The following is a 112,267-nucleotide window of genomic DNA, read 5'->3' as shown; positions in this document are numbered from 1 at the left end:
CCGAGGTCGCCGAGGTGACGGTCTCGAAGAGCGGCGAGGTCCATGTCGACCGCGTCGTCGCGGTCGTCGATTGCGGGGTCGCAGTCAATCCGGACACCATCGTGGCCCAGATCGAAAGCGGCGTCATTTTCGGCATCACCGCGGCCTTGTACGGCGAGATCACCGTCAAGGACGGGCGCGTCGAGCAGACGAATTTCGACACCTACCAGATGCTCCGCATCGATGCGGCCCCGACGATCGAGGTCGAGATCGTCGGGAGCACCGAGGCGCCCGGCGGGCTTGGCGAACCCGGCACGTCGGCCCTGGCTCCCGCCGTGCTGAATGCGGTCCATGCGGCAACCGGCGTCAGGCTCCGCAAGTTGCCGATCAAGCCCGAGATGCTGACCGCTGGATAAGCGCCCATGGCGCAGGGGCCGCACTGGCCGACGAGGCGGCCCCCGCGAAAGCCCGGTCCGCCAGCAGATTCACGACCGCTGCTCATGCACCTTCTGGCGCTCGCGATGCAGATGCGCGACGAAGTCGGACACGAGCTGCGAGCGCAGGCTATGCGAGGGGTAGAGAACCCCGAAATTATAGGCGATGGCCGGCCGGAACGGGCGCGAGACCAAGCCCTGCGGTTCGAAGGCCTTTGCCGTGAAGGGGTCGGCAATGGTCAGCCCCAACCCCTGCGCCACCATCTGGCAGGCGATGGCGGCGATCGGGGTCTCGATGCGAACGTCGCAACGCACCCTGGCGTCGTCGAGCACCTGCTGCAGCGAGCGATACATGAAGCTCCCCGCCCCTTTCCCGATGAATGGCATGCCGTCCAGGTCGCGCGGGGTGATCTCCGACCGCGCCGCAAGCGGATGATCGGTCGGCATCACGCAGACGCCGATGGCGGGATCGAACAGCTCGATCTCGACCCCTGCCTTGTCCATCGGCAGCATCGCGAAGCCGACATCGAATTGCTGTGTCGACACCCATGAGGCAATCGACTCCGAGCGTTGCGCCTGGATGGCGGCGGCGACGCTCGGCCGGTCCTTGAGGAATCCGGCGAGGGCGACGGGCAGGAAGGTGTGCGCCAAGGCGGGCATGCTGATGATCCGCAACTGCTCGACGCGGCGCTCCTTGATCTGGGCGGCGCGCTCGCTGATCCGTTCGAGCCCGACGAAGCTGCGTTCGACCTCCTGATGCAGGGCCATCGCTTCGGGCGTCGCGACCGTGCGGCCATCGCTGCGCGTGAACAGCGCGAATCCGACCGCCTCCTGGAGCTCCTTCATCAGCCGGCTGATCGAGGGCTGCGAGCTGCGCAACAGGCGGGCGGCCTTGGTGAAGCTCCCAACCTGCAGGACCGCGTTGAAGGCTTCGGCATGCCTGTGGGTGATCTGGGCCAATTCCGGGGATCTCCAATCTCGTTCTGCCGGTCTGGTGCCCCAGGGACGGCCGGCCGGGGCATTACGGCCCCGTCACCGGGCCAGGACCGGAATCGCAGCGAGACCATATCAAATCCGAATGGCGCGATCCATAATCAGTCAATTGACAGATGGGCGCCTCTCCCCAACCTTTGGCCGCAACGGGGGCCATGTTCCCCGGCTCATCAGGGGATTATCGATATGGCCACTCTGCGTCCGACCTGCCTGGGATCCGTCTTCGCCATCGCGCTCGCCACGGGCAGCGTCGTCAGCTCCGGGGCGAGCGCCCAGCAGACGATGTATGTCGCGGGCTATGGCGGTTCCTTCGAGCGCCTGATGCGCACCGAGATCATTCCGCCCTTCGAGAAGGCGAACAATCTCAAGGTCGAGTATGTCGCGGGCCAGTCGACGGCGACGCTCGCCAAGCTTCAGGCCCAGCGCGGCAAGCAGGAGATCGATATCGCCATCGTCGACGACGGCCCGATGTATCAGGCGGTGCAGTTCGGCTTCTGCGCACCGATCGAGAAGGCCCCGGTGCTGGATGACGTCTATCCGATCGCGAAACTGGACGAGAAGGCCATCGCCTTCGGCATCGGCGTCACCACCCCGGTCTACAATGCCAAGATCTTCAAGGAAAAGGGCTGGCCGGTGCCGGCCTCCTGGTCCGACCTCGGCAACAGCGCCTACAAGGGCCAGCTTGCCCTGCTCGGCGCCGCCAGCACGACGGGGCTGCATGGGCTGATCATGGTGGCGCGTGCCGAGGGCGGCGGCGAGAGCAAGATCGAGCCCGGCTTCGCCGCCTTCAAGGACAGGATCCGGCCCAATATCCTGACCTTCGCGCCGTCGGCTCCGAAGCTCGAGGAGCTGCTGCAAAGCGGCGAGATCGCCCTGACCGTGATCTCGCGCGCGCGCGCTGTCGCGCTGAAGAAGGAAGGCCTGCCGCTCGAGGTGGCCGAGCCGAAGGAAGGCGCCGGCGCGCTGATGGTGACGATGTGCCCCGTGGTCGACAGCGACGCCGCGCCGCAATCGCAGAAGTTCATCCAGCACATGCTCTCGCCCGCCATCCAGAAGGTCTTTGCCGGCGCGGGCTATGGTCCGGTGAACCGCAAGACGGAGCTGACGGCGGATGAAGCCGCAGGCCTGGCGGTCGGCGACCAGGCCGTCTCCAAGCTCGCCAAGATCGACTGGCCGACCGTCAACCAGAACCGGGCCGCCTGGACGCAGCGCTGGAACCGCGAGATCGAGCGCTAGATCAGCGGATCGGATTCTAATTCCATACGTTGATCCAAGCTTTTGATTTGCATCGGCTTTCCCGAAGACCAAGATCCGGTTTTCGCCAGTTTTCGGGCCGATGCCTTAAGCCCTCGCCCCCCGGACATCAGGCCTGCGCCAAGGGCGCAGGCGGTTTCATGGATCACAGTCGACTATGGCCAAGATCGCCCTTCGCGGGCTTACCAAGCGCTTTGCCGCCTTCACGGCGCTCAACGGAATCGACCTGGCGATCGAGCCCGGCGAATTCGTCGGACTGCTCGGCCCGTCCGGCTGCGGCAAGACCACGACGCTGAACATCGTCGCCGGCTTCGAGGAGCCGACGAGCGGCGAGGTGCTGCTCGACGGGCGCAGCCTCCGGGGTGTCCCGGCGAGCCAGCGCGGCATGGGCATCGTCTTCCAGAGCTATGCGCTGTTCCCGCACCTGACGGTCGCCGAGAATGTCGCGTTCGGGCTCGAAATGCGGAAGATCGCGAAACCCGCCCGCCAGCAGAAGGTCAAGGAAGCGCTCGACCTGGTGCGCCTCGGCCATCTCGCCGATCGTTATCCCCGGCAATTGTCCGGCGGGCAGCAGCAGCGGGTCGCGCTGGCGCGGGCGCTCGCCATCGAGCCCGCCCTGCTGCTGCTCGACGAGCCGCTCTCCAATCTCGATGCCAAGCTGCGCGAGGAAATGCAGGTCGAGATCCGCGCGATCCAGCGCCGCGTCGGCACGACGACGATCATGGTCACCCATGATCAGGCCGAGGCGCTGGCGACCTGCGACCGGATCGCGGTGATGGATGCCGGGCGGATCGTCCAGCTTGCCGATCCGTTGACGCTCTATGATGCGCCGACGAGCCATTTCGCCGCGAGCTTCGTCGGCCGTTCGTCCCAGCTCAAGGCAAGGATCGTCTCGGTGGAGGCCGGGCGCTGCGCGCTTCGCATCGACGGCGTCGAGGCGGCCGTACCCGGCACGGCGCAGCCCTCGCTTCCGGCGGGCAGCGCGGTGGTAATCGCCCTGCGCCCGGAAAAGGTCCACCTCGTGCCGCCCGGAACGGGCTTTCTCGGCGGCCGGCTGACGTCGCGGGTTTTCCAGGGCAGTTCATGGCTGTTTTCCGTCGAGACAGCCATTGGCGCAGTCCTGTCGTCCGAACCGCATCGCGGCGCGCCTGCCTTCAACGAAGGTGACCATGTCGGCCTCAACTGGCGGCCCGAGGACGCCGCGATCATCGCGGACACGCACCATGGCTGAGGCATCCAGGAGCCGCGTGCCGCTGCTGCTCAGCCTGCCGGCGCTGCTCTTCTTCGCAGCGCTGCTGGTGACGCCGCTGGTGATGATCGCCGTGCTGAGCTTCCAGTCCTTCGACCTCGCGACCGGTGCGACCGGCGGGGCGACGCTGTCGAATTTCGCCGATACGCTGGGCGATCCCTATTACCACACCATCTTCCTGCGGACGGTCGGGATCGCGCTGGCAACCACGGTGCTCTGCGCGCTGATCGGCGCGCCCGAAGCCTATTTCCTGTCGCGGATGCGGCCGCCCTGGCGCTCCATCTTCCTGATCGTGACGCTGAGCCCGCTGCTGATCTCGGTCGTGGTGCGCACGCTCGGATGGGCGCTGCTGTTCGGCCGCAACGGCGTGATCAACAGCGTCGCCTCCGGTCTTGGCCTGACGAGCGGGCCGATCCCGATGCTCTACACCATCCAGGGCGTCGTCATCGCGCTCGTCCATGTCGCGGTGCCGTTCATGATCATCTCGGTCTGGGCCGCCCTGCAACGGCTCGATCCCAAGGTGGTTCGTGCGGCGCAGTCGCTCGGCGCCGGCGAGACCACGATCTTCATCAGGATCATCCTGCCCCAGATCGTGCCCGGCATCCTGTCGGGTTCGCTGATCGTCTTCGCGCTCGCGGCGAGCGCGTTCGCGACGCCCGCGATCATCGGCGGGCGCCAGCTCAAGGTCGTCGCCACCGCCACCTATGACGAGTTCCTGGGCACGCTGAACTGGCCGCTCGGCGCGGCGATCGCGATCGTGCTGCTCATCGTCAACGCCACGATCATGCTGACCTATAACCGCCTGCTCGAGCGGCGCTATGCGAGGTTTGCCCAATGAACCGCAACGGCCCCGTCGCGCTCGTCTGCCACAGCCTCTTCGTCATCTTCATGCTGGCACCGCTGATCGTGGTGATGTGGATGTCGCTGACGCCGAGCAACCTGCTCTCGCTGCCCACGACCTCGTTCTCGCTGCGCTGGTTCCGGGCCATCCTGGCCAATCCGCAGTTCGTCTCCGCCTTCTGGATGAGCATCGTGCTCGGCGTCGTCGCCGCGACCTGCGCGATGGCGCTTGCCGTGCCGGCGGCGCTCGCCTTGGCGCGGCACAGCTTCCCGGGGCGCGAGGCGCTGGTCGGGCTGTTCCTGTCGCCGCTGATCATCCCGCATGTCGTGCTTGGCGTCGCGTTCCTGCGCTTCTTCACGCAGGTCAACATCACGGGCTCGACCGCGGGCCTGCTCGCCAGCCATGTGCTGATCATCTTCCCCTACGGGCTGAGGCTGGTGCTGGCGGCCCTGACCGCGGCCGATCCGGCAATCGAGCGCGCCGCGATCTCGCTCGGCGCCTCCAGCTGGACCGTGTTCCGGCGGGTGGTGTTTCCGCTGATGATCCCCGGCGTCGCCGGCGGCTGGGTGATCTCCTTCATCCAGAGCTTCGACGAGGTCACGATGACGGTGTTCGTGGCGACGCCGTCCTCGATGACGCTGCCGGTCAAGATGTACCACTACATCGAGGAATCGATCGATCCGCTCGTCGCCTCGGTCTCGACCGTCGTCATCCTGCTGACCTTCCTGCTGATGGTCGTCGTCGACCGCATCTACGGGCTCGATCGCATGCTGGTCGGGAAAGGCTGACCAGGCCGGCCTGACAGGCAAGCGCGGACAGGCCAGGCCGCCGCGCCCCCCAATCTCAATCGTCAAGGACACTCACCATGAAAGCCATTGTCGTCGGCGCCGGTGTCATCGGCTCGTCGGTCGCCTATCGCCTCGCGCAGGCCGGTGCGGCGGTCACCATCATCGAGGAAAGACGGATCGGCGGCGGCACCTCCAGCGTGACCTATGCCTGGGTCAATGCCTGCGAGAAGCTGACCTCCCACGCCTATTACAAGCTGAACTTCGCCGGCCGGCAGGCCCATGAGGACATCCTGGCCGAGTTTCCGCAGGCGAACTGGTACCACCGCCCCGGCGTGCTGCAATGGCAGAACGCGGAAGCCGAAGCGGGCGCTCGCGACGGAACCGACCCGCTGGTCAAGCTCAAGCAGCTGATCGACTGGGGCTACCCGGCCGAGCTGCTCAGCCTGAAGGAGGTTCGCGAACTCGAACCGGAGATCGATCCGGACGTGATCGGCAATGCGCCGGTGATCTACTATCCCAGGGATGGCTGGCTCGACCCCGTGCCCTATGCCGGCGCGCTCGCCACTGCTGCGCAGCAGCGGCACGGAGCAAGGCTCATCACCGCCAAGGTGACGGGGCTGATCGTCAACGGCGGGTGCTGCGATGGGGTCGAGATCGAGGGCGGCGATCCGATCCACGCCGATATCGTGGTGAATTGTTCGGGACGCTGGTCCAACGAGGTCGCCACTCGCAGGGAGCATCAGGTTCCACTGGCGCCGACTGTCGGTCTTGTCGCCTATACCCCGCCGGCGGGCGTGACGCTGCGCAGCGCCCTGCGGACCCCGCTGCTCAACATGCGCCCCGATGGCGGCGGTCGCTTCCTGCTGCGCTCGAACGAGCTCGACCGGCTGGTTGCCGCCGACGCTGCCGCCCTGCCCGCGCATCCGCAGGCGCAGGACCTGCTTGCCCGTGCCAAGACGACGATCCCGGCGCTGCGCTCCGTCGAGGTCGAGGCGGTCCGCATCGCGATCCGGCCGATCCCGCGCGACACGCTCTCGGCCGTCGGGCCGGTCCCGGGGCTCGATCAGTACTATGTCGCCGTCACGCATAGCGGCGTGACGCTCGGCGCCTTCCTCGGCGAAGCCATCGCCGACGAGATCGTGCGCGGCCGCACCCGCTCCGAGCTGGCCGAGTTCCGGCCGGCCCGCTTCTTCAACTGACACGCCGTTTCAACCGACCCGCCGATTCAACCGACACGCCGATCGAGGACAGGACATGAAAATCGCCATCATGGGCGCAGGCGCGATCGCCTATGCGAGCGCAGCCCTGCTGATCCAGAACGGTCATGACGCCATATTGTGGTCGCCGTCCGGCCGCCGCAGCGAAGCGCTCGCCCGGGGCGAGCCGCTGCGCAGCGAGGGCGTCGTCGCCGGAGAGTTCAAGCCGGCCGTCGCCGAAGATTGTGCCGCCGCGCTGGCCGGGGCGGATGCGATCCTGATCGCGCTTCCCGCGAATGGCCACAAGACGGTGATGGACGCCATGGCGCCGCATCTCGTCTCCGGCCAGAGTGTCGTGATCAGCTCGCACGCCTCGCTGGGCGCGATCTATCTGGCGCGGCTGATCGCGGATCGCGGGCTCGATGTCCCGGTCGTGGCGCTGAGCACCACGGTGCTGCGGGCGCGCCAGACCAGCGACACCTCCGTGAAGATCGCGACGCTGCGCGGCAAGGTCGACATGTCGACGCTGCCGACGGCAGCGGCCGAGCGCGGCCTGTCACTCTGCAAGGCGTTGTTCGGCGACCGCTTCCGCCCAATCTCGAACGTGCTGGCCGTGGCGCTGAGCAACGTCAATCCGCAAAGCCACATGGCGCTGGCCCTGTGCAATTTCACCCGCATGGAGAAGGCCGAGGCCTGGGGACAGAGCGAGCACATGACGATGGCGGTCGGGCGGCTGCTCGAGGCGATCGACGCCGAACGTCTTGCCATCGCGGCGGCGTTCGGCGTCGAGGTCCGCACCATGCGCGAGCATTATTCGCTGACCTATGGGCTTCCCGATGCAGCCCTCGGCGAAACCGCGAAACGGCTGGCGGCGAGCCAGGAGCCGACGCTGGGACCGGCGACGATCGACACGCGCTATACGCTCGAGGACGTGCCCTTCGGGCTCTCGCCTTTGGTCACGCTCGGACAGTTATGCGGCGTCGCCACGCCCTTGCACGAGGCCGGCCTCCAGATCTTCTCGGCGCTCTACGGGCGCGATCTTGCCGCGGAAAACGACATCCTGCCGGCGCTGATGGCCCGCCAGCTCACCCGGGAAGCGCTGGTCGCCATGACGCGGTGATGCGATGACGCGGTGATGCGGAGCCCGGCATGGCTTCGCCGGGTGCGGAGCCATGCCGGCCCGCCGCATCACCATCCGTGTCATGCCCAGCCGCAACCGATCCTGTCGATTAGTCGACAGGAATGATTACTCGCGGAGGTAGCCGGCTGTGGCCAGGATCGCGGCAAGGCTGGCCGTCATGCCGGATACGCTGGCCGTCTTCTCGACATCGATCCACTCGCCGAGCGAATGGGCCCTGCCGCCGGTGCCGCCCGAACCGATCTTGATCGCCGGGATGCCGAGGCTCATCGGAATATTCGCGTCGGTGGAGGAGGCTTCGTGCCTGGGCACAAAGCCATGGGCCTGAAGGGCTGCGGTCGCGTATTTCACGATATCGGCATCCACCGGCGTGTTGCCCGCGGGACGATCGCCCAAAGTCCTGATTTCGACGGTGATCGCGCCCTCGCTGGTCGAGCGGGTCGCGTTCTCCTGCTCCACCGCCGCGGCCACGATCTCGCGGCAGCGCGCGTCCAGTGCGGCAAGCTCGTCAGCCGATTCCGAGCGGAGGTCGATGTCGATCCAGGCCTCCTCGGGAATGGCGTTGACCGATGAGCCGCCACCGACGACGGAGGCGCAGAATGTCGTGCGGGGCATCGCCGGCACCTGGATGCGGCCAAGCTCCACGATCGCCTGCGCCATGGCATACATGGGGTTCACGATGCCGAAGGCCTGGAAGCTGTGCCCGCCCGGCCCCTTGAACCGAACGGAATAGCGTTTCGAGCCGACGCCGCCGACGACGATCTTCTCCACCTGCGGACTATCGACGGTGATGAAGGCTGCAATCTTGTCGCGATACCGACCCTTGCTGAAGAGATGGCGGACGCCGCGCAGGTCGCCAAGCCCTTCCTCGCCGACATCGCCGACGAACAGGATATCGTTGCGGGTCCGGACCCCGGCAGCGTCCATCGCGCGCACGAAAGCCAGGAGCACGGCAAGGCTGCGGGTGTCGTCGCCAATTCCGGGCGCAAAGAGCTTCGTGCCCTCGCGGCGCACGGTGACATCGGTTCCTTCCGGGAAAACCGTATCGAGATGCGCGGCGACCACGATCAGTCCGCCGTTGCCGCTGCCGCGCCTGAGACCCATCACATTGCCGATCTCGTCCTGCTCGACATCCTCCAGACCATGCGCCTGCAGCATCTCCAGATAGGCGGCGGCGCGCTTATCCTCCTTGAAGGGTGGCGCGGGAATCTCGGTCAGCGTGATGATGTCGGCAATGGTGCGGTCGTGATCGGCTTCGAGCACCTTGATCGCCTCCTTGAACGCCGGATGGCGGGTGATCGCGGCAATTTCGGAGGCGTGATCGCGCTGCACTGGCATTCCCTCATCATGCGGTCTTCTGACCTTCGGCACTGCGCACCCTGTGCCCTCAGCCTGGGGTACGGCGCAAGGCTTCGCCCCCGGTCGTCAGGATCGGGCAAGGTCATCATTCGTCCAAGAACGTGCCTTCAGTCGTGCCCGGGTCAGGGCTGGCGGAATGCGATCCTGCTTCCCCCTCAAGCTCGAACGCAGGGCGCTCCTTGGTGAACATGAGGCCGCGGTGATTGTTCCAGCTGGGGCGGAGTGCTCCGGCCTCGAAGAGGCCCGGTCGCCCGACCGGGATGTTCGGAACCCGATCCGTCCCGCTACGTTCCATCGACTTATGTTCGACCAACCGATGCGCGAACGCTTTGCGCTCGGTCGGCGAGCCCGCAGAGGGTTCGCAGCCAGCCCTCAAACCGAACGAAAGTTCATCCGTTAGCGAGGCAGGTGACGATGTCGGCTCCCCTTGATGTCCTGATTGTCGGCGGCGGACCGGCCGGACTTTCCGCGGCGTTGATGCTGGGTCGGGCTCGCAGGCGCGTGCTCCTGTTCGACGCTGGCCAGCAGCGCAACCGCAGGTCCCGTCGAATCGGCGGCTTCCTGACGCGAGATGGCTGCTCGCCTCGTGATCTGCTGCGGATTTCGAGGCAGCAGCTTCGTGCTTACCCGACGCTGGAATTGCGTGACGGCGTCGAGATCGTCTCGGCAAAGCCCTGTGCTTCCGGCTTCCAGCTGCGCAGCAAAACGGGGGAGGTTTTTCTCGGCCGAAAGCTCCTGGTCGCAACGGGAGTGACGGATTCCCCGCCTCCGATCCCAAACGTGGAGCGCTTCTACGGGCGCGGGGTTCTGCACTGCCCCTATTGCGACGGCTATGAGCAGCGCGACAAGTCGATCGCCGTCTACGGCGGCTCGACGGACGCGTTGGCGCTTGCCCTCGAACTGACGGGCTGGACATCCCGTCTCTGTCTGGTCAGCGATGGGCTCTGCGAGCTGCGCCCCGCCCAGCGGCGCCGGCTCTCCGCAAGCGGCATCACTTTGCGCGAGGAGCCTATCACCGGGCTGAAAGGCCGTGGCAGCCAACTCGAGCGGATTCTATTCGCTAGGGGTGAGGACCTGCCCGTCGATGCGCTCTTCTTCCACGCGAAGGGGCAGGCGCGCCTTGATCTTGCACGCGAGCTCGGGCTGGACGCCGACCGCCGAAAACCGCTGAAGACGGCCGGCTACGGCAAGACGCGCGTCCCGGGCCTTTATGTCGCCGGCGACGCTTCCAATCACGTGCAGTTCGCGATCGTGGCCGCGGGTGAAGGGGCGGCGGCCGCCTTCGCCATCAATACCGAGCTGCTCAAGGAAGATATCGCGGGTTCGCCACGACGAAGCCGAGCCGTTTTGGCGCAAGAGGCCTGCCAGCCTGAGACCCGCCTTCTGCGAAGGGCCTGAACGCCACCCCGTCACGATCGTGCCGCGCCATCAGTAGCGCTGCAGGAGCGCCTGCATCTGCGCGATCTCCCGTTGCTGGGAGTCGGTGATGCTGCGGCACAGCGCGACGAGCTCCGGATCGGTCAAGGAGGCCTGCTCGCACATCAGGATCGCGCCGGAATGATGCGGGATCATCGAGCGCAGGAACTCGGCATTGCCGACGCCGGCCTGCGTGCGCATGCCCAGAAAGCTCAGTGCGAAGACGACGACCGCAACCGCGCCGATCGCGACATTGGCGCGCGGCGAGGGAAACATCGCGCGCATCGAGACGAGCATGACGAGAGCCATCGGCGCGACCATCATCAGCGTCATGTAGACGTTGTTGAGGTTGACGTGGAAATGCGCGAGCGTCGCGATCATCGTGTACATGACGAGATACATCACGACGAAATCGACCGAGAGCTCGATACCCAGCCGAAGATAGTTCGTGCCTGCCGCGCGGTGGTGTTCATGCTCCATGATCGGCTCCTGCCATCGAGGGTTGCATGGAGCGGAAACCCGGGACGCCAATGGCCGGTTCCTGACTGTAGCAATCCGTAACACGGAGCTTGAAGGGCAACGGCGCGGCTCAAGACAGGTCGGACCAGGCCGGCGGCGCATAAGGGCCTGCCTGTTCGTCGAAGCGGGTCCAGCCTCCGCGTTGGTATTCGGCCCGGCGCAGCTCGACATTGATCGGCCCTGCTCCATCCATGATCTTCGCGATGGCCGGCGCGTGGCTGTCGCTGGTTCGGACGGACACGACGGCGCCGCCGCGACGGACGGTTTCGGCCAGATAATGTGCCTCGTCGTCGCTGAAGCCGGCACCCGCCATGGCTCCGATCAGGCTGCCGGCGGTGGCCCCCGCCGTCGCTCCGACCGCAAGCGTGCCAAAGATCCACCCGGCAGCAAGGACCGGACCGATACCGGGCACTGGCAGGGCTGTCAGCCCCGCGAGCAATCCGGCGCCGCCTCCGACTGCGCCGCCGATCCCGGCGCCCGTCGCCGCGCCATCCGCGATCTCGGCCTGCCGGTAACTGATGAGGCTGATATCGTCCGGGGAGAGCCCGGCAGCCTCAAGCCGCGTCACCGCCGTCTCGGCAGCGTTGTGGTCCTCGTAGGAGCGTGTGACGGTCTGGACCATGACGCATCTCCGTTGGCGGGATACCCCTCGGACCGAACCGACCTGCATCGCGCTTGTTCCCAACCCACCGCACGGGCCGTCGCCGTTCGTTCATCGGACTGGATATCGTATCCGGTTCGATGAACTAGGCTTTTTGTGTTTGCATCGGCTTTTCCGAAAACCGCAATCCACTTTTCGGGCCGATGCAGACCTTCTGCGCCTGCATCGGCTTATCCGAAAACCGCAATCCACTTTTCGGGCCGATGCAGACCTTCTGCGCTTGCATCGGCTTTTCCGAAAACCGCGATCCACTTTTCGGGCCGATGCAGACCTTCTGCGCTTGCATCGGCTTTTCCGAAAACCGCGATCCACTTTTCGGGCCGATGCTTCAGGGCTCATTTCTCTGCCCGGGATGCGCCCCGATGACCGAACCTGCGTCACCACTTGCGGTATCATGGTGCCCAACGAATCAGGATTGGCCGGCCGGGCGATCGGCGGCTTAAGCCCTCCGGGCAAGCCGGAAATGGAATGGTCGATGACAAGCGTGCCCCCTGCCATCCCCCCCGTTGCGGCAGATGATCGACATATGTTCGATCTCGCGCCGGTCTCGCTCTGGCTTGAGGATTACAGCGGGATACTGGCGCTGTTCGCGGAATGGCGGGCGCAAGGCGTCAGCGATCTGCGCGCCTTCCTCGAAGCCGATGTCGAGCGCGTCAAGGCCTGCTCCAGCCGCATCCGCCTGCTCAAGGTCAACCAGCAGACCCTGAGCCTGTTCGGTGCGACCGACACCGAGCATCTGATGGCCAATCTCGACCAGGTCTTCCGGGCCGACATGTTGAAGAGCCATGTCGACGAGCTCGTCCAGCTCTGGCAGGGCAAGCTCGATTTCAGCAGCCGCACCGTCAATTACACGCTGTCGGGCGGCCGCCTCGACGTGCAGATCCACGGCCGCATCCTGCCGGGCCATGAGGCGAACTGGAACCGGGTGCTGGTGGCGATCGACGACATCACCGAACGCGAGCAGGCGCGGCGCGAGCTGGTGGCGAGCGAGGCCTATGCGCGCGGCCTGTTCGACCATTCGCCGGTCTCGCTCTGGGTCGAGGATTTCCGCCATGTCAAAGCCCTGCTCGACGATTTGCGCGAGCAGGGCATCGAGGACCTGCGTGTCTTCACCGAAGTGCATCCCGAATTCATCGACCGCTGCATGCACGAGATCAGGGTGATCGACGTCAACAGGCACACGCTCGAACTCTTCGCGGCCCGCGACAAGGCGCATCTGCTCGACAATCTCGACGAGACCTTCCGCGGCGAGATGCGCGTGCCCTTCCGCGAACAGCTCATCGATCTGTGGAACGGCAAGATCTTCCAGCAGCGCGAGGTGGTGAATTACAAGCTCGACGGCACCCTGCTCTACCTGCACCTGCAATTCTCGGTGTTGCCGGGCCATGAACAGAGCTGGTCGCTGGTCCAGGTGGCGCTGACCGACATCACCGCCCGGCGCAAGGCCGAGGCCTATCTCGAATTCCTCGGCAAGCACGACGTGCTGACCAAGCTCTACAACCGCAGCTTCTATGTGGACGAGCTCAACCGGCTCGAACGCAAGCGCACACAGCGCGTCTCGCTGATGCTGGTCGATCTCAACGGCCTGAAACGCGTCAATGACGAGTGCGGCCATGGCGCCGGCGACGATTTGCTGCGCCGCGCCGGCGAGGTGCTCGCCAAGGCCGTGGACAAGCCGCTCTTCGCAGCAAGGATCGGCGGCGACGAATTCGCCGTGGTGCTGCCCGGCGCCGGCACGGGCGAAGCGGCGCTGGTGCTGGCCAATGTCCAGCAGCTGGTCGAGCTCAACAACCAGTTCCATGGCGACACGGCGCTCAGCATGTCGCTCGGCATGGCCACCTCCGAGCCGGGCGAATCGATGGAGTCCCTGGTGAAACGTGCAGACCGGCTGATGTATGAGGACAAGCGCAGCTACTACGCCAACAACGATCACGATCGTCGCCGGCCGGACCTGCTGCCCATGCCCTGAGGCGGGGCTGATTGCGGTCCAACGGCCTGTTATCGGCACGTGCCAGTGCCGCTGAGTGGTTTTCGGGAAAACCCGATGCCTGAACAAAGAGATAGACCGCCTGCGTTCGGACGGACGCAGGCGGTCTAGTCGGGGGTCGGCCGCCCGGGGCCCCGCCGCGGCTGATCACCGAGACGGTCGGACGCGGCCTCGCGAGCCTGGGCAAAAATCATCCCGACTGTCGCGACGATCGTGTCGAGCAGACGCAGATCCTCGTCGATCGAGACGCCTTCGATCGATGCGTTCTTGGCATCGGTCAGAAACTGCTGCTCGAGGGCATCGAGACGCTCCGGCCCGGCGAGAATGGCGATCTCCGTCAGGGCGTTCCTGCCGACGCTGACGGCACCGGCCAGCGACGCAGCCAGGGTGTTGATGAAGGCCTGCTGGTCATCAGGATCGCCCTGCATGCTTCCTCCCGATTGCTTCAGGCCGCGTCGGGCATTCGTTCCAGCAATTTGTCGAGCGTGATCGGATAGTTCCGCACACGCACGCCGGTCGCGTTGTAGATCGCGTTGGCAACCGCGGCACCGACACCGCAGATGCCGAGCTCGCCGACGCCCTTTGCCTTCATCGGCGATGACATTGGATCGGTCTCGTCGAGGAAGATCACCTCCTGGTGCGGAATGTCGGCGTGCACCGGCACCTCGTAGCCGGCAAGGTCGTGGTTGACGAAGAAGCCGCGTCTCGTGTCCACGGCAAGCTCCTCCATCAGGGCCGCGCCCGCGCCCATGGTCATCGCACCGATGACCTGGCTGCGTGCGGTCTTCGGGTTGAGGATCCGCCCTGCCGCGCAGACCGCCAGCATCCGCCGGATGCGCGTCTCGGCGGTGGCGGCATCGACGCCGACTTCGACGAAATGGGCTCCGAAGGTGGATTGCTGATGGGTCTCGTCGAGATCGCCGAACTCGATGGCGTCCTCGCCGACGAGAGGGCCGGCCTCTGCCGCACGGGCGAGAGGTACGCTGCGGTTGCCGGCGCGAACCTCGCCGTCGGTGAATACCGCCTCGCTGGAGTTGATCCCCAATGTCTGGGCAACCGTCTCCCGCAGTTTCACGCAGGCGGCGTAGACGCCGGCCGTCGAGCTGTTGGCGCCCCATTGCCCGCCCGAACCCGACGACACCGGAAAGTTCGAGTCGCCGAGCCGGACGATGACCTTGTCGAGGTCGACACCCAGCATCTCGGCCGCCGTCTGGGCGATGATCGTGTAGCTGCCGGTGCCGATATCGGTCATGTCGGTCTCGACCGTCACCACGCCTTGCCTGTCGAGACCGACACGCGCCGCCGATTTCGTGACGAGGTTGTTGCGGAAGGCACTTGCGACGCCGATGCCCACGAGCCAGCGGCCGTCGCGCGCCTGGGCCGGCCGCTGGCTGCGACGGCTCCAGCCGAAGCGCTCGGCGCCGATCCTGAAGCATTCATTGAGGCGGCGCATCGAGAAGGGCCGGTGCGGCTTTTCCGGATCGACCTGGGTGTCGTTGAGAACGCGGAAGGCGATCGGATCCATCCCGAGTTTCTCGGCCATCTCGTCCATGGCCATTTCAAGCGCCATCAACCCCGGCGCCTCGCCCGGCGCGCGCATGGCGTTGCCTTCCGGCAGATCCAGCACGGCCAGGCGCATCGCCGTCATCCGATTTGCCCCGGCATAGAGCAGGCGGGTCTGCTGGACCGCCACTTCGGGGCCACCGCCGGGCAGATCCCCGGACCAGCTTTCGTGGCCGATGGCCGTGATCGTGCCGTCCTTCGTCGCGCCGATCCGGATGCGCTGGATCGTGGCGGGGCGATGCGTGGTGTTGTTCATCATCAACGGGCGATGCAGGGTGACCTTGACGGGGCGCTCCGCAGCGCGCGCGCCGAGCGCCGCCAGCAGCACATCCGCGCGCAGGAAGAGCTTGCCGCCGAACCCGCCGCCGATGAAGGGCGAGACCACGCGCAGGTTCGCCCTGGGAATGCCGAGCGTCTGGGCAAGGTCGGTCGCAGCCCAGTCGACCATCTGGTTCGAGGTCCAGACGGTGAGCTTGTCGCCCTCCCAGGCCGCGAGCGTCGCGTGCGGCTCCATCATCGCGTGGCTCTCGTCCGGCGTCGTATAGGTCTGGTCGAGGCTGACCGGAGCTGCTGCGAAAGCGCCGGTGAAATCGCCGACCTGCGTGTCGGTCGGGGTGGATTCCTCGCTCGGCGGCTTGACGGCGCGCTCCTTCTCGGCCGCCAGATCGAAGGCACCCTGGCTCGGGGCGTAGTCGACGCGCACGAGGCTTGCGGCCGCGCGGGCCTGCTCGAACGTCTCCGCCACGACCAGCGCGACGGCCTGGTGATAATGCTCGATCTCGGGACCGCCGAGCAGCGTCGCGGTATTCCGCTTGCCCTTGCCGAGCTTGCCGGCATCGCTCGCCGTCACGATGGCGAGCACGCCGGGCGCAGCCCTGGCTTCCTTCAGGTCGATCGACAGGATACGCCCCTTGGCGATCGCCGCTCCCAGCACATAGCCATAGGCCTGGTTCGGGGCGGCATCGTGCCGCTCATAGGCATAAGGCGCCGTGCCTGAGACCTTGAGCGGGCCGTCGATACGGTCACGCGGCTGGCCGATGACGGTCGTTTGATCGATCGGGTTTTGCGTCGCGGGGATCTCGAATTTCATGATCAGGCCCTCGCTTCGGACAGGACTGCACTGAGCGTGCGCTCGACCAGCGGCAGCTTGAACGCGTTCTCGCGTGTCGGCCTGGCGCCCTCGAGCAGGGCTGCCGCCGCGGCCTTGGCGCCGCGCCTGAGCTCCGCCTCCGCGGCCTCGCTCCGCCAGGGTCTTGGGGCGATGCCGCCGAGCGCGATACGGCCGGAGCCGTCCCGCTGGATGACGGCAGCGACCGAGACCAGCGCGAAGGCATAGGACGCGCGGTCGCGCACCTTGCGATAGATCTGCCTGCCGCCGATGGGTCTTGGCAATCTCACGGCCGTGATCAGCTCGCCTTGCGCCAGGGTGGTCTCGAGATGGGGTGTCGTCCCGGGCGCGCGATGCAGCTCGGCGAGCGGGATCGTCCGCGTCGTTGCGTCGGCCTTGACGGTCTCGACCGTGCCGTCGAGCGCGCGCATGGCCACCGCCATGTCGGAAGGGTGCGTCGCAATGCAGGCCTCGCTGACCCCGATGACGCCGAGTTGCCGGCTGAATCCGCCAAGCGCCGAGCAGCCGCTGCCGGGCTCGCGTTTGTTGCAGGGCTGGGCGGTGTCGTAGAAATAGGGACAGCGGGTCCGTTGCAGCAGATTGCCGGCGGTTGTCGCGCGATTGCGGAGCTGGGCCGAGGCCCCCGCCAGCAGGGCGCGGGACAACACGCCATAGTCGCGCCGGACGCGCGCATCGGCAGCCAGCGCGGTGTTGCGCACCAGCGCGCCGATCCGCAGGCCGCCATCGTCCGTGGTTTCGATCGTGTCGAGCTTCAGGCCGTTGACATCGATCAGGTGCGACGGCGTTTCGATCTGCAGCTTCATCAGATCGAGCAGGTTCGTGCCTCCGGCGATGAATTTTGCCTCTGGGTTCCCGGCTGCCGCGGCTGCCGCCGCAGCCGGGGAGTTTGCGCGCTCATAAGTGAAAGCTCTCATCCCTGCCTCCCGCCGATTTCGACCATCGCCTCGACGATGTTGGAGTAGGCGCCGCAGCGGCAGATATTGCCGCTCATGCGCTCGCGGATTTCGGTCTCGCTCGCCACGACCGCAGCCGTCAGGTCGGCGGTGACATGGCTCGGGATGCCGGCTCTGATCTCGTCGAACATCGCGACGCCCGAGCAGATCTGGCCGGGTGTGCAGTAGCCGCACTGGAAGCCGTCATGCCTGACGAAGGCGGCCTGCATCGGATGCAGCTTGTCCGCGGTCCCCAGGCCTTCGATCGTCGTGACGCTGGCGTTCTGGTGCATGACGGCAAGCGTCAGGCAGGAATTGATCCGCTGGCCATCGACGATCACCGTGCAGGCGCCGCACTGGCCATGATCGCACCCCTTCTTCGTACCGGTGAGATGCAGATGTTCGCGCAGGGCATCGAGCAGGGTGGTGCGGGTATCGATCGACAGCGCGTGCCGGCGGCCGTTCACCTCGAACGACACGTCATGGAGCACCGGTGCTCCGACCGGCGCCGGCTGGGCATGCGCGCTCGCACCCATGGCGGGCAGCGCTGCACAGGCGCCGGCGACGACCATCAGGTCACGCCTGTTCAATGCGAGTTCGCTGGGATTTGGCATATCCGCCTCCGTGTCTTGTCGTGGTGTCTTGGCGTGGTGTCTTGGCGTGGTGTTGGTGTTGCAGCCTTTGGCGCCTGCGCCCAGGCTCGCTGCCGCGCTGTCGGAACAACCGCGAAAGGGCCGTCCAGTTCATTCCGTTTCTAAATGAGGGAGTACACAACGACGTCATCAGGGCCCGGGCGCATCATCTCCGACCACGCGGGCACGTTGCTTTCAGCCATCAACTAATGTCCGGAAGTACCTGATAAATATCCGCTCTTGCCGTGCTCTTGCCATCTGCGCGCCTGGCCTTGCGATGCGTGTGCTCCTGGCGCCGCGCCAACCCCGGAACAAATCGTTTTCCGGAGGCTTCCTCCCCAACAGGAGCAAGCCATGCGAACAGGAGGACGCCATGCCAAAGCCCCGCGAAAATCCTGCGCTGCTCGAGGACGAGCGCAAACCGCCAACCCCGACCAAGAGCCCGATCGCGTCGGATCCGGTCACCACGGGCCGCCGCGTCAGCGACCGCACCAATGTTCATGACGAAGGCAGCGATGCCAACGACACGCCGGATGGCTTGACGGAATCCGAAGAGGCCATCCGGCGCGCGGCCGAAGATGTGCCGACGGGAGACCCTTTGGCCGGCAAGACAGAGTCGGTGCCGGTCTTCGATCGCGGTGGACTTCCACCGAAGGTCTGAGCGCAGCGAGGACGGGAAACTTGCAGAGAGGGACCACAATGGACTTTGCGCCGCGGGCGACCAGCGGCGCGCTTGCGCCCGCTAGCGCCGGCGGCCGATGGCAGACATAGGCGGGCGGCGATGCTCTACAGACATGCTGCAGTCGATCGCGAAATCGTCCTGATACAAGCGTCCAATCAGATCAACTGCGGCCGGTTGCCAGCGCCTGGCCCTCAGGCCTGCGCTCTCAATCCGGCGGGCGAGGTTTGCGTGTCGAAGAAGACCTCGCAGGACTCGGCAACCCGCTCCACGGCATCGTCGCCCACGTCCAGATGGGTCACCCAGCGCAGCGTTCCGTATCGCCCGCCGACCGCGATGCCGCGACCGCGCAGAAACGCGACGAAAGCACTGACATCAAGCCCCTTGGGCGTCATGAACACCATGTTCGTGCGTGATGGTCCCGCGCCAAGCTCGGGATAACGCGCCAGCACGGTCGCGAGATCTGCGGCGCGGCGATGATCGTCACCGAGCCGCGCGACGTTGTGTTCCAGGGCGTAGATCGCGGCCCCGGCCAGCACGCCGGTCTGGCGCATGCCGCCGCCCAGCATTTTCCTGATCCGGCGGGACTTCTCGATGAAGTCCCTGGGGCCGACGAGGACCGATCCAACCGGCGCTCCCAGCCCCTTGGAGAGACACAGGGACACGGTGTCGAACTGCGCCGCAATCCATGCCGCGTCCCGGCCACTCGCCACGGCAGCGTTCATCAACCGCGCACCGTCCAGATGCGTCGCAAGCCCGCGAGAACGGGCGAGTTCAGTTGCGGCTTGCAGATAGGCGTCGGGCAGGACCAGGCCGTTGAAGGTGTTTTCCAGCGCGAGCAGCCGTGTGACTGCAAAGTGAAAGTCGTTCGGCTTGATCGCGTTCGCAATGGCGTCCAGTGCGATCGTCCCATCCGGCTCATTGGGCAGAGGCTGCGGCTGGATCGACCCCAGGACCGCGGCGCCGCCGCCCTCGAGCCGATAGGTGTGAGCCATCTGGCCGACGAGATACTCGTCGCCGCGGCCGCAATGAGCCATGAGCCCGGCCAGGTTTGCCTGCGTGCCGGTGGGGAAGAAGAGCGCGGCTTCCTTTCCCAATCGCTCGGCGACGATCGCTTCCAGGCGCCTGGTGGTCGGGCAGTCATCGTAGACGGCGTCGCCAACCTCGGCCGCAGCCATGGCAGAGCGCATCCCCGCATCGGGGCGCGTGACCGTATCCGAACGGAAGTCGTCCACTAGCATCGATCAGATCCTCGTTGAGCGTGAACGTGCCCCCGCGAGGGCCGATTGGGTGCTGGATGAAACATGATGCAAGGCCTTCGGTTGGACCAGCTCCGCATCAAACCTCCCGCCCCTCTCTATAAGCACTTGACGCAGCAGCAAACTCAGGCCCCCCAGCGCACGCATGCGCTGTCGATATGGGAGACTTTGGGGGCCTTCCAGCCCAATGACCCCAAACGACCCGAGCCTCAAACGACCCAAGTGAGACCTTCGCGGCAGAGCGCGGGACGGGAGAGTTTGGCCCATTCCGGACTTTGATAGCGTCCCCTGTCGGCGTCTTGGTTCATGGATAATCCGGTGTTAGCCAAGGGGGCGATAGCCAACTTTAGGCCATCTCAGTGGGGGCATTGTCCTCGAGGTAAATGTCTCACGTTCGAATCGTGTCGGGAGCGCCATTCTCGCTTCATCAACGACTTGGTTCGCGCTAGGACCCGCTTCAAGGCGTGATTGGGCAGGCGTTGGGACCAGCGCGACCTCGCTCTGGCGACTTCGCTGCGGCGATATTTGGTCAGATTTGGCGGATCGGCTGTTTCGAACCAGGACCGCGACGAGTGCGCTGATACCCTACAGGTGTTGGAGATTTACCAGCGCCTGCCGTAGTGCCCAACAACTGGTCAGTTATTGTAGTATACGGCGCGGCGAATGCCCGCACGAACAACAGGTCGGCCATAGTAGCCGCCGCCATAGTAGCTTCCACCGTAGTAGCCGCCGCCATAATAGCCGCTACCGCCATAGTAAGTTGAGGCCGGCGTGTTGTAGTAGACGGTCTGCGGATAGCCGCTCACGATTCCCGGATCGCAATATCCGCTGCCGGAATATGTGGTGGTGGCATAGGAAGCGTCGCTATAGCCGCCATTGGTATTATAGCCGTATTCGGCAGGAGCGGCGTAGCCATAGCCTGAACCGTAGCCGTAGCCGCTGCCGTAATAGGCAGCACCTGCTGCGAGACCGACACCCGCTGCGAGCGCCCGGCCACCGTAGTACCGGTTGCCGTAGTAACCGCCACGGTATGCCGCCCCACGGTAAGCTCCACGGTATCCGGCACGGTACGCGCCACGATATCCGACGCGATAGCCACCGCCCACGGCAGTGCCTCGGTATCCACCACCTGCGCCGATACCACGGCGTTGGGCTTCCGCATCACTCGGGGTGAAGACGAGACTGCCGACGCCAATCAGAGCGGCAACAGGGAGTGCAAGAAGTGTATTCATGACTTCACCTGTGTCAAAGCCCGCCACTGGATTGCAGACGCGCGGCTGGACTTGTCCGCGAGGCAATTCGATGAATTCCTTAACGGAATGATAACATGTTTATTTCGATGAGTCCCAGCGGGGCATCACCACGCCCGGCTGCCTTCCTGTGCTGCGACTGCCAAGTCCACAGCGCACCCAGATCAGCGACGCGTGCGTCTGCGACAGAATGCAATGGCATTGGCTCATCTTCATGCCGCAGCGCGTGCATTGCTATAATCGGGAGAGCCAATAGGCCGTGCAAGGAGTGGCAAGATTCAATGGTGCCGTAGCGGCTTAATCGGAAAATCTTCTGCACCTGCCCTAATGGTCCCCACCGTGGTTGGAATATCGGGTGGCGTTCCCTATGCTGCTGAAGGAGACCCATTCTCATGAGCTACGTTCAGCGCGTCTTGCAGCCCAATGAGCAGGTCCGGCACATCTCGTCCATTCATTGGATAGTGTACTGGCCCGGTGTTGCGGTTGCGCTCCTAGCCGTGGTCGCTTACTGGCTCAGCTATTCGCAGTTCCTGCCGGGGCTTTGGCGGTATACGGGACACGCCCTCGCCCTGGTTGCGGCGGTCCTCCTGATTCAGCAATGGTTCCACTCGTGGGTCACCGAGATCGCAGTCACCAACCGACGGGTCATCTACAAGAAAGGTCTCATCCAGCGGGAGACCACGGAGATGAACATGGACAAGGTCGAGAGCGTCCAGATCGATCAATCAATCTTGGGGCGCATGCTCGACTATGGCAACGTGACGATCCTTGGCACCGGCGAAGGTTTCAAGACGCTCCGCACCATCGCCAACCCAATCGAGCTTCGAAACAGCATCACGGGAAACGACGCACAGGGCTAACCGGTGACGAATAGGGGCAGCGTCGAACCGAGTTTGCTCAGGCGGCCGGCGATTTCAAAACCGGCGGGATGTTTCGACGGATGAGGACGCGGCCATGCCGCCATGGAGAGCTTCTTCTCCACCCCGAAAACCGAGCGGATCAGGGGCAGGTCTATCGGACGCGCGATGCCGCAAGAGCCGATGTGCTCGATTACATCGAGCGGTTCTACAACACGATCCGCAGGCACTCGACCATCGGCTATGTCAGTCCGGTTGAGTTCGAAAAGGAGGTCGGACTAGCCTAACTGATGGTCCACAGAACCGGCAGCAGGCGCCGGGTGCAGCCTGCGAACGCTTGAGGCCGTGTTCAATCGTTTTCGCGACCAGACGCCGTTAGCCGCTCTCCATCGTATCCGGCTCGACCTGATAAGAGATGAACTGGCCAACCGCTCCACTGAGGCGGTCGTCAGCCAAGTTGCTCGCCGATACGCCTTCACAAATTTGGCGCGGTTTGCGACCGCTTATCAACGCCGGTTTGGTGAGACACCCAACGAGACCGCTAAGCACACGCTTAAAGGGCGGCCGGGCCAGGCCGCCGGTTTGCGTGGTCACTTCGGTGCTTTCCTACGTCCGGTTTGAGCAATGGCCTAACGTCGGCAGTTGGCGCGTGGCTGCCTCAAGCTAGCCGGCCGTCGCAATGACCGGGTGGGGCGGGAGGCGGACCAAAGGGAGCCTTGGACGTCGACACAAATGCCAGATCTATGCTTGCCGGTGGTATAGGATCTTATCGATCGCCCTCCCCCGGGCGAGTTCGTCGATGAGCTTGTCCAAATAGCGGATCTCCTGCATCAACGGCTCGGCTATGTCTTCGACTCGGACACCGCAGACAGTTCCCCTTATGTCGGCACGCGCAGGATTGAGCGCCGGCGCCTGGGCGAAGAATGTCTCGTAGTCTGTATTCTTCGCGAGCTGGGAGGAGAGCGCCTCTTGGTCGTAGCCGGTCAGCCAGTGGATGATTTGGTCGACCTCCGCTTTCGTGCGGCCCTTCCTCTCCGCCTTGGCAACCAGAAGCGGATAAACTTTGGCGAAGCTCATTCTGTAGATGGGGTGCTGGGCCATCACGTCCACTATTACAGGTCGGCGCGAGCACAAGGTGCGCAGACGTAAGAGAGCAAACCTTAGGCCGTGGTTCAAGCTTCGGGGTCGGCCAGGACGCCCCGAAGCTTCCCAAGCCTATCAGGTTGTGTGCTTGGGAAGGCCCGGCTCATCTCCCCCGACCAGTCCAGTTGAGTTCCGGTTTGGGTCGGCTTCGGAGATGCCGCTGTCGCGCTTGTGAGGTCCGCTTTCGGGAGCCAAAGCCCGGTTGTGGCGCCGAGCGGAAGAGGAGCCTTTGCCAACATGTCGAGCCAACTACTCGGCATCGCCTTGCATCGACGGATGAGCACTCTGAAATGCGGGGTGATCGTTGCACAAGCGCTCGACCCGCAGGATTCGCGGGCAACTGTCCATCGGCACCTGGAAACGCCGCGCCGCGTAGACCTGGGGCAGCAGGTAGACATCCGCCAAACCGGGCTGGGGGCCGAAGCAATAGCCCTCTTCGCCAATCAATGCGTCGACTGCGGCCAGCCCCTGCCCAATCCAAGTGGTGATCCAGGCCGTGACCTCCGGTTCGGCATGCCCAAGGGTTCGCCGAAGGTAGGAAAGCGGCGCGACATTGTGGAGGGGATGAATGTCACAGCCAATGATCGCTGCGACAGCCCGGACCTTTGAACGCATGATCGGGTCGCGCGGGAGGAGAGCCGGAGCCGGATATATCTCCTCGAGATATTCGATAATGGCGGGTGATTGGGTCAGGATGGTCCCGTCGTCGAGTTCCAGTGCCGGCAACCGACCTTGCGGGTTGAGCGCACGATAGCTCTCGCCATGTTGCTCTCCCCCGTTCCGTACGAGATGAACGAAGCTCTGTGTGGCCTCGAGCCCTTTGAGCGCGAGCGCAATGCGAACGCGGTATGAGGAGGTGGATCGCCAATAGGTATAAAGTTTCATCGTGCCTCCCCCTCGACACGGAACGATGGCAGCCCGGCATTCATCGAAGCCATTTGGCGCCAAGCCGCTGCGCCTGCCAAGGGATTTCAGGATGACCTGGTCGCCCTCTTCGAGAAAGCTTCGTCCCTCGCCGGAGGCGAGAATGATCGGCCGAGTGCCGCCGTGGGTCGCTTCGAGGATGCTGCCGCAGCTGCCCGGACCTGAACCGGAACTCGTTCTACTGGCCCCTTCCTGACGGCAATTGCGTCCGCTGGATCATCGGACCGGAGATCGTATCCGGTCCGATGATCCAGCCTTTTGTGTTTGCATCGGCTTTGCCCCGAAAACCGCAATCCACTTTTCGGGCCGATGCTTTATCGGGCAGCCCGGTTTCACAGGTGATGTGACCTCGATCACAGACGGACAGTCAGGTGCGCGAAGTAAGGTAGAACACCCTCCCCCTCTGGACCCGCCACCACGGCGGGTCTTTTTTTGGGCGGATCTTTTCTTGGCGCGTATTCCTGGAATGCGGCTCGCCGCGTTCGCCGACGACCGCGCCAAGCGCGACGCGGGTCGAGGCCGGCCAGGTTCTGGCCACGGTTTTGCCAGTCGTCCTGGCCTGATCAGGTCAAGCTGCCGACCCAGGCCTGGGCGCTTCGCCGGCCTCCCATCGGCGTCAATCCTCACGCTTTGCGCGAGAGGCCGACGACGACCACGACCGTAATCATCAGGCAGCTCACGACGATCAAGGCCGTGGACAGGGAGACGGCCGTCATCACCGCACTGGCGACGATGACGCCGGTCGCGTTTGCGGTGCGAAGCAGTGCGAAGACCTCCGGCCGCTTCTTCGGAGGCGCAAGCGCGTCGAGAGCGAGCGAGTAATAGGTGCCGAGCGGCGCCAGAACCGCTCCGACAAGGACCGCGCCGAGGACCGTGACCGCCATCGAGATCTGGAGCGCAACGATGATCGAGCCAAGCGTCATGACCGTCAGCTGGATCAGGACGGCCCTGCGTGTCTGCATGCGGTTGCGAACGCTGACCCAAACGCCGCTCGCCACCGAAGCGAGGCAAAGCGGCACCGTGAACAGGATGGCGAGGGTCGGTTCGTAGCCGAAATGCACGGCGAGAGCGACAGCACCGATCTCGAGCGCCGCCACGGTCGATCCGCCCGCCGCGGCGCAGATCAGCCAGAGCAGGATGGCCGGGCTGATGACCGACGCATCGGGATGATGCGCCTCTTCCGGTGCCACTGACGCTGTCGTCGGCACTAGCAGGGCGGGGATGGCCCCGAGCGCCGCGACGACCAGCACGGCGAAGACCGGCGAGACGCTGCCCAGCCCGGAGGCGGCCACGGGAGCCAGGACGAACGTGACCTCGTTGAGGGTCGCTGAGATGCCGAGCGCTCTCGGCAATTTCGAGGCCGGCGCCAGCGCGTTGAGCACCGTCCGCAGATAGCCGAAGGCGGCGCCGTTCACCGCCCCCGCAAGCGCTGAAAATGCGATGAGCCAGCCGAACGCGGCCGAGTAGTGAGCCAGCACCGCGATGGACGCGAGCGCAATGGTCCGGAAGACCACCAGCAGCCGCAGGAACGTCGTCACCGGAAAGCGTGCCCCGGCCCGGGTGATCGGGATCGCACCGATCACTTGAGCGAGCGTCATTGCCAGGATCATCGCCGCGCCGCCGCTGGTGTCTCCGGTGAGAGCCAGGGCGACCAGCGCGAAGGCGACCGGCCCTGCCGCCTGCGGGACAGTGAGCGTCGCCGATGAGATGAACCACCGGACGAGCAGGGCTGTGCTCGATGTCCCAGGTTTAAGTTTAGCCACGCACGGGAACCAAAAAACGGGCCGGGCCGGCCCCGGAGATGTAATCCCGTAACAGGATCGAGGACGTACCCTCGCCGGCCTGCGTAGCAATATTCGGTATGCTGTCAATCGAGCTGGAAGAGCCCGGCAGTTCGCCGTGTTGACGGCCGAACCGCGGTCGGGCACCTTCGCCTTGTCCTTTCGCGATTAATCTTCCCTTAAGAATTTCAGGGTCCCTTCCAGTGACGACGGTCCGCCGCTTGCGGCGGCCCGAAGCCCGTAATCAGGAGGTTGCCGCATGAAGCGCGCCGTGATCGCTGCAAATGCTGTCCGTCCCATCGGTATGAGCCGCTCCGGCCGCAAGGCGATCCCGCTTCTGATTTCACTGGCTGCACCGGCCCTGGGCGCCTGCAGCATGTCGCCCGTCGAGACCGCTTCGACGGCTGCGCCCGCAGCAAAGGATCCCCGTGAGGCGCGCAAGCGCGCCGTCGCCCTGGCGAAGGCCGACCCGCGCGAGAAGGAGTGCCTCGTCCGCGCGATGTATTTCGAATCGAACCGTTCGAGCGATGCGGGCCTGCTCAGCGTCGGCACGGTCGTGATGAACCGGGTGGAATCGCCGCGCTATCCCGAGACGATCTGCGGCGTCGTCGGCGCACCGCGTCAGTTCGCCTCCGGCGTGCTGACACGCCCGATGGCTGCACGCGACCTGCCGAAGGTCGAGGCGATCGCGGAAGACATCCTCAACGGGCGGCGCCACGAGCCTGTCGGAGCGGCCAAGCATTTTCATATGGCCGGCCTGCGCTTCTCCTATCCCAACATGCACTACGTGACGTTGGCAGGCGGCAACGCCTTCTATGTGAAGGGCGAACGGCCCGAGCGGCGTCGCATCGAGGAGCCGGCCTATCAGCTCGCTGCGGCCGCAGCCCCTGCGGCTCCCGCCACCACCGCTTCGATTGTGCCGGCATCCTTCGCTGCAGCGCCGCGGGCTTTCGCGCCGGCCACCTCCGCGCCGGTCATCCCTGCGCCGGCAGCTGCGGCGCCCGCAAACCCGGCTTCGACCCTCGTCAGCACGATGCGGCTGCCGCCCAGCCGGCCATACGATCTCGACCTGCCCAAGAAGGCCCTGCGTGCCTTCAACGCGCCGCCGGCGAGCGGCGTGCGTGTGGCTGCGCTGACGCCCGAAACCCGCGGCCTTCGCAGCGGTCTGCCGCTGGACTGAGTTGCGCGACCGCGGGCGCTGGCGCATCGCCGATCGGGGTTGATCCAGAGGCAATCGGCTGATTGTCGTCGCCCGGCGCGCAGGCGAGAACACGGCACGCATCAAATGCCGCCGCTGCGTCGCCCGTGTGTTCGCGCGTCCCGCGCATTGCAGGGTGCAACTGCCTGCACTGCCGAATCGCCCGCCAGCCATGCAGTCTCTCGAGGCAGGGAGCGGCGGCCGGTGCCGGGGTCACCATTCGCTCCGCTCGACCGGCTCAACGGGGAATGGACATGGAAGATCGCGTCAACGCTTTCGTGCCCGGGCCGCGGGTGCGCATCCCGGGGCGGACAGGCGGACCGCTTGCCGGCCTGACTTTCGCTGCCAAGGACCTGTTCGATGTCGCCGGCGTGCCAACCGGTGGCGGCAACCACGATTGGGCAAAGTTCAATCCTGTGCCGGAACGCCACGCGTGGGCCGTGCAGACCTTGCTCGACGCCGGCGCCGAACTCGTCGGCAAGACGATAACCGACGAAGTCTCGCTCGGAATCCTCGGCGAGAACCCGTTCGACGGAACGCCTGTCAATGCTGCGGCGCCCGGCCGCGTGCCAGGCGGCTCGTCTTCGGGTTCGGCGGCCGCGGTCGCCGCCGGCCTCTGCGACATCGCGCTCGGCACCGACACCGGCGGGTCGGTGCGCGTGCCCGCGAGCTTCTGCGGGCTCCATGGCATTCGCCCCACTCATGGCCGGCTCGACGTGTCCGGCATGATGGCGCAGGCGCCGAGCTCCGACACCACGGGCTGGTTCGCCCGTGACGCACGCAGCTTTGCCAAAGTCTCGACCGTGATGCTCGGCGAAGCACCCGGCGCCTTGCCAACGACGCTTCTCGTCGCCGCCGACGCCTTCGGCTTCGCCGATCCGGATGTGGCTGCGGCGCTGGCGCCCATGGTCGAACGCCTCGGGCGTATCGTCGGGCATGTGCGCGAAGAGATCATGGCTCCGCAGGGGCTCTCCGTCTGGGCAAGGGCCCAGCGGACGCTCCAGCCGGTCGAAGCCTGGCAGACCTTCCAGCCCTGGATCGAGCGTGCGAACCCGCGGATGGCGTTCAGCGTCGTCTCCGGCCTGCTCACCGGCGCTCAGATGCCCGCGGCCGAACGCAACTGGGCGGCACTCATGCGTCAGGAAGCGCGTGCGAGACTGCGCCATTTGCTCCCGCCGGGGACGATCCTGTGTCTACCGACCACGCCTTTCCCCGCGCCGTCGCGTGGCCTGCCGCTCGCGGAGCTGCAGCCCCTGCGTGATCGGATCAGCTGCCTGTGCGCGCAGGGCGGCCTCACCGGGTCGCCGCAGGTGAACCTGCCCGGCGCCACGGTGGACGGCGCACCGGTCGGGCTTTCGATCATCGGCGGACGCGGTACGGACGCCACCCTTGTTGCCGTCGCTCAGGCCTTGGACGCTGCATCATGACCGATCTGACCCCCAACCTCCCCGAAGTCGTCGCCGAGATGGCCGCGCTGTTCGAGCGCTACGAGCAGGCGCTGATCGACAAGAATGTCGACGTCCTCGACGCGACCTTCTGGGACAGCCCGCACACGATCCGCTACGCGCTCCACGAGAACGGCTACGGCTTCGCCGAGATCCACGCCCATCGCATCGCGCGGCCACCAGGGCCCGGCATCAAGGAGAAGCGGATCAGGCTCGAGATCCTGACACTGGGACGCGACATCGCCACCGTGAACCTCGAGTTCAAGGTGCGGGGCCGCGATCTGATTGGCCGGCAGAGCCAGAGCTGGGTGCGCTTTCCCGACCTTGGCTGGAAGGTGATCTCCGCTCATGTCTCGACGATGGACGGGGCGCCGCTCTGGTGAGGGTTTGGATCATCGGCCTCCCCGAAAACCACAATCCACTTTTCGGGCCGATGATCTAACCTACTGGCATCGGCTTTGCCCCGAAAACCGCGATCCACTTTTCGGGCCGATGCGCTAAGGCTGAAGCCCGACGCTTAAGGAGATTCGCCTTGTCTGCCCCTGCCCCTTCGCTCGCCTGGTCCCATCTCGCCGGCCGCGAGGTCTCGACCTGGTCGGAAGAGTGGCGGCACGAATGCGAGATCGCCTATCTGCTGGCGATGCCGACTGCGAAGCGCAACAGCTTTCTCGATGGCGTACCCGGCTCGACCGATCGCGAGGAGCGCGGCATCAAGGGCGTTCGCGGCGAGGCGGCCGTGGCTGCGCTGCGCGCCGACATCTCCCGCCTGCACGCCCTCAAGTCCAAGACTTGAGTGGCTTCAAGGCTTGAGCGGCGCGGCTGTCGCCGATCGCCTCAGCCATCATTCGACGAGTTGAGATCCTCGGGCTTCAGCACGTCCTCTCCGATGAGGCCCGCCGCCTGCCGCAGCGCGTCGTTGACGCGATCCTGCCAGCCGGGCCCGCCGCCCTGGAAATGGTCGAGCACATCGCGGTCGATCCGCAGCGTCACCATCTCCTTCGCGCCTGGCAGCGCGGGCCGCTTCGCGATCACGGGCGGAGCTTTCGGCGCGGCCGGCTTGAACAGGGCCTCCGCCTGGTCGCGGGCGCTTGTCGGCCGGCGCGGTCTGTCGTTGTTCATGATGCATCCCTGCTCTTGCTACGGGCTTTCCTGACGACGTCAGGCTCGTTGGTCAGGCGCTCGCGGCGCTCCGTCTTCTCTTCCGGGCTCGCGTCCATGTCGCTCATGGCGCGGTCCGCCGCGCGCGCGGCGCCGGCCCGCACCGTGCTGGCTCTGACCTTGAGCGAAGCATGTGACGCTGTGGGAACAGTCGCGGGCATAAAGCCCTTCGGGAGGCGCACGCCCGCCCCTTCGCCGTTCTCGGCAATGAAGATGACGCCCGCTTCGGACAAGGCGGCCTGCATCTTCTCGACGCTGCTCATCCTGGCATCCTGCCCCGCTTCAAAGCGGTTGACGGTGTTGACGCCGACGCCGGCCCTTTGGGCCAGCTCGGGCATGCTCCAGTTCAGGGCCGCCCGCGCCATTCGGCATTGATATGATTTCATATGGTGTAATTATCACCATATGAGATGAACTTCAAGCCCATCGACTTGGTCCGGCACATGCTGGCCGGGAGGCTGCCGCCGCGCGTGATCAACGAGCAACGGACCCAAGGGAGCGCCGTTGCTGCGATGCTGTCAGCAACGGCACATATCCGCAGAAGGCCGGAAGCCCCGATCATTGCCGGGGCTTTGTCCAGGAGAACTCTACAACGGCCGCACATAGGGCGGATAGGGCGGAGCCTCTGGATCGAATTGCGTCCAGCCTTCCCGCTCATAGGCGGTTCGGCGGTCGACCTTATCGATCGGCGTCGCGCCGTCCATGATCGCTTCCACGGTTGGCGCCTGTTCGTCAGTTGCCCTGACCGACACGACGCTGCCGCCCCGCCTGACCGTCTCGGCATAATAGTGGGCATCCTTCTCGTCGACGCCCGAACTCGTCAGAGCGCCCACAAGGCCACCGGCAACCGCGCCGGTCGCAGCCCCTGCCGCAGTTGCGGCAAGCCAACCGGCGGCCACGACAGGGCCGACGCCTGGAATCGCGATCAGGCCAAGCCCCGTGAGCAGTCCGGCAGCACCGCCGACAAGACCGCCGATGCCGGCTCCCTCCGCGGCATTGTTATCGGTTTCGAGACCGTCACGGCGGGCAACCATGCTGATATCCGAATCGGCAACGCCGGCGTCTTTCAGCTTCCGAACCACGCCGACGGCCTGATCATACATGTCGTAGGAACGAGTGATCGTCTGTGTCATGGGGAAGATCCTCAGTTGTGCCGGATGTTGCCGCGATAATCGACGCTGACATTGACAGCCTGTCCGCCATGGGTCGCCCTGCCCCTCCAGACGCCGTTGTCATCCTTCTTGAGTTCGGACACCCCGCTATAGCCGTTAGCCTCCAGCCGGCTCTTCGCCTGGCCCTCGGTGAAGCTGTTGGCGCCCGGCAGCGGTGCGTTCGCATCGGCCGGAGCATTGGGCGATGGAGTGGGGGCGGTGGTCGACGTCTGAGCCTGCGCACCCAGAATCATGGCAACGCCGAATACCGTCACGATCAATGTCCGTTTCATCGGGCATCTCCCTGAACGATTGGCCTATATGCCCGATCAAACGACAGCATTGCGCACTTGTTCCATGGGAACCGTTGCCGGCATTTCGCACGAAGCCGGCATGGGACCACCGGTTCGCGGTGTCGCCGCAACGCGAAACCTTGCTTTCTTTTCTTGCACCGTCGTTCTCGCACCCGTCTACCCATGCGCCAGCCCCAACGGAACGCAGCCGGCGGGGCCAGGTCCCGTTCCGGAACGATTCAAGGGACCAGCGTGTTGGGAGATTCAAGCCAGAAGGGAGAAGGCCAGGACAGGTCAAAGGCCAGGACGGGAGAAAGGCCAAGACGGGAGAAGGGCAATGACGGGTGATTGGAGCTTCGTCGTCTGGATCGTTGTGATGGCCATACCGGTGGGGCTGTTTCTGGCGACGCGATGGTCGCGTTCGCGTGGTCCCTCTGATGCGATGAATAAGGACGAGCCCGACAAGATGCCTTGAAGCCGTGCAAGCCATCCAGGCCATCCATGGACGTCGTTACCCGCGTCATGGGAACGCAAGCGCGCTGTAACCGAGGTCTTGCGTTGCGGAGGCGCCGGCCCGAACAAAGCCCGGCCGCGAAAGCAGCCCCGCCCCATGGCGCCGTGCCCTGGCAAGACACCCTCCCCTTTGGAGAGGCGGCGCAAGCAGAGGCTCGGATCACCTCGATGAGCACGAAAAAGACCGTCAGCAGATGCTGGCGGTCCTTTTTGCGTCTATGTCTCGAGGAACGCTTCCCGAAAATCGCAATCCACTTTTCGAGCCGATCATCTCATCTTTTGTGTTGGCATCGGCTTTGCCCCGAAAACCGCGATCCACTTTTCGTAGCCGATGCCTTAGATGAACAGCGGGTCGGTCGAGAACGGCGCGGGCGCCGGGCCGAACAGGAAATCATCCTGGTCGAGGAAAACCTCCTGCCCGGCATTCTCGAAGAGCGAGATCTTGCCGCGGCTCGAGGTGATCGTCGTCTCGAACTCCTCGTTGACGATCGAGAGGTCAGAGAACTGCAGGCCGCTGCCGCGCAGGTCGAACAGGTCCGAACCGTCCTGGAAGCCCGAGACCGTGTCGCCGAAAAAGCTGCCTTCCGTGCTCCAGCGCCCGGTTCCGCTGTATACGAATAGGTCCTGCGCATTATCCAGCTCGAAACCGAACTCGTCGCGTCCGGCCTCCATCTGGTCGTCGGCCGCACCGCTGATCAGCCGATCCGAGCCGCTTTCCCCGTTCATGGATGAGCCGACCGTGCCGGCATGCAGCTCGTCATTGCCGGCCTCGCCCCGCAGCGTGTTATCGAAGTTGTTGAAGGAGGTGTCGCTGCCGAACAGGACATCGTCGCCCTCGCCGCCAAACGCCGTGCCGCCTCCGTCGCTGGTCGCCAGCGTCAGCTGGTCATTGCCCGCCTCGCCAAACAGGTTGTCGAAGCCGCCCGGGCCGCCATCGAGGACATCGTTGCCGGCGCCGCCATGGACCTCGTCATTGCCAGCAAGCGCAGTGACCTGGTCGTTGCCGCCCGCCGCGAAGATCCGGTCGTCGCCCGGCGTGCCGGTGATGACATCATCGCCATTCGTGCCCGCGATGATGAACTCGGTGCTGGCGAAATCGCCGGTCGTGAAGTTCTGGAGCCCGGCGAACTCGACCGTGAAGTCGTTGGCATCGAGCAGGCCGTCATCATTGGTGTCGGCGACCAGGAAGGTATTGCCGGCGCGCTGGATATAGCCCAGCTGCGTCAGCTCATCGCCGCCGCCCGGCAAGGCCGCACCGATCTGCGGATTGGCGTCGATCTGGCCGACCCAGGCGAACTCGTCGCCCGAGAGCCGGAGATCATCGCCACCGGCCAGTCCGGCGCCCTGGAAGTCGGCCACGAAATCGCGCACCGAGAAGGTCGAATCCGGCTGGAAGGAGCCGGCGTTGAAGTTGAATTCGTCGTTGCCGTCGCCGCCCTCGATCCGGTCGGCGCCTTCTTCGCCTTCCAGTTCGTCGATGCCCGCCCCGCCATTCAGCTGATCGTTGCCGAAGCCGCCGAACAGGTCGTCGTTGCCAGCGTCCCCGGACATGACGTCGTTGCCATCGAGGCCGAAGAGATCGTCATTGCCTGTGCCACCGGAGAGCGTGTCGTTGCCGGCATCGCCATCGACATTGTCGTTTCCGGCACCGCCGGAGACGGTATCGTTGCCGTCGCCGCCCGCCAGCACGCTGTCATTGCCGCCGCCGCCGTCGATGATGTCATTGCCGGCCTCGCCTGTGAGGAAGTCGCGGCCTTCGCCGCCATTGATCACATCGGCGCCAGTGCCGCCCCGGATCCGGTCGACCCCGTCACCGCCATTCAGCGTGTCGGCGCCATCGCCGCCTTCGATGACGTCATCGCCGCCAAGGCCATTGACCGTGTCGCTTCCCCCCAGGGCCAGGATCGTGTCGTTGCCCTGGGTGCCGTTGATCGTGTCGGGCCCATTGGTGCCGGCAATGACGAAGCGCGTGGTGCCGAAATCCGACTGGACGAGGTTGAGCTGGCCGGTGAGACGGATCGTGAGGTCTCCTGCATCATAGCTGCCATTGTCGTTGCTGTCGGCCAGCACGAAGGTGTTGCCGCCGCTGAAGGCGAATGAGACAGCCGCCAGCCTGTCGCCGGCAGTGCCGATCGAACTGCCGATCAGGGGCATGGAGGGAAGGCTCCCGCCGAAGGTGAGGCGCGTCGCTGAGCCGGACGGCAGGAGTTCCAGCGTGTCGCCAACGGCGTTCCCGGCGCCCTGGAAGTCGGTCACGATATCGGTGAGTGCCGCGGTGGAGACTCCGCCAAACGGGTCCCACTCGAACCTGTCATTGCCGGCGCCGCCGGTCAGGGTGTCGATGCCCGCAATCTCGAAGATGGAGTCGCCCGCGAGCGAGTCATTGCCGTCACCGCCTTGCAGCAGATCGGCGCCGCCTCCGCCGTCCAGCAGATCGTCGCCCTCGCCCCCCTCGATCGTATCATTGCCGCCGAAGCCGAGCATGAAATCGGCGCCCGCAAAACCGCGGATAAGGTCGTCTTCTTCGGTGCCGAACAGGAAGTCGTCACCGGCTGTGCCGTCGATAATGGCCATGATCCTGCTCCGAATTGGTGGAAACGCCCCCCGGAGCCCATGGTTTCTGGCAGATGGAAGCCGTATGCTCGTCGCTGGTCGGGCCACTCGTCCGGCCGCGTCTTCGCGATCAGGTGGGATGCCGCACCCCACCTGGAATCGGCCTGCTTACCCGAAACCGGTGTTCACCAAGCTGACAGGACCTGTCAGCTTCTTGTCAGCTCCGCGCTCCGTTCCGGATAAGTGCGTCCGAGCCCGCTGGAGCATCGAACCGGATCCGTATCCGGTCCGATGCTCCAACCTTCCGCGTTGACGAAAACCGCAATCCACGTTTCGTAGCCGATGCCTTAGATGAACAGCGGGTCGGTCGAGAACGGCGCGGGCGCCGGGCCGAACAGGAAATCATCCTGGTCGAGGAAAACCTCCTGGCCGGCATTCTCGAAGATCGTGATCGCCCCGCGGTTCGAGGTGATCGTCGTCTGGAACTCCTCGTTGACGATCGAGAGGTCAGAGAACTGCAGGCCGCTGCCGCGCAGGTCGAACAGGTCCGAACCGTCCTGGAAGCCGGAGACCGTGTCGCCGAAGAAGCTGCCTTCCGTGCTCCAGCGCCCGGTTCCGCTGTAGACGAACAGGTCCTGCGCATTATCCAGCTCGAAACCGAACTCGTCGCGCCCGGCCTCCATCTGGTCATCGGCCGCACCGCTGATCAGCCGATCCGAGCCGCCTCCCCCGTTCATGGATGAGCCGACCGTGCCGGCATGCAACTCGTCATTGCCGGCATCGCCCTGCAGGCTGTTGTCGAAGTTGCTGGAGGAGGTGTCGCTGCCGAACAGGAGGTCGTCGCCTTCGCCGCCCGAGGCCACGCCGCCGCCGTCGCTGGTCGCCAGCGTCAGCTGGTCATTGCCCGCCTCGCCAAACAGGTTGTCGAAGCCGCCCGGGCCGCCATCGAGGACATCGTTGCCGGCGCCGCCATGGACCTCGTCATTGCCAGCAAGCGCAGTGACCTGGTCGTTGCCACCCGCGGCGAAGATCCGGTCGTCGCCCGGCGTGCCGGTGATGACATCATCGCCGTTCGTGCCCGCGATGATGAACTCGGTGCTGGTGAAATCGCCGGTCGTGAAGTTCTGGAGCCCGGCGAACTCGACCGTGAAGTCGTTGGCATCGAGCAGGCCGTCATCATTGGTGTCGGCGACCAGGAAGGTATTGCCGGTGCGCTGGATATAGCCCAGCTGCGTCAGCTCATCGCCACCGCCCGGCAAGGCCGCACCGATGCGCGGATTGGCGTCGATCTGGCCGACCCAGGCGAACTCGCCGCCCGAGAGCCGGAGCACATCGCCACCGGCCAGTCCGGCGCCCTGGAAGTCGAGCACGAAATCGCGCACCGAGAAGGTCGAATCCGGCTGGAAGGCGCTGGTGAAGAAGTTGAGCCGGTCGTTGCCGTCGCCACCCTCGATCCGGTCGGCGCCTTCTTCGCCTTCCAGTATGTCGATGCCCGCACCGCCACTCAGCTGATCATTGCCTTCGCCGCCGAACAGGTCGTCGTTGCCAGCGTCCCCGGACATGACGTCGTTGCCCTCGAGGCCGAAGAGATCGTCACTGCCGGTGCCACCGAAGAGCGTGTCGTTGCCGGCGTCGCCATCGACATTGTCGTTTCCGGCACCGCCGGAGACGGTATCGTTGCCGTCGCCGCCCGCCAGCACGCTGTCATTGCCGCCGCCGCCGTCGATGATGTCATTGCCGGCCTCGCCTGTGAGGAAGTCGCGGCCTTCGCCGCCATTGATCACATCAGCGCCATTGCCGCCCCGGATCCGGTCGTTGCCGTCACCGCCATTCAGCGTGTCGGCGCCGTCGCCGCCTTCGATGACGTCATCGCCGCCAAGGCCATTGACCGTGTCGTTGCCGCCGAGCGCCAGGATCGTATCGTTGCCGGGGGTGCCGTTGATCGTGTCCGGCCCGTTGGTGCCGGCAATCACGAACTCCGTGCTGCCGAAATCCGACTGGACGAGGTTGAGCTGGCCGTTGAGGCGGATCGTGAGGTCTCCTGCATCATAGCTGCCATTGTCGTTGCTGTCGGAGAGCACGAAGGTATTGCCGCCGCTGAAGGCGTATGAGACGGCCGCCAGGCCGTCGCCACTCGTCCCGATCGAGCTGCCGATCACCGGCAGGGCCGCGAGCTGCCCGCCGAACGTGAAGCGCGTCGGCGCGTTGAACGTTATCAACTCCAGCGTGTCGCCGACGGCGTTCCCGGCGCCCTGGAAGTCGGTCACGATATCGGTAATCACTGAAGTGGAGGTTTCGCCAAACGGGTCCCATTCGAAGCCGTCATTGCCGGCACCACCGGTCAGGGTGTCGATACCCGCAAGCTCGGAGCTGGAGTCGCCGGAGAGCGCGTCATTGCCGTCGCCGCCTTGCAGCAGATCGGCGCCGGCTCCGCCGGCCAGAATATCGTCGCCCTCGCCGCCCTCGAGCGTGTCATTGCCGCCAAAGCCGAGGATGAAATCGGCCCCTGCCAAACCACGGATAAGGTCGTCTTCTTCGGTGCCGAACAGGAAGTCGTCACCGGGTGTGCCGTCGATATTGGCCATGATCCTGCTCCGATATGGTGGAAATGCCCCCTGGAGCCCATGGTTTCTGGCAGGCGGAACCTGGTCCTCGTCTGTGGCCGAGCCCGTCGTCCGGCCGCGCTTTCTCGATCAGGGGGGTGTTGCACCCTCACCTGGGGAATGGCTCAGTTTATTCCGAGTCTTCACGCGCGAAGCTGACAAGTCGTGTCAGCTTCCTGTCAGCTTCGCGCGTGTAAGATCGGAAAATGACTGTGGAAGCGGGGTTGGAGGGACCGCCGCGTCCCGGTTGCCGCGGCAACCGAACCCCGAACACAAGGCGAATGGATGGCGCCGGGCGGCGCTGCGCCGGGCCAGGATGCGGGTGACACGATGAAACGGGGTGAGGACACGACCAGGGGGCCCTGGCGGCACCAGGTCCTGGTCACACCTGATGGTGACGATTTCCTCTGCCGATTGGAGGCGATGGACGACTGGCTCATGCGCTGGAAGATCATGTATCGCGCAGTGTCTCTGAATGGAGACAATGGCGCCGTGCGGGTCTGCTTTCGTGAAGAGAGTCTCGCCCACGCCTTTCATGAGCATCTGGGCGGGGAGCTCGTGCCGCCTGACGCGTTCGCCGTCGCGCTGGCGGCCAATCCGCTCGCCGGGACGGAGGAACCTGTCGCCGGAGCGAAGGAGCTTGCTGCATTCGCGCTGTCCTGACGGCGAGGCGACGCGCCGCGCGCTCTTCCCGCGCGCTCTTCGGCACAGCGTCTCCGCGCGCTGCATCGTCCCGCGCGGCATGTTTTCCCGCGCCGCATGTCCGCGCGGCGCGGAAGGCCGGCCTCGGCTCTCGGAATCCTGCTTCCCTGATCCTGGCTTGCCCGCGCGCCGCTTCGTTCAGTAGCCCAGCGCGCGGAGCAGCATGATCCTGAACGGGTGTGTGAACCCGTAGACTACGAGAATGATGGCGATCATCGCCCCGATCCAGATATGCCTGCCGGATCGGGGCATCTTATCCGGCACCTTGCCGGCGCTCTCCCCTTACCGGGTGAGCGGCGCCAATGCTGCTGCTGCTAGGATCACGACGATTGCTGTTCGGAACAGAACCCAGTGACAACGGGTGGTCATCGTCAGGTCGGACGTTCTTGACTGCGCATTCATGGGCAACTCCCTCACGCACACTCACGACGGGGCGGAGGCTGGGGCCATTGCCGGCAAAGGACAAGCAGAATTGCATGGATCTGGACCGTTGACGCGCAAGTATTCGGAGTCAGTTGCTTAAACGACACAGCGCAAACGCAGCATCCTAATGCAACCTCAGGTCGAATTCTTGCCCAAAGCAAGGCCGAAATCTGCCGCGAATACTGGCCTTACCGTCAGCGAGGGGCCGCGGGATGCGAGACCTGTGCTAGGATCGGCATCGCTACGAGCCATAGCCCCCCTTGGGGCAGCACCTGCCAGCAAGAGGGCCATCATGTCCGGGCTTGATCCGTCGCATATCATGCAGGTCGGGATGGGGTTCTTTGCCTCGAAGACGCTGCTTTCGGCCGTCGAACTCGGCCTTTTCACCAAGCTGGCCAGGCAGCCGATGACGGGGCAGGAGATTGCCGCTGCCTTGCAGCTCCATCCCCGCGCCATTCCGGATTTTCCCGATGCGCTGGTCGCGCTCAAGTTCCTCCAGCGGGACGGCGACGGGCCGCAGGCGCGCTATGCGAATACGCCAGACAGCGCCGTCTTCCTGGACCGGGACAGTCCCGGCTATATCGGCGGCATCCTCGAGATGGCGAATGCGCGGCTCTACCGCTTCTGGGGCGACCTCACCGAGGCTCTCAGGACCGGCAACCCGCAGAACGAAACCAGGCATTCCGAGGAGCCGATGTTCGCGACGCTCTATGCCGACCCGGCGCGGCTCGAGCAGTTCATGAACGCGATGTCGGGCATCTCGGCCGGCAACTTCAAGCTGTTTGCAGCGGCCTTCGACTTCTCAAAATACACGACCCTTTGCGATGTCGGCGGTGCGACCGGGCAGCTCTCCTGCATGGTCGCGGCAGCGCATCCGCATATGCGCTGCACCAGCTTCGATCTCCCAAAAGTCGTGCCGATCGCCACGCGCAGGATCGAACAGGCCGGCCTCAGCGATCGGGTCACGGCAATCGGCGGTGACTTCTTCGCCGATCCATTGCCCAGGGCCGACATCATCACCATGGGGATGATCCTGCATGACTGGAACCTGGAGAAGAAGAAGGCGCTGATCCGCAAAGCCTATGATGCCCTGCCGCCGGGCGGCGCGTTCGTGGTGATCGAGGCGCTGATCGACGATGCAAGACGCGAGAATGCCTTCGGCCTGATGATGTCCCTCAACATGCTGATCGAGTTCGGCGATGCCTTCGATTACTCCGGCGCCGACTTTGAAGACTGGTGTCGCGAGGCCGGTTTCAGGGCGTTCGAGATCATCCCGCTGACCGGTCCGTCGAGCGCCGCGATCGCCTATAAATAGCAGGATTGCGGGTTGAGCTCGCCACGCCGTGCCGTTCGCTGCAGAGAGCGCTGCCCGCCGAAAACGCCGGGGGCGAGCGCCTGCGGCAGGCCAGGCCACGGACCAAAACGCATGACCCCGCCGGATCGGATGAAACGGCGGGGCCACTCGTGGCGTTGGTCGCTCAGGCCGCCGGCCACAAGGCGGCGGTGCTTGCGCTCGCTCTCGCTACGCCGCCTGCCGGTTGATGCCGGCTTCGGCGAGCTTGGTGAGCTTCTTGTCCGCTGCGAATTCCTCGTCGAGGTTCTGCTGCAGCAGGGTGGCGCAATCGTTCCGGCCCAGTTGCTTGGCCCAGGCGGCCAGCGTGCCATAGCGCGTGATCTCGTAATGCTCGACCGCTTGTGCGCAGGCGATGATCGCGGCATCGACCACCTGCTTGTCGGCAACCTCGCCGAGAACCTCATCGGCTTCTTCGAGGATGCCGTCGATCGCAGGGCAATCCACCCCCTTCGCCTCCGCGCCATGCTGAATGAAGACCTGTTCAAGCCGCTTGATATGGCCTTCGGTTTCGCCGCGATGGGTGACGAGACCCTGCTTCAACTGCGGGTCCGTTGCCTTGTCGATCATCTTCGGCAGCGACTTATGGATCTGCTTCTCGGCGTAATACATGTCCTGGAGCGTGTGGACGAAGAGATCATCCATCGTCTTGATGTCCTTGGAAAAAATGCCCATTCCATCCTCCTGGGATTTGGCCCCCGCCGACGCCGATCGGGTTTGGCGCGCTTTCTGCCGGACCAACGTAGCGGGCGCCGGCCTGTTCCACCCCATGGCCGGCTCCCGTGTCGAAAATCCCGCCATCGCACCATTTCGAGCGGCCGTGCCGCCGCCCTTGGAACCTCATTCAGGGCGCGACGTTTCCTGCGCAGCCGCGCCTGGCATCACGGGAGGCCATCATGCGAGACGGTTACGGACGGAAAACCCCCACAACGGACGCCGCAAGCACCCTGCCGCTTGGACAGGGCCAGCAGGACAGGAGGCAAGGCGAGCAGGGGCGGCAGAGGCGTGATCGACCGATGGCAGGGGCCGAGACCCGAGAAGACGCGAGTCCTATGAAGATGACAGAGTCCCCTCCTCCCGGCATTTGTGAAACCTGAGGTGATGGCGATGACCACGGACAAGCACACCGACGCGCCGGTGCCCTATCGGACGGCGCAGCGACCGGGACAGTCGGGCGCACAGGAACAGCGCCGTCCGGGTCCGAGCCCCCTGTCGCAACACGAGACCGGGCCGCATGCGCCGTTCGAGGCCGACGAGCATGACGGTGCGGCTTCGATCAAGCATGCGGCCCAAGCCACTCCAAAAGAATCAGGCAGCCCAAAAGAAACAGCCCCTCCAAAAGATACAGCCAAGCCGAAGAAGCCGCCGATCTGAGATAAGCCGATATCCGCACACGAGGGGAGTGAAGGCTCCGCTCAGTCGCGATAAATGCGCGCCGGGTCCTGGATTTGCCTGGTTCCCAGCATCTTGACCCCGAACCCCGCAACGAGCGCCAGGACGGTGAGCCAGATCAGGATGTCGAGATAGCGCGAGCGCATGGCAGGTCCGCCCGAGCATTGATGGCCGCTGCAACCGATGCATTAACCTTGGCCGGTCCATGAGGTTCCGTGTGGCTTCTGCTCGGGACGCTCGGCCAGGTTTCCTAATAGCCGCCGATGATCGGGAGGATTTCCCCGGTGATGTAGCTCGAGCAGTGCGGCGAGGCGAGGAAGACATAGGCCGGCGCAATCTCCTCGGGCTGGGCCGGGCGCTTCATCGGCGTCTGCGCCCCGAATGTGGCGACATCTTCGGCCGTCTTGTCCGACGGGTTGAGCGGCGTCCAGACCGGCCCGGGGGCGACTGCATTGACCCTGATGCCGCGCGGCACGAGATGGGCGGCGAGCGAGCGGGTAAAGGCGTGGATGCCGCCCTTGGTCATGGCATAATCGATCAGCGCTTCGCTGCCCATCAACCCAGTGACGGAGCCGGAATTCACGATGGCGCCGCCCACACTCATATGCGCGAGGGCCGCGCGCGACATGTGGAAATAGCCGTAGAGATTGGTCTTCAGCGTCGTGTCGAAATGCTCTTCGCTCAGGTCTTCGAAGCGCGCCGAATGGACCTGGAAGGCGGCGTTGTTGACGAGGACATCGAGCTTGCCGAAGGTCTTGATGACCTCAGCCACCGCCTTTCGGCAGAAGCCTGCGTCCCGGACATCGCCTGGGATCACCAGGCAGCGCCGCCCTTCGGCTTCGACCGCCTGCCGCGTGACCTTCGCATCCCCGGCTTCGCCGAGATGCAGGATGGCGACATCCGCGCCCTCGCGCGCAAAGAGCACGGCGACCGAGCGCCCGATGCCTGAATCGCCGCCCGTGATCACCGCGACCTTGCCCTCGAGCTTGCCCGAGCCCTTGTAATAGGGCGCATCATACATCGGGGCTGGATCGAGCACCGCCTCCGAACCGGGCTTGGGCTGATGCTGCTTCTTGAAGGGCGGCTCGGGATAGCGGCGCGCGCCCGCCTGCATCGCTCCGGATTTTTCCTTTGTCGGCTTCTTATCCGCTTGGGCAACCTGCCTCTGGATCCGGCGTTGCTGCCGGATGGCGGAATTCGCCGCACTGCCCGGCTTCGCCTGCGGCTTGCTCGAGGGTTTCGCCATCACGGCCTCCGTTACATTGAACTCGGGTGTGGAACTGGCGTCGTCGGCGCGGGTTCCACAGGAAGCGGTGACGCCGCGCCGGCGACAAGCCGCAGCGCGCCGATGCGTATTACGGTCATAACTGGTTTCACTGTGCGGCTCAGCGCATGAAAAACCAAAGTAAAATGATGATTGGAATCGGAATTCCAAGAAGCCAGAGAGCAATCGAACGCATGGCATCCTCCTCACAATACTCGAACACGGAGGGAGAACGCGGAGCTTGTTATTCCGTTCCCAACGCGCGACTTTAAATTCAGCAAGCCGCCGGAAAGAACAGGATGAATTCAGATTTACGTCCGCGCTTTCTTCAAGGACGGCGCGCGAGACCAGGTGCGGTGCGCAGGAGCGAGAGCAGATCGAGCGTGGCGGGGCTGAGATAGCCACCTCGGCGCAGAACGGCATGGATGGGATTGGCGACCTTCAGGTCAGCGACAGCAATGCTCGCGAGCGAGCCGAGGCGTCGTTCCTCATCGATCGCGCTGTCCGGCAGCAGCGCGCTGCCGAGGCCGGCCTCGACCCGGGGCATGTCCGCACGCCCTTGTTCGGGCTGTACACTCGCGAAGAGGCCCGGCCGCCACCCTGACGCAACGTCGCTCTTGCCGGCACTCATGAAACTGCAAGATCACGCTGCGTTTGGACGAAATCGTCCAAACGCAGCGTGATCGACTCTCATAGTTTAGAGCATGCTTTATGCGAAAAACCGTTGCCACTTTTTCGCAGCATGCTCTAGCATCCGCGGAAGCTTATCCCGCGCCTTCATTTCCCTAAAATTCGCTTGAATTCGACGTTTCTGCGTTCACTGAGCGAGATGCTGCCCCATGGACAAGAAGCTTAAGCCACCATCGTTCAAGGAGATCGTAGCGCAATTGCGGTACGACTGGTTCGGCAAGGATGTGCAGCAGACTCCGACCGTCAGCTATGTTTGGACGGCCGATCAGTTCGGACATTTCGGCCTCGGCTTCCAGATCACCTTTCTGTTCAGCTGGATCCTGGCCGCTTTCTTCACCGATCTCCCGGCCTGGAAGACTGCGATCATCGCCGCCCTGCTCAATATGCTCCTTTGGATCGTCAAGGAGGTGCTGGACATCGTCCGGGAGAAGGGGCGCCAGGGCCCGCTCTTTCCGTTCAATCGCCGGGAGCTCTGGTGGAATGTCGCGACCGCGCTGTTCTTCATCAGTGCGGGCGCGATCGTCGCCGGCGCCGCAGGGCTCGGCGGCATCCAGGCGATTGTGGCGCTGCTCGTCATGCTCGTCCCCGCCGCAGTGCTGGTGATCTGGTGGGTCCGGCGCAAGATGACCTTCCAGCAGGTCGGCCTGCCCTTCCTGTTTCGCCTGACCAATCTCTGCTCGACCATCGAGAAGCCCGGTCCCGGCAAGCCCGATCCCGGCTATCGCGACGCGCTGATCGCCCTCTCGGAGCCACCGGTGAAAGGCGCGAAAGCGCCGCGCTTCCCGCATGTGCTGCTCACCGGCACGGTCGGCTCGGGCAAGACCTGCCTCGCCTGCGGCATCGGCACCGAATACGCCTTCCGGCTCGGCATCGCGCGCTACACCACGCTGGTGAAGCTGTTCGAGGCCGCGATGGAGCGCAAGGAGGATGCCAGCACCGACCACCCGCCGCTCGAGGAACAGGATGGCCGCATCCTCTGGCCCTGGCGCAATGTCGACCTTCTCATCGTCGACGATGTCGATGCGCTGCTGGTCGAGCCGCCGCTGCCGGAGCCGACCACCCCCACCGCGGCCGAGGCCACCGCCAAGCGCCCGGGCGACCAGACCGCGCTGCGCAGAATCGTCTTCAACCAGCTCGCCATCGTCGGCATCGAACGCTTCAGGATGCGCCGCACCGTCTGGGTCGTCAGCGACCCCAGCGAGGCGGAGGAGTGGCGCGACACCATCGCCGAGGCGCTGGGCCTTCCCCAGAAGGACGACGCCGCCCTGCCCGTCATTCGCCTGCTCAGGGACGAAAAGGCCCTGGCCAGGATGGGCAAGACAAGAGCTTAAGGTCACCGGGCCCAGAGCATGCTGCGAAAAAGTGGTACCGGTTTTTCGCATCAAGCATGCTCTAAACGATGAGAGTCGATCACGTTTTCTGCGTTTGGACGAGTTCGTCCAAACGCAGCGTGATCCAGGGAAATCCGGAGCGAAGGGGAGCCCCAGCCTGGCGGCGTGGAGAGACCGTTCCGCATCGCGCCCAGCCGGGCGGGCAAGTCCTCGACGCCCGGCATGCCGGATTTTCATGGCGCATCGCCGCGACGCTACAGGAACGCCGCACGAGGGTGATCGCGGCGAGGCTGCGGCATCCGGGATTGAGCGCTCGCCCTGCGATTATCAGGAAGGCAGCAGACCAACGGCCGGAACGTTCCCCGCGCTCAGCCGTTGCCCTTTACTGACGGGAAGAGAAGGCAATTTGCGAGAAATCCAGTGCCCCCTGACGCTGAAAGACCCGTGGTTCTCGTTGTCGACGACGAACCGATCATCAGGATGTATGCGTCCTTGCTTGTTGAGGAAGCCGGCTACCTTGCCATCGAGGCATCGACCGCGGACGAGGCATTGGCCATTCTCGAGCAGCGTGACGATGTTCGCATCCTCTTCACGGATGTGGAGTTGCCAGGTTCGCTGGATGGCCTCCGACTGGTGGAACTCGTCCGCGAGAAATGGCCGCCGGTTGAGCTGATCGTAACGTCGGGCCATGTGCAGATCGACCCTCAAAAGTTACCCGAGCGAGCGCGGTTCTTTCGGAAGCCATATTCGGACGGCGAAATCCTCAAAACGCTGAAGTCCTTGCCGGTCGCGTCATAGACGTCTGCTCGGCACGGTTGGGCCTTCGTCTTTGATCGCGCATTCAGACGCTCGCCATGAGCTGCGCATCACCGATGTCCATTGCCACGAACCACTGCGAGCAACTCGCAAGCCAGCCCGGGAAATGGTAAGCTTGGAACCGCACCGCGCGTTCTGTTTGCTGACCGGAAACAAGCATGCAGAAGTTCGATCGCTACGACACCGTTCTCGTACCGTGGTATTCAGAAGACGACTTTCCCGCCTTGCTGGCTCTTGCCGGCAATGCCCCCGGGCTTCCGAGAACATATGCCGAGTGGAAACACCAATCCGCCATTGCGACAGAGATTCTCCTGGCGAAAGGGAAGACCGTTCAAATCATGACCGTTCGCCCCGGCGATTATGTTGACTGGCTACGAAGCTCTCATCGGAGCAATACGGCTTCGGCGCGCTTGCGATACCTGAAATGGCTAGCCACACAGAACGGGAAGAAGGCTACGATCCTCCCCTTGCCAGCAATATTACTGCCCGACTTGGATACTGACGGTTAGAGCATGCTGCGAAAAAGTGGCAACGGTTTTTCGCATAAAGCATGCTCTAGGCAAGACACGCGCCGAGGGACGCCGGGCCGGGCGCGGCGAGTTCCTGCCTTGGGGCGGGGTGCACGGCCTGCGCGGCTCAGGCCTCCCGGACCAGGAGCACGTCGGCATCGACGCTCCGGAGAACGCCTTCGGCGTGGCTCCCTATCGCGTCCTTCACCAGCTCCCCGCTCGGATGCGCCCCGACGACGATGAGACTGGCGCCGGACTCCTGCACCTGCCGAGTTTCGACTATTTTCCACTTGTTGCGAATGATTTCCAATTATTAAACGAAAATACTTCGTTCATTGCCTATATAGTGCAGAAACATACGAAATTTAAGAATTAAACTTAGATTTGCTTCGCACGACCTGCGAACGGCCAACAAGAGGCAGTCATGGCTGAAGCTCTTTCGTGCGACGTCGTCATTGTCGGGACCGGAGCCGGCGGCGGCATTCTCGCCTATGAGCTTGCGAAAGCCGGATTGCGGGTCGTTTCGCTCGAACAGGGCGCCATGCTCGCGGCCGATCACTTCAAGATCCACGCGCCGCCGGGCGGCACGAAGGATTTCGGCATAGGCCCGGATACGACCTGGCCGAGCGACCCGCATGACAGCCTGTTCATCCATCCTCTCTTTGCCGATGGCACGGTCGGCTCGACCAGTGCGCCGGCCGGCGGCTTTCGGCATTTTCAGGTGCTCGCCGTCAATGGCCTGCAGAATCTCTGGAACGGCGTCAGCGTCAGGTTTTCGCCTGCCGACTTTCGGACCTGGCCGCTGAGCTATGACGATCTCGCGCCCCATTACGGCGCCATCGAGCGAAAGATCTCGGTCTGCGGCACCGTCGAGAATTTGCCCGAGCTTCCCGATGGCGATTTCATACCGCCAAAGCCGTTGCGCCCGGCCGATCACCTTATCGTCGATGCGGTCAAATCCCTGAATGAGCCGTATTCCCACGCGATTCCCAATCGCAAGGCGATCAATACGCGGACCGACACGGCATCCTCCTGTATGTCCACCGGCGTGTGCACGTCCGGCTGTCCGGTCGGCGCCGTCTACAAGTTCTCCAGCCGGCTCCTGCCGGAGATCGCGCTCCTCCCGAATTACGAACTGAGAACCAACGCCAAGGTCGTGCGGCTGCTGCGCAAGCCGGGCGCGCGGCAGCTGTCCGGCGTGGAATACATCGATCTCTGCAGCGGCAAGCGCAAGATCCTGGATGCGCGGATCGTCGTGCTCGCGGCCGGCGCAATCGAGACGCCGCGCATTCTTTTCAATTCGGCCGACGAGGCCGATCCGAATGGCCTGGCCAATCGGCACGGCCAGGTCGGCATCAGGCTCCAGGACAACCCCAAGATCGTTCTCTCGACCTCGCTATGGAAGCTGTGGCGAAAGCGCCGCGATTACGACATCGGCTATGGCGATCTCCTGATCCTGCTGTCGCAGGGCAAGCTCCCCGACGGGACTTCCTTTCCCTTCATCGGACACGCCATTCATGGGCTGCCCGACGTGCCGCACTACCTGTCCGGTCTCAAGGCCTTCCCGCCCTTCCTCAAGGAGCGACTGGCGCGGATGATGTTCCACAGCTACGTCACGCTCGGGCTGTTCTGCGCTGGAGAACCAACGCCGGCCAACCGCCTGCGCCCCGGCAACAGCGTCGATCGCTATGGCGTGCGGCAGGTGGATGTCGAGTTCACAGTATCAGGCAGCGCGCAGGCCCAGATGGACGCCATGGCCGCCTGGGGGCAGCGGCTGCTGCGGCGCGCCTCATCGACCCTGATCTACGGCACCCGCGACAATAGCGGAACAGGCATCCATTACGCCGGAACGACCGCCATTGCGGATGATCCAGGCAAGGGCGTGGTCGATACTGACCTGAAGACTCATGACATCGATAATCTGTTCATCTGTGACGGCGGTGTTATCCCGGTCCTTCCCGACAAGCATCTGACGCTGACGATCATGGCGCTGGCGAACAGGCTGGCCAATCGCCTGGTCGAGCAAGCGCAGCAGCATGAGGCGCTGGCTGAACCGCAAGCGGTTTCATCGTAGCCGGGCATGGTGCAGATGGGCGGACCATGCGCCGAACGGCGCAGTCTGGCGCGGCGCAGGAATTGGCGGCGGATACGACCAGTGGCGGCTTTGCGAGACGGAGCGCCGAGACGGAGCACCAAGACGGAGCACCAAGACGGAGCGCCAAGACGGAGCGCCCCGCAGATTTCACCACGTCCCCATGAGAGCAGCCCCTGCCAGAAACCCGCCGGTCAGAATGTTCGCCAGGAACAGGCGATAATTCACGTCGGGGCGCTCCAAGTTGACCTGCCAGATCTGCCACGCGAGATGAGCCGCGATCACCATCATGCCGATGGCGTAGAGGCTCGACATGCCAAGCATCGCGCCACCGAGCGCCCAGGCCAGGACCGTCAGGGCATAGAACAGACCGATACCGGCCTTACCGCGCGATCCGAAAAGAACGGCAGTCGATTTGAGGCCAAGACTGCGATCATCACGCAGATCGACATAGGCATAGATGGTATCATATCCGATCTGCCATGCGATGGCCCCGGCCCAGATCAGCACGGCGCCTGCCGGGACATGCCCTGTGATCTCGGCCCATGCCATGAGCATTCCCCAGTTGAAGGCAGCTCCCAAAACAGCCTGGGGCCAGTGGGTGAAGCGTTTGCAGAAGGGATAGAGGAACACCAGCGGGACGACGCCAATCGCGATCAACCGCGTGTAAGGCGTCAGAAAGAGCAGCAACGATGCCGCAAGCGCAAGCTGAAGGGCCAGGAAGACAATGGCTTGCGTCACGCCGATCTGGCCGCTTGCCAGCGGACGAAACCGGGTTCGCTCGACATGGCCGTCGAAATTTCGATCGGCGATGTCGTTGATCGTGGACCCGGCGCTTCTCATCACGAACGCCCCGAGCGTGAAGACCACCAGATGCCGAATGTCGGGAATGCCCTGCGCGGCCTGAATCAGCGCAGCCCAGCACGGGAAGAGCGTGAGCCAGATGCCGACCGGCCTGTCCAGCCGTGCAAGCCGGATATAGGGCCGCCATAGGGGTGGCAGCCGACGATCGACCCAATCTCCCTTGTGAATGTCGGTCAGATCGGGGCGGCTCAGTGTCGTCATGGCGCGCTTCGTCATCCGGCTTTCGAGCACATGGCCGAAACGCCTGTCGGGTGTGCCTCATCGTAGCCGGACATGTCGCTCATGTCTGGCTTTCCCTCCGTTCATTGGTGAAGCTCGGCTTGTCGCCCTGCCCTCGCCGCGGCTTTTCAGTTGCCCCAGTCGACCACGGTGAGATCGAGCGGCAGCGCGCGCTTGAGCGCCAGAGGGGGCACGAACGGCGTCAGGCTCACCGGCGAGCCGGTTTCCGCTGCCCGGTCGAAATCCGCGGTGCCCGCCAGATCGATCGCTTTCACCGTGGCGGCCTCGAAGACGTAGGGAAGGCCATTGGCGAGAAGTGGCGAGGGCCCGTCCATGACATGCAGATGCAGATGCGGCTCCGAGCTGTTGCCGGTATTGCCGACCGCGCCGATGACATCGCCGCGGCGCACCCTGTCGCCGATTTTGACGCGGACGCTGCCCGGCTTCATATGGGCGTAGAGCACGAAGGCACCGCCGCCCATATCCAGGACCGCGAAGTTCCCGTCAGCCTCGCCGACCGGCAGCCCGTCGGGAAGCGCTCCGGGAACCTGGTCGGCAAGATCGCCGCGCATATCGACGATGGTGCCGTCGCTCACCGCCAGGATGGGCTGGCCATAGATGTGATAGCTGCCGACCAGTTTCCGATCGCCCGCGAACAGCCGGCCATCCCCGCCCAGTTTCTCCCAATCGATGGCAAAGCGTTGAGACAGGCGAAACGCCCCGTTCAACGGCAGCAGCGCCCGGACATGGCGGGTCGAATCGCAGCAGCCGTCGCCCGCGATATTGTTATCGCCCCGAAGCGGCGGCCCCAGAACCGGGGGCGCCGCGGTCGCAACCGCGGCCGCGCCCAGCTGGATCGCGGCATCCGCCTTGAACTGATCAAACCAGGCATCGACCTGATGTGTCAGCCGTCGCGGAGCCGAGCGTCCCGCCGGCAGCGAGATATGGAGAAAGGCAACCCCATATTGGAAGGCGCCCAGTTCCGCCGACTCATTGCCGCGCCGGCCAGCGGGGGAGAAACGCCGCGCGATCTCGGCCTCGTCAAGCGTCGCAAGCGGCTCCTTGTCGTCGTCGCCGAAGAGCGTGAGCCGCTTCACCACGACGCGCTCGCCGGTCACGTTCGAGAGCTGCAGTTCGTAGACGATATGCTGGCGACCATCGGAGCCCAGCACGGGCTGTGGCGTGAACAGGACCTTGCCGACGAGCCCCGTCAAGGTCACGCCCTGCGTCGGGGTTGCCGGTGTTTCCGCCCGGGCCGCGCCCGGCAGGGTCAGCGGGACCAGGGCAGCAACGGCCGCGAGACGCATCGTTCTGGTCAGAAGGCACATGGCAGGGTCCCTTGCGGTTCTGCGCGGCTTCAAGGCAATGCGAATTCAGCTCAGGCGAGCTTCGTCGTCCGGGGCAAGTGAGGCTAGAGCATTTTCGAGCGAAGTGGACACCGGTTCGCGTGAAGAAAATGCGATAAAACAAAGAGCTAGAGCATTTCCGCGTTTCGGAGAAACACGGAAATGCTCTAGCTCCATGCCCGCACTGGAGCCGACCGAGCAGGTCACGTCTTCACCCCGGACCTTGCCCTGCTGAAAGCGGCCTGGCCCTGGATGCCTCACGCTTCCATGCCTGCTGAGCGCGCCCTTCGGGAGAGAGCTGCCGCCGGCTGCCTCGCCGTTCCGCCTCACCCGCGCCTGTCTCCCATGGGCCATTCGCCGACCGAGCCGAGGAAATCGGGAGAGGCGAACCGGATATATTCCAGGAAGGTGAACAGGGTGCCCTTGTCGGGGCCAAGATCGGCGCGGCGCAAACGCTGCGTCCGGGAGAAATCGGCGCGCTGCTTGACGGCGGCGAGCGCGGTCCTGATCTGCCGATTGCCTCTGGCGATCCGCGCGATATCCGGCAGGAGCGGCTGGAGCACAGCCCGATAGGGACTGAGCGCGATCAGCGCGGCGACGAATTTCTCCGCATCACGGGCGGCGTCATCGGCCTCGCATGCGGGCGACGGAAGGGTCATGCCGTCACCAGCCTCGGAGGGGTTGCAGCGGCGAGCGCGCGCAGGGGCTTTCCCGATTCCAGATGCCGCTCGATATCCTCGAGCGAGACACCGGCCGTCTCGGGAACCAGCAGATGGGTGAAGATCAGACCGGCGGCGCAGACCGCCGCGTAGAGGGCAAAAACCCCGCCGAGTCCGAAGCTGGTGACCAGCATGGGGAATGAGAACACGACCAGGAAGTTGAACGCCCAGTTGGCCAGCGAGGCCACGCTCATGCCGAGGCTCCGCACCTTGAGCGGAAAGATCTCGGACATCATCACCCAGGGCAGCGGACCGATGCTGGCGGCGAAGGCCGCGACATAGAGCACGAGGCCGATCGTCGCGAGCAGATCCAGCGCCTCCGCATCGGTCATCGCCGCGATGGCGATCATGCCGAGGCTGAGGGCCGTTCCGGCGAAACCGATGAAGAGCAGCCGCCGCCGTCCGATCCGGTCGATCAGATACATTCCGACGAAGGTCATCGCGACATTGACAATGCCGATCCCGACCGTCGCCAGGATCTGGGTGGAGGTGGAATCGAAGCCGGATTCCTTGAAGACGGTCGGCGCGTAATAGATCACGGCATTGATGCCGCTGAGCTGCTGCAGGAAGAACAGGCCCATGCCGACGACCAGGGCCGGCCGGACCGTCGGACTGAGCAGGTCCGCCCAGGTTGCCGGCCGGGTGCGCTGCTCGGCCGCCCGCCGGATGCCCGCGAGCTCGGCATCGACGGCCGGATCACGCGGGGAAAGCTCGCGGATCCGCCCGATGGCCAGGCGAGCCTCCTCGGTCCGGCCCTGAAGGGCGAGCCAGCGCGGCGTATCGCCCATGCGATACATGCCGACGAGCAGGGCGATGGCCGGCACGACGCCCATCGCGAACATCAGCCGCCAGGACTCGGCGAAGACGAAGTCGACCAGATAGGCCCCGAGAATGCCGAGCGTGATCGCGAGCTGGTAGATCGAGACGAGCATGCCGCGCTTCTCGGCCGGAGCGCTCTCGGAAATGTAGAGCGGCGCCACCATGGCCGCGATACCGACGGCCAGGCCCAGCAACAGACGCGCCGCCGTCAGCATCCAGATGGTGGTCGCCCCGGCCGAGAACAGCGCTCCAATCGCGAAGAGCACGGCAGCCGCCAGCAGCAGGGCACGCCGTCCATAGGTTTCGGTGGTGCGCCCCGCCAGCACCGCCCCGACGAGCGCGCCGAGCGGGACTGCAGCCGTCATCAGCCCCTCGGAGAAGGGACTGATCGTGAACTCGCCGCGCAGGAGATGCAGCGCGCCGGCGATGACGCCCTCGTCGAAGCCGAAGAGGAACCCGGCGATGCCGGCGATGGCAGCTACGTAATAGATCATGATCCCTGCCTTGTTTGGCTTGCCTTGTTTGGCTTGGCGTGGCGCATCACGGCAGCAGGCTGTGGGCGACCTTGCGGAAGGCGGTGACGATGTCGCTTTCGTCAGCCTCGGTCAGGGTCGATCCGATGGCAAGAAGCGCTCCGCGGGCATGGACATCGTCGCAGAACGGCAGCGCTCCCGCGTTGTAATCGTAGCTTGCAGCGAAAGCGTTGGCCGGATGCGTCCAGGGAAAGCCGTCGGAGCTGTTCGACCGGCGCTGGACCAGGCTCGGCACGTTGAAATACCAGTGCATGCCCCATTCCTGCATGGTGATGCAGGAGAGGCTGCCGGGCGGACCGGCAATCCCCTCGGCGCGCAAGGCTTCGACGAAGCGTCGTGCCAGGGCGGCATCGGGCAGCAGCATCAGCAGGAAGGGCCCGGTATCTCCGGCCGGGTCGGGGATTTCGCGGAACTGGATGCCGCTGAGATCGGCCAGCTGCTCGCGAATGCGCCATTTCGAACCGCGCATCGCGGCCGTGATGAGCGGCAGTTTGCGCATCTGCGCCAAGGCCATCGCGCCTGCGAGCTCCGACATGCGCGCGCCCATGCCCCAGAGCTGGCAGGCCTCGTCCGAGGCGTCGAGCCGGCCCTTGTCGTTGCGGGGATAGCCGAGATCGTGCAGCGCCGCGATCCGCCGGAACAGTGCATCGTCTTCGGCGACGATCATCCCGCCATCGCCGGAGGTCATGTTCTTGTTGAGCTGGAAGCTGAAGATACCGATGTCGCCGAACAAACCGACGGCGCGATCGCCGACCCGGGCTCCGGCCGCCTGGGCGCAGTCCTCGACCAGGTCCAGGCCATGGGCGCGGCAGATCTCGGCGATTTCGGCGATGCGGCCGGGGGCCCCGCTCATATGCACGCACAGGACGGCGCGGCTATGCGGGCCGATCTTGCGCCGCAGATCCTCGGGATCGATGCAGAACGTCGCGTCGATATCGACCAGGCGCGGAATGGCGCCGACCCGCACCACGGCCGAGAGGCAACTCACCCAGAGATAGCCCGGCACGAAGACCTCGTCGCCCGGCCCGACGCCAAGCGCCGAGAGCGCAATCGTCAGCGCGGCCGTGCCTGACGACACCGCCAGCGCGTGGCGATGTCCGAAGGCCTCGCACCACTCGCGCTCCAGGGTCTCGACCATGTGCTGGGGATCGGGCCCATAGAAGCGGAACGGGCTGCGCGAGCGCACGACGCGGTCGACCAGTTCGCGCTCCTCCTCGCCGATCCAGTGCACGCCCGGCAGTTCCCAGGGCAGCGGCTCCTGCCGAACCGGGGTGCCGCCGTCGATGGCGAGCCGATTGGCGCGCTCCTGCCCGATCCGCGGTTCACTTTCGGCGAGAGTCATGCGGATCTCCTGCAAGCGGCTGCAGGCCGACGAGCGAGCGCCGGCCAGAGTAAAAGGCAGGAGATTGATCCCACCCACCGCAGAGTTTATAGCATGAAACGACTGCTTTAAGTCGGCTTCTATTTTTAGAAGAAGTTTGAAATGATTAGAAACTATTGGAAATATGCACTATATTCCCCAATTTTAAGAATAATATACCTGGTCATATCTGGCGGACTGACGTTCGGATTTGGAATAGCATCGATATCAGGCGTGCTAGATCTAATAAAAATTGACTTCAATCTTTCAGAAATGAGCGAACAAGCGATCGTCGGCGTATTGGTCCTCGGCTGTTTCGTCGGCGCGTCGATCGCCGGCCCGGTTTCTGCCCGATGGGGCCGGCGGCCAACGATCCTGCTGGCGGCCGGATGCGGGGCGCTTGGCTACGCGCTCATCCCCGCCGGCTACGGGTTGGGCGGCCTGCTCGTCGGGCGCAGCTTCGCCGGATTGTGCATCGGCCTGCTCTCGATGGTCGTCCCGATGTATGCGGCAGAGACGACGCCGGCGCGCCATCGCGGGGCGGTGGTCTCGCTGTTTCAGCTGGCGATCACGCTAGGCATTCTCGCTGCTTATGGCGCCCCGCTCGCCTTTGCAGGCGCCCTGCCCTGGCCGATCCTGCTCGGTCTCGGCATCCTTCCCGTCTGCCTTTGCGCGCTGATCACCCTGCTGCTGCCCGAGAGTCCGCGCTGGCTGGCGGCGAAGGGAGATCGGGAGGGCGAACGTGCCGCCGTGCAAGCGCTCGGCCTCGCCGGGGAGTGGCAGGCATCCCCGCCATCATTCGATCGAGTGAGCACCGGGAATCCCGCCAACGCTGGCCATGGCATGATCCGGCGCGGCAGCGTCAACGCGGTGCTGTTCCTGTGCAGCGCGCTGTTCGTGCTGCAAAATCTCAGCGGCATCGACGGCATCCTCTATTATGCCCCGCGCATCTTCCAGGAGCTCGGTTTCCCGGCCGGGACCGCCGCTCTTGCCGCCACCTTCGGCCTTGGCCTGGTCAATGTGCTGGCCACGATCGCGGCGATCGCCCTGGTCGATCGGCTTGGCCGCAGGCCGCTCCTGATCCTCGGCTCGGCTGCGATGGCCGCCGGGCTCGCCGCCGTCATCCTGGCCGCCGGGTTCGATCTGCCATGGCTTGGCCTCGCCGGCCTCGCGATCTTCATTGCCGCCTTCGCGCTCAGCCTGGGCCCGCTTCCCTATGTCCTGATGTCGGAATTGTTCCCGTCGGAGGTCCGCGAATCCGGCATCGCCATGGCTTCGGCAACGAGCTGGCTGTTCAACGCCTTGATCGCCTTCACATTCCTCAGCATGGTCGCGGCGTTCGGACTGTCGGGCACAATCGGATTGTTCCTGGCGATATGCCTGCTCTCGGTGATCTTCTGCCTTGCCTTCGTGCCGGAAACGCGCGGAGCCCGTCTCGAGGATATCGAGACGGCGGTGCTGGCAGGACGCCCCTTGCGCCAGCTCGGCGGCCAGATCGGCGGACCTGATACGTCTCCGGCCCGATGACCTGACCTTCCGTGTTCGCGCGATCCACTTTTCGGACCGATGACCTGTGCGCTCGCATCGGCTGTCCCGAAAACCGCGATCCACTTTTCGGGCCGATGCTCTGTGCGCGCGCATCGGCTGTCCCGAAAACCGCAATCCACTTTTCGGGCCGATGCTTGGCCTCAGCTGGGCGCCAGCCGGTCGAGCGTCAGCTCGATCTCGGCGAAATCCCTGGGTGCGGCTTCGCACAGGGCGGAAGGTGAATGCATGCCGAGCGAGGTGACGATATTCGCGGCGAGCTCCAGCCGGGCGGCATCGGCGCGGTAGCCCAGGCCGGCCAGCTCCGTCTCGATTCCGTCCTCGTCAGCGTCGAGATAGCCCATGCGCGCGGCCAGATCCGCGATGCTGCGATCATGCGCTCGCAGGAACAGGATGCGGCAGGCGACAGCGCGGGCATTGGGATCATGGACTGCCGCGCCGCTGAGAATGCCGCCGATCAGATTGGCGGGCGGCGTGGGCACGTTCAGCGCCAGAAAGAACAGGCGGTGGGTATAGGAACATGTCAGCGCGCTCTGCGCCGTTCGGCCGTCGCTGAGCAGGTGCCCTTCCATCGCGACCGGGCGGTTGAACAGGTTTTCGCTGTAGCTGATCTGCAGCTGCTGCATCGGGTCAGCGCAGATCCGCATCGCGCCGATGATCAGCTTGCCGACCTCGACACGCGACCAGGCCGGCGAAATGGCGAGATAGGATCCGGCCAGCCAATGCTCGCCGGGCTGTCGTGCGCCCGCGCGGGCCGCGGCTGGTGCAACCGGGCTCGGTGCCGGCACCGGCGGCAGACCGGCCTCCCGCCTGAGCGTCGCAAGCACGGTATCGGGCACGCCGAAATGGGCGCAGATCGCGTGCTGGAACTCCTCGAAGGAGGACGAGGCCAGGAAAGGCGCCGTCAGCGAACCGCCCAGCACCTTCGACCAATCCTCATAGACGCTGGCGGCACGCGGCATCGCCTTGCCCGAGAGCCATTTGTAGGCATTCTGGGTCACGAACAAGGTCGCCGGATTGATCGCCGCAAAGCGCGCGCAGAGTTCCTTGTTGGTGGGGCAGCCCAGGGCCAGGGCGGTCAGCTTCAACTTCAACGCGAGGTTGAACCAGGTCTTGTCGGGCGATTGCTGGCCGATCTCCACGCCGAGATGGTTCACCGGGCCCCCAGGGATTGACCCGCCCTCGCGGAGTGATCCGGGCAAATGCTAGTGGATCGCCGGGCGCGACGCCAGCACGCTACGCGGAGTTGGTTTAAATTGCGCAGCCGCCCCGACCGCCCCAGGACCGAGGGCCGGGTCGTGCGGTCCAAGGCGCGCTCCTTCCCGGTCTCCCGACTTTCAGGTGAATGAACCCGCTCTGCTAGCTGCGATGCGCGCGCGTCTCGGCGGCCTTCTTCGCAGCGGCCGAGCGCTCCTCGGCGGTACGGCGGGACGCCGCCCGCTTCGCCTGCCGAGAGAGCGCCTCGGGCGAGGCCGTGCTCGTCGGCTCGTGCTTGAGGACCTCGGTGACGGCCTTCGAGACACGCGGGCGGCGTTTCGGCGTGCGCTCGCCCTGGCCTACCTCATAGGCGTATTCGGCGCTCTTGCGGGTGCTCTCCTTGACCTTGCCCTTCTTGGGCGGTGGCAGGTCCACGCCTGCCCGCCTTGCCTCGGACAACCCGATGGCGATGGCCTGCTGCGTCGAGTGCGCGCCATGCTCGCCATGGCGGATCTTCTCGATCTCCTCGCGCACGAACTCGCCGGCCTGCGTGCTCGGCGACTTGCCTTCGCGCTTGTCCTTCCGAGCCTTCTCGATGGTTTTCCTGTCCGGCATCGCCATTCTCCCATTGCTGCGACGAGCGTTCGGACTGCGGGCGTGCCGTCGCGGTCCTATAGGAATTCCCAACGCGCCGACGACCTGATTGATCCTGGCACATCGATCCTGATCCCCGTCATGCCTGCCGAAGCGCAGACATCCCTGTCTCCGGTATCAGGTGCCGCAGGAACCATCGGGCCGCGAGATCCGCGACGTCGTCCAGCGCGCCGGGCTCCTCGAAAAGATGCGTCGCGTCGGGGACGATCACGAGGTCCTTTTCACAACGCAGCGCCGCCAGCGCCGACCTGTTGAACGAGATCACCTGCGTATCGGCGCCGCCGACGATGAGCAAGGTCGGTGCCCGGACGCCCGGCAAGACCGACGCCGCAAGATCGGGGCGCCCTCCCCGCGAAACGACGGCGGCAGCCCGGTCCGGACGCTCGGCGGCCGCCATCAGGGCGGCGGCCGCACCGGTGCTCGCGCCGAAATAGCCAAGGCGCAGCGCGGTCGTGTCTTTGAACGCATCCAGCCAATCCGTGGCGTAGACCAGGCGGTTGGCGAGCAGGCGGATGTCGAAGCGCAGCGCAGCCGTGACCTGATCGAGCCGATCCTCCTCGGTCGTGAGCAAGTCCAGGAGCAGGGTGGCGAGCCTCGCCTCGTTCAGCGCTCCGGCCACGGAGCGGTTGCGCGGGCTGTGGCGGCTGCTGCCGCTGCCATGGGCGAAGAGCACGAGCCCGCGGGCATCCGAGGGCAAGGTCAGGTTGCCTTCAAGCGTGATCGGCCCCGCGGGGACACGCACGATCCGCTCGTTCGTCCTGGCCGAAGCTGAGCTCATGTCCGCCTCCGTCAAGCCGGCCGCCTACACGCCGGACGGATAGGTTTCCGCGAGTTCGCCGGCGTCCCACTCGGACGTGCGCTCCAGCGGCTCGACGGCGCTGGTCTCGTCGAAATGCAGCAGCACGTCGAACTGCGCAGCAAGATCGGCCTGGAAATAATGGCTGACCCGCTCCGTTTCCGGCCGATAGATGACGCCGATCGCGCGCTCGCGAAGCCGTCGCGGCAAATCTTCGCCAATATCGCGCAGATCGAGCTGGAAGCGATCGGAAGAAACGGCATGCAGCAAGGCCTCATAGCTGCGCGCCAGGGCGGGCCGGACCGTCTTGCGCTCCGCCGGGCCGCCCCAGCTCGAGGCGGCCGTCACCGTCCCGTGATGGGTCGTAAAGCCGACCAGGAAGGTCTCGCGCTCATGCATCTCGCGGATGAGCTGCCCCAGATTGATCTCGCCGAACCGGCTCCTGTCCGTCGCCCTGGCATCACCGAGATGGGAATTATGGGCCCAGACGACGATTTTCGCGGGCTGTCCCTGGTGTTCGAGATGGGCGACGAGCGCCTCGAAGGTCTCGGCCATGTGCCGGTCGCGCAGGTTCCAGGTGGATTCCGGCGCCAGGAACATCGCGCGATAATAGGCCTCGGCATTCCTTACGAGGCGGGCGTTCTGCTGAGCTGTGAAGAGTTCGTCCTCGTCCACGCTTTCCCCGAACCGGGCCGCCAACGGACGGCGCTTGAGCATCTCGACCAGCTGCGCGACCACGGCCTCCTGGCAGGATTTCTCGACCTCGTTGCCGGCAATGAACCCATAGGCTTGCGGGTCCGGCCCGAAATGGTCGAAGCAGGCATAGCGATGGCGCGCGGCCTCCGCCGCCGCCGGATCGACCTTTTCGAGATAGCGTAGCACCGCTTTCATCGCGCCATGCAGGGCGTAAAGATCGAGTCCGTAGAACCCGACCATCGGTCCGCGCTCGCCCGGCGCCTCGTTGTGCCGGCGCAGCCATTCGACGAAGTCGACGACCACCTTGTTTCGCCACATCCATGCCGGGAAGCGTCGGAAGTCGGAGAGCGCCTCCTCGGCGTCGAGATCCTCGCTCATGCGCTGGACGTAGCGGTTGACCCGGCATGTGTCGGGCCAATCGGCCTCGATGGCGACGGCTGTGAAGTCCTTCTCCTCGATCAGCCGACGCGTGATCCGGGCCCGTTCCTCGTAGAACTCATGCGTGCCGTGCGAGGCTTCGCCGAGCAGCACGAAGCGCGCGTCGCCGATCGCCTCCAGGAGCCGGTCATAATCTCGCGCTCCGCCGGTGAGCCGAGCGATGCGCCTGCGCAACGGGCCAACGGCCGCATCCTCGGCGAATTCCTCTTCTGATGCAGGGGCGCCAAGCACGGAATTGGCGAGAAGCACAGACCTGGCGAGAAGCGCGCGCACCTCCTCGTCGCTCGTCTGGGAGAAGTCCGCATACCAGCGTCCGACGCCGAGAAACGGCTGCGGCGTCCTCGCGCAGACGACCTCGTCCCCATCTGCCCGCATCGCATCGCAGATGTCGGGGCTGCCGACCGGAACGGCGGCGACGATGCGGGCCGGACGGCCATCCCGGAGCGCCTTGATGGCAGCCCGCATCGTCGCCCCAGTCGCAAGTCCATCATCCACGAGGATGACGGTTCGTCCATTCACCTGGAGCGGGGCCCGTCCGCCGCGATAGAGGCGCTCGCGGCGCAGAAGTTCCTTCTCCTCCTGGGTGGTGACCGCGTCGATGACATGAGGCGGGAGCGCGAGAGTGCTGACGATCTCGTCGTTCAGAACGCGCACGCTCCCGGTTGCGATCGCCCCCATGGCCAGTTCCTCATAACCGGGGACGCCGAGCTTGCGCACGACGAAGACGTCGAGCGGTGCTTTCAGGGCTCGTGCCACCTCGTAGCCGACCGGCACGCCGCCCCGCGGCAGTGCCAATACGATGACGTCATCGCGCCCACGGTAGTGGGTCAGCTTGCCGGCAAGCTGCCGTCCGGCCTCGCGTCGATCTGAAAAGGTGATGGTCATGATCTTCAGTCCGGCTGCATCTGTTCAGCGCCGCCCCTGCTCGGGAGGCGTTCGGGCCTGGCGGGGATGGGCGCCTTCCACCTGTCCGGCCGCTGCCAAGAGCGACGAGGGGCAAGCGATGAGGGCGCAACCCGGAGCCGACGTGTCGCCACGCCCTCCACTTCGGAAACTCGCTTGTCGTGTCTACGTTCCACAATGAGGTTCGGCGGGGAAACCGCATCCGGCCCGATGATCTAAGCCTTTGTGTTTGCATCGTCTTTTCCGAAAACCGCAATCCACTTTTCGGGCCGATGCTTTAGTGCCGCTCGTAAATTCCAACGAGCTCCGCCTCCTCGATCGCGTGTTTGCGCGCCTCCTGCAGGATCCGCTCCGCCCCGACATCGGGCGGGAGGTTGATGGTCGGCACGTCGAGGGCTGCGAGGCGGAAATGATAGTGATGCGGGCCATGCCCCTTCGGCGGCTGCGGGCCGTCATATTGGGCGTTGCCGAAGTCGTTCCTGGCAAAGCGCAGATTGTTGTCCGAGCCGGTGTCCACACTCCTCGGCAGGCCGTTCCAGTCGGGCGGGATATTGTAGACTGCGAGATGCCGGAATGTCCCGCTCGGGGCATCCGGATCCTCGACGATCAGCGCAAGACTTGCGGTTCCGTCGGGAACGCCCGTCCAGGACAATTCCGGCATCAGGTTCTCGCCGTCCCGCGCGAATTTGGAGGGTATCGCCTGGCCTTCGGCGAAGGCCCTGGAGGTCAAGGTCAGCGTCATGTCTCATCTCCTTTCTGTCCGCGGGTTGGGCCGGAAACGCCGGTTTCAGACTCTGCACGACCGGCGTATGGATCGATTGCTCCGGCCATTTCGGTAAGCGTCCGGCCCATCGACATGCTGCCGTATGGCCAGAACCGATCGCCGCGCTCCCATGCCGTCCGGTGCCGTCGAATCCCCATCCGGCCGGACCATTGTCTGGTCGCTCCGCAAGTCCGAGAGCCGCCGGAGCACCTTGGTGTGGTCGGGCAGTCCGTCATCCGGAAACCGGGCGCCGGGGAGAATGTCGCTGCGCATGGCAGATGCCTTCGAGCGTGAGATGTTCCCGTCCAACTGAAATGTCGCCCAGATGTTTCATGAGCGACGGCACCGGACGGGATTCTGCTGACGTCTCGCGAACGGGAGATCGCCCGGCAGAGGCCGGCCAAGAGCGAGACGTGCCACTCGCGAGACGTGCCACTGTGACATCGCTGGCGGATTCGGGGCTCCCATCCGCGACGCGCCGATTCCCCGAGCGCTCCGAAATCGAGGCCATGGCGAATTCGCGGGCCAGGCGCTGCGGAGCCTCGGCGCAATGGGCCGGCCCTTCCAGGCGGAAGCTCGTCGGCGACAACGGCCCATTGCTCAGGCCATCGGCCAGCGCTCCGGTCGAGGTGCGACACCGGCGAGCGCCGCGAAGGAGAGCGCTGCGCCATGCAATGAGGGGAGCTCCCCACGGTCCCGGCGGGCCCGCGCTTCGGCGACGCTGGCCGGCCGCCTCCTGCGTTATCTGATCGAGCGGTCGATCGAAGACGGTCGCACCGAATTCACCAACAGGGAGATCCGTCTCGCAGAAGGGATCAAGCTGCCCGATTTCAAGGACAACCTTGAAACACGGCTGCTCCTGCTGCGTCGCCGCCTCGAGGACAAGGGGTTTCCCATGCGCATCGAGCCGATCGAGCGCGGGCGGTTTCGCCTCGTTCTGGCAGGTCGCCCGATCCTGACGCCGCGTTGAGGTGGTCGTCCGTGAAGAACGGTGATCAGGCGCGCTGCCGCGACACCACGAACAATGTGTCACTCCAAAACGGTTATCGCGCCAACGATGATAGATGAATATTATTTAGTAGCTTAAATATCATGCCCGGCGCCAAGTAGAATATCGACCGTATTCGCTGCAACACGCTGGAGCATGGCTTCATCATGATATGCGCTTTCGAGCACCACAAGACCGCGCGCAATGGTTAGCACATGTTCGGCCGCCGCATCCGGCGAGCCCGAAAACTCCCCCGATGCAACCCCTTGGGCAAAAGCCTCCCGGAGAAACCCGGTCAACCGACTTAGCAGGCCGGCAAAGGCCGTCCGGACCTCTTCGGCCAGTTCGTCCCCCTCGATTGACGCCACTTCCATGAGACCGCGCGTCGTCGGACAACCGCGTGGCGGTGTTCCGATGGAGAAATTGCGGATCGCAACATCGAAGAAGCGCTCCAGCCGCTCACGGAGCTTGCCCACGGCCAGCGCGGACGCGACGGCTGCAAGATAGTCGTCGGCGTAACGGGCGTAAGCCCGGAGAAACAGCGCCTCCTTGGTGCCATAGGCATTGTAGAGCGAGCCGCGCTGCATTCCGACATCCCGCGCAATATCCGACAGGGATGTGCCACGGACACCCTTCCGCCAGAATTGGTCAAAGGCGACAGTAAGGACGGCATTCTCGTCAAACAGTCTGGGGCGCATGAGACCTCTCTCCAGCAGCGGCCACTTATAGCCTCTCCTGCCATCGCCGTAATTGTATTTGACGACGCGTCAATAACCTGTATTTTTGACACTACGTTAAAAACCGCAACGCCGGCTTGACGGGAAAGCAACATGATCAGCCATCTCAAGACATCTCGTTCCGCCAATGAGCGCGCGGATGACGATTCCAGAACCCGAAACACCGTCGAGACCCTTCTGAGCGACATTGAGGCGCGGGGCGATCAGGCCGTGCGCGAAATGAGCCAGAGGTTCGACCGGTATGCGCCGCCCTCCTTTCGCCTGTCCCCGGGCGAGATCGAAGCGATCGTGAGCAAGGTGTCCGATCGGGAAATGGCAGATATCCGCTTCGCGCATGATCAGGTAAGCCATTTCGCCCGCGCCCAACGTGCCTCGATGAAGGACCTCGAGATCGAAACACTGCCCGGCGTCATCCTTGGCCACAGGAACATTCCCGTTCAGTCGGTCGGTTGCTATGTCCCGGGCGGCAAGTTCCCAATGATTGCCTCTGGTCATATGTCGGTGGCGACGGCCTCAGTTGCAGGCGTCCCGAGAATTGTCGCCGCAACCCCGCCCTTCAAGGGCGAGCCGAGCCCGGGCGTGATCGCGGCCATACACATGGGAGGCGCGCACGAGATCTATGTCCTCGGCGGGATCCAGGCCATCGGCGCCATGGCGCTCGGCACAGCGACGATCCGGCCGGTCGATATGCTCGTGGGCCCCGGCAATGCCTATGTGGCTGAAGCCAAGCGGCAGCTCTTTGGTCGCGTCGGCATCGACCTCCTTGCCGGCCCCACCGAGACGATGGTGATCGCCGACGAAACCGCCGCCGATGCAGAGGTCTGCGCGACGGATCTGCTCGGCCAGGCCGAACATGGCTACAACTCGCCGGCCATCCTCCTGACAAACAGCCGCGACCTGGCCGAAGCGACCCTTGTCGAGATCAACCGGCTCCTCGAGATGCTTCCCACGGCCGAAACGGCACGCCGTAGTTGGGAGGATTACGGCGAGGTGATCGTCTGCGACACCTATCAGGAAATGCTCGCAGTCGCGAACGAGACTGCCTCCGAGCATGTCCAGGTGATGACGGACCGGGACGATTGGTTTCTTGAGAACATGCATTCCTACGGGGCGCTGTTCCTCGGTCCCCGTACCAATGTCGCAAATGGCGACAAGGTGATCGGCACCAATCACACGCTACCGACCAAAAGAGCGGGCCGGTACACAGGTGGGCTCTGGGTCGGCAAGTTCATCAAGACGCACAGCTATCAGAAGATCGTCACCGATCAGGCGGCTGTCAGGATAGGCGAATATGGCTCGCGTCTGTGCATCCTCGAGGGTTTCGTCGGGCATGCCGAGCAATGCAACGTCCGTGTTCGCCGCTACGGTGGCGTCAACGTTCCCTACGGCGGGGCGGCGCCGTACCGCAACGCATCCGAGTCAGTGGGGAGACGGACATGACGCAGATGAACGGGAAACGAGTGGTCATCACGCAGACCAGCGCCTTCATGGGGAAGGATCTGGTCGATCGATTCAGCGCCGAAGGAGCCATTCTCATCGCCGATGATCGCGACTTGAAGGTCCAAGGCGCGGCGGAGGCGCTCATCGCGGAAGCCGGCCATGTCGATGTCTTGATCGCCAATCTCGCGGCGGCGCAGCCGCGAACCTCGGTCCTGGATACCGATGACGGGACATTTCAGGCGATGTACGAAGCGATGGTCTTTCCGCTCCACCGACTGGTGCGGGCCGTCCTGCCGATGATGATTTCCCGTCGACAGGGAAAGATCGTTGTGATGGGAAGTGCCTCTGCCCTCAAGGGCATGCCGAACTATTCCGCTTACGGTTCCGCTCGGGGCGCGCAACTCGCCTATGTCCAGGATGTCGGCACCGAGGTCGCGCCGCACAACGTTCATGTCAACGCGATTGCGCAGACCTTCGTAGAGAACCCTACCTATTTCCCCGCAAGTTATCAGGCGACCACCGAATTCAAGGAGCGCATCAAGGGGGCGCCGCTGGGGCGTCTGGCCTATGGCTGGGAGGCGGCAGCATTGGCCCTCTTCCTCGCCGGCAACGAAAGTAATTTCTTCGTCGGGCAGATTTTCCCCTTTTCCGGAGGGTGGGTGACACGATGAGCACAAAACGCGATCTCTCCCGCCCTGATGGCAACTGGAACCACCATTCGGTTCGGATCGACGATCTCGACATGCACCTCGTCCGCGAGGGGCAGGGCCAATCGCTGATCCTGCTGCATGGCTGGCCCGAATTCTGGTGGGGATGGCACCGCAACATTCCGGCACTCGCCGCGCATTTCGACGTGATTGCCCCGGATCTTCGCGGCTTCGGCCAGACGCGGGTGCGCGGCCCAGAGCATGCTGGCGCCGACACCCATGCCCGCGACATCCTGGCACTGGCTGATGCGCTGGGCCTGAGACGCTTCGGCCTGGTGGCCCATGATGTCGGTTCCTATGTCGCACAGCAGGTCGCCCGGCTGAGCCCGGATCGGCTGTCGGGGCTGTTCTTTTTCAATTGCCCCTATCCCGGCATCGGGCGCCGCTGGGTGGATCCAGAGCAGGTGCAGGAAATCTGGTATCAGTCCTTCAACCAGCAGCCTTGGGCGGCGCAGTTGGTGGGCCATACCCGCGAAACCTGCCGGATTTATTTCGAGGGCATTCTAAGGCATTGGGTGCACGCGCAGGGCGCGCTCGACGGCCTGATCGAGCATTTCGTCGACAATTTCATGCAGCCCGGGAACATCGAGTCCGGCTTCGCCTGGTATCGCGCCACGAATGCGTCCCGGATGGCGCTGGTGCGCGACGGGGCGCCGGCCATGCCAAAGATCGAAGTGCCGAGCCGCTTTTATTGGGGGCGGCACGATCCAATTATCCGATGCGCCTGGATGGACCGCCTGTCGGAATATTTCGCCTCCCCGATCCTGGAGATAGCCGAAGGCGCGGGCCATTTTGTGCATCTGGAGACGCCCGGCCCCTCCAATACTCGGATTATCGAGTTCTTCAGCCGCCAAGGGTCGACAATACCTTCGGAGTAACGCCCCATACGAGCGCTCTGGTGGGCACACCCCGAAATGCGCTGAGCGTAGCGGGGCGCGCGCAGTTGCTGAAAAGCGAGAGATAGTTCGTCGTCAGGCGCGCTGCCTCGACATGGCTGGAGAGTTTGTGCCGGCGAGCCTCGACAGGCAACCTTGTATGTTTGCATCGGCCTTCCCGAAAACCGCAATCCACTTTTCGGGCCGATGCCTTAACGCAAACCGCCGACGCCGATCTCTAGCCCCTGCCCGTGGGCGGACCGACGCTCCATGCCGAGCCACACGCGGACAACCTCGTGGCGGCCGCGCACCGCCTGCTCGCCGCCATCCTTCAGCCGGTGAAGGATCTCTGCAAGCTCATCGTCGCACTGCGCCCTGGCGGCCTGGACAACCCCGTCGGCCACCAGGAGCGGGGTCTGAGCGGTGCGCGTCAGGGTTTGCAGGCGGCTTGCGATGTTGACGGTGTCGCCGATGACCGTGAACGACATGTTGCGCGCGCTGCCGACATCGCCGACCACCGCCGGGCCGAAATTGACCCCGATGCCCATGCCCAGCAGCGTTTCTCCGGCAGCCTTGCGCTCACGGTTCCAGTCGCAGAGGGCCGCCATCATCCCGTCGGCGCATTTGAGCGCCTGGCCCGCGTCCTGGTCGGTCGTCGTGGGCACGCCGAAAATCGCGAGAATGGCGTCGCCGATATATTTCTCGACCGTGCCCCCGCACGCGAAGATCCGCGTCGTCATCCTTTCGTGGAACTGCCGCAGGAGGAGCATGACGTCTTCCGGCCCCATCCGCTCGGACAGCGCCGTGAAGCCGACGATATCGGCAAACAACACAGCCACATTCTGTCGCCGGACCGGCCCGAAGGGCTCGTCGCGCTCTGCCAGCATCTCGACGAGATTGGGCGAAAAATAGCGCGCCAGATTGCTGCGCGCCCGCTCGGCGGCGGCGCGCCGCTGCTCGATCTCGCGCAGCTTGGCAATGTCGTCCAGAGTCCTGCGGATCGTCACCTCGAGATCCACCATGTCGATGGGCTTCGTGACGAAGTCGAACGCGCCGCGGTTCATGGCGGTCCGAATATTCGGCATATCGCCGTAAGCGGACACGATGATGGCTCGCACCGGCGCATGCAGGTCGCGCAGCCGGGCCAACAAGGTGAGGCCATCCATCACCGGCATGTTGATGTCCAGCAGCATCAGGTCGATCGCGGCATCATCATGCTGGAGCAGGCGCAAGGCCTGCTCGCCGTCGCGCGCAAACACGAAGGCAAACTCGCCGGCGCGGACCTGACGCCGAAAGCGCTGGCTGATCAGCAGTTCGACATCCGCCTCATCATCGACCACGAGGATGCGGGAGGGGGCGCTCATGGGGACGGCGCTCATGGGGACGAGCCGGCAACGGCGAAAGCGCGCAGCCGTTGCTTCAGATAATCGAAATCGACCGGCTTGCTGAGAAAGTCGACCGCGCCCTTCGCGCTGGCCTGGCGCCGTCGATCCTCGTCGCCATAGGCCGTCACCATCATGACCGGCAGATGCGGCCATCCCAGCCCGATCTCGTGCAGCAACTGCAGACCGTCCATCCCCGGCATGTTGATATCGGAGAGGATGAAGACCGGTTCGGGACGTATACCATTCCTGAGTTGCAGCAGGGCATTCTCGCCCGATCCGGCAAAATGCAGCGCATAGTCGCCGTTGCGCGCCTCGCGGCGGAACCGCTGGGAAAACAGCTCGGCGACATCCGGCTCGTCGTCGACGACCAGAAGGCTGACCGTCATGACCTTGCTCCCATGCTGATCTGCCGCTTGCGTGCCCGCGCTGCGGCGCGCGGCAATCGGATAACGAATTCGGTGAACTCGGCGGGGTTGCTGTCGACCCTCACCATACCACCATGCTCCTGAACCACGATGTCGTAACTGATCGAGAGGCCCAGCCCGGTCCCTTCTCCGGTCGGCTTGGTGGTGAAGAACGGCGTGAAGAGTTTCGCCCGCACCTCCGGCGTCATGCCGATGCCGTTGTCGCGCACGCGCACTTCCACCTGATCCCCGAGATCGCGCGTGACCACACTCAGGGTCGGACGGTAGTCTGAGGCCGTTCGACGATCGCGCTGGCGTTCGGTGGTCGCATAAAAGCCGTTCCCAAACAGGTTGAGAAACACGCGCGTCATATCCTGAGGAACGAGTTCGAGCGGGCCGAGCCCGGGATCGAGGTCGCGCTCCAGGGTGACGTTGAAGGTCTGATCCCGCGCGCGGGCCCCGTGGTAAGCGAGATTCAGCGCTTCCTCGATCAACGCGTTGAGGTTGACGCTCTGGCGCTCGCCCCTGCCACCGCGCGAATGAAGCAGCATGCTCCTCACGATTCCATCCGCTCGTCGCCCATGCTCCGCGATCTTGGCCAGGTTACCGGTCAACGTGACCATGAGATCGTCGGTATCCGCGAGGGCCTGCGTCTCGCAGCCGTGCAAGGTCGGCCCGAGCGCCTCCTTGAGCTCGCTCAACAGCTCCTGGGACAGATCGGCAAAATTATTGACGAAGTTCAGCGGATTCTTGATTTCATGGGCGATGCCGGCCGTGAGTTGGCCGAGCGAGGCCATCTTTTCGGCATGGACCAGATTGGCCTGGGCGGCTTTCAGCTCGCGATAGGCCTCCTCCATTGTCCGGCTTGCTTCGGAGGCCGTATCGCGGGCCGCCTCGAGATCACGTTCGCGCTGTTTTGCGACGGTCACATCAGCCCAGATCGTGACGGTTCCGCCTTCCTGGGTGCGATACTCGCTGACGCGAAGCCAGCGCCCGCTGGCGAGGTGGACTTCGCAAGCGCTCGGAGCGTCGCGGTGCAGGGACAACCGGCTCTCCAGCCATGCGGCGCGGTCGCCTTCCTGCGACGAACCGTATCGGCCACTGTCGCTGAAGGCCCGCAGAAGCTCTTCGAAGCGAACGCCGACGATGAACAGATCCGAAGCATCGAGCAGGTCCTGACAGCGGCTGTTGAAGGTCACGAGCCGATCTTCACTGTCCCAAAGGGCGAAACCGTCCGAGATGCTCTCGATCGCATCGGTGAGGCGCGCACGCGCCAATTCGACAAGGGCCTGGGCTGTTCTCTGCTCGGTGACATCGGCGTAGATCGAAACAAACCCGCCACTCCGGACCGGATTGCGTCGGATTTCGAGCACCGTGCCGTTGGGCCGGGTCCGGACATCGGTGAAGGACCGGTCCAGGGATACCAGACGCCGTTTGACTTCGTCCTGGACATTGCAGGGGCCGAATTCCCCGCGTTCGGCGAGAAAACGAATGAAATCCTCGAACGAGACATTGGCTCCGACCTGGTTGTCCGGCAGCTCCAGAAGCTCCTGGAAGCGGTGGTTCCAGGCCACCATCCGCCGGTCGCGATCGAACATCACGACACCGTGCCCCATGTTGTCGAATGTGACACGCAGCAGGGAGCCGCGTTGCTCAAGCTCCCTGGTCCGCTCATCGACCACCTGCTCAAGCCGGGCCGCCGCCTGCTTTCGTTCCTCCAGCAGATGCTCGAGCTCGATGGCATTGCGCCGAAACACCTCGACCGCCTGCCCCATCGCGGCGATCTCGTCAGTGCCTTGCGCGGCAACCTGGACATCGAGCCTGCCGCCGGCGATGGCCAGCATGCCGTCGCTCAGAGCCGTCAGGCGGCGGACGATATTGCGGCCAACGTAAAGCCACACGATCAGAATGGAGCTCAGCAGGCTCAGTGCCACGGCAGCAACCAGAACGCGGGTGCTCAGGCGCTGGACCGACAGCGCATCCTGGGTCGCAGCGCCGATGTCCTGCTTGGCTGCAGTCACGAGTTGATCGACCGCAGCGGTGAGTTGCAGCGCCAGGCTGGCATTCTCCGCGAGCCGCCCTTCGCCGTCCCCGATCAGCGCAAGTTCCTGCTTGCGAGCCTCCGCCATGGCATTGGGCCCGGCAATGTACTCCCCCAACTTGGCGACCTGTTCCAGGAACAGAGGCCGCAGCTTTGGATCCATCCCGCCCGCCGTGACGTCGAGATCGCGCAACGCCCGGCCGAGCTGGAAAGCCAGAACGGAAAGGCGTCGATCCTGGTCCGTGGTCGAGGCTTCAGCCAGCATGTCCACGGCTTCGGAAAACTGCTGTTGCGCCGTTTGCGCCGGCCGGCGCAAGTCGATCAGCGATGCCAGCCGCTGCGTCGCCTCAGTACTGGGCTCCGCCTTGCGCAGGCCCAGGACGAGCTGGGACACCTGGCGGTCCACGACCGTCAACCAGTTCGAGAGCAGGCGTCCGGTCTCCTCATTCGTCTGGAAGACACCGCGCAGCAATGTCTTGAGGCGTTCATTGGCATCGAGCCGGCGCGCGACCACGCCCTCGAGCCCCGCGAGATTGACCGTCAGCGATGATATGATCGGTTCGATCCTGAGGAGCGGCAACGCCTCCATTCGATCGTTCTTCAGTTCGATCAGCTTGCTGTTGAGACGACCGACCTCGTCCTCAAGCTGGATCTTGACCGCGTCCCGACGCTTCCGGTCCGGGGCGGCCAGCAGGGACGGTGCGGCTGCGATGATGCGTTCGGCAGAGCGTGAGAGCTCCAGCGACGTCAAAGTCGGTGAAACCCGCCGATCGACGACGCCGAGCCGCTCGCCAACCTCACGGAAGGCGTAGATTCCCGCGGCCGCCGCCAGCACGGCAAAGGCGCTTATCCCGAAGAACGCGAGCAGCAGCCGCGCGCGTACGCCGAGGCTCCGAGCCAGATACGGTCGAACGTCCGCCTTATCGGTTGATAATGCTGTCACGGTCGACCGCACCCAACCTTCGACAAGATTGCGGTTCAGCCTAGCATGGTCTAAGCAGATCGTTGCGAGAAACAATCGAAGATCGACCGAAAATTGCCGGCCGCACAGTTGGGCGGGTGCGGGGACCTATGTCCTTGGAGGTCATTCCTCATGAGACGGCGGGATCTTCTGGCGGGGGCCGGATCGATCGCTGCGGGCGCGATGTCGGGCTTCCCGGCCCCTGCCCTCGCGCAGGGCATCCGACAACTCAAGCTGGTGACCGACTGGCCTGAAGGCTCTCCCGGGCTTCAAAGCAGCGCGATGCGTCTGGCGAAGACGATCAGCGAGGTGAGTAACGGTCGCATCGCAATCGAGGTGTTTCCTGCCGGCGCGTTGGTTCGACCGTTCGAGACCTTTGACGCGGTGGCCGCCGGCGTCGCCGAGATGTTTCACTCGGCGGATTATTATTTCGAGGCAAAGTCGCCGGCGTTCAACTTCTTTACGGCCGTGCCTTTCGGCTACACCGCGGACGAACTCTTCGCCTGGGTGCACTATGGCGGCGGGCAGGAATTGTGGGACGAACTCAGCGGCCAATTTGGCTTGAAGCAGTTCCTCTGCTGCAATACCGGCACCCAGAGCGGCGGCTGGTTTGTCGACGAGATCACCTCGCCGGACGGCTTCAGGGGGTTGCGCTACCGGATACCCGGGCTTGGCGCGGCGGTGCTCCGGCGCATGGACGCAATCGTTGTGAATGTGCCAGGCGGCGAGATTGCACGGTCGATCAGGTCCGGCGCCCTCGACGCCGCCGAATGGGTCGGCCCCTGGCTCGACATGGCCTTGGGCCTGCATAAGGCTGCGCGCTACTTCTACTATCCGGGGTTCCACGAGCCAGGCACTGGCCTGACCCTCGGGATCAATCGGCGCGTGTGGGAAAGCTTCAGTCCGAGCGATCAACGGCTGATCGAGGCTTGCGCGGCAGGCGAATACTCGCGCTCCCTGGCCGAATTCAACGCCAATAACGCCCTATGGCTGCGCAAACTGCGCGAGGAAGGCACCGTCACGATTCAGAAGTTCGACGACTCCCTGCTGAGAGCGTTCATCAAGACAAGTCAGGAGGTCGTCGCGGAGGCCGGATCGGGCGATGAGCTTTCCCGGAAGGTCTACGCAAGCTACCAACAATTCCGCGCCTCGATCATGGAGTGGAGCGATATTGCCGAGCGCGCCTTCCTGAACAGTCGCAGGCTCGTTTGAACGAAGCCTGGATGGTTGTCGCATCCACTGCCGGACACCTGAACTCGCGAGACCGCTCGTCGAGGCCCGGGCAGCAGGGAACGAACATCCCTGCACACAGGCTCCCGCCCTCCCCGGCCGGTAGCGTGTTACCAGGCGCACGTGGGTTCGCGGATGTCCGTGCAGGACGGGCGGCTTCGTACCCCCATATCTCAGACGCAGCCGCGCACCATCGACCTCGCTGTCGTCCAGCTTGAAATCGGCGAACGCCTTTACCTCTCTGCCGGGCCCATATCCCTGAGCGGCATGGCGACAAAGGCGCGGGCGAACCGTTCCCTGGGGAAGCGCAGCACGAGCACTGAATCGTCCAGTGCCGGGTGAACAACCTGATACGGAATGCTCCATTCGCTCAGCCATCGCTCCATCGCCTCGAGCCGGGCCAGGAAGTGCCGCCCGGCTATCGGGATCAGGACCTCGCTCGTCCAGATCTCAGCAGCGTCATCGGGGGACGGAGCCATCGCATGCCCCATTCCTGCAAAAGAGTGGCCCCGTCGGATGGGTTGACGATTCCGGCGGGGCCCCTGGGCCGTACAGCCTGCTGGAGAGCGAGGCTGCACACCAAGAGAACGCGCTGCATCCCCGTCTGTTCCATCAAATCTCGCGTTCTGCCTGCGACAGCCGCCCTTCCCCGGGCAGGTGCACCCACTGCGATGCCCCCGCGAATTGGCTTCCGAGAATGAACAAATGTTCGTGGAACCAAAGGCTTAGTCCGCAGTTTCCTGGCCGGCGGGGCTAGAGGGGTTGGCGACCATGACGACCGAGCTCTCCCGCCGTGCGATCGTCCCCCTGCTTGCGGCCGGAGCAGTCGGAGCACTTGCCGGCTGCGCGACGCTCCGCCCCGGGGTCCTGACGCAAGGGGCGCGCGATGTCCCCTATGGTCGTCATCCCAGACAGCGGATGGATGTCTATGTTCCGCAAGGCGGCGGCGCTGCCAGTCCCGTGGTCTTCTTCATCTATGGCGGCGCGTGGGCGAGCGGCGCGAAAGAGACCTATGCCTTCGTTGGCGAGGCGTTTTCGGAGCGCGGGTTCGTCACCGTGATCGCAGATTATCGCCTCGTGCCCGAGGTCCGCTTCCCCTCGTTCATCGAAGACGGGGCACGGGCGCTTCGCTTCGTGCACGACACTATCAGCCGATATGGCGGCACGCCTCAGCGGATCGAACTGGTCGGACACTCGGCCGGCGCCTATGACGCCATGATGCTGACTCTGGACCGGAGATACCTCGCGGCCGTCGGGCTTGGCTCAGGCACGATCCGCTCCGCCGTCGGGCTCTCCGGCCCCTATGATTTCCCGCTCAACCTCGACATCACAAAGGCCGCGTTCGGGAATGCCCGCGACCCGGCCCAAACCCAGCCGATCAGCTTTGCCCGTCGGGATGCGCCGCCGATCTTCCTGGCGACGGGTTCCGATGACACCACGGTTCCGCCGCGCAACAGCAAACGGCTCGCCGACGCGCTGAAACAGGCGGGTGCGAAATCCGTCGCGCTCAAGATCTATCCCGGGCTCGGCCATGCCGAGACCGTCACCGCGATCTCCGCCCCGCTGCGATGGCGCGCGCCGGTCCTTGATGACGTCGTCGCGTTCATCAGCGCTCGCGGCTGATCGGTTTCAGACGCTGATTATCGATTTCAGACGCCGATTCCTGGCAGCGTTCAATGCTTGGCCTTGTGCTCGGGCTTTCCCTTGCGCTTGGTCGAGGCCATCTTCTCCAGCTCGGTCTCGCTCATCGATTTCTCCATCGATTTCGAGGCTCCCTTGAGTGCGCTCTTCTTCATGTCTCCGCGCTTGGCCGCGAGCGCGGCGCCGGCGGCCTTCTGCTGGGCGGCTGATTTCGCAGGCATGGCATCCTCCTTCTACTGGGATGAGTGGGTGACGGCCTCGATCTTGTTGCCGTCGGGATCGAGGACGAAGGCGCCGTAGTAATGGGCGTCGTATTCCGGGCGCAGGCCGGGCGGACCGGCGTCAGTGCCGCCATTCGCCAACGCGGCGCGATAGAAGGCGTCGACGATGGCACGCTTGCCGGCGGCAAAGGCGATATGGCTTCCATTGCCCGTGCTCGCGGGCCGGCCGTCATGCGGGGTTTCGATGCTGAACAGGATCGTGCTCACGCCATAATCCGCCGACCGCTCGCTGCTGCTGAGACACCGCAGGCCGAGTTCCGCGAGAACCGCGTCATAGAAGGCGCGCGCCCTGGCGACGTCATTCGTTCCGACCGAGACGTGATCGATCATCGTGCGGCCTCCGCGCTGCCGGCGAGAACGTCCCGGTACTCGGGATGGAGGCTTGCCCAGTTTGCCAGGAAGGAGCAGGCCGGCACGATCTTTTCGCCCCGGCTGCGGGCAAAATCGAATACCCCCAAGGCGAGTTCGGAGCCGAGACCGCGGCCGCGCAGAGCCGCCGGAACCTCGGTATAGGAGATCACGAGAGAGCCATCGATGCGCCGGTAGGTCGCGAACGCCTGGCCGCCCGGAACGTCCATGACCAGGCGATTATTCTCGGGCTCGTCGCGGATCGTTGGCGGGGTCGGGTTCGTCATCTGCGTCGGCATGGTGGCTCCAGCGGAATGGACTTTGTTCGCGATGAACCCCTTCCGCCGGCCGGAGTTCCCTGCCTGGCGCCGTGCTTGTCTTGGGGAATGCCGAACAGGAGAAGGGCAACGGGGCCTGATGCGCGCGGATCAGGCGCCTTCGACCCAGCGTCCGATCATCTGGTACTGAACTTTCGCCTGCTGATACTCCCGGTAGAAATTGAGCAGGTCACGCAAGGGGCTGGAAAGACGCTCAAGGCCCGAAATGAACGCGACGACGGTGCCGATCGTGGTCTGGCCCTGGATCACCATCCAGCCCCCGACCACGAGAACCATCAGCGGTCCGATCGCGTTCGCGAGGTTCAGCAAGGTCTTGAGCCCGTATTTGAGAAAGTAGAACCGAATCCGATTGCGAAAGATCGCATGGATCGTGGAGGATTCCGTCGGGGTCGGCTTGGGCTGTGGACCGCTCTGGATCCCGGCCTGGGCGACGGTTTCATCGCCGAGCTTGCGCACCAGCCCGACCTGCCGCTCGACCAATGTGTTGAGGTCTGACTGCATGGAGAGCGCGAGAAAGACCTGCGGCAGCAGGAAGACCATGCCGATCAGCGCGATCAGCGGCTGGATGTAGAGCATGTAAGCCAAGATCACGAAAAGGAACGTCAGGTTGACGACGAATTCCGAGATGCCGACCCCGACGAAGCCGCCGACCCCGTCGATTTCCCGGCCGATGACATTGACCGTCTGTCCGCTCGTGTTCTCGTCCGGCGCTGCCCTCTCGGAGGCAACGATGGTCAATTGCTCGCGCGATGTCTTCACGACGCTTTCGCTGACCCAGCCCTGATAGAGGAGAAGCGCATATTTCAGGGCCGCCTGGAGCAGGACGATCGCGAGATAGAGCGCGCCCAGAAAAAGCAACGTCCGCACGTCCTTGTTGGCGATCGCCACGTCCACGATTCGTCTCTGGAGATCGATCGGCACGAAGTTGAGCAAGGCCACCGTCATCGCGATCAGGCCGACATAGAACTGATGGGCGCCGCTGGCGCGCCAGACGAACCCGCTCAGCGTCTGGTCGGACGCGATCGTCGCGGCTGACGTCTCGCCTGGCCTGATCCGTCGCAGAAGCGGAAGGAAGATGCTGCTCACGGAAGGACCCTTGTCGAAGCCCTGACAGCAGGGAACGAACGGCCTGGCCGACAAGTTCCAAAATCCAGGGGCTTGTACGGGCGACGGCCTGAGCCTGGACCGGAAAATGGCGCGACCTGGCCGACATCCCGGCGGCTCAAATCGAGCGTTTGGTGCCCGCCTACGACCGCGCTTCCGGTGGTCGCCAGGGCCTCGCCCATGAGCAGACGTTCCGAGGGTCGCAGGAGGGGGGAGCGGACTTGGTCACGCAGTCTCCACGTGCGCAGGTTACGCGGTCTTCGCAGGCTTGCCGCAAAGATGACGTTCGTGGACGGCCTACCGCTAAGGAAGTCGACTTGCTATGCTGGAACCAAACGCACGGTGTGGGGATGTGGACTGGGACGCGCAATATCCCGAAGGCGGTTCGACTCTCACGCGCAAAAATCCGCCGGAGGAACTCCTGGTGCGGAAACGCAATTGACCAGGTAGAGGTTAAGGAGCCAAAACGATGCTTTCTCGCAGATCAGTATTTGTCGCGGCAGCGGCAAGCTCAATTACCGTCGCAACTTCAGCTCGGATTCCAGTTTATGCTCAAGAATTGGAGCCAGACGAAGCCGAATTCTCTCAGCTATCCAATCCGCCGCTGGAAGCAATCGAATCTCCCGTAAAATTCGGATATAAGCCAGCTACACCTGATCAGATCAATAAAACAGATAGAATTATTGCCGAAACAACGGGAGCAACGCCGCTTGAAGTTGCGCAAAGCTTTATTGATCGTTTTTACTACACTGATCGTGATGCGATATCCCAATGGCCAGCACCATCGAACTGGAATCCTTTGATCGTTCGTTTCTTCAACGAGGCAACGAGCTTGAAGGTTAACAACGACATGGTCGACTGGTGCGCCGCTTTCGCGAATTGGTGCATCAAGCGCGCTGGCAAGCACAGCAGCAATAGCGCGGCTTCCCAATCATTCGTCAGTCCGGCCAACAAGGACTACTACCGCAGGACGGACAATCCGAGACCAGGGAATCTGGTCATCTGGACCTGCTACGATATGACTGGAAAGTCGCTCGGACTAGGGCATGTCGGATTTTATAAGGGGCCTGCCGCCGACAACAGCATTCAGCTTCTGAGCGGAAATACCGCCCGCGACGGGCGGTCGAGCTTGGTTTGCGTGAAGGCGTTCTCAACACTCGACAAGAACGTCTACCGAACTGTCGAAGGTAAACGGGTCCCATCTATCATGAAGTTGAATAGTTACCTAGAAATTGTGTAACGGGAGACTTTCATGGTCCGTTGGATAAGCGCCACACTTCTTCTGGCGATTGCATGCGTTTCAATTCATACCGCTGCGAGCGCTAAATCGCCGCATGATATTCTGGCAGAATCTGCAGAAGCTATCGTCTTCCTCGAAGCACAGGACACTCAGGGGAAAGTTCTTATAACGGGAACGGGGTTCATCGTTTCAAGGGACGGCTATGTCGTTACGGTTGCGCATAACTTCTCTGACGGCGCTGCGAAGCTGTTCGCCGTCATCGGCGCTCGTCAGGGGGTGCGTTTCCAACTTGACCCCAGAGAGATGAATATTGAAAAGGACGTTGCGGTCTGGCAGTTGCCGCAGTCCTCGAGTTGCCGGCATGTGATCCCGCTAAGCGCGACCCAACCAAAGGTTTTCGACGGGGTGCTAGCCGTTGGTTTCCCCGGCGACGCGGGGTTGACCCCCAATCCGCTGTCCATCCAAAATCCTTCAACCCGGACAGGGTTGATCCGCGGAAATGGCCTTCTCCAGCCTGGCTACAGCGGCGGGCCGGTTCTCAACGAAAGCGGCGAAGCAACCGGTATCGTCCAAGGCGGAACCATTGCTGGCGCACAGGCCAATGACTTTGTCCCCATCGCGGTCGCCCTCGACCTCATTCGCAGGAGAACCATGGTCGTTGAGCCGGGGAAGATCGAGCCGTGCCTTCCCGCCGCAACTCATTCGAAGACAGCACCTGCTTGGAACTTAAAATTCACCGGGATCTATTCCGGCGCGAGTGTTCAAACCAATAAATCTTCTCGGTCTGAATTAAAACTAGAATTTAAGTGCGCTGTTGATGCAAAAATGCATTTCGAATGCGAGATATGGGAAGATCTTGGCCCTAGATCGAGCTTGGAACCTAACAGAACGTTTTTTCAGATCGATGGAATCGTTTCTGGAAATAATTTTCGCGGCCAAACTTCGAGTCGATACCAACAAAATTGGAAAAGCGATAACGTAACATTAGTTTTTAAGGAGGGAGGCTCATCTGCTATGAGGTCATTTACATTTGTGTTTGAAGATACCAATTATAAAATGACAGGCTCTACGTATCATCATGCGCCTTTTGATAGTTTTAAGCGCTGAAATATTTTATGACTCGATGGAATTATATCGATATGCGACCGCTATTGTCTAAGGGGCATGACCTGGAGGTTGAGGTCTCCGATGTCGCACTTTGATCAAGAAGGCCCACTGGAAGCCGCAGAAAGGGCGGACTGCACGGCCTGCTGAGGCGGTGACGATCCACTACGCTTGAGGGAACCTCGGCGGGGCGACGTGGCGGCCCTAAGAGGCGCCAGTTCGGGTTGGGTTACCAAGCGGATCTCCAGAATTCCGCCCTCAGCCAATCCCGACAGTTGCTCCTTTGCCAATCCGGATTGCGCCTAGGCCGGCGTTGCCAACGCTAGCATAGAACTATCCAGGGCGCGTTGAGCGTGAAGCAAATGTCCAAGTTGGGTCGACTTTGCCCTTTCGGCCTCGGTTCGCAAGTTGACGTTCTATCCGGCGGCAGCCTGCGATAGCCGGTAGCTGGCAGATCAAGGATCATGCCAAACCGCGTCGCAGAAATCGGATCCCATCGAACCATGGTTCGACAGGACCTGGAAGCCGGGCGAGATCGAACTCGTCTGGCAGTGAACACGAAGGCATCGGCCCGAAAAGTGGATTGCGGTTTTCGGAAAAGCCGATGCAAACACAGAAGTTTGGATCATCGAACCCGATACGAGATCCGGTCCATGATCTAACGGTGACCTCATGATCGGATAGATCCGGGGTTTCCGGACCGGAGTAAGCCAGACCGATTTCGCTGAGAGATGACAGCCAGCGTGGGCAGCAATCACGTTGCTGCATAGCCAGACCAAGCCGAGGCCTGCGCCTCCTGGCTGGGCAGCCGTCCGGTTTGAGTCGATCCTGCCCCTTCGACCTCGGTTCGCAAGCTGACGTTTTTATCCCGCGGCAGCGTGCGACAGCCCGCACCTGGCAAATTAAAGATCAGGCCGAACCGGACCTTGTCGACGCCCGGACAGCAGGGAACGAACGGCCTGGCGGACAAGTTCCAAAACCCAGGGTTTGTTCGGTCGACGGCCTGAGCCTGGGCCTGGAAATGGCGCGACCTGGCCGACGTCTCAGCGGATCAAATCGAGCGCTTGGCTCGCACCTGCGACCGCCCTCCCGGTGCGCGGAAAGCCGCCAGGGAATTGCCCATGAGCAGACGTTCCGAAGGTCGCAGGAGGTGGGACGCTGCACGTCCCGTGAGCCGCCGGGTTGGCCCAGATGCGCCAACAAGGGCACGGCGCTTCGCGGATGGCCGCGATAAGACGCGCCGAGCCTGGCATGTTCGGTGACCGGCCGACCAGCCGCGGCTGCGATTGACGAGGCGCGCATCCCCAAGGTATGGTCCATATTAAATAACAATTGATCCAATATATGGATCAAACGGGAGGTTGGCCGTGCTTACGGGAATTCTGCCTGTCCTGCCGACGCCGTTCACCTGGAGCGGCGAGATCGACGCCGCCGCCATGGCGCGGATTACCGATTTCGCGATCGGGGCCGGGGTCGACGGCGTGGTGTTTCCAGGTTTCGCCAGCGAGGTCGACGAGCTCAGCGGCCCGGAGCGCGCGGCCCTGCTGAAGGCGGTCGTCGGCCGGGTCGGCGGCCGCATCCCGGTCGTGGCGGGCGCCAGCGCGCCGAGCGCCGAACTGGCGATCGCGCATGCGCGCGAGGCGCTGGCCGAGGGCGTCTCGACCTTCATGATCCAGGCGCCCAAGAGCGTCGGCGCGGGCACTGAAGCCGTCGCGGCCTTCTACAGGACGATCGCCGAGGCCCTGCCGGGCTGCGAGATCGTGCTGCAGAATGCGCCGGCCCCGCGCGGCTCGGATTTGAAGCCGCAGACCATTCTGGACATCGTGCGCGACAATCCCGCGATCACCTATGTCAAGGAAGAGACGCTGCCTTCGGGGCTGGCGATCTCGGCGCTGATCGCCGGCAAGCCCGCCCATCTCAAGGGCGTGATCGGTGGCGGCGGGGCGCGCTATTTCGTCGACGAGTACAATCGCGGCGCCTGCGGGGCGATGCCGGCGATCGAGCTTGCCGATGTCCATGTCGCGATGGACCGCGCCTTCCGGGCCGGCGATATCGGCCGGGCGCGGGAGCTCTACATGCGCACGCTGCCGCTGCTGGTGATTCAGGCGAATTTCCGCATGGCCTTCACCAAGCATGTGCTGTCGCGCCGGGGCATCCTCGACAACACCATCGTCCGCGCGAAGGTGCCTGACATGGATGCCCATGACATCGCCGAGATCGATGCCTGGCTCGATGCGTCGGCCGATCTGATGTCTGATGCGGCTCCGCGGGCGCGAACCGCCGGAGTTCGCGGATGAGCGAGCGGGTCGCCAGGGTCGAAGTCTTCTCGATCACCATCCCGCGCGATACGCCCTATCTCGGCGCGCTGCGCGAGGGCGAGACCGTCAACGAGCGCGGCTATGTCGTGCGCAAGGGCAATCGCACCGTCTATCCGGTGTTCGACCGGACCGTGGTCGTGCGCGTGGAGACAGCGAGCGGAGCAGTCGGCTGGGGCGAGACCTATGGCATCGTCGCGCCGGGCGCGGTGATCGCGATCATCGACGACCTGCTCGGACCTTTCGTGGTCGGTCGCGATCCGCGCGACGTCAGCGTGATCCATGACGATCTCTATGATCTGATGCGGGTGCGCGGTTACACCGGCGGCTTCTATCTCGACGCGCTGGCGGCGATCGACATCGCGCTCTGGGATATTTGCGGCAGGCTCGCCGACCTGCCGCTGGTCAAGCTGCTCGGCGGGCAGCGCCATGAGCGCCTGCCGGCCTACATCTCCGGCCTGCCGAAATCGAGCCGCAGCGAGCGCGCCGCGTTCGCGGTGGAATGGCAGTCCAAGGGTTTCGACAGCTTCAAGTTCGCCGCGCCTGTCGCCGATGACGGCGTCGTCGCCGAGATCGAGACCTTGCGCGCGCGACTGGGCCCGGGCGCGCGCATCGCCTGCGACATGCACTGGGCCCATGGCGGCGAGGAAGCGGTCGCGATGATCAGGGCGATGGAACCGCACGGGCTCTGGTTCGCCGAGGCGCCGGTGAAGCCGGAGGATCTCGACGGGCTTGCTCATGTCGCGGCCCATGTCTCGACCCCGATCGCGGTCGGCGAGGAGTGGCGCACCGTCTACGACATGGTGCCGCGCGTCTCGCGCCGGGCCTGCGCCATCGTCCAGCCCGAGATGGGGCACAAGGGCGTGACCGAGTTCATGCGCATCGGGCTTTACGCGCAGGCGCATCATCTCAAAGTGATCCCGCACGCGACCATCGGCATCGGCCTGTTCCTGGCCGCGAGCCTGCATGCCAGCTCCGCCTTGTCGGCGGTGGAATGCCACGAATACCAGCACTCGATCTTCGAGCCCAACCGCCGGCTGCTCGTTGGCGACATGGATTGTAGCCAGGGCCTCTACACCCTTCCGACGGGTGCGGGGCTGGGCGTCGCGCCGTCGCGAGAGGCGCTGGAGCTTCTGCGAAAACACTAAAAACAAAAACCAGGGACCAGGGAGATCACGTCATGCCGAAGACAAGGTTGTTTCTCTCCGCCGCCGCGCTCGCTCTGGCCTTGGGCGCGGGCTTCACCTCGAGCGCCGCGCTTGCCCAGGGCAAGGTGCTCAAATTCGTGTCCTGGCAGAAGGACGAGCGCGGCGTTGGCGATTGGTGGGCTTCCGTGATCAAGGAGTTCGAGGCGACGCATCCCGGCGTCAAGATCGAATGGACCAAGGTCGAGCGCGGCGCCTATGCCGACACGATGACGACGCTGTTTGCCGGCGGAAAGCCACCCGACATCGTCCACCTCGCCTCCTTCGAGTTCCAGAAATTCGCCGATAATGGCTGGCTGGACCCGCTCGACGGCTACGTCAAGGACGCCAAGCTCGACATGAAGGGCTGGGCCGGCCAGGACACCTGCGTCTGGAACAAGCAGACCGTCTGCACGATGATGCTCTATTTCGGCAACATCTTCGCCTACAACGAGGACTTGCTGAAGAAGGAAGGCATCGAGGTTCCCAAGAACTATGCCGAATTCCTCGCCGCCGCGCGCAAGCTGACCAAGGATCTGAACGGCGACGGCATCGTCGACCAGTTCGGCACCGGCCACGAGACCAAGGGCGGCGGCGGCCAGTATATGAGCGAGATGATGAACTACACGCTCGATGCCGGCGGCCGCTGGACCAATGATGCGGGCAAGGTCACCATCGACACTCCGCAGATGGTCGAAGGCCTGTCGCGCTGGAAGACCATCGTCAAGGATAGCCTGACGCCGCGCGACCTTGCAGCCGGCGAAGTCCGCCAGATGTTCGCCGACGGCAAGATCGCGCTCAAGAGCGACGGTCCCTGGCTCTGGCCGATCATCCAGAAGGGCAAGGCCAAGGACCAGATCAAGCTCGGCATGGTGCCGTTCAACCCCCCGATGGGCGGGTCGTCGAACGTGCTCGGCATCGCAGCCGACGCGCCCAAGGAGAACAAGAAGCTGGTCTGGGACTTCATCCAGATCGCGACCTCCGACAAGTTCCAGGCGAGCTACGCGACCCTGGGCGCCTCGCCGCCGCCGAGCCCGCGCGCCGACACCTCGGCCGCCTCGAAGGACACACCGCATTTCGACCTGCTGGTAAGGGCGACCAGGACGGCTGCCGAAGCCAAGGTCGACCGCATCCCCAAGGGGCTGGAACTCTCCTTCAACGAGTTCGCCAAGATGGTCATGGAGGAATCGCAGCGGATGATCATCCAGGACCTCGACCCGAAGGTCGTCGCCGCCACCATGCAGAAGAAGGCCGAGGCGCTGCAGAAGCAGTGACTCCATTCGTCATGGCCGGGCTTTTGGCCGGGCTTTTGGCCGGGCTTGACCCGGCCATCTCGGAAACCCGTGCCGGCTCATCATGAGCGTCTTTGGGTCGACGCTGCGCGCCGCCCGAAAATGACGGCGAGCGACAGGAGACACCGATGTCCCGATCAGCCTTCCTCGATCTCGCAAGGCCAAGCCGGCGCCACTGGCTCGGCTATCTCCTGCTTGCGCCGGCGGTGCTGCTGATCGGCTTGATCATCGTCTATCCCCTGTTCGTGTCGGTCGACCTCTCGTTCCAGAACGTCAACATCGCGCGGCTCGACCAGCCGCGCCGGCCCTTCACCACGCTCAATTACGAGCGCCTGTTCGCCTCGGAGGATTTCTGGAATGCCTGCTGGGTGACCTTCAAGCTGGTCACCATCGTCAGCTTCTTCTGCTTCGTACTGGGCCTGTCGACCGCGCTTCTGGTCAACAACCGCTTCAAGGGGCAGGCCCTGGCGAGGCTTCTGGTCGCCCTGCCCTGGGCGGTGCCGGAGGTGATCGCGGTCGTGATCTTCGCCTGGCTGTTCGATTCGTCCTTCGGCCTGATGAACTGGGTTTTCATCAAGCTCGGCCTCATCGACACCACGATCAACTGGTTCTCCTCGCCGAGCGCGTCGTTTGCGGTGGTCTGCGTCGTCATGGTCTGGAAGGGCTATCCCTTCGTCTCGATCATGATGCTGGCGGGGCTGCAGTCGATCCCCGAGGATTTCTACAACGCCGCCCGCGTCGACGGCGCCAGCGCCTGGCAGCGGCTCACCCATATCACCATTCCCTCGCTGATGCCGGTGCTGGGCGTCACGCTCGTGCTGGTGATGCTCTGGGTCTTCCGGGATTTCTCGATCATCTACGTGCTGACCGGCGGCGGGCCGCTGAAAGCCACGCAAAGCCTTTCGATCATGACCTATGAGCAGGCCTTCGGCTTCTTCAAGATGGGCTATGCCTCGGCCATCGGCGTCATCACGCTGATCGTCTGCGTCATCGCCAGCCGGCTGCTGATCTCGCGCGCTCCGGACACGATGTGAGGCCGCTGCCATGAGACGCAAACCCCGCGACAGCATCATCCTCTACGCCACGGTCCTGATCACCTGCGCGCTGCTGGTCTTCCCGATCTACTGGCTCGTCGTCACGGCGCTGTCGGAGCCCGACCAGCTGCGCCAGCTGCCGCCTAATTTCTGGCCCGACCACCCGCGCTGGGGCGTGTTCGGGCAGATCCTGGCCGAGCGGCCGATCCTGCTCTGGCTCGGAAATTCGGCGCTCGCCGCGATCGGCGCGGTGACGCTCTCGATGGTCGTCTCGGTGCTGGCGGGCTACAGCCTGTCGCGGTTCAAGGTGCGCGGCGGCCAGTCGCTCGGCCTGTTCATCCTGACCGCGAAGATGCTGCCGGCGACGCTGCTGGTGATCCCGCTCTTCGGCATCTTCCGCCAGCTCGAACTGATCGGCAGCCTGTGGTCGATCATCCTGGCCCACGCCACGCTGATCATCCCCTTCACGACCTGGATGCTGAAAGGCTATTTCGACACGATCCCGCGTGAGCTGGAGCAGGCGGCGATGGTCGATGGCTGCTCGCCGCTCGGCGCGATGTTCCGGGTGATCCTGCCGGTCTCGGCGCCGGGATTGGCGGCGACCGCGCTCTACGGCTTCGTGCTGTCCTGGTCGGACTACGCCTATGCGCGCACCTTCCTGACCAACGCCCAGGGCAACTGGACCGCCAATCTCGGCATCACCACGATGAAGGGCGAATATGTCAGCAACTGGAGCGACATATCGGCAGCCTCGATCCTCATCGCCCTGCCGATCCTGCTGATCTACCTCTTCCTCGAACGCTATCTCGTCGGCGGCCTCACGGCCGGCGCCGAGAAATAAGCCTGGGACTGTTCACCACATGGCCGGCATCAAAATCGAGCACGTCACCAAATCCTATGGCAGCCTCGCCGTGCTCAAGGACTTCTCGCTCGATATCGCCGACGGCGAGTTCGTCGTGCTGGTCGGACCGTCGGGCTGCGGCAAGTCGACAATGCTGAAGATCCTCGCCGGTCTTGAAGAGGCTTCGTCGGGCAAGGTCTCGATCGGAGAGCGCGACGTCACCGATCTCGCGCCCGGCGACCGCGACATCGCCATGGTCTTCCAGAACTACGCGCTCTATCCGCATCTGACGGTCGCCAGAAACATGGGCTTCGGCCTGAAGATGCGCGGCACCGAGGCCGGCGAGATCGAGCGCCGTGTCGCTGAAGCCGCAAAAATCCTCGGCATCGACCATCTCCTCGACAGGCGCCCGCGCGCGCTCTCGGGTGGGCAACGCCAGCGCGTCGCCCTGGGGCGCGCGATTGTGCGCGAACCGCAGGCCTTCCTGATGGACGAGCCGCTGTCGAACCTCGACGCCAAGCTGCGCGTCCATACCCGGGCCGAGATCAGCGCGTTGCACAAGCGGCTCGGCGTCACCACGATCTATGTCACCCACGACCAGACCGAAGCCATGACGATGGCCGACCGCATCGTCATCATGAAGGATGGCGAGATCCAGCAGATCGCCCACCCCGACAGGATGTTCCGCGAGCCGGCCAACCTCTTCGTCGCCGGCTTCATCGGTTCGCCCGGCATGAACTTCCTGCAATCGCCGGTCACGGCGGCTGCAGGCGGAACGGAGGTGCGTCTGTTCGGGAGGGATGTGGCGCTGCGGTTGGGGAACGCCGGAGCGCTTGTCGGCAAGGATGTCATCGTCGGCCTGAGGCCCGAGCATATCGCGGCCGGGCCCGGGCCCGTGACCTTCGAGGTCCAGCCGCGCCTCGTCGAGAGCCTGGGCAGCGAGCAATATGTCTATGTCGACCTGCCGGCGGAAAACCGCGTGCGCGTCGGCCAGGCGGTCGCAGACGACGATGCGCGCGGCCATTCGCTGATCGCGAGACTGATCAATCCCGAGGGGCGGCCACCGGGCGAGCGCCTGACCCTGTCGTTCGATCCGGCCCGGCTGCATGTCTTCGACGCCACGACGCAAGGTGCTATCCGATGAGTGTCCTGGTCACCGGCAGCGCCGGGCGCGTCGGCTCGCGCGTGGTGAAGCGCCTGCTCGATGCCGGCCGCCCTGTCACGGGGTTCGACCTGCGCTCGGCCGGCATCTCGCATCCGGCTTATCGCGAGGTCGTCGGCGGCTTCGACGATCGCGCCAAGGCGGCCGAAGCGGTCGCGGGCACTGATGCGATCCTGCATCTCGGCGCGTTCATGTCCTGGCTCCCGGCCGATCGCGACAGGCTGTTCTCCGCCAATGTCGAGGGCACGAGGGTGATCCTCGAGGAGGCCGCAAGGCTGAAGCTGAAATGCTTCCTCTTCGCCAGCTCCGGCGAGGTCTATCCCGAGAACGTGCCGGACTATCTCCCGGTCGACGAGGCGCATCCCCTCAGGCCGCGCTCGCCCTATGGGCTGACGAAGCTGATCGGCGAGGAACTCGTGCGCTTCTTCGAGCGGACCAGCGGCACGCCGGCGACGATCCTGCGCTTCTCGCATACCCAGGACGCGACCGAGCTGCTCGATCCCGCCAGCTTCTTTTCCGGGCCGCGCTTCTTCCTGCACCCGAAAATCCGGCAGCAGGAGGGCTTTGGCAATGCCGCGGCGGTCGCCCTGCTGAAGCAGGCCGATGATGGCAGCGAGGCCCTGGTTCTCTCGCGCAACGAGGCGGGCCGGCCCTTCCGCATGCACATCACCGACACCCGCGACATGGTCGACGGCATCCTGTTGGCGCTCGATCATCAAGGCGCGGCGGGCCGGACCTATAATCTCGGCGCGACCGACCCCGTCGATTTCGCCGAGGCCCTGCCGCGCATGGCCGAGTTGACGGGACTGCCCCTGAAGACCATCGACCTGCCGGGCGCCGGCGTCTTCTACGAGACGTCGAACGCCAGGATTCGGACCGAACTGGGATATGAGCCGCGATGGACGTTCGAGCGCATGATGAACGAGGCGGCGCAGGCGCAGGCGCAGGCGACACGCGCGTCCTGAAGCCGGACGAGCGCGATGTCCCGACCGGCGCGGCGGCCCTGGCCAAGGGGCTCTATCTGCTCGACGTGATCGGCGAGGCCGCGACACCCCCGCGCTTCAAGGACCTCCAGGCCGCGACCGGCCTGCCCAAGGGCACGCTGGCGCGCCTGCTCAACACGCTCGTGCTGTTCCGGCTGATCCGGCAGGAGGACAGCGACAACACCTACAGGCTGGGCCATCGCCTGTTCGAGCTGGCCCATCGCGTCTGGGAATCCTTCGATCTGCGCGGGGCGGCAGCTCCGGTGCTCGATCGCCTCGCCGAGGAGACGCGCGAGACGGCGGCTCTGTGCGCGATCGATAATGACGAGGTGCTCTATATCGACCAGCGCAGCCGGGGCGGAGCCTATGGCTTCCGCATCGAGATCGGCCGGCGCGCGCCCTTGCATTGCACCGCCGGCGGCAAGGCTTTGCTCGCCTTCGCCCAGCCGCATGAGCAGCGCGCCATCTTCGATCGGATGATGCTGACCGGCTTCACCGATGTGACCTTCACGCAGGAGGACGCCTTGCTGGCCGATCTCGCGCTGAGCCGTGCGCGCGGCTATGCGGTCTCGCTCGAGGAGCATGTCGCGGGGGTCTCCTCGGTCGCGGCACCGATCTTCGACCATACCGGCCGGGCGGTCGCGGCGATCGGCGTGTTCGGGCCGAGTTCGCGCCTGACCCGCGACCGGCTGCATGTCACCGGCCGCGATCTGATGGCGGCTGCGCGCCAGATTTCCGGCAATGTCGGCGCGACGCCGATGAACATCACGCCGAGCACGCGCTCGGGCCGCGCCTCGGATCCGCAGGTCGAATGCGTCCTGCCCTGGGGCGCGCATCTGGCCGAGGGACCGGTCTGGTCGGTGCGCGAGAAGCGGCTCTATTGGGTCGATATCCTGGCGCCCTCGATCAATCGCTTCGACCCTGCGACGGGTGCCAATGAGGAGGTCGTGCTGCCGCGCCTGGTCAGCGCCGTGGTCGGTCGACGCGATGGCGGCCTGATGGCGCTGACGCAAGCCGGACTCGAAGGCTTCGACTTCGCCAGCGGCACGCTGACGCCTCTCGTCGATCCCGAAGCCGAGATTTCCGACAACCGCTTCAACGACGGCAAATGCGATCGGCAGGGCCGGCTCTGGGCGGGGACGATGCGGCTCGACGCCAGCCGGACCAGCGGTTCGCTCTATGCGATCAAGCCCGATTTGTCCTGGGAGCGCCATGAGAGCGGACTGACCGTCGCCAACGGCCTGGATTGGAGCCCGGACGGGCGGACATTCTATTTCGCGGATTCCGCGCCGGGCCGGATCTATGCCTATGATTTCGACGAGACTGCGGGACAGCTGAAGCGCCGCCGGATTTTTGTCGAGATCGACGCGGCTTCGGGCCGCCCCGATGGGCTGGCGGTCGATGCCGAGGGCTTTGTCTGGTGCGCGATCTGGGATGGCTGGTGCCTGCATCGCTATGCGCCCGACGGCTCGCTCGTGCGCGAGGTCAAGCTGCCGATCCCGCGCCCGACCAGCATCGCCTTCGGCGGCGACGACCTGAAGACGCTGTTCATCACCAGTGCGCGGGTGCGGTTGCCGTCGCGCATCCTGACGGAGGCGCCCTTCTCCGGCGGGCTGTTCACGCTGCCGGTCGATGTGCCCGGACTGCCGGCGGCGGAATTCGGCTGATGGCGTTGGCAGCGATCTATCCTGATCTTGCGGGAAAGGCCGCGCTGGTGACCGGCGGTGCCGATGGCATCGGGCAGGCGATCGTCGAGGCGCTGGCGTGCCAGAAGGTGAGGGTCGCGTCGCTCGACGTGGACAAGGAGCGCGGTGAGGCGCTTGCAAAGCGGCTGACGGAGAACGGCGCGGCGGTCTCGTTCCATGCCGTCGACCTGCGCGATATCGCAATGACGCAAGCCGCGATCGCCTCGGCGCGCACCGTCTGTGGCCCGTTCGCGATCGGCATCAACAATGCCGGTCATGACGAGCGCCACGCCTTCGACGCCGTGACGCCGGACTATTGGGACGACCGTTTCGCGGTCAATCTTCGCCCGATGATGTTCGTCGCTCAAAACCTGGCTGCCGACATGAAGGCGCTCGGCGGCGGCTCGCTGATCAATCTGGGCTCGACCTCCTGGATGAAGGGGGCGCCTGGCATGATCGCCTATACGACGGCAAAGGCCGCAGTGCTCGGCTTCACCCGTTCGCTGGCGCGCGAACTCGGGAGCGACAATATCCGCGTGAACTGCCTGACGCCGGGCTGGGTCATGACCGAGCGCCAACGACGCCTTCACATGACGCCGGAGCGCTCGCAGGCAGCGCAGCGCGCGCAGGCGCTCAAAGGCGAGATCCTGCCCGCAGACATCGCCGCAATGGCGTTGTTCCTCGCCTCGGATGTCTCGCGCATGTGCACGGGCCAGAACTTCATCGTCGATGCCGGGACAGTCTGAGATGTCAGCAAAGCTCCAGCCGCTCGAAGCCGTGCTCGACCCAGCCGGGATCGTGACCGAGCCGGCCGCGATGGCGCCTTATCTCAGCGACTGGCGCGGGCGCCGACACGGCCGGGCCCAAGCGATCCTGCGTCCGCGCACGGTCGAGGAGGTGTCGGCGATCATGCGCTGGGCGACGCAGACCCGCACGCCCGTCGTGCCCCAGGGCGGCAACACCGGCCTGTCGGGCGGCGCGACGCCTGACGGTTCTGGCGAGGCGATCATGCTCTCGCTCGGCCGGCTCAACCAAATCCGCTCGGTCGATGTCCTCGGCGATACGCTGGTCGCGGAGGCCGGCTGCGTGCTGACCGATGTTCAGCGGGCGGCCACCGAGGCCGACCGGCTGTTTCCGCTCAGCCTCGGCAGCGAGGGCTCATGCCAGATCGGCGGCATCGTCGCGACCAATGCCGGCGGCATCAACGTCATTCGCTACGGCACGGTGCGCGATCTCGTGCTTGGGCTGGAGTTCGTGCAGGCCGACGGCGCCGTGATCCGGGGTCTGAAACCCCTGCGCAAGGACAATGCCGGCTACGCCCTGCGCGACATGCTGATCGGCTCGGAGGGGACGCTCGGCATCATCACGGCCGCCGCGTTCAAACTGTTCGCGCGGCCGAGCGTGAGCGCGACCGCGCTTTGCGGTTTCGCCAGCCCCGCTGCAGCGCTGCAGGTGCTGCACCGGTTGCGGAGCGTCGCCGGCGCGCGCATCTCCAGCTTCGAACTGATGTGCGATGCCGAGATGGGGCTGACGCTTGCGCTCGTGCCGACGACCACCCTGCCCCTCGGCGAGCGCCATCCCTGGTATGGCTTCATCGAGATCGCCGACAGCGACCGCGAGGCCGATGTCGAGCGCATCCTCACCGAGGTTCTGGGAGCAGCGCTGGAGGCGGAGGTTCTGACGGATGCCGTCATCGCCAGCAGCGAGGCGCAGGCCCAGGCGATCTGGACGATCCGCCTGGCTGTGGCGGAGGCGAACCGGCTCGCCGGACCCAGCGTCCCGCACGACACCAGCGTCGCCACCGCCGATGTTCCGGCGCTGATCACGGCCGTCGAGCAGGCCGCCGCCCGCTGCTTTCCGAGCGCGCGCCCGCTCTTCGTCGGCCATATCGGCGACGGCAACATCCATGTGACCCTGCTGTTCCCGAAGGCCGAGGTCCCCAACGCCGCAGCCTTCGCTGCCACTGCGGCCGCGGTGAATGCCTGCGTCTTCGATATCGTCACGCGGCTCGGCGGCAGCATCACGGCCGAGCACGGCATCGGCCACTCGCTGGTCGGCGCGTTTGCGCAAGCTGCGCAGCCCGAGGCTCTCGCATTGATGCGGCGCGTGAAGCACGCCTTCGACCCGCTTGGCATCCTCAATCCAGGCGCCGTCCTCGCCGCGTGAGATCACACGCCACGGGAGCGTCGGCTTCGTGGGACCGAGGTCGAGGGCACTTCAGGCCTGGCGCAAAATGAGTGGTGGCGCAACGCCGTCGCGGCGCAAGAAGGTATCTGTCGCGATTGACTGCCTCATGGGAAACGACCGATGGTTGCTGTGGCTGTCCAAGGGGAAAGAGAATGATGCGCACGACGAGACTGCTTTCCGCCGCCGCCGCGTTGGTGCTGATGGGCCTGGCCACCGCTTCCGCCGACACGGTGCCGAAGATGAAAATGACGACGCCTTTCGCATCGGGCGTCGCGGTGCCGGACAAGATCGAGTCCTCGATCGGGACGCTGAATCTCGATTACGGCTACCCCTCGGCCGATACCGTCGAGAAAATCTACGACAACCTGGACCGTTCGCGCGCGCTACAGGCTTATCTGCTGGCGATTCCGATCGTCAATCAGGCCGGCATGCGCGACTCGATACGCAAGTTCGGGCCTGACAACCAGACCGACGTGATCTGGGAAAACCTGGTCGATCCGCGAACCGTCGAGCTGACGGCCAACGACAACACGATCTATAACTACGTCTGGGTCGACACGAGCAAGGGACCGTTGGTGGCCGAGATACCGCCCAAGGTTCTCGGGATGGTCGACGACTTCTGGTACAAGTGGGTGGCCGATATCGGCATCACCGGCGCCGACAAGGGCGAAGGCGGCAAGTACCTCCTGCTGCCGCCGGGATACAAGGGCGACATACCACCGGGGTATCATGTCGTGCGGCCGAGCACCTTCGGCAACTACCTTGTCTTTCGCGCCTTCGTCGTGGACGGTTCCACCAAACCCGGGGTCGACTCGGTCAAGAAGAATTTGCGGATTTATCGCCTGGACGAGGCCGCCAACCCGCCGCCGATGAAATTCGTCAACGCCTCGGGAATTCCATCGAACTTCGTCGCACCGGGTGACTACTCGTTCTGGAGCCTGTTGAACCAGGTCATCCAGGAAGAGCCGGCGGACGGTTCCGATCCCACCACCTTGGGCCTGTTCGCCTCGATCGGCATCGTCAAGGGCCAGCCCTTCAATCCCGATGAGCGGATGAAGAAGATCCTCACCGACGCCGCCAATATCGGCGCCGTGACGGCGCGGACGATCGCCTTCAAGGTTCGCGCGAAGGACGCGTATTTCTATCCGGACAGTACGTGGCGCCTGCCGTTTTTCGGCGGCTACAAGTTCGAGGCGGCGCCCGGTGTCAGCAACCTGGATGGTGCTGTCTTCTACTATTACTTCGCCATCGGCGTCACGCCGGCGATGGAGGAGAAGATGGTGGGCAAGGGCTCGCAATATCCATGGTCGGTTCAGGATTCGAATGGAAATCCCTTTGATGGCGGCAAGACTTACAAGCTGCGCCTGCCGCCGAATGTCCCGGTCAAGGATTTCTGGTCGGTCATCGTCTACGACAACCAGACCCGCTCGATGGTGCAAACCGACCAGCAAGCCCCAAGCGTCAGCAGCCAGAACAAGGGGGTCAAGGTCAATGCGGATGGTTCGGTGGATGTCCACTTCGGACCCAAGGCCCCGGCGGGACTGGAGAACAACTGGGTGCAGACGATTCCAGGCAAGGGCTGGTTCATGATCCTTCGCCTTTATGGCCCGCTGGAACCGTGGTTCGACAAGACCTGGAAGCCGGGCGAGATCGAACTCGTCAGGCAGTGAACGCTAACGGCAACCCCGTTGCCGGACATATCCGGGGCTTCCGGCCCCGGAGTAGACTGGATCGATTTCGCTGAGAGATGGCTGCTGGCGCCTTCCGGCCAGGCAGCCGTCCGGTTTGGGTCGATCTTGCCCCTTCGATCTCGGTTCGCTAGCTGACATTTCATCAGGCGGCAGCGTCCGATAGCCCGGACTTCGCCTCTCCGCCTCCATCCAGATCCGCGCGAAGCCGTTGCGCAGCGGGTCGTTTCCGACGAGAGTTGTCGTCGCGAAGAACCCCAACGAGAAAACGTGCGCTCCGCCGCACGGGACAGCAAGGCAGTTGATGGGCACAAAGCCCCTTGCCCCGCAGGGCTGATGCGTCATGGGCGTGTCAAGCGCGCAATGCTTGGCGCGCAATACTTGGCTTGGCGCGCAAGACTTGCCGTGCGATCGCCGACATGGGGCCAGCGACATGGGGCCAGGAGGGATGCGAATGACGGTACCCCCGCTCACCTTCGCAAGCATAACGGCCCGCGCGGTCGTCCTGAAGCTCAGACGCCCGGTGGTGGCGCGCATCGCCACCATCACGGAATGGCCCCTCGTCCTCATCGATCTGACCACCGAGGAAGGCATTGTCGGCAGAAGCTACCTCGAGCCGTACACGATCAAGGCGATGCGCTACCTGGTCCCCGCCATCCTGGATTTCGGGGATCTGCTCAAGGGGCGTCGGGTCTCGCCGCTCGATCTCTATGATCTGGCGCGCAAGTCGCTGCATTTCGTCGGGTACCAGGGGGTGTCCCAGATTGCCGTCTCCGGTCTCGACATGGCGGCATGGGACGCGCTCGCGAAGGCGGCGAACCTGCCACTCTGCGTGCTCCTCGGCGGATCCGTCGGCCCGGTGCGGGCCTATAACAGCAATGGGCTGTGGCTGCAGGAACCGCAGGCCGTCGCGGCGGAGGCCATCGAGCTGCGCGACGAAGGCGGGTTCGAAGGCCTCAAACTGCGTCTCGGGCGCGAGCGCCTTCGGGACGATATCGCGACACTTGAAGCCGTCCGCAGCGCCGTCGGCGGAGACGTCTCGCTGATGGTCGACTTCAATCAGGGCCTGAACCTCGGCGAGGCATTGGAGCGTTGCCACGCGATCGACGCGTTCGGCCTCGCCTGGATCGAGGAGCCGGTCGTCTACGAGAACTTCGAGGGTCATGCGCGGCTTGCCGCGGAGCTGAAGACGCCGATCCAGATCGGAGAGAATTTCTATGGCCCACGCGACCTGTACCGCGCCCTCCAGATGAAAGCGTGCGACTACGTCATGCCGGACTTCATGCGCATCGGCGGGGTGACGGGGTGGTTGCGGGCCGCGGCGATGGCGGGCACTGCCGGCGTGCCCATCTCCACGCATCTCTACCCCGAAGTCGCGGCGCACGTGATGCGGGTGACCGAGACCGCCCACTGGCTCGAATGGCAGAATTGGGCCGATCCCATTCTTCAGGAGCCGTTCGGTCTCGACGGGGGGCTGTTGCGGATTCCCAACACTCCCGGCGTCGGCCTGTCCTGGGACGAGGATGCCGTGAAGGTTCATCAGCGTGAGATCTGAATGGGGTGTCCAAGGGCAGATATCCGTCGATTTTGCCCCTTCGACCTCGGCTCGCACGCTGACGTCTTCTCAGGCGGCAGCGTGCGATAGGCGTGATTTGCGGCTCCAGACATCCCCACTAACGCATCGGCCCGAAAAGTGGATTGCGGTTTTCGGGAAAGCCGATGCAAACACCAAGGGCTAGATCATCGGACCGGATACGATTTCCGGTCCGATGATCTAGTAGGTGATCTTCGGGTACCAGTCGGTCCCGCGGCCTTCCGGCGTCCAGTCCAGGACGTTCCACAGCATCATCAGGTCCGGCTCGGTGGTCGGGTCCTTGCCCGGATCGGCCGACTCGAAACCCAGCTCCGCGCCCCAGAAGTGCCGGATGGTCCCGTCGCGCCGTGTGAAGACGTTCTCGGCGGCGGTGTCGATCCCATCATCCATGATGGCGTGGTAGTCCCGGCTGAAATTCCCGTTGACGTCGGCATAGAGCAGCAGGTTCTTCCAGCCACGCTCGACCTTGAAGGCGATCTGCCGCTCGATGGCCGAAAGACCGACGACGGCAAGCGCGATCCGCTGGCGGAGGTGATCGGCGTTGCCGTCCAGGCAGCTCAGAAGCGCGGTGCACATGGGGCAAGGGCGCTGGCGCTTGGGGCCGTACATCCAGTTGTAGACGAACAGGGTGTCCTTATCGCCGAAGAGCGCCTCGAAGCCGACTGGATTGGCCCCGGCCACACTGCTGGCTTCGCCCATGAACTGATAGTCGCCCTTCACCTCGCCGCCGGGCGGCAAGGCGCGACGCTGGGCGGCGACGCGCGCGATGTGGCGGTTGAGTTCGATCTCCTCGACCAACAGGGCCTCGCGCGCCTTGCGGTACTCGGCGCTCTCGTTCGGTTGGCGGGCGCGGTTCTTGTGAGCGATCGCAGCGGCGGGTTGCAGAGCAGAACCGTCGGCCATGACCTTGTCTCCCAGTTCAAACCCCTTCAACGGGCCACCCACCTCAGGGTTCCGCCTGGATCGCTGCCGCGCGCGGGAGCCATGCGGCGATGCCTCAGATCGGCAGCAGGGCATCAGGCTTCACATCGGCCACCGATGCGTAGGTATGGGTCTCCCCGACACCGGGCAAAGGCAAGATCACCCGCTCCAGAAAGTCCTGGAACAGGGACATGTCGGCAATTCTGGCTTTCACGAGATAGTCGAAGCCGCCGATGACCATGTGGCATTCCAGGACTTCCGGTGCCTGTGAGATCGCCTGCGAAAACCGCTCGAAGATATGCGGGGCCGTGTCGTCGAGGCGGACCTGGATGAAGACCACGGTCCCCCGACCGACCTTCTGCGGATCGAGGATCGCCCTGACCTGTCATGTTCAATATGCAATATGAATGAGTTGATCGACATCCGGGAACCGGTACTGTTCTCTGGCGTTCGATGGCCGACACCGAGATGCCGACGATCTCCATTCCGATACAGTAGCTTGAATGCCATGGGCGGTCCCGAATCCTTCGGCCGGCCTCACTCCCCCCAAAAAATGCGGGAGGCTTCGATGCGCGTGCTGGCAGTGGTCGGGATCATGCTGGTCGCGGGGCCGGCAGCGGCTGATTTCGGGGTGACGGTCGAGAAATTCGTGGCCGGCATCGTCGGGCACGCGGAACTCGGTCTTCGTGACCGCGGTTGCAGGCCGGAATTCTGCTATCTGTCCGATGGTTCGGAAAAGCATTGGCTGTACATCCAGCGCGACCGCAAGAACGTCGTCACCCAGGTTTTGTTCGAGCTTCCCGCAAGCGCCTGGGCGGACAGCGCTGCATTCCTCGAGGCGGTCCAGAGCGGCCTGCTGATCCCACCTCCGAGCAGGATCACCGCCCCCGAAATCACCAGGACGGCCAAGACGCTGCCCAGCGCCGGTATCTCTCTTCGCGGCCGGGCCATCGTCTGCTCGGCGCTGCTGCAGAAAGTCAAACCGGAGAATGTTCTGGGCGCCTGCAAGCCGGGCTAGGTCAGCGGATAATCGCACCTTCCGTGTTTGCATCGGCTTGCCCGAAAACCGCAATCCACGTTTCGGGCCGATGCTCTGTGCGTTCGCATCGGCTTGCCCGAAAACCGCAATCCACGTTTCGAGCCGATGCTTCAGGCGGGTACTTTGCCATTCTCCCGTTTCGGCGCTGCCCGGCGGCAGCTGCTGCGCGTGAAGCGCTCGATCTCGGCGAGCGCCGCATCCAGGCTGGGGAAAGGACCATGTTTCATGGCCTTCATCGTCTCCAGCGCCTGGCCCGCCGTGACAAGCCGGAACTCGCCCACAGGGTTTTCGGTGATCTCGCCCATCGGCCGGCCGAGCAGGTCGGTCAGCAGCCAGACGGCTTCATCGGGTCTCTGGGTGACGGTGATATCCACGAAGCACTCGCTATGACCGGGATGGCTCTGGCGATCGTCCCTTCACGGGGTGGCAGGCCGGCGCTTCTTCGGCTTCGGCGGTTCGGCTGCGAGGAGCTCGCGGTCCGCGGCCTCCTTGGCGAGCCGCTCGGCCTTGAGCCTCGCCGTCTTGGCGTCGCGCGCCTGGCTCGCACTCTCCGCTTCGGAGAGGATCCGGTTGCGCACGGATGACTGGGTCTGCGTTCTCAGGAACGCATTATCCGCATCGGTCCGCTGCCTGGATTGATCCGACATGGATTGCTCCTAGATCTTGGCGCCGGCGCCGCCATTCCCGACGATCTCGTGATGCCCGATCACGCGCTCGCGGCCATCGGGCCCCCGGACGCGATACTGCTCCTCGGCATTGTCGCGCGACGGCATGACGCGCAGCACCTCGAACGGGCCCGGGCGCGGCCGATTGACCATGTCAGGGGAAAGGCTGAGGAGGTCTCCTGCCTTGTAGGCGATGGCGGTCATGTCTTCATTCTCCTTGCAGGCGGGGCGTCAAAAGTTCTCCGCCGTCAGCCGATGAAAGCCGCCTCGATTCCGGGCATAGGCGGAGCGGGCGGCCTGGTAAATCGCGTCGCGGTTCTGGTCGAAGATGCGAAGCGCCTCTTCTTCAACCGCTCTCGCATCGGGACCGAGCTTGCGCAAGGCAGCGAAATCGATCTGGAAGGCGACCTCCAGAGATGCGTCGGAACCCCAGAAGCTGACACAGGAGCGCCCCGCATCGAAGCAGCGGACAGAATTGGGAAAATCGAGACTCATCGTCAGGCTCCTTCTGGTTTCAAGAGCGCAACGTGAAGCCAATGCGGAACTCCCTCGCCGGCCCCCCGCGATGGTTGCGCCTGCGGCCCGAGCGGCATCATGAGAGGCCAGCTCTCACATGCGCCATTCCGGCAGGAACAGATTCGGGGGCAATAAAACCTGCGGAGGCAAGAAAACCTGCGGAGGCAAGAAAACCTGCGGAGGATCCTGGAACGCCGGACATGATACGGCCTCGGACGTCATGGAGATGCGGCACATCCCGCGCGCGGCGATCAGGTGCGCCACGGCGGATCTCGGATTGCTCGAACAAGCCAGCAGTTTTCTCAAATGCGGCCACGCCGGAACAGATCAACCGCAAGGCGGCTTGTTCTCGGCGACCGAGCTTTGAACATGGGGAATGGCAGCCACATTTGTAAGGCTGGCGTGAGAATAATGCGGAGCGCGCAGCAGCGCCGCCCCGCCCGCGGGATTTCCGCGCCACGTGCCGTCATTCATTTCTGTCACCAATTGGGGATTATGAAGGAGGTTGACCTCGCGTAGGCTCGGCAGAACGCATCCCGGTCGCCGTCAACCCGACAGCCACGCAGCACCCGGCGCGTTCGCTTCGCTGTCGCGTTCGACCAAGGCCGTGTCAGAACCCATGGGAGGTTCTCATGTCCACAGCGTTCAGCGTAGTTCTCGAGGGCACCCAGGAAGTCCCTCCACACGCCTCGGCTGCAAGCGGTCTCGGCACTGTTGTCTTTGACAACACGGCAATCACCGCGAGCTACACGTTCCAGGTCGCAGGCATCGATTACGGCCCGGCGACGGGTGGTCCAGCCCAGACCCCGTCGACCCTGGATGATGCGATCTCCACGCATTTTCACAATGAAGTGCGCGGCGTAAACGGACCTGTTGTCTTCGGGCAGATCAACCCGGCCCAGGACAACGATGATCTCAGCATCGTGCAGAATGCGGATGGCTCCTGGACGATAACCGGTCAATGGGAGACGACGGACCCCGCCAATGTTTCCATCACCAACTTCGCCGATACTTTCGGCTTGGCTGCGGTGGGGGCGGAGATCCCGATCTATTTCAACATCCATACGAACCAATTCCCCGGGGGCGAGATCCGAGGTCAGTTGCTCACAATCGCAGATGACAACGACAACGAAATCGTCGGAACGCCAGGCGATGATTTTCTTCCCGGGCTCGGCGGTGATGACGTCATCCGTGGCCTTGACGGCAACGACAGACTTGAAGGCGGCGATGGCGATGACCGGATCGAGGGCGGCGCCGGCAACGACACCATCGATGGCGGCGCCGGCAACGACAGGCTCGAAGGCGGCGATGGCGACGACACCATCCTGGGCGGCGATGGCGATGACCGGATCAAGGGCGGCGACGGCAACGACACCATCGATGGCGGCGCCGGCAACGACAGGATCGACGGCGGCGACGGTGACGACGCCATCCTGGGCGGCGATGGCGATGACCGGATCAAGGGCCGCGACGGCAACGACACCATCGATGGCGGCGCCGGCAACGACAGACTCGCAGGCGGCGATGGTGACGACACCATCCTGGGCGGCGATGGCGATGACCGGATCAAGGGCGGCGACGGCAACGACACCATCGATGGCGGAGCCGACAACGATACCATCGACGGCGGCGACGGAGACGACGTGCTCAATGGCGGCGCCGGCGACGATGTCCTGTTCGGCGATGATGAGGTGCAGGTAGAGGAGGTCGAGGACGAGGACGAGGACGACGAGGACGAGGACGAGAACGAGGGCAAGGCCCGGGACGACGACGACGAGGATGAGGATGAGGATGAGGATGAGGGCGAGGCCCGGCACGACGACGACGACGACGAGGACGAGGACGAGGACGAGGACGAGGACGACGAGGATGACGAGGACGAGGAGGAGGAGGAGGACGGGAACAACGACGAACTCCATGGCGGTGACGGAAATGACGTCCTGCATGGCGGCGAAGGAAACGATCTGCTCTTCGGCGATGCCGGAGACGACACGCTGAACGGCGACGACGGCGACGATCAGCTTTTCGGCGGTGCCGGAAACGACGTGCTGAATGGTGGCGATGGCGATGACCTGCTGGTCGGCGGCGAGGGAGACGACGTGCTCAACGGCGGCGCCGGCACCGACACGTTCTCGTTTGCTGGCGACGGCGCGACCTTCGGCGCTGATCACGTCGCAGACTTCAATTTCGAGGACAATGACACGGCCGTCATCGATGTTCCGGATGATTTCGATCCGGAAGCCGATGTCACGGTCGTCGACGACGGCGTCGACACGACGCTGACCTTCGCTTTCGGGTCCATCGTCTTCGACGGCGTCACCGGCGGGCCCGCCCCGCCAGACGCTTTCGAGTCGATTGCCGATATCAACGACTTCGCGGGCTACGAAGCGATCCAACTGGTCTGACAGGTTGCGGCGGGCGGCGGCCGGGATCGGCTGCCGCCCATCGCCGTCGGCGGAGAATCCATCACGTCGAGAGGCTTCATGTCGGACCCGCCTGCGGGCCGCACGGCCGCACCCCTTGCATCCTCAGAACCCTTGCATTGAGAGCGAGTGCAAAGGCATGACAAGAGCAAGCAATGTCTGCAAGTCGAGCGCTCCGCTTCTCCTTGCACTGGCGACTGCCGCGCTCGCGGAAAACCTGCCGCGTGAAGGCTTGCCGCGTGAAGACCTGCCGCGTTTCGTATTGCCGCTCAGTTGCGAAGTCGGACGCAACTGCTTCATCCAGAACTATGTCGATGCCGATCCGACGTCTTCGGCCAAGGACTACGCATGCGGCAGCCTGTCCTATGACAAGCATAACGGGACGGATTTCCGCCTCGCGACGATGACTGCGCAGCGAGCCGGCGTCGATGTCCTTGCCGCCGCCGACGGCCGGGTCGTTCGGCTGCGTGACGGAAGTGCGGATGCGTCCGTGCGCGACACCGGCCGTGCAGCGGTTCAAGGTTCCGAGTGCGGCAACGGCGTCGTCATCGAGCATGCCGACGGATGGCAGACGCAATATTGCCACATGGCGCAGGGCAGCCTGCAGGTCAATGTCGGCGATCTCGTCAGGGCGCCCCAGCCGATCGGCAAGGTCGGCCTCTCCGGCCTGACCGAGTATCCGCATCTCCATTTCATCGTCCGTCGTCACGGCCAGATCGTCGACCCGTTCGCCTACGAGGCTCCGGCTCAGGCGTGTGGCGCTGGCCAGAGCTTGTGGGATCCCGCACTGGGGCCGGCACTCGCCTATCGGCAGCGGAGCATCCTGAATGCTGGCTTTGCCTCCACACCCGTGTCGATGGCGGCGCTGGAAGCGGGCGAGACGGAGCAAAACCTGCCGGATTTCGGCGCCCCCGCGCTCGTCGCCTATGCGCGTGGGATCGGCCTCAAGACCGGCGACGTCCAATCGCTGGTCCTGAAGGACCCTTCGGGCCGGACCCTTGCTGAAAATCAAGCTCCGCCACTCGAACGCAATCGCGCGCAGAGCCTGATCTTCGCAGGCGTCAAGCAGCCGGCGGCCGGCTGGGCCAAAGGCGCCTATCAGGCGACATATACGGTGACGCAGAACGGAACCCCGGTGCTGGAGCGACGCTTCGACATTGACCTCGGGCCGCAGTAAATTCTGGATGGTTTGCGAGCGTTGAGGGAATTGCGCGGCTTTGACGCCGGGCATCCCGGGTGGAACCGCCCGTCCTTGCGCTATCGTGGCGCAATCGCTTTGATCTCAATGAGATCACTGGAGGCATCGTGATGGCGGGAAACCTCCATGTCCGCAATCTGGACGACGACCTGATTGTGAAACTGAAAATGCGCGCCGCCCGCCACGGCCGTTCGGCGGAAGCCGAACATCGAGAAATTCTGCGTCAGGTTCTGCAAAACGAAACGGAGCCTGACTTCGAAGGTCTGGCAGCGGATCTGAGGAAATTGACCGCTTCCCGTAAGCAGACCCCCTCCGAAGAACTCATGCGGGAAGGCCGAGACGAACGTTGATGGAGGCGTTGATCATCGATGCCAGCGTCGCGATAAAATGGGTCGTGGAAGAAGAAGGCTCCCAAGCCGCTGTCGATCTGCGCTCGCGGTTCCGCTTCGCATCTCCTGAGCTTCTCATCCCGGAATGCGCTGAACTCCGGCTCTCGCGCCATCTCGACGCCGTTCTTTCCGCACGCGTTGGGCCGTTCATGCCCAAAGGGAAACGCCGGTCTCCAGCGATGTGGCAGGTATGCGAAGAAGTCCCTTCTAGGTTGAAAAAATCGCCGTCATAGTTGGGCACGGGGTAGGAACACCTTCAATCGCATCAGGTTTACGCTCCATTTCCGACGCGGAATTCCCGAGTTCCGTCGAGCCCACCATGATCAGCAGGAGAAGCCCAATGAAGTCGGTTCGGATGTCGAGCGCCGTGTTGGCCGCCATGCTGTTGCTCTTGCCGCTCGAGGCTCAGTCGATGCCGATCGTCTGGGGCGTCAAGGCCGCCGCCCCTGACTTCGTGGAGACCGTGCAGCGACGCGGAATGGTCGCCCGGGGCGGAGTGGCGGTTGGCCCGAGGGGAGGCGCAGTTGCCCGCCGCGGTTACGTCGCGCGCGGTCCCAGGGGCGCCGTGGCCGATCGGGGCTATGTCGCTCGCGGCCCGCGAGGAGCCGTTGTCGCCGGACGGCGCGGAGCGATCGTGCGCCCCGGCTACCGTCCCTATCGGCCGGTCGCCGTCCGCGGCGGTTGGGCGCGCCCGGCCGCCTATTGGTGGCGCCCGGGAATGGCCGTTGCCTCGGGAGCCGCAATCGGTTTCGTGACGGCAGCGGCTGCTTCGGCCTACGCGGCCTCCCAGCCTCCGGCGCCCGGCTATTGCTGGTACTATACCGATCCGCAGCGCCGCCAGGGCTTCTGGGACGTGTGCCCATAGTGAGCGGCGTGCTGGGGCGCTAAAGCATCGGACCGAAAAGTAGAATCGGTTTTCGGAAGAATCCGATGCTCAAACAAAGAGCTGGATCGCCCATCTAGCGTCCGAATGGACGCACGGCGATTTAGCCGCGGGCGATTGCGAGTTCAGCACAGATTCGCGGTGACAGAGGGGCCGGTGCGGCAGCCGAAATCGGGTGAACGCGTCTGAGCAACCGCTGGAACTTGAGTGCTCGCTGAAGCATAGTTGGGAAGGCGTTGCAGGTCCGCCCGCATCGGGCGGCACCGCGCCATGCCTGGAAGTGGCCATGGCTCACCCAGTCAAGCTCGTTTCCGTCGCGACGGCTGTCCCGCCCCATGAGTTTAGCCAGCGCGATGTGGCAGCAGCCGCCCATCGGAGTTTTGCCGGCCGCTATCCCGATTTCGAGCAGCTGGCGCGCGTCTTCGAAAATTCGGGCATTAGCCGCCGATATGCTGTCCGGCCGATCGAGTGGTATCTGCAGCCATTAGGATGGCCCGAGCGCAGCGCCGCCTATATCGCCGGCGCTTGCGACCTGTTCGTGGATGCAACGACGAAGGCGCTGGGCGCCGCCGGCCTTCAGGCGTCCGAGATCGATACGATCGTGACGGTCTCATCGACGGGCATAGCGACCCCCAGCCTCGATGCCCGTGTCGCCGAGAGACTTGGTTTCCGAAGCGATGCCGAACGTGTCCCGGTGTTCGGCCTGGGATGTGCCGGCGGCGTATCGGGATTCTCGATCGCGTCCCGATTGGCCGCGTCCCGCCCTGGTTCGGCAATCCTGCTCGTGGCTGTCGAGATCTGCACGCTGGCTTTCCGGCTCGATCTTTTGACGAAGGCCAACATCGTCGCGACCGCCTTGTTCGGCGATGGCGCCGCAGCCTGCATCCTGAAGGCAGGACTGGATGGTATCGCCACGGTCGAGATGACCGGGCAGCACATGTGGCCCGACACGCTGGATATCATGGGCTGGACTGTCGATCCCCAGGGCTTTGGCGTGATCTTCGACCGGGCGATCCCGCCCTTCGCGGAGGAGCGGATCAATCCCGCCATTGCAGGGATCCTGGAGCGTGAAGGGCTATCGCTTTCCGACGTCGATCTCTTTGCCTGTCATCCCGGCGGGAAGAAGGTGATCGAGGCCCTGGAAACCGCGTTGTCACTCCGGCAAGGAGCGCTCGACCATGAACGTTCCGTCCTGTCCGACTATGGCAACATGTCAGCGCCGACGGCCCTCTTCGTCCTCCAGCGTGCGATCGCGGCGGGCCTGCCCTCGCGCACGCTCCTGACGGCGATGGGGCCGGGCTTCACCGTGAGTTGCGCCTCCTTGAGGCAAGCGGCATGACGCCGGCCATGGTGTTGCTGGCCCTGGTGACGGCCGAGCGGATCGGAGAACTCTGGCACGCGAACAGAAACACGTCTGCCCTGCTCGCCAGGGGCGCAGTGGAGAAGGCTGCCGGCCACTATCCGCTGATCGTCCTGCTGCACGCAGCCTGGCTGATCGGGCTTTGGGTGCTGGGTTGGGCACAGGCGATCCATCTCGGCTGGCTCGCGGTCTTCTGCCTGCTTCAGGGGTTGCGCCTTTGGGTGCTGGTGACGCTGGGCCGACGTTGGACGACCCGCATCATCGTGACACCCGGCGAGACGCTCGTGACACGGGGCCCTTATCGGTTCGTGTCGCATCCGAACTACATCGTCGTCATTGGCGAGATCGCTGTCTTGCCGCTCTGCCTTGGCCTGCCATGGTTCGCGCTTGTCTTTTCGATCGCCAACGGCCTCGTCCTGGCGGTCCGCATCCGCGCGGAGAATGCTGCGCTTGAAGAGGCTCGTCATGCCGCCACCGGCTGATGCGAGGGGCGAAAGGCGCGTCACCGCGGCGACATGGACCGGCTTTGCCGCCATGTGCATCGGCATGTTCATGGCGATCCTCGACGTGCAGGTCGTCGTCACGTCCCTGCCGACGATCCAGAGCGCACTGGACATTCCGCCCGACCGGATGAGTTGGGTCCAGACCGCCTATCTCATCGCCGAGGTCATCGCGATTCCGCTGACGGGTTTCCTGACGCGCGTTCTCTCGATGCGCTGGCTGTTCGTCGTGGCGCTCGCCGTCTTTACCGCAGCCTCCATCGGCTGCGCGGCGAGTCAGTCGTTTCCAGCCCTGATCGCCTGGCGCGTCCTCCAGGAGTTTTCAGGCGGCACTCTGATTCCCGCGGTCTTTTCGGCTGTCTTCTTGCTGTTCCCGCCGGGCAAGCAGCCGATCGCGACGACGGTGGCTGGCGTCTTTGCCGTGTTGGCGCCAACGGTCGGGCCGATCGTCGGCGGTTGGATCACCCAGACATATTCCTGGCATTGGCTGTTCCTAATCAACGTCGTTCCCGGCATCCTCTCGGCAGGACTTGCTGCTTTCCTCCTGCCACGTGACAAGCCGAGTCTCACCGAAGCGCGCAAGCTCGATGCCCTGTCTCTGGTGATGATGGCGATCGCGCTGGCAGCGATCGAGATCGCACTGAAGGAGGCGCCTCAGCGCGGCTGGACCTCGGGCCTGATCCTCGGGCTTATCGCGCTGAGCCTGGCGAGCGGTTTCGGCTTCATCAAGCGGGTGTTGCAAGCCGACGATCCGATCGTCGATCTGAGACATTTTGCGGACCGAAATTTCATGATCGGCAGCATCCTCAGCTTTGTTCTCGGCATCGGGCTGTTTGGATCGGTCTATCTGATGCCGGTCTTCCTGGCCTTCGTGCGCGATCACAATGCGCTCGAGATCGGTCAGATCATGCTGGTGACCGGCATCGCCCAACTTGCCATCGCGCCGGTCGCCGTCGCTCTGGAGCGTCGTGTCGATGCCCGCCTGTTGACCGGCATCGGCTTTACCCTCTTCGCCCTCGGCCTGGGACTGAGTGCGCTTCAGACCCCGCAGACCGACTATGACGCGATGTTCTGGCCGCAGCTTGTCCGTGGCACGGCAATCATGTTTTGCCTTCTGCCACCGACGCGTCTCGCATTGGGGCAGCTTCCACCGATGCGCGTTCCAGACGCCAGCGGCCTGTTCAACCTGATGCGAAACCTCGGCGGCGCGATCGGTCTCGCCCTGATCGACACCGTCATCTTCAGTCGCTCGCCCATGCACGGAACGGCGATCATGGAGCGGCTGCAAAGAGGCGAGGTCGAGACGGCGAAGTTCATCGGTGTGCCCCTGGGACTCATGGCCATGCGTCCGCCCGGGCCGCTCGACGCTCAGGCCCAGGCGCTGCTTCAGCCACTGGTTGAGAAGGCCGCTCTGGTCCTGTCGATCAACGAGGCCTGGGGACTGGTTGCCGTCCTCACGATCGCAGCCTTGGCGTTTGTTCCGTTCGCCCGGAAGGTGCCAATCGGCGATCAGGTTCGCGTCTGAGCGGCCTGGCAGCACAGGGCGGCCGAAAGCCCTCAGAGCAGGAGCGAGCCGTTCACGGTCGTGACGCAGGCGCCGCCGACCTGGACCTTGCCGCCGGCATCCACCGAGATGGCGATCGTGCCGTCGCGTCCGAGGCAGCGGCCCTGCGCCGCCTCGTAACGCGCGCCGCCGGCAGGCAGGAGACCGCGCGCGGCCCGGAACACCGCGACGCTGCCATTGCCGCTGCCGCAGACCGGGTCCTCGTTCACCCCGCAGGAGGGCGCGAAGGAGCGGACCTCGATCTCGGGCCCGCCCCCCTCGCGCCTGGCAAAGAGCGTGATGCCGGTGACGCCCAGGCGGCGTTCGAAGGCAGCCGAGCGCGCAAAATCGGGTTTCAGCGCAAGCAGCGCCTCGGCGCTGGCGATCTCGGCGATGAGCCAGACCGCGCCGACATCGACGATGGCCGGGCTCGCCTCGCGGACGATGTCATGGCCGAGGATGGCCTCCAACTCGTCGACCTCGCCGGCGGGCAGGGTCGTGACGGTCGCCGGCGGCAGCGCAAGGATCAGCCGGCGTTCCGCGCCCTCCCCCGCAACCGTGATCTCGACGAGACCGACGCCGCATTCCTGCACCAGCTTGCCGCTGCGCGGGGTGACGAGCCCGGCCTCGATCACCGCATGGGCGCTGCCGAGCGTCGGATGGCCGGCAAAGGGGAGCTCGCTTCCGGGCGTGAAGATGCGCAGCCGGTAATCGGCGTCACTGCGCGTCGGCGGCAGGACGAAGGTGGTCTCGGAGAGATTGGTCCACTGCGCGACCGCCTGCATCGCAGCGTCGCTGAGGCCCGCGCCATCGAGAATGACCGCCACCGGATTACCGAGCAGCGGCTTCGCGGAAAACGCATCGACGACTTTATAGGGCCGGACCATGACATCTCCTCGTGCAGGCGGGTCTGGGATAGCCGATCGGCTGGGGATTGACGAGGCCCGATGGCGGCAGGGGCCGGGCTCGCGCGGCGATGGCGACGTCACAGACAGTGACGTTCCGGCACTCTCACGCTGTGCAGGATGAGGGTCAATGCGCGTCTCGCGCACCAAAGGCCGCTAGACCGCCGTGCGTCCATTCGGACGCAGGATGGTCGATCTATCTCTTTGTTTAAGCATCGGGTTTTTCCGAAAACCGGATTCCACTTTTCGGTCCGATGCTCTAGCAACAAGCCGTGATGCGGCGCTCTGTGCAGTTGCTCCCCGTAGCAGCCGCATGAGGTCGAGCCGTCAAGAATATGCCATGGAAATGGCCGCTGCCCACCCAAGCCAGTCGTCGGGTGGTCGTGAATGCTTCGAGGCAGCGCAGCGCCGTTAAGCGAAACGTGGACCGCCGCTCGAGAGCGGTCATTGCCTGCACATGATCGCTGCCTCGGTCGCGACCCAAGTCGGACATCGGCTGCACCCTTTGCCATCGCCGATCTTGACCCCGGAACAGACATGATGTCGGCTTGGGCCAAGCTGCTCCCAGGTCCATCTCGGTCGCTCCGATGTCCGACCTTGGCGGGCAGGCGAACATGAGCCGTCGGATGCCGCAGATGAACCAGAATCGCTGTGGCGAAGGTCATGGAAAACGGCCAGTGATGCTGATTGGTTCCAGGCTCGGCGATTAAGAAAAAAGCCGCAGCGCAGGGAGAGTTGAATGACCACCAGAAGACTCGCCAGAAGAACCCTGCTTGCGGCCATGATCATGTTCGCGGCGGCGGCGACGAACGCTCAGCAGCCCGCCCGCAATTCAGATCAAGACATCAGCGACGCGTATATCTACCTGCTCGGCCGCCTGCTGGTTGCGCGGCAGCAGCAGCTCGATTTCCAGGAAGGGTTCAAGTGGAACGAGCTGGTGCATCGCAAGCCCGGCGCGGTGGATTGGCCCAATCCCAATCTCGATGTGGCCTATTCCGAAGCGTGGGTGGCGGTCGACGAGGGCAGTTGCACGATCGTCACCGTGCCGAAGGTCGAGGGCCGTTACTACACGGTCCATTTCCTCAATGGCTGGGGCGAGACCATTGCCAATATCAACGAGCGCCTCTTTCCAAAGCGGCCGTTCGGGGAGTTCGCGATGTGCCTGAGGGGCGCCAATGTCGCGATCCCTGCGGGAGCGACGCGCATCGATCTCCCGGTGAAATATTCCCGGGTGCTGGCGCGGGTCGAACTCGGCTCCGATCCGGAGAGCGCCATTGCCCTGCAGCACCAGTTCACCTTCCGGGCGACTGGGACACCGAAGCTTCCGGAGATTCCGAAGACACCGATTTTCGAGCTGGAAGCGTTGCCGGGCGTCGAAGCCTTCGAGGCCGCCGATGCCGCGCTCGACAGCGAGCCCGATCTCAGCGTCGGCCTCGAGCCGATGCAGGAGAAAGCCCGCGCCGTGGCCAAATCAGTCAAAGACCCGGCCGAGCGCGCCCGCGTCGATCAGGTGATCCGCACGCGGGCCTTCGCCGATCTCGCCAAAGCGGGCGCCATCATCGGCCACGGCACGACGCTGAACGGCTGGGCCCGACCCGGTGTCGTCGGCGAATACGGCCTCGACTACCTCGCGCGGACCCTGGTCAACAATGGCGGCATCTGGGCCAACATCAAGCCGGAAGTGCTGTATTACCGGGGCAACAAAGACCAGGCCGGGGATGATCTCAGCAGCGACCAGGTCTATACGCTGACCTTCCCCAGGGATCAGCTCCCCGCCCAGTTCGCCACGTTCTTCTGGTCAGTGATCGCTGTCGACGGCGTGCGTTTCCATGTCCTGCCCAATCCGATCAACCGGTTCCTGATCAACAACCAGTCGAAGCTGCAATACGGCGCGGACGGCTCGCTGACGCTCTATTTTGCCGATCAGAAGCCTGCCGATGCGCCCGACGGCAACTGGCTGCCGACGCCGAAAGGGTCGAATTATCGGCTCACATTCCGATTCTACCGGCCGACGGAAGGGGTTGCCAATGCTACCTATTTCCCGCCTGCGCTGGTGAGACGGCAGTGAACTCCTGACCGCGATGGCGGGTCTCAACGACCGGGACGGCAGGCCGGTGACCATCAACCGGGCGCTCGGGACGTGGCGCGCGCTCGATTCCCGCAGCCGCCTAATTTCGATTCTGAAGATGGAGGATCTCATGAGCGAGAAGAGCGGGCTTGATCGGCGCAACCTCCTGCTGACGGGAGCGACGCTCGCAGCCGCTTCGACGTTCGTCACCAGCGCGCCGTCCGTCGCGCGCGCGCAAACCTCGTCGCTCAACCCGCAGCCACTGCCGCCCTCGCCGGGCTGGGCTCGTGCGCTGCCGCCCGGCCCGGATGCCCGCGTGAAGATCACCGAAGCCTATGCCGCCCATGTCGCGCGCGACGCCTTCTTCTGGGCCTGGCCGCTGGTCAACATGTACAACCGCCGCCTGGCCTTCTCGAAAATGACGGAAAACAGATACACCGGCCCGCTGCTTGAAGCACCGCTGAACCGGCTCACCATGCTGATGGACTATGTCGATCCGGAAGAGCGCAATGTCGCTTGCCCGAACCAGGACGTGGTCTATGGCCTGGGCCTGCTTGCGCTGGATGTCTCCCCGGTGGTGATCCAGGTGCCGGATTTCGGCGACCGGTTCTGGGTCTATCAGATCGTCGATCTCCGCACCGACAGCTTCGTTCAGCTCGGCAGGATGTACGGCACCACGCCTGGCTTCTACCTGCTGGCCGGGCCCAACTGGCAGGGCAATGTGCCCAAGGGAATCACCCGGATGTTTCGCGCATCGACGGGAACGGGCCTTGTCGCGCCGCGCGTCTTCCAGGACGACACGCCGGACGACAAGCGGGCGATCCAGAAGGTGCTGACCGGCATCGTGATGTATCCGCTCGCGGAGTATGACGGGCGCATGAAAACGATGGGGTGGAGCACGCTGCCCAAAGTGCCCGGCGCCCCGCATGGCGAAGAGGAAACGCGGTGGGTGTTCCCTGAAAAGTTCTTCGACGAGCTTCCGGCGGTGCTCACTGACGCGCCGCCGCTGCCTGGCGAAGAAGCGCGCTACGCGCAGGTGCTCGCCGTGCTCGCCGCAGCCCAGGACCAGCCGAACCTAAAGCAGGCCATGATTGAGGCCGCCAGGGATGCCGAAGAGAAGCTCGTGAATCCGCTGTTCCAGTTCCGCAATTACGGTCAGCAATTGCCGCATCACTGGAGCACGATCTCCAACGAATCCGCGTTCGGAACGGATTATTTTACGCGCACAGCAGTTGCGAAGTCGAACATCCTGGTCAATTCGCCAAATGAAACGAAATATTACTACCAGGACCTCGATTCCTCGGGAGCACGTCTCAACAGCACGAACCGTTACATCGTGACGTTCGCCAAGGAAGGCACGCCACCAGTGAACGGCTTCTGGTCGCTCTCGATCTATAACCAGCACCATTTCTTCGTCGCCAACCCGATCAACCGCTTCTCGGTCGGCACGAAGAACAAGGATCTCAGGCTTGCGGCCGACGGGTCGCTGACGATCTACGTGCAGCCCGATGCGCCAGCCGACCCTGTTCAACGGGCCAACTGGCTGCCGGCCCCGAAAGGCGAGTTTTCGCTGTATGTCCGTGCCTATTGGCCGAAAGCCCCGGCCGTGGATGGATCCTGGACGCCGCCGGCGGTGCAAAAGACGAGTTGACGGCAACGAGTCGAGGAAACGGACCGACGCTGGGGAACGAAAGCCCGCCAAGGAGCATTCTGAACGAGGAACTCACTGCGCTGCTTGCTGTCGAGGGCTATGCCTGCCTCACCTTTCATCCGCGCGCCGATATCGGGATTAGCCGCGCCGCGCGCCTGCCCATGGTGAAACGCCTCGCGGATCTTGCCGCAACGCACGGCGCGCGCCCCGCCAGATGCGGCGAGCTTGCAGAGCGCATGCTGCAGGAAGGGCTTGGGTGAAGCCGACGGTCACGGAAACAGGACCGGCTCGCGAGATCGAAACGGTGCGCCCCGCAGCGAAGTGATCGAGACCCATCTCGACATCAGATGAAGTCGCGTTATCGCTCCCAGGCGGAGGATTAGATCGTCGGACCGGATACGGTTTCCGGTCCGATGATCTTGTGACTTGCACGTCTTCGGTCGAATTCGTGAATGCGTTCAGAGAAGTCCTGGCCTTGAATACCCGGAAATCTTCCAGGTCGGGCGGCGCTTGGCCCAGGATCCATGCCTCATCCCCGGCGATCCGGAACAACCGGTCCCGCTCTTCGTTGATATACAGGAGCTGCGTTCGGAGGCGTTGATCGCTTCCTTCACGGCGGCTCGGGGGCACGCGGCAGACGGCTTTACGCCGCAATGCAGCCGCGATTGGTTCACGCGCCATTCAACTGGCCGGCGCGAACCTGTCCTCAGCTTCGGGAGAAGAGCCCGAAAACAGGAGATACGATCATGATGTCTCTCAGGAAAACCGCCATCGTCGCGCTGGCTTCCGTGAGCGTGATCTCGGCAGGCTCGCCGGTCTTGGCTGGTGAAGCGCGTCCGCTCGTGGATGCCTCGCGGCTGGACAAGGCAGCGGCGGAATATACGCAATATCGCGGTTATTACCGCGGGTATGGCGGTGGATATCGTGGCTACCGCAGCGGCTGGCGTGGCAACCGTGGCGCAGCCGTGGCGGGCGCCATTGGCCTCGGAATTCTGGGTGCCGCAGCGATAGCCGCGAACCGCCGCGCCTATGCTGACCCGTACTATTACGACGATGGCTACGGCTATGGCGCGCCGGTCTACGGAGCACCGGTCTATGGCCGGCCCGTCTATGCCGCGCCGGTCTATGGCAGGCGCTATTATGCCCCGGCTTACGACTACCGCTACTATCGCTGACGCCTGAGTTCGGCTCCCTCTCCTGCGCGCTCGTTTCGGGCGCGCAGGATTCGGGCGCAAAGTACATCCCGCAGCGGCTGAAGCACCTGCACTGGAACCCGGTCTCGGCGAAACCTAGCCTGAATCCCATGTCCGCAGCATCCAACCGCTCACCGGCGGACTGATGCTCCTTCGAGTTCGCCGATCTGACGGACCCGCGCCGTCAAGGTGACGAGGCTGGCAACGGGCAATGAGAGCAGGACCTTGACGCGATTGCGCAAATAGCGGAGCGCCGTGACGAAGGCCCGTTCGCGTTCGATCTCGGCTCCCTCCATGAGCGAGGGATCCTCGATGCCCCAATGGGCCATGATGGTGTGACCGGGCCAGACCGGACATGCCTCCCCGGCGGCCTCGTCGCAGACGGTGATCAGCATGTCGATGACGGGGGCATCCGGCCGGCTAAAGACTTCCCATTGTTTCGAGGCGAGGCCGGCCGTCGCTATCCCCTCCGCGTCCAGGACCTTGAGCGCCATCGGATGCGGGCCCTCACTGCGCTGGATCCCTGCGGAGAAAGCCCGAAAGCGGCCATCGGCGAGATGGTTCAGCAGAGCCTCGGCCATGATCGACCGCGCAGAATTATGGTTGCACAGGAAGAGCACGGTGTGAGGCTGGGCAGGCATGGGCTGAGACCTCCCTACCGGCACAAGGGGCTCAACCGGGATCACCGCTTGCGGTCGGCAGGAATTGAGCTGCGCCGCCGTTCGATGGACCGGGCCCGATCCATCTCAAAATGCGCGCTCTGCGCCCTCCTCGCAAGAGGCGGAGACCGGCATGCAGCGTCGCTTTCAACGCCTCCGGCCCCGACGGGAGGTCAGTCCCGCTGATCCTGCATCGACGCTGCGCCGGCGTCCTGCCGAACTTCGTGCGCCGCCTGGTCGACGAACAGGATCCATGCCGGCAGATCGACATTGGGAACGGCGGCAATGACCGGAACCGGCCAATGCACTTCGGACGCCGGGCCGTCGAGGGGACGATCGGGATCGAGCAGATGGGAGCGGCACATGGCGCGGGCGAGCGTGATTATGCGCTGTTGTTCACGAGCATCATGCATGGCCAGGCCTTCCAGCTTCGGTGGGCCTTTCGGGGTCCGCAAGCGCAAATGGAGCTTCAGCGTGAACCCGCGGCTCCTATAGCGGCCGAATATGCCAAGACAGTGATGCCAGGACGGTGATGCCAGGGGGGGCGATGCCCGGCAGGCGAACGGCTGCGCGCCCTCGCCGGCTTCGCCGGATGGTGAACGCCCCCGTCGATATCCCGCATTTTTCACCCGACGGCGTACCGAACTACGGCATATGCCGTATTTTTGCGGCGCTCTGGCCCCTGTAAGTTCAGCAGCGGCGATCGCGTCACGATCAATGAGCCTCGCTGACCATCACGAGGAGAATTGGACGTGCACACTATTGGCTCAAGTTCGTGGGCGCGTCCGTCGGCATCACGCTCTTCCAATGACGCAGGCCCCACCCGAAACAATCTTGGTGCCTTCTCCAGCTCTGTTTCAATCCTCGTCTTGCTGACCGGACTGTATCAGCCAGGCCATGCAGCCCCCTTCGAAAGCGGCGGCGGCCATGGCGGAGGCGGCAACACTCCAAACGGCTTCTTCGTGCCCGGTGGAAGCGGCGGTCTTGGCGGAGGTGGAGGAGGTGCCGGGGACAACGCGGACGGAACTCCAGGCGCCGGGGCCGGCGGAAATGGCGGCCAGGCTGGAGCCAGTGGCAGCAATATGAATGGTGGCTTGGGTGGCGCCGGCGGCGCCGCAGGGTCTGGTGGACTGGCGGGCGGTGGCGGCGGTGGCGGGTCGACCCCCGTCAATTCCTCCCAGGGGCCGGGGACGGGTGGCATCGGTGGGCAAGGAGGCGATGGAAATAGGTGGTTTGGCGACCACCCCCATTATGGCGGTTTTTGGG

The 112,267-nt window shown here is 64.4% G+C and carries 110 protein-coding genes and 2 pseudogenes (1 of these 112 cut by a window edge); 58 read left to right on the top strand and 54 right to left on the bottom strand.

Annotated elements, in window-relative coordinates; all coding sequences use genetic code 11:
• Positions 1–395, top strand: partial view of a xanthine dehydrogenase family protein molybdopterin-binding subunit gene (locus FG93_RS16710; RefSeq protein ID WP_043236326.1) — the 3' end only. It extends 1,780 nt beyond the left edge of the window; the window shows 395 of its 2,175 coding nt (coding positions 1,781–2,175); its start codon lies off the left edge, out of view; it ends in the stop codon at positions 393–395.
• A gap of 69 nt (positions 396–464) precedes the next feature.
• Here the strand turns inward: FG93_RS16710 and FG93_RS16705 are convergent, their stop codons facing one another.
• Positions 465–1,373 carry a LysR substrate-binding domain-containing protein gene (locus FG93_RS16705; protein ID WP_043236324.1) on the bottom strand — a complete coding sequence of 303 codons (909 nt, stop codon included), beginning with the start codon at positions 1,371–1,373 and terminating at the stop codon, positions 465–467.
• A 219-nt stretch (positions 1,374–1,592) separates the two neighbouring features.
• On the opposite strand from FG93_RS16705, the gene FG93_RS16700 reads away from it, so the two are divergent.
• From FG93_RS16700 to FG93_RS16675, 6 genes are all read left to right on the top strand, one after another.
• Positions 1,593–2,642, top strand: coding sequence for an ABC transporter substrate-binding protein (locus FG93_RS16700; RefSeq protein WP_043236323.1), 1,050 nt, complete (start codon positions 1,593–1,595; stop codon positions 2,640–2,642).
• Positions 2,643–2,817: 175 nt separating this feature from the next.
• Positions 2,818–3,891, top strand: coding sequence for an ABC transporter ATP-binding protein (locus tag FG93_RS16695; protein ID WP_043236320.1), 1,074 nt, complete (start codon positions 2,818–2,820; stop codon positions 3,889–3,891).
• The gene (locus FG93_RS16690) at positions 3,884–4,747 is read left to right on the top strand and encodes an ABC transporter permease (protein ID WP_043236319.1); all 864 of its coding nucleotides are present in this window, start codon (positions 3,884–3,886) and stop codon (positions 4,745–4,747) included. Before FG93_RS16695 ends, FG93_RS16690 begins: the two co-directional genes overlap by 8 nt.
• Positions 4,744–5,538 (top strand): ABC transporter permease, encoded by a 795-nt coding sequence (locus tag FG93_RS16685; protein ID WP_043236318.1) that lies wholly within the window; start codon positions 4,744–4,746, stop codon positions 5,536–5,538. Before FG93_RS16690 ends, FG93_RS16685 begins: the two co-directional genes overlap by 4 nt.
• A gap of 77 nt (positions 5,539–5,615) precedes the next feature.
• Positions 5,616–6,737, top strand: a complete 1,122-nt coding sequence (locus FG93_RS16680; protein ID WP_043236315.1) for an FAD-binding oxidoreductase — start codon at positions 5,616–5,618, stop codon at positions 6,735–6,737.
• 55 nt (positions 6,738–6,792) lie between these two features.
• Positions 6,793–7,854 (top strand): NAD/NADP octopine/nopaline dehydrogenase family protein, encoded by a 1,062-nt coding sequence (locus FG93_RS16675; RefSeq protein ID WP_043236313.1) that lies wholly within the window; start codon positions 6,793–6,795, stop codon positions 7,852–7,854.
• A 126-nt stretch (positions 7,855–7,980) separates the two neighbouring features.
• Here the strand turns inward: FG93_RS16675 and FG93_RS16670 are convergent, their stop codons facing one another.
• A complete protein-coding gene (locus FG93_RS16670; RefSeq protein WP_043236310.1) occupies positions 7,981–9,210 on the bottom strand; it encodes a M20/M25/M40 family metallo-hydrolase in 1,230 nt (409 codons plus the stop codon).
• Positions 9,211–9,645: 435 nt separating this feature from the next.
• Between FG93_RS16670 and FG93_RS16660 the strand changes: the two genes are divergently transcribed.
• On the top strand, positions 9,646–10,629 hold the full coding sequence (locus FG93_RS16660) for an NAD(P)/FAD-dependent oxidoreductase (protein WP_081881601.1): 984 nt from the start codon (positions 9,646–9,648) through the stop codon (positions 10,627–10,629).
• A gap of 30 nt (positions 10,630–10,659) precedes the next feature.
• Here the strand turns inward: FG93_RS16660 and FG93_RS16655 are convergent, their stop codons facing one another.
• The 3 genes from FG93_RS16655 to FG93_RS32445 all read right to left on the bottom strand — a co-directional run bounded on the left by FG93_RS16655 (position 10,660) and on the right by FG93_RS32445 (position 12,113).
• A complete protein-coding gene (locus FG93_RS16655) occupies positions 10,660–11,127 on the bottom strand; it encodes a DUF305 domain-containing protein (RefSeq protein WP_052513860.1) in 468 nt (155 codons plus the stop codon).
• 109 nt (positions 11,128–11,236) lie between these two features.
• On the bottom strand, positions 11,237–11,788 hold the full coding sequence (locus FG93_RS16650) for a hypothetical protein (protein ID WP_043236306.1): 552 nt from the start codon (positions 11,786–11,788) through the stop codon (positions 11,237–11,239).
• A gap of 124 nt (positions 11,789–11,912) precedes the next feature.
• Positions 11,913–12,113 carry a hypothetical protein gene (locus FG93_RS32445; RefSeq protein ID WP_152579472.1) on the bottom strand — a complete coding sequence of 67 codons (201 nt, stop codon included), beginning with the start codon at positions 12,111–12,113 and terminating at the stop codon, positions 11,913–11,915.
• 189 nt (positions 12,114–12,302) lie between these two features.
• Here FG93_RS32445 and FG93_RS16640 point away from each other — a divergent pair, with 189 nt between their 5' ends.
• Entirely contained in the window at positions 12,303–13,796 is a 1,494-nt protein-coding gene (locus tag FG93_RS16640; RefSeq protein WP_043236529.1) for a sensor domain-containing diguanylate cyclase, read from the top strand.
• A 125-nt stretch (positions 13,797–13,921) separates the two neighbouring features.
• Here FG93_RS16640 and FG93_RS16635 read toward each other — a convergent pair whose 3' ends face one another.
• Genes FG93_RS16635 through paoA form a run of 4 tightly spaced genes read right to left on the bottom strand, consistent with a single transcriptional unit; the run spans position 13,922 to position 18,052 of the window.
• A complete protein-coding gene (locus FG93_RS16635) occupies positions 13,922–14,242 on the bottom strand; it encodes a hypothetical protein (RefSeq protein ID WP_043236304.1) in 321 nt (106 codons plus the stop codon).
• Between the two features lie 17 nt (positions 14,243–14,259).
• Positions 14,260–16,467 (bottom strand): aldehyde oxidoreductase molybdenum-binding subunit PaoC, encoded by a 2,208-nt coding sequence (gene paoC / locus FG93_RS16630; RefSeq protein WP_043236302.1) that lies wholly within the window; start codon positions 16,465–16,467, stop codon positions 14,260–14,262.
• A gap of 2 nt (positions 16,468–16,469) precedes the next feature.
• Complete coding sequence (locus tag FG93_RS16625; protein ID WP_043236300.1) at positions 16,470–17,420, bottom strand: xanthine dehydrogenase family protein subunit M; 951 nt, start codon at positions 17,418–17,420, stop codon at positions 16,470–16,472.
• The gene (gene paoA / locus FG93_RS16620) at positions 17,417–18,052 is read right to left on the bottom strand and encodes an aldehyde dehydrogenase iron-sulfur subunit PaoA (protein WP_081881600.1); all 636 of its coding nucleotides are present in this window, start codon (positions 18,050–18,052) and stop codon (positions 17,417–17,419) included. The genes FG93_RS16625 and paoA overlap by 4 nt, the downstream gene beginning before the upstream one ends.
• Positions 18,053–18,443: 391 nt before the next feature.
• On the opposite strand from paoA, the gene FG93_RS16615 reads away from it, so the two are divergent.
• Positions 18,444–18,731, top strand: coding sequence for a hypothetical protein (locus FG93_RS16615; protein ID WP_152579471.1), 288 nt, complete (start codon positions 18,444–18,446; stop codon positions 18,729–18,731).
• A gap of 212 nt (positions 18,732–18,943) precedes the next feature.
• Here FG93_RS16615 and ltaE read toward each other — a convergent pair whose 3' ends face one another.
• Positions 18,944–19,990 (bottom strand): low-specificity L-threonine aldolase, encoded by a 1,047-nt coding sequence (gene ltaE, locus FG93_RS16610; RefSeq protein WP_052513859.1) that lies wholly within the window; start codon positions 19,988–19,990, stop codon positions 18,944–18,946.
• Positions 19,991–20,643: 653 nt separating this feature from the next.
• On the bottom strand, positions 20,644–21,240 hold the full coding sequence (locus tag FG93_RS31260) for a hypothetical protein (RefSeq protein ID WP_052513858.1): 597 nt from the start codon (positions 21,238–21,240) through the stop codon (positions 20,644–20,646).
• A 410-nt stretch (positions 21,241–21,650) separates the two neighbouring features.
• Between FG93_RS31260 and FG93_RS16600 the strand changes: the two genes are divergently transcribed.
• The 3 genes and pseudogenes from FG93_RS16600 to FG93_RS34050 form a co-directional block, all read left to right on the top strand.
• Positions 21,651–22,118: a PH domain-containing protein gene (locus FG93_RS16600; protein WP_043236292.1), complete on the top strand. Its 468-nt coding sequence runs from the start codon at positions 21,651–21,653 to the stop codon at positions 22,116–22,118.
• A gap of 93 nt (positions 22,119–22,211) precedes the next feature.
• Positions 22,212–22,402 (top strand): annotated as a pseudogene (locus tag FG93_RS16595) (IS3 family transposase); the annotation flags it as partial.
• Between the two features lie 31 nt (positions 22,403–22,433).
• Positions 22,434–22,736, top strand: a pseudogene (locus FG93_RS34050) (helix-turn-helix domain-containing protein); the annotation flags it as partial.
• A gap of 120 nt (positions 22,737–22,856) precedes the next feature.
• On the opposite strand, the gene FG93_RS16590 reads toward FG93_RS34050, so the two are convergent.
• The 3 genes from FG93_RS16590 to FG93_RS16580 all read right to left on the bottom strand — a co-directional run bounded on the left by FG93_RS16590 (position 22,857) and on the right by FG93_RS16580 (position 25,945).
• Positions 22,857–23,216 (bottom strand): DUF2200 domain-containing protein, encoded by a 360-nt coding sequence (locus FG93_RS16590; protein WP_043236290.1) that lies wholly within the window; start codon positions 23,214–23,216, stop codon positions 22,857–22,859.
• Positions 23,217–23,507: 291 nt separating this feature from the next.
• Positions 23,508–24,143: a maleylacetoacetate isomerase gene (gene maiA / locus FG93_RS16585; protein WP_043236288.1), complete on the bottom strand. Its 636-nt coding sequence runs from the start codon at positions 24,141–24,143 to the stop codon at positions 23,508–23,510.
• A gap of 662 nt (positions 24,144–24,805) precedes the next feature.
• Positions 24,806–25,945: an MFS transporter gene (locus FG93_RS16580; RefSeq protein WP_244448639.1), complete on the bottom strand. Its 1,140-nt coding sequence runs from the start codon at positions 25,943–25,945 to the stop codon at positions 24,806–24,808.
• 277 nt (positions 25,946–26,222) lie between these two features.
• On the opposite strand from FG93_RS16580, the gene FG93_RS16575 reads away from it, so the two are divergent.
• From FG93_RS16575 to FG93_RS16560, 4 genes are all read left to right on the top strand, one after another.
• A complete protein-coding gene (locus FG93_RS16575; RefSeq protein ID WP_244448638.1) occupies positions 26,223–27,143 on the top strand; it encodes a cell wall hydrolase in 921 nt (306 codons plus the stop codon).
• Between the two features lie 272 nt (positions 27,144–27,415).
• Positions 27,416–28,588, top strand: coding sequence for an amidase (locus FG93_RS16570; protein ID WP_043236518.1), 1,173 nt, complete (start codon positions 27,416–27,418; stop codon positions 28,586–28,588).
• A complete protein-coding gene (hpxZ, locus tag FG93_RS16565) occupies positions 28,585–28,989 on the top strand; it encodes an oxalurate catabolism protein HpxZ (RefSeq protein WP_043236286.1) in 405 nt (134 codons plus the stop codon). Before FG93_RS16570 ends, hpxZ begins: the two co-directional genes overlap by 4 nt.
• Positions 28,990–29,138: 149 nt before the next feature.
• Positions 29,139–29,399 carry a hypothetical protein gene (locus FG93_RS16560; protein ID WP_043236284.1) on the top strand — a complete coding sequence of 87 codons (261 nt, stop codon included), beginning with the start codon at positions 29,139–29,141 and terminating at the stop codon, positions 29,397–29,399.
• Between the two features lie 41 nt (positions 29,400–29,440).
• Here FG93_RS16560 and FG93_RS16555 read toward each other — a convergent pair whose 3' ends face one another.
• The 6 genes from FG93_RS16555 to FG93_RS16525 form a co-directional block, all read right to left on the bottom strand.
• The gene (locus tag FG93_RS16555; RefSeq protein WP_043236282.1) at positions 29,441–29,725 is read right to left on the bottom strand and encodes a BrnA antitoxin family protein; all 285 of its coding nucleotides are present in this window, start codon (positions 29,723–29,725) and stop codon (positions 29,441–29,443) included.
• Positions 29,722–30,129: a helix-turn-helix domain-containing protein gene (locus FG93_RS33965; RefSeq protein ID WP_152579481.1), complete on the bottom strand. Its 408-nt coding sequence runs from the start codon at positions 30,127–30,129 to the stop codon at positions 29,722–29,724. Before FG93_RS33965 ends, FG93_RS16555 begins: the two co-directional genes overlap by 4 nt.
• Positions 30,130–30,351: 222 nt before the next feature.
• On the bottom strand, positions 30,352–30,897 hold the full coding sequence (locus FG93_RS16540; RefSeq protein ID WP_043236277.1) for a hypothetical protein: 546 nt from the start codon (positions 30,895–30,897) through the stop codon (positions 30,352–30,354).
• An 11-nt stretch (positions 30,898–30,908) separates the two neighbouring features.
• Positions 30,909–31,208, bottom strand: a complete 300-nt coding sequence (locus tag FG93_RS16535; RefSeq protein WP_043236275.1) for a PepSY domain-containing protein — start codon at positions 31,206–31,208, stop codon at positions 30,909–30,911.
• An 849-nt stretch (positions 31,209–32,057) separates the two neighbouring features.
• Positions 32,058–34,295, bottom strand: coding sequence for a calcium-binding protein (locus FG93_RS16530; protein WP_052513855.1), 2,238 nt, complete (start codon positions 34,293–34,295; stop codon positions 32,058–32,060).
• A 326-nt stretch (positions 34,296–34,621) separates the two neighbouring features.
• Positions 34,622–36,859, bottom strand: a complete 2,238-nt coding sequence (locus FG93_RS16525) for a calcium-binding protein (RefSeq protein WP_052513854.1) — start codon at positions 36,857–36,859, stop codon at positions 34,622–34,624.
• A 348-nt stretch (positions 36,860–37,207) separates the two neighbouring features.
• On the opposite strand from FG93_RS16525, the gene FG93_RS16520 reads away from it, so the two are divergent.
• Both FG93_RS16520 and FG93_RS16515 read left to right on the top strand, forming a co-directional pair.
• Positions 37,208–37,540: a hypothetical protein gene (locus tag FG93_RS16520; protein WP_152579470.1), complete on the top strand. Its 333-nt coding sequence runs from the start codon at positions 37,208–37,210 to the stop codon at positions 37,538–37,540.
• Positions 37,541–38,294: 754 nt separating this feature from the next.
• Positions 38,295–39,317: a methyltransferase gene (locus FG93_RS16515; RefSeq protein WP_043236272.1), complete on the top strand. Its 1,023-nt coding sequence runs from the start codon at positions 38,295–38,297 to the stop codon at positions 39,315–39,317.
• Between the two features lie 207 nt (positions 39,318–39,524).
• On the opposite strand, the gene FG93_RS16505 is transcribed toward FG93_RS16515, so the two are convergent.
• Entirely contained in the window at positions 39,525–40,028 is a 504-nt protein-coding gene (locus FG93_RS16505; protein WP_043236269.1) for a ferritin-like domain-containing protein, read from the bottom strand.
• 432 nt (positions 40,029–40,460) lie between these two features.
• Between FG93_RS16505 and FG93_RS16500 the strand changes: the two genes are divergently transcribed.
• The gene (locus FG93_RS16500; protein ID WP_152579469.1) at positions 40,461–40,727 is read left to right on the top strand and encodes a hypothetical protein; all 267 of its coding nucleotides are present in this window, start codon (positions 40,461–40,463) and stop codon (positions 40,725–40,727) included.
• A 41-nt stretch (positions 40,728–40,768) separates the two neighbouring features.
• Here FG93_RS16500 and FG93_RS33860 read toward each other — a convergent pair whose 3' ends face one another.
• The 3 genes from FG93_RS33860 to FG93_RS16490 form a co-directional block, all read right to left on the bottom strand.
• On the bottom strand, positions 40,769–40,891 hold the full coding sequence (locus tag FG93_RS33860; RefSeq protein WP_280114145.1) for a hypothetical protein: 123 nt from the start codon (positions 40,889–40,891) through the stop codon (positions 40,769–40,771).
• A 104-nt stretch (positions 40,892–40,995) separates the two neighbouring features.
• Positions 40,996–41,991, bottom strand: a complete 996-nt coding sequence (locus FG93_RS16495; protein ID WP_052513853.1) for an SDR family oxidoreductase — start codon at positions 41,989–41,991, stop codon at positions 40,996–40,998.
• Positions 41,992–42,337: 346 nt separating this feature from the next.
• A complete protein-coding gene (locus FG93_RS16490) occupies positions 42,338–42,556 on the bottom strand; it encodes a LysR substrate-binding domain-containing protein (protein ID WP_043236265.1) in 219 nt (72 codons plus the stop codon).
• A 292-nt stretch (positions 42,557–42,848) separates the two neighbouring features.
• On the opposite strand from FG93_RS16490, the gene FG93_RS16485 reads away from it, so the two are divergent.
• From FG93_RS16485 to FG93_RS16475, 3 genes are all read left to right on the top strand, one after another.
• The gene (locus FG93_RS16485; RefSeq protein WP_043236263.1) at positions 42,849–44,030 is read left to right on the top strand and encodes an ATP-binding protein; all 1,182 of its coding nucleotides are present in this window, start codon (positions 42,849–42,851) and stop codon (positions 44,028–44,030) included.
• Between the two features lie 444 nt (positions 44,031–44,474).
• Positions 44,475–44,828: a response regulator gene (locus FG93_RS16480; protein WP_244448637.1), complete on the top strand. Its 354-nt coding sequence runs from the start codon at positions 44,475–44,477 to the stop codon at positions 44,826–44,828.
• Positions 44,829–45,004: 176 nt separating this feature from the next.
• Positions 45,005–45,355, top strand: coding sequence for a hypothetical protein (locus tag FG93_RS16475; RefSeq protein WP_043236257.1), 351 nt, complete (start codon positions 45,005–45,007; stop codon positions 45,353–45,355).
• Between the two features lie 127 nt (positions 45,356–45,482).
• Here FG93_RS16475 and FG93_RS34045 read toward each other — a convergent pair whose 3' ends face one another.
• Entirely contained in the window at positions 45,483–45,620 is a 138-nt protein-coding gene (locus FG93_RS34045; protein ID WP_369347072.1) for a universal stress protein, read from the bottom strand.
• A gap of 159 nt (positions 45,621–45,779) precedes the next feature.
• Here FG93_RS34045 and FG93_RS16465 point away from each other — a divergent pair, with 159 nt between their 5' ends.
• The gene (locus tag FG93_RS16465) at positions 45,780–47,429 is read left to right on the top strand and encodes a GMC oxidoreductase (protein ID WP_052513852.1); all 1,650 of its coding nucleotides are present in this window, start codon (positions 45,780–45,782) and stop codon (positions 47,427–47,429) included.
• 168 nt (positions 47,430–47,597) lie between these two features.
• Here FG93_RS16465 and ubiA read toward each other — a convergent pair whose 3' ends face one another.
• The 5 genes from ubiA to FG93_RS16440 all read right to left on the bottom strand — a co-directional run bounded on the left by ubiA (position 47,598) and on the right by FG93_RS16440 (position 53,289).
• Positions 47,598–48,512, bottom strand: a complete 915-nt coding sequence (ubiA, locus tag FG93_RS16460) for a 4-hydroxybenzoate octaprenyltransferase (protein ID WP_043236508.1) — start codon at positions 48,510–48,512, stop codon at positions 47,598–47,600.
• 146 nt (positions 48,513–48,658) lie between these two features.
• Positions 48,659–49,858, bottom strand: a complete 1,200-nt coding sequence (locus FG93_RS16455) for a M23 family metallopeptidase (protein ID WP_043236253.1) — start codon at positions 49,856–49,858, stop codon at positions 48,659–48,661.
• 344 nt (positions 49,859–50,202) lie between these two features.
• Positions 50,203–50,535: a hypothetical protein gene (locus FG93_RS16450; protein WP_043236251.1), complete on the bottom strand. Its 333-nt coding sequence runs from the start codon at positions 50,533–50,535 to the stop codon at positions 50,203–50,205.
• Positions 50,532–51,908, bottom strand: a complete 1,377-nt coding sequence (locus tag FG93_RS16445; protein ID WP_043236249.1) for a sugar porter family MFS transporter — start codon at positions 51,906–51,908, stop codon at positions 50,532–50,534. Before FG93_RS16445 ends, FG93_RS16450 begins: the two co-directional genes overlap by 4 nt.
• Positions 51,909–51,954: 46 nt before the next feature.
• Positions 51,955–53,289: a DegT/DnrJ/EryC1/StrS aminotransferase family protein gene (locus FG93_RS16440; protein WP_052513851.1), complete on the bottom strand. Its 1,335-nt coding sequence runs from the start codon at positions 53,287–53,289 to the stop codon at positions 51,955–51,957.
• A 141-nt stretch (positions 53,290–53,430) separates the two neighbouring features.
• Here FG93_RS16440 and FG93_RS16435 point away from each other — a divergent pair, with 141 nt between their 5' ends.
• A complete protein-coding gene (locus tag FG93_RS16435) occupies positions 53,431–54,834 on the top strand; it encodes a sugar porter family MFS transporter (protein WP_052513850.1) in 1,404 nt (467 codons plus the stop codon).
• A 161-nt stretch (positions 54,835–54,995) separates the two neighbouring features.
• Here FG93_RS16435 and FG93_RS16430 read toward each other — a convergent pair whose 3' ends face one another.
• The 5 genes from FG93_RS16430 to FG93_RS16410 all read right to left on the bottom strand — a co-directional run bounded on the left by FG93_RS16430 (position 54,996) and on the right by FG93_RS16410 (position 60,278).
• Complete coding sequence (locus tag FG93_RS16430; protein WP_043236248.1) at positions 54,996–56,009, bottom strand: hypothetical protein; 1,014 nt, start codon at positions 56,007–56,009, stop codon at positions 54,996–54,998.
• A 202-nt stretch (positions 56,010–56,211) separates the two neighbouring features.
• Complete coding sequence (locus FG93_RS16425) at positions 56,212–56,664, bottom strand: DUF6496 domain-containing protein (RefSeq protein WP_052513881.1); 453 nt, start codon at positions 56,662–56,664, stop codon at positions 56,212–56,214.
• A gap of 118 nt (positions 56,665–56,782) precedes the next feature.
• Positions 56,783–57,481, bottom strand: coding sequence for a dienelactone hydrolase family protein (locus tag FG93_RS16420; RefSeq protein ID WP_043236246.1), 699 nt, complete (start codon positions 57,479–57,481; stop codon positions 56,783–56,785).
• A 24-nt stretch (positions 57,482–57,505) separates the two neighbouring features.
• Positions 57,506–59,518: an erythromycin esterase family protein gene (locus FG93_RS16415; protein ID WP_043236244.1), complete on the bottom strand. Its 2,013-nt coding sequence runs from the start codon at positions 59,516–59,518 to the stop codon at positions 57,506–57,508.
• A 295-nt stretch (positions 59,519–59,813) separates the two neighbouring features.
• The gene (locus FG93_RS16410) at positions 59,814–60,278 is read right to left on the bottom strand and encodes a YbhB/YbcL family Raf kinase inhibitor-like protein (protein ID WP_043236243.1); all 465 of its coding nucleotides are present in this window, start codon (positions 60,276–60,278) and stop codon (positions 59,814–59,816) included.
• A gap of 571 nt (positions 60,279–60,849) precedes the next feature.
• On the opposite strand from FG93_RS16410, the gene FG93_RS16405 reads away from it, so the two are divergent.
• Positions 60,850–61,269, top strand: a complete 420-nt coding sequence (locus FG93_RS16405) for a hypothetical protein (protein ID WP_043236240.1) — start codon at positions 60,850–60,852, stop codon at positions 61,267–61,269.
• A 113-nt stretch (positions 61,270–61,382) separates the two neighbouring features.
• Here the strand turns inward: FG93_RS16405 and FG93_RS16400 are convergent, their stop codons facing one another.
• Entirely contained in the window at positions 61,383–61,985 is a 603-nt protein-coding gene (locus tag FG93_RS16400; protein WP_043236239.1) for a TetR/AcrR family transcriptional regulator, read from the bottom strand.
• Between the two features lie 132 nt (positions 61,986–62,117).
• Here FG93_RS16400 and hisD point away from each other — a divergent pair, with 132 nt between their 5' ends.
• The 3 genes from hisD to FG93_RS16385 all read left to right on the top strand — a co-directional run bounded on the left by hisD (position 62,118) and on the right by FG93_RS16385 (position 65,049).
• Complete coding sequence (hisD, locus tag FG93_RS16395; protein WP_043236237.1) at positions 62,118–63,464, top strand: histidinol dehydrogenase; 1,347 nt, start codon at positions 62,118–62,120, stop codon at positions 63,462–63,464.
• Positions 63,461–64,135 (top strand): SDR family oxidoreductase, encoded by a 675-nt coding sequence (locus tag FG93_RS16390; RefSeq protein ID WP_043236235.1) that lies wholly within the window; start codon positions 63,461–63,463, stop codon positions 64,133–64,135. Before hisD ends, FG93_RS16390 begins: the two co-directional genes overlap by 4 nt.
• 71 nt (positions 64,136–64,206) lie before the next feature.
• Positions 64,207–65,049 (top strand): alpha/beta fold hydrolase, encoded by an 843-nt coding sequence (locus tag FG93_RS16385; protein ID WP_244448635.1) that lies wholly within the window; start codon positions 64,207–64,209, stop codon positions 65,047–65,049.
• Between the two features lie 209 nt (positions 65,050–65,258).
• Here the strand turns inward: FG93_RS16385 and FG93_RS16380 are convergent, their stop codons facing one another.
• Genes FG93_RS16380 through FG93_RS31255 form a run of 3 tightly spaced genes read right to left on the bottom strand, consistent with a single transcriptional unit; the run spans position 65,259 to position 69,819 of the window.
• Positions 65,259–66,386 (bottom strand): adenylate/guanylate cyclase domain-containing protein, encoded by a 1,128-nt coding sequence (locus FG93_RS16380; protein ID WP_161783828.1) that lies wholly within the window; start codon positions 66,384–66,386, stop codon positions 65,259–65,261.
• Between the two features lie 35 nt (positions 66,387–66,421).
• Positions 66,422–66,817 carry a response regulator gene (locus FG93_RS16375; RefSeq protein WP_043236233.1) on the bottom strand — a complete coding sequence of 132 codons (396 nt, stop codon included), beginning with the start codon at positions 66,815–66,817 and terminating at the stop codon, positions 66,422–66,424.
• Positions 66,814–69,819, bottom strand: a complete 3,006-nt coding sequence (locus FG93_RS31255) for a PAS-domain containing protein (protein WP_152579467.1) — start codon at positions 69,817–69,819, stop codon at positions 66,814–66,816. Before FG93_RS31255 ends, FG93_RS16375 begins: the two co-directional genes overlap by 4 nt.
• A gap of 201 nt (positions 69,820–70,020) precedes the next feature.
• Between FG93_RS31255 and FG93_RS16365 the strand changes: the two genes are divergently transcribed.
• A complete protein-coding gene (locus FG93_RS16365; protein ID WP_200878117.1) occupies positions 70,021–71,049 on the top strand; it encodes a TRAP transporter substrate-binding protein in 1,029 nt (342 codons plus the stop codon).
• Positions 71,050–71,300: 251 nt separating this feature from the next.
• On the opposite strand, the gene FG93_RS16360 is transcribed toward FG93_RS16365, so the two are convergent.
• The gene (locus FG93_RS16360; protein ID WP_152579466.1) at positions 71,301–71,546 is read right to left on the bottom strand and encodes a hypothetical protein; all 246 of its coding nucleotides are present in this window, start codon (positions 71,544–71,546) and stop codon (positions 71,301–71,303) included.
• A 292-nt stretch (positions 71,547–71,838) separates the two neighbouring features.
• Between FG93_RS16360 and FG93_RS16355 the strand changes: the two genes are divergently transcribed.
• Positions 71,839–72,690 (top strand): alpha/beta hydrolase, encoded by an 852-nt coding sequence (locus FG93_RS16355; protein ID WP_043236226.1) that lies wholly within the window; start codon positions 71,839–71,841, stop codon positions 72,688–72,690.
• Positions 72,691–72,740: 50 nt separating this feature from the next.
• Here the strand turns inward: FG93_RS16355 and FG93_RS16350 are convergent, their stop codons facing one another.
• The 4 genes from FG93_RS16350 to FG93_RS16335 form a co-directional block, all read right to left on the bottom strand.
• Complete coding sequence (locus FG93_RS16350; protein ID WP_043236223.1) at positions 72,741–72,929, bottom strand: DUF3008 family protein; 189 nt, start codon at positions 72,927–72,929, stop codon at positions 72,741–72,743.
• A gap of 12 nt (positions 72,930–72,941) precedes the next feature.
• A complete protein-coding gene (locus tag FG93_RS16345; protein ID WP_043236221.1) occupies positions 72,942–73,319 on the bottom strand; it encodes a VOC family protein in 378 nt (125 codons plus the stop codon).
• Complete coding sequence (locus FG93_RS16340) at positions 73,316–73,636, bottom strand: GNAT family N-acetyltransferase (protein ID WP_052513846.1); 321 nt, start codon at positions 73,634–73,636, stop codon at positions 73,316–73,318. The genes FG93_RS16345 and FG93_RS16340 overlap by 4 nt, the downstream gene beginning before the upstream one ends.
• Positions 73,637–73,765: 129 nt before the next feature.
• The gene (locus FG93_RS16335) at positions 73,766–74,761 is read right to left on the bottom strand and encodes an ABC transporter ATP-binding protein (RefSeq protein ID WP_152579465.1); all 996 of its coding nucleotides are present in this window, start codon (positions 74,759–74,761) and stop codon (positions 73,766–73,768) included.
• Between the two features lie 487 nt (positions 74,762–75,248).
• Here FG93_RS16335 and FG93_RS31900 point away from each other — a divergent pair, with 487 nt between their 5' ends.
• The 14 genes from FG93_RS31900 (at position 75,249) to FG93_RS16265 (ending at position 93,049) form a co-directional block, all read left to right on the top strand.
• Positions 75,249–76,019 (top strand): CHAP domain-containing protein, encoded by a 771-nt coding sequence (locus FG93_RS31900; protein ID WP_081881594.1) that lies wholly within the window; start codon positions 75,249–75,251, stop codon positions 76,017–76,019.
• A gap of 12 nt (positions 76,020–76,031) precedes the next feature.
• Positions 76,032–77,126, top strand: coding sequence for a serine protease (locus FG93_RS31895; RefSeq protein WP_081881593.1), 1,095 nt, complete (start codon positions 76,032–76,034; stop codon positions 77,124–77,126).
• A gap of 1,364 nt (positions 77,127–78,490) precedes the next feature.
• On the top strand, positions 78,491–79,420 hold the full coding sequence (locus FG93_RS16320) for a dihydrodipicolinate synthase family protein (protein WP_052513880.1): 930 nt from the start codon (positions 78,491–78,493) through the stop codon (positions 79,418–79,420).
• Complete coding sequence (locus FG93_RS16315) at positions 79,417–80,586, top strand: mandelate racemase/muconate lactonizing enzyme family protein (RefSeq protein ID WP_043236212.1); 1,170 nt, start codon at positions 79,417–79,419, stop codon at positions 80,584–80,586. Before FG93_RS16320 ends, FG93_RS16315 begins: the two co-directional genes overlap by 4 nt.
• Before the next feature lie 32 nt (positions 80,587–80,618).
• Positions 80,619–81,896: an ABC transporter substrate-binding protein gene (locus FG93_RS16310; RefSeq protein ID WP_043236209.1), complete on the top strand. Its 1,278-nt coding sequence runs from the start codon at positions 80,619–80,621 to the stop codon at positions 81,894–81,896.
• A gap of 146 nt (positions 81,897–82,042) precedes the next feature.
• Positions 82,043–82,948: a carbohydrate ABC transporter permease gene (locus tag FG93_RS16305; RefSeq protein WP_043236207.1), complete on the top strand. Its 906-nt coding sequence runs from the start codon at positions 82,043–82,045 to the stop codon at positions 82,946–82,948.
• Positions 82,949–82,958: 10 nt separating this feature from the next.
• A complete protein-coding gene (locus FG93_RS16300) occupies positions 82,959–83,789 on the top strand; it encodes a carbohydrate ABC transporter permease (protein ID WP_043236205.1) in 831 nt (276 codons plus the stop codon).
• 19 nt (positions 83,790–83,808) lie between these two features.
• Positions 83,809–84,933, top strand: a complete 1,125-nt coding sequence (locus tag FG93_RS16295; RefSeq protein WP_043236202.1) for an ABC transporter ATP-binding protein — start codon at positions 83,809–83,811, stop codon at positions 84,931–84,933.
• Entirely contained in the window at positions 84,930–85,916 is a 987-nt protein-coding gene (locus FG93_RS16290) for an NAD(P)-dependent oxidoreductase (RefSeq protein WP_043236200.1), read from the top strand. The genes FG93_RS16295 and FG93_RS16290 overlap by 4 nt, the downstream gene beginning before the upstream one ends.
• The gene (locus FG93_RS16285; protein ID WP_081881592.1) at positions 85,850–87,601 is read left to right on the top strand and encodes an SMP-30/gluconolactonase/LRE family protein; all 1,752 of its coding nucleotides are present in this window, start codon (positions 85,850–85,852) and stop codon (positions 87,599–87,601) included. Before FG93_RS16290 ends, FG93_RS16285 begins: the two co-directional genes overlap by 67 nt.
• A complete protein-coding gene (locus tag FG93_RS16280; protein WP_043236197.1) occupies positions 87,601–88,365 on the top strand; it encodes an SDR family NAD(P)-dependent oxidoreductase in 765 nt (254 codons plus the stop codon). Before FG93_RS16285 ends, FG93_RS16280 begins: the two co-directional genes overlap by 1 nt.
• 1 nt (position 88,366) lies before the next feature.
• The gene (locus FG93_RS16275; protein ID WP_043236195.1) at positions 88,367–89,785 is read left to right on the top strand and encodes an FAD-binding oxidoreductase; all 1,419 of its coding nucleotides are present in this window, start codon (positions 88,367–88,369) and stop codon (positions 89,783–89,785) included.
• Between the two features lie 173 nt (positions 89,786–89,958).
• Positions 89,959–91,476, top strand: a complete 1,518-nt coding sequence (locus FG93_RS16270; protein WP_043236193.1) for a DUF1254 domain-containing protein — start codon at positions 89,959–89,961, stop codon at positions 91,474–91,476.
• Positions 91,477–91,948: 472 nt separating this feature from the next.
• On the top strand, positions 91,949–93,049 hold the full coding sequence (locus FG93_RS16265) for an enolase C-terminal domain-like protein (RefSeq protein WP_043236190.1): 1,101 nt from the start codon (positions 91,949–91,951) through the stop codon (positions 93,047–93,049).
• 219 nt (positions 93,050–93,268) lie between these two features.
• Here the strand turns inward: FG93_RS16265 and FG93_RS16260 are convergent, their stop codons facing one another.
• Together FG93_RS16260 and FG93_RS16255 are read right to left on the bottom strand one after the other, a co-directional pair.
• Entirely contained in the window at positions 93,269–93,991 is a 723-nt protein-coding gene (locus FG93_RS16260; protein WP_043236488.1) for a DUF899 family protein, read from the bottom strand.
• Positions 93,992–94,085: 94 nt separating this feature from the next.
• Positions 94,086–94,349: an Lrp/AsnC ligand binding domain-containing protein gene (locus FG93_RS16255; RefSeq protein WP_244448634.1), complete on the bottom strand. Its 264-nt coding sequence runs from the start codon at positions 94,347–94,349 to the stop codon at positions 94,086–94,088.
• A gap of 159 nt (positions 94,350–94,508) precedes the next feature.
• Between FG93_RS16255 and FG93_RS16250 the strand changes: the two genes are divergently transcribed.
• Positions 94,509–95,027 (top strand): hypothetical protein, encoded by a 519-nt coding sequence (locus FG93_RS16250; RefSeq protein WP_152579464.1) that lies wholly within the window; start codon positions 94,509–94,511, stop codon positions 95,025–95,027.
• A 131-nt stretch (positions 95,028–95,158) separates the two neighbouring features.
• Here the strand turns inward: FG93_RS16250 and FG93_RS16245 are convergent, their stop codons facing one another.
• The 4 genes from FG93_RS16245 to FG93_RS16230 are packed head-to-tail and all read right to left on the bottom strand — an operon-like array spanning position 95,159 to position 96,208.
• Positions 95,159–95,422, bottom strand: a complete 264-nt coding sequence (locus FG93_RS16245) for a hypothetical protein (protein WP_052513844.1) — start codon at positions 95,420–95,422, stop codon at positions 95,159–95,161.
• Positions 95,423–95,464: 42 nt separating this feature from the next.
• Positions 95,465–95,695, bottom strand: coding sequence for a hypothetical protein (locus FG93_RS16240; RefSeq protein WP_043236187.1), 231 nt, complete (start codon positions 95,693–95,695; stop codon positions 95,465–95,467).
• A 9-nt stretch (positions 95,696–95,704) separates the two neighbouring features.
• Positions 95,705–95,917: a hypothetical protein gene (locus FG93_RS16235; RefSeq protein WP_043236184.1), complete on the bottom strand. Its 213-nt coding sequence runs from the start codon at positions 95,915–95,917 to the stop codon at positions 95,705–95,707.
• Between the two features lie 27 nt (positions 95,918–95,944).
• Positions 95,945–96,208, bottom strand: coding sequence for a DUF1488 family protein (locus FG93_RS16230; RefSeq protein ID WP_043236182.1), 264 nt, complete (start codon positions 96,206–96,208; stop codon positions 95,945–95,947).
• A 653-nt stretch (positions 96,209–96,861) separates the two neighbouring features.
• Here FG93_RS16230 and FG93_RS16225 point away from each other — a divergent pair.
• From FG93_RS16225 to FG93_RS16200, 8 genes are all read left to right on the top strand, one after another.
• Positions 96,862–98,634, top strand: a complete 1,773-nt coding sequence (locus FG93_RS16225; RefSeq protein WP_081881589.1) for a calcium-binding protein — start codon at positions 96,862–96,864, stop codon at positions 98,632–98,634.
• Between the two features lie 157 nt (positions 98,635–98,791).
• On the top strand, positions 98,792–99,829 hold the full coding sequence (locus FG93_RS16220) for a M23 family metallopeptidase (protein ID WP_081881588.1): 1,038 nt from the start codon (positions 98,792–98,794) through the stop codon (positions 99,827–99,829).
• A 59-nt stretch (positions 99,830–99,888) separates the two neighbouring features.
• Positions 99,889–100,200, top strand: coding sequence for a hypothetical protein (locus tag FG93_RS31890; protein ID WP_244448633.1), 312 nt, complete (start codon positions 99,889–99,891; stop codon positions 100,198–100,200).
• Entirely contained in the window at positions 100,200–100,472 is a 273-nt protein-coding gene (locus FG93_RS31885) for a hypothetical protein (RefSeq protein WP_244448632.1), read from the top strand. The genes FG93_RS31890 and FG93_RS31885 overlap by 1 nt, the downstream gene beginning before the upstream one ends.
• A 107-nt stretch (positions 100,473–100,579) precedes the next feature.
• Positions 100,580–101,104 carry a hypothetical protein gene (locus FG93_RS16215; protein WP_043236179.1) on the top strand — a complete coding sequence of 175 codons (525 nt, stop codon included), beginning with the start codon at positions 100,580–100,582 and terminating at the stop codon, positions 101,102–101,104.
• A 304-nt stretch (positions 101,105–101,408) separates the two neighbouring features.
• Positions 101,409–102,461, top strand: a complete 1,053-nt coding sequence (locus FG93_RS16210; RefSeq protein ID WP_043236178.1) for a type III polyketide synthase — start codon at positions 101,409–101,411, stop codon at positions 102,459–102,461.
• A complete protein-coding gene (locus FG93_RS16205) occupies positions 102,458–102,964 on the top strand; it encodes an isoprenylcysteine carboxyl methyltransferase family protein (RefSeq protein ID WP_043236175.1) in 507 nt (168 codons plus the stop codon). The genes FG93_RS16210 and FG93_RS16205 overlap by 4 nt, the downstream gene beginning before the upstream one ends.
• On the top strand, positions 102,948–104,507 hold the full coding sequence (locus FG93_RS16200; protein ID WP_043236478.1) for a DHA2 family efflux MFS transporter permease subunit: 1,560 nt from the start codon (positions 102,948–102,950) through the stop codon (positions 104,505–104,507). The genes FG93_RS16205 and FG93_RS16200 overlap by 17 nt, the downstream gene beginning before the upstream one ends.
• Before the next feature lie 32 nt (positions 104,508–104,539).
• On the opposite strand, the gene FG93_RS16195 is transcribed toward FG93_RS16200, so the two are convergent.
• Positions 104,540–105,412, bottom strand: coding sequence for a PhzF family phenazine biosynthesis protein (locus FG93_RS16195; protein ID WP_043236173.1), 873 nt, complete (start codon positions 105,410–105,412; stop codon positions 104,540–104,542).
• 757 nt (positions 105,413–106,169) lie between these two features.
• On the opposite strand from FG93_RS16195, the gene FG93_RS16190 reads away from it, so the two are divergent.
• The 4 genes from FG93_RS16190 to FG93_RS16175 all read left to right on the top strand — a co-directional run bounded on the left by FG93_RS16190 (position 106,170) and on the right by FG93_RS16175 (position 110,324).
• Entirely contained in the window at positions 106,170–107,498 is a 1,329-nt protein-coding gene (locus tag FG93_RS16190) for a DUF1214 domain-containing protein (RefSeq protein ID WP_043236170.1), read from the top strand.
• Between the two features lie 130 nt (positions 107,499–107,628).
• Positions 107,629–109,149 carry a DUF1254 domain-containing protein gene (locus FG93_RS16185; RefSeq protein ID WP_081881611.1) on the top strand — a complete coding sequence of 507 codons (1,521 nt, stop codon included), beginning with the start codon at positions 107,629–107,631 and terminating at the stop codon, positions 109,147–109,149.
• Positions 109,146–109,409, top strand: coding sequence for a hypothetical protein (locus FG93_RS16180; RefSeq protein ID WP_043236168.1), 264 nt, complete (start codon positions 109,146–109,148; stop codon positions 109,407–109,409). The genes FG93_RS16185 and FG93_RS16180 overlap by 4 nt, the downstream gene beginning before the upstream one ends.
• Positions 109,410–109,895: 486 nt before the next feature.
• Entirely contained in the window at positions 109,896–110,324 is a 429-nt protein-coding gene (locus tag FG93_RS16175) for a hypothetical protein (RefSeq protein WP_052513842.1), read from the top strand.
• Between the two features lie 149 nt (positions 110,325–110,473).
• Here FG93_RS16175 and FG93_RS16170 read toward each other — a convergent pair whose 3' ends face one another.
• The 3 genes from FG93_RS16170 to FG93_RS33415 all read right to left on the bottom strand — a co-directional run.
• A complete protein-coding gene (locus tag FG93_RS16170; RefSeq protein WP_043236166.1) occupies positions 110,474–110,983 on the bottom strand; it encodes an arsenate reductase ArsC in 510 nt (169 codons plus the stop codon).
• 191 nt (positions 110,984–111,174) lie between these two features.
• Entirely contained in the window at positions 111,175–111,414 is a 240-nt protein-coding gene (locus FG93_RS32430; protein WP_152579463.1) for a hypothetical protein, read from the bottom strand.
• Positions 111,415–111,858: 444 nt separating this feature from the next.
• Positions 111,859–112,267 (bottom strand): hypothetical protein (locus FG93_RS33415; protein WP_043236160.1); only part of this gene is annotated, 409 nt, incomplete at its 5' end.

It is taken from the genome of Allobosea sp. LC85 (assembly GCF_000735605.1).
Classification (GTDB): Bacteria; Pseudomonadota; Alphaproteobacteria; order Rhizobiales; family Beijerinckiaceae; genus Allobosea.
Note: the sequence above shows the minus strand (reverse complement) of the source record. Positions and strands in the feature narration are given on the sequence as shown.

Bases quoted from the DNA above. Each gene is read 5' to 3' on its own strand.
- FG93_RS16700 (WP_043236323.1), top strand. From the start codon at position 1,593: ATGGCCACTCTGCGTCCGACCTGCCTGGGATCCGTCTTCGCCATCGCG.
- FG93_RS16695 (WP_043236320.1), top strand. From the start codon at position 2,818: ATGGCCAAGATCGCCCTTCGCGGGCTTACCAAGCGCTTTGCCGCCTTC.
- FG93_RS16690 (WP_043236319.1), top strand. From the start codon at position 3,884: ATGGCTGAGGCATCCAGGAGCCGCGTGCCGCTGCTGCTCAGCCTGCCG.
- FG93_RS16685 (WP_043236318.1), top strand. From the start codon at position 4,744: ATGAACCGCAACGGCCCCGTCGCGCTCGTCTGCCACAGCCTCTTCGTC.
- FG93_RS16680 (WP_043236315.1), top strand. From the start codon at position 5,616: ATGAAAGCCATTGTCGTCGGCGCCGGTGTCATCGGCTCGTCGGTCGCC.
- FG93_RS16675 (WP_043236313.1), top strand. From the start codon at position 6,793: ATGAAAATCGCCATCATGGGCGCAGGCGCGATCGCCTATGCGAGCGCA.
- FG93_RS16670 (WP_043236310.1), bottom strand. From the start codon at position 9,210: ATGCCAGTGCAGCGCGATCACGCCTCCGAAATTGCCGCGATCACCCGC.
- FG93_RS16660 (WP_081881601.1), top strand. From the start codon at position 9,646: ATGTCGGCTCCCCTTGATGTCCTGATTGTCGGCGGCGGACCGGCCGGA.
- FG93_RS16655 (WP_052513860.1), bottom strand. From the start codon at position 11,127: ATGGAGCATGAACACCACCGCGCGGCAGGCACGAACTATCTTCGGCTG.
- FG93_RS16650 (WP_043236306.1), bottom strand. From the start codon at position 11,788: ATGGTCCAGACCGTCACACGCTCCTACGAGGACCACAACGCTGCCGAG.
- FG93_RS32445 (WP_152579472.1), bottom strand. From the start codon at position 12,113: ATGCAAGCGCAGAAGGTCTGCATCGGCCCGAAAAGTGGATCGCGGTTT.
- FG93_RS16640 (WP_043236529.1), top strand. From the start codon at position 12,303: ATGACAAGCGTGCCCCCTGCCATCCCCCCCGTTGCGGCAGATGATCGA.
- FG93_RS16635 (WP_043236304.1), bottom strand. From the start codon at position 14,242: ATGCAGGGCGATCCTGATGACCAGCAGGCCTTCATCAACACCCTGGCT.
- paoC (WP_043236302.1), bottom strand. From the start codon at position 16,467: ATGAAATTCGAGATCCCCGCGACGCAAAACCCGATCGATCAAACGACC.
- FG93_RS16625 (WP_043236300.1), bottom strand. From the start codon at position 17,420: ATGAGAGCTTTCACTTATGAGCGCGCAAACTCCCCGGCTGCGGCGGCA.
- paoA (WP_081881600.1), bottom strand. From the start codon at position 18,052: ATGCCAAATCCCAGCGAACTCGCATTGAACAGGCGTGACCTGATGGTC.
- FG93_RS16615 (WP_152579471.1), top strand. From the start codon at position 18,444: ATGCCAAAGCCCCGCGAAAATCCTGCGCTGCTCGAGGACGAGCGCAAA.
- ltaE (WP_052513859.1), bottom strand. From the start codon at position 19,990: ATGCTAGTGGACGACTTCCGTTCGGATACGGTCACGCGCCCCGATGCG.
- FG93_RS31260 (WP_052513858.1), bottom strand. From the start codon at position 21,240: ATGAATACACTTCTTGCACTCCCTGTTGCCGCTCTGATTGGCGTCGGC.
- FG93_RS16600 (WP_043236292.1), top strand. From the start codon at position 21,651: ATGAGCTACGTTCAGCGCGTCTTGCAGCCCAATGAGCAGGTCCGGCAC.
- FG93_RS16590 (WP_043236290.1), bottom strand. From the start codon at position 23,216: ATGGCCCAGCACCCCATCTACAGAATGAGCTTCGCCAAAGTTTATCCG.
- maiA (WP_043236288.1), bottom strand. From the start codon at position 24,143: ATGAAACTTTATACCTATTGGCGATCCACCTCCTCATACCGCGTTCGC.
- FG93_RS16575 (WP_244448638.1), top strand. From the start codon at position 26,223: ATGAAGCGCGCCGTGATCGCTGCAAATGCTGTCCGTCCCATCGGTATG.
- FG93_RS16570 (WP_043236518.1), top strand. From the start codon at position 27,416: ATGGAAGATCGCGTCAACGCTTTCGTGCCCGGGCCGCGGGTGCGCATC.
- hpxZ (WP_043236286.1), top strand. From the start codon at position 28,585: ATGACCGATCTGACCCCCAACCTCCCCGAAGTCGTCGCCGAGATGGCC.
- FG93_RS16555 (WP_043236282.1), bottom strand. From the start codon at position 29,725: ATGAACAACGACAGACCGCGCCGGCCGACAAGCGCCCGCGACCAGGCG.
- FG93_RS33965 (WP_152579481.1), bottom strand. From the start codon at position 30,129: ATGGCGCGGGCGGCCCTGAACTGGAGCATGCCCGAGCTGGCCCAAAGG.
- FG93_RS16540 (WP_043236277.1), bottom strand. From the start codon at position 30,897: ATGACACAGACGATCACTCGTTCCTACGACATGTATGATCAGGCCGTC.
- FG93_RS16535 (WP_043236275.1), bottom strand. From the start codon at position 31,208: ATGAAACGGACATTGATCGTGACGGTATTCGGCGTTGCCATGATTCTG.
- FG93_RS16530 (WP_052513855.1), bottom strand. From the start codon at position 34,295: ATGGCCATTATCGACGGCACAGCCGGTGACGACTTCCTGTTCGGCACC.
- FG93_RS16525 (WP_052513854.1), bottom strand. From the start codon at position 36,859: ATGGCCAATATCGACGGCACACCCGGTGACGACTTCCTGTTCGGCACC.
- FG93_RS16520 (WP_152579470.1), top strand. From the start codon at position 37,208: ATGAAACGGGGTGAGGACACGACCAGGGGGCCCTGGCGGCACCAGGTC.
- FG93_RS16515 (WP_043236272.1), top strand. From the start codon at position 38,295: ATGTCCGGGCTTGATCCGTCGCATATCATGCAGGTCGGGATGGGGTTC.
- FG93_RS16505 (WP_043236269.1), bottom strand. From the start codon at position 40,028: ATGGGCATTTTTTCCAAGGACATCAAGACGATGGATGATCTCTTCGTC.
- FG93_RS16500 (WP_152579469.1), top strand. From the start codon at position 40,461: ATGACCACGGACAAGCACACCGACGCGCCGGTGCCCTATCGGACGGCG.
- FG93_RS33860 (WP_280114145.1), bottom strand. From the start codon at position 40,891: ATGCGCTCGCGCTATCTCGACATCCTGATCTGGCTCACCGTCCTGGCG.
- FG93_RS16495 (WP_052513853.1), bottom strand. From the start codon at position 41,991: ATGGCGAAACCCTCGAGCAAGCCGCAGGCGAAGCCGGGCAGTGCGGCG.
- FG93_RS16490 (WP_043236265.1), bottom strand. From the start codon at position 42,556: ATGCCCCGGGTCGAGGCCGGCCTCGGCAGCGCGCTGCTGCCGGACAGC.
- FG93_RS16485 (WP_043236263.1), top strand. From the start codon at position 42,849: ATGGACAAGAAGCTTAAGCCACCATCGTTCAAGGAGATCGTAGCGCAA.
- FG93_RS16475 (WP_043236257.1), top strand. From the start codon at position 45,005: ATGCAGAAGTTCGATCGCTACGACACCGTTCTCGTACCGTGGTATTCA.
- FG93_RS16465 (WP_052513852.1), top strand. From the start codon at position 45,780: ATGGCTGAAGCTCTTTCGTGCGACGTCGTCATTGTCGGGACCGGAGCC.
- ubiA (WP_043236508.1), bottom strand. From the start codon at position 48,512: ATGACGACACTGAGCCGCCCCGATCTGACCGACATTCACAAGGGAGAT.
- FG93_RS16455 (WP_043236253.1), bottom strand. From the start codon at position 49,858: ATGTGCCTTCTGACCAGAACGATGCGTCTCGCGGCCGTTGCTGCCCTG.
- FG93_RS16450 (WP_043236251.1), bottom strand. From the start codon at position 50,535: ATGACCCTTCCGTCGCCCGCATGCGAGGCCGATGACGCCGCCCGTGAT.
- FG93_RS16445 (WP_043236249.1), bottom strand. From the start codon at position 51,908: ATGATCTATTACGTAGCTGCCATCGCCGGCATCGCCGGGTTCCTCTTC.
- FG93_RS16440 (WP_052513851.1), bottom strand. From the start codon at position 53,289: ATGACTCTCGCCGAAAGTGAACCGCGGATCGGGCAGGAGCGCGCCAAT.
- FG93_RS16435 (WP_052513850.1), top strand. From the start codon at position 53,431: ATGATTAGAAACTATTGGAAATATGCACTATATTCCCCAATTTTAAGA.
- FG93_RS16425 (WP_052513881.1), bottom strand. From the start codon at position 56,664: ATGCCGGACAGGAAAACCATCGAGAAGGCTCGGAAGGACAAGCGCGAA.
- FG93_RS16420 (WP_043236246.1), bottom strand. From the start codon at position 57,481: ATGAGCTCAGCTTCGGCCAGGACGAACGAGCGGATCGTGCGTGTCCCC.
- FG93_RS16415 (WP_043236244.1), bottom strand. From the start codon at position 59,518: ATGACCATCACCTTTTCAGATCGACGCGAGGCCGGACGGCAGCTTGCC.
- FG93_RS16410 (WP_043236243.1), bottom strand. From the start codon at position 60,278: ATGACGCTGACCTTGACCTCCAGGGCCTTCGCCGAAGGCCAGGCGATA.
- FG93_RS16405 (WP_043236240.1), top strand. From the start codon at position 60,850: ATGGGCCGGCCCTTCCAGGCGGAAGCTCGTCGGCGACAACGGCCCATT.
- FG93_RS16400 (WP_043236239.1), bottom strand. From the start codon at position 61,985: ATGCGCCCCAGACTGTTTGACGAGAATGCCGTCCTTACTGTCGCCTTT.
- hisD (WP_043236237.1), top strand. From the start codon at position 62,118: ATGATCAGCCATCTCAAGACATCTCGTTCCGCCAATGAGCGCGCGGAT.
- FG93_RS16390 (WP_043236235.1), top strand. From the start codon at position 63,461: ATGACGCAGATGAACGGGAAACGAGTGGTCATCACGCAGACCAGCGCC.
- FG93_RS16385 (WP_244448635.1), top strand. From the start codon at position 64,207: ATGCACCTCGTCCGCGAGGGGCAGGGCCAATCGCTGATCCTGCTGCAT.
- FG93_RS16375 (WP_043236233.1), bottom strand. From the start codon at position 66,817: ATGACGGTCAGCCTTCTGGTCGTCGACGACGAGCCGGATGTCGCCGAG.
- FG93_RS16365 (WP_200878117.1), top strand. From the start codon at position 70,021: ATGTCGGGCTTCCCGGCCCCTGCCCTCGCGCAGGGCATCCGACAACTC.
- FG93_RS16360 (WP_152579466.1), bottom strand. From the start codon at position 71,546: ATGGCTCCGTCCCCCGATGACGCTGCTGAGATCTGGACGAGCGAGGTC.
- FG93_RS16355 (WP_043236226.1), top strand. From the start codon at position 71,839: ATGACGACCGAGCTCTCCCGCCGTGCGATCGTCCCCCTGCTTGCGGCC.
- FG93_RS16350 (WP_043236223.1), bottom strand. From the start codon at position 72,929: ATGCCTGCGAAATCAGCCGCCCAGCAGAAGGCCGCCGGCGCCGCGCTC.
- FG93_RS16345 (WP_043236221.1), bottom strand. From the start codon at position 73,319: ATGATCGATCACGTCTCGGTCGGAACGAATGACGTCGCCAGGGCGCGC.
- FG93_RS16340 (WP_052513846.1), bottom strand. From the start codon at position 73,636: ATGCCGACGCAGATGACGAACCCGACCCCGCCAACGATCCGCGACGAG.
- FG93_RS31900 (WP_081881594.1), top strand. From the start codon at position 75,249: ATGCTTTCTCGCAGATCAGTATTTGTCGCGGCAGCGGCAAGCTCAATT.
- FG93_RS31895 (WP_081881593.1), top strand. From the start codon at position 76,032: ATGGTCCGTTGGATAAGCGCCACACTTCTTCTGGCGATTGCATGCGTT.
- FG93_RS16315 (WP_043236212.1), top strand. From the start codon at position 79,417: ATGAGCGAGCGGGTCGCCAGGGTCGAAGTCTTCTCGATCACCATCCCG.
- FG93_RS16310 (WP_043236209.1), top strand. From the start codon at position 80,619: ATGCCGAAGACAAGGTTGTTTCTCTCCGCCGCCGCGCTCGCTCTGGCC.
- FG93_RS16305 (WP_043236207.1), top strand. From the start codon at position 82,043: ATGTCCCGATCAGCCTTCCTCGATCTCGCAAGGCCAAGCCGGCGCCAC.
- FG93_RS16300 (WP_043236205.1), top strand. From the start codon at position 82,959: ATGAGACGCAAACCCCGCGACAGCATCATCCTCTACGCCACGGTCCTG.
- FG93_RS16295 (WP_043236202.1), top strand. From the start codon at position 83,809: ATGGCCGGCATCAAAATCGAGCACGTCACCAAATCCTATGGCAGCCTC.
- FG93_RS16290 (WP_043236200.1), top strand. From the start codon at position 84,930: ATGAGTGTCCTGGTCACCGGCAGCGCCGGGCGCGTCGGCTCGCGCGTG.
- FG93_RS16285 (WP_081881592.1), top strand. From the start codon at position 85,850: ATGGACGTTCGAGCGCATGATGAACGAGGCGGCGCAGGCGCAGGCGCA.
- FG93_RS16280 (WP_043236197.1), top strand. From the start codon at position 87,601: ATGGCGTTGGCAGCGATCTATCCTGATCTTGCGGGAAAGGCCGCGCTG.
- FG93_RS16275 (WP_043236195.1), top strand. From the start codon at position 88,367: ATGTCAGCAAAGCTCCAGCCGCTCGAAGCCGTGCTCGACCCAGCCGGG.
- FG93_RS16270 (WP_043236193.1), top strand. From the start codon at position 89,959: ATGATGCGCACGACGAGACTGCTTTCCGCCGCCGCCGCGTTGGTGCTG.
- FG93_RS16265 (WP_043236190.1), top strand. From the start codon at position 91,949: ATGACGGTACCCCCGCTCACCTTCGCAAGCATAACGGCCCGCGCGGTC.
- FG93_RS16260 (WP_043236488.1), bottom strand. From the start codon at position 93,991: ATGGCCGACGGTTCTGCTCTGCAACCCGCCGCTGCGATCGCTCACAAG.
- FG93_RS16240 (WP_043236187.1), bottom strand. From the start codon at position 95,695: ATGTCGGATCAATCCAGGCAGCGGACCGATGCGGATAATGCGTTCCTG.
- FG93_RS16235 (WP_043236184.1), bottom strand. From the start codon at position 95,917: ATGACCGCCATCGCCTACAAGGCAGGAGACCTCCTCAGCCTTTCCCCT.
- FG93_RS16230 (WP_043236182.1), bottom strand. From the start codon at position 96,208: ATGAGTCTCGATTTTCCCAATTCTGTCCGCTGCTTCGATGCGGGGCGC.
- FG93_RS16225 (WP_081881589.1), top strand. From the start codon at position 96,862: ATGTCCACAGCGTTCAGCGTAGTTCTCGAGGGCACCCAGGAAGTCCCT.
- FG93_RS16220 (WP_081881588.1), top strand. From the start codon at position 98,792: ATGACAAGAGCAAGCAATGTCTGCAAGTCGAGCGCTCCGCTTCTCCTT.
- FG93_RS31885 (WP_244448632.1), top strand. From the start codon at position 100,200: ATGGAGGCGTTGATCATCGATGCCAGCGTCGCGATAAAATGGGTCGTG.
- FG93_RS16215 (WP_043236179.1), top strand. From the start codon at position 100,580: ATGAAGTCGGTTCGGATGTCGAGCGCCGTGTTGGCCGCCATGCTGTTG.
- FG93_RS16210 (WP_043236178.1), top strand. From the start codon at position 101,409: ATGGCTCACCCAGTCAAGCTCGTTTCCGTCGCGACGGCTGTCCCGCCC.
- FG93_RS16205 (WP_043236175.1), top strand. From the start codon at position 102,458: ATGACGCCGGCCATGGTGTTGCTGGCCCTGGTGACGGCCGAGCGGATC.
- FG93_RS16200 (WP_043236478.1), top strand. From the start codon at position 102,948: ATGCCGCCACCGGCTGATGCGAGGGGCGAAAGGCGCGTCACCGCGGCG.
- FG93_RS16195 (WP_043236173.1), bottom strand. From the start codon at position 105,412: ATGGTCCGGCCCTATAAAGTCGTCGATGCGTTTTCCGCGAAGCCGCTG.
- FG93_RS16190 (WP_043236170.1), top strand. From the start codon at position 106,170: ATGACCACCAGAAGACTCGCCAGAAGAACCCTGCTTGCGGCCATGATC.
- FG93_RS16185 (WP_081881611.1), top strand. From the start codon at position 107,629: ATGAGCGAGAAGAGCGGGCTTGATCGGCGCAACCTCCTGCTGACGGGA.
- FG93_RS16175 (WP_052513842.1), top strand. From the start codon at position 109,896: ATGATGTCTCTCAGGAAAACCGCCATCGTCGCGCTGGCTTCCGTGAGC.
- FG93_RS16170 (WP_043236166.1), bottom strand. From the start codon at position 110,983: ATGCCTGCCCAGCCTCACACCGTGCTCTTCCTGTGCAACCATAATTCT.
- FG93_RS32430 (WP_152579463.1), bottom strand. From the start codon at position 111,414: ATGCATGATGCTCGTGAACAACAGCGCATAATCACGCTCGCCCGCGCC.